Origin of the sequence: Salmonella sp. 2018103 (genome assembly GCF_026247685.1) — a bacterium.
In the GTDB taxonomy this organism is placed as follows: Bacteria; Pseudomonadota; Gammaproteobacteria; order Enterobacterales; family Enterobacteriaceae; genus Salmonella; species Salmonella enterica.
Window position 1 is genome coordinate 3911611 of sequence record NZ_CP111029.1, and the last position, 115343, is coordinate 4026953.

At 51.8% G+C, this 115343-nt stretch carries 103 protein-coding genes and 1 tRNA gene (2 of these 104 only partly in view); 53 read left to right on the forward strand and 51 right to left on the reverse strand.

What is annotated here, in order from left to right; genetic code table 11:
• Window positions 1–282, reverse strand: the 5' end (the start) of a protein-coding gene (locus OLG56_RS18915) for an NAD-dependent succinate-semialdehyde dehydrogenase (RefSeq protein ID WP_058215747.1). The gene continues 1089 nt to the left of window position 1, outside the view; only the first 282 of its 1371 coding nucleotides appear in the window; the start codon lies at window positions 280–282; the stop codon falls past the left edge of the window.
• A gap of 180 nt (window positions 283–462) precedes the next feature.
• Window positions 463–1416, reverse strand: a complete 954-nt coding sequence (locus OLG56_RS18920; protein WP_061377140.1) for an Rpn family recombination-promoting nuclease/putative transposase — start codon at window positions 1414–1416, stop codon at window positions 463–465.
• Between the two features lie 478 nt (window positions 1417–1894).
• Here OLG56_RS18920 and mdtM point away from each other — a divergent pair, with 478 nt between their 5' ends.
• The 7 genes from mdtM (at window position 1895) to hypT (ending at window position 10111) form a co-directional block, all read left to right on the forward strand.
• Window positions 1895–3136, forward strand: a complete 1242-nt coding sequence (mdtM, locus tag OLG56_RS18925) for a multidrug efflux MFS transporter MdtM (RefSeq protein WP_061377141.1) — start codon at window positions 1895–1897, stop codon at window positions 3134–3136.
• 86 nt (window positions 3137–3222) lie between these two features.
• Complete coding sequence (locus OLG56_RS18930; RefSeq protein WP_023219725.1) at window positions 3223–4494, forward strand: DUF445 domain-containing protein; 1272 nt, start codon at window positions 3223–3225, stop codon at window positions 4492–4494.
• A gap of 219 nt (window positions 4495–4713) precedes the next feature.
• Window positions 4714–5898 (forward strand): MFS transporter, encoded by a 1185-nt coding sequence (locus OLG56_RS18935; protein WP_000233266.1) that lies wholly within the window; start codon window positions 4714–4716, stop codon window positions 5896–5898.
• An 871-nt stretch (window positions 5899–6769) separates the two neighbouring features.
• A complete protein-coding gene (locus OLG56_RS18940; protein ID WP_000068752.1) occupies window positions 6770–7441 on the forward strand; it encodes a nucleoside recognition domain-containing protein in 672 nt (223 codons plus the stop codon).
• Window positions 7438–7899, forward strand: a complete 462-nt coding sequence (locus OLG56_RS18945) for a YjiG family protein (protein WP_000211979.1) — start codon at window positions 7438–7440, stop codon at window positions 7897–7899. The genes OLG56_RS18940 and OLG56_RS18945 overlap by 4 nt, the downstream gene beginning before the upstream one ends.
• Before the next feature lie 12 nt (window positions 7900–7911).
• A complete protein-coding gene (gene iadA, locus OLG56_RS18950) occupies window positions 7912–9084 on the forward strand; it encodes a beta-aspartyl-peptidase (protein ID WP_001113063.1) in 1173 nt (390 codons plus the stop codon).
• 118 nt (window positions 9085–9202) lie between these two features.
• Window positions 9203–10111 (forward strand): hypochlorite stress DNA-binding transcriptional regulator HypT, encoded by a 909-nt coding sequence (hypT, locus tag OLG56_RS18955; protein ID WP_061377143.1) that lies wholly within the window; start codon window positions 9203–9205, stop codon window positions 10109–10111.
• Between the two features lie 5 nt (window positions 10112–10116).
• Here the strand turns inward: hypT and cuyB are convergent, their stop codons facing one another.
• Window positions 10117–10851, reverse strand: coding sequence for a cysteate racemase (gene cuyB / locus OLG56_RS18960; RefSeq protein WP_000683243.1), 735 nt, complete (start codon window positions 10849–10851; stop codon window positions 10117–10119).
• 238 nt (window positions 10852–11089) lie between these two features.
• Window positions 11090–11620: an Hcp family type VI secretion system effector gene (locus OLG56_RS18965; protein WP_000907671.1), complete on the reverse strand. Its 531-nt coding sequence runs from the start codon at window positions 11618–11620 to the stop codon at window positions 11090–11092.
• A gap of 717 nt (window positions 11621–12337) precedes the next feature.
• On the opposite strand from OLG56_RS18965, the gene trpS reads away from it, so the two are divergent.
• The gene (trpS, locus tag OLG56_RS18970; RefSeq protein ID WP_001094612.1) at window positions 12338–13351 is read left to right on the forward strand and encodes a tryptophan--tRNA ligase; all 1014 of its coding nucleotides are present in this window, start codon (window positions 12338–12340) and stop codon (window positions 13349–13351) included.
• On the opposite strand, the gene uxuR is transcribed toward trpS, so the two are convergent.
• Complete coding sequence (gene uxuR / locus OLG56_RS18975; protein WP_000841654.1) at window positions 13352–14125, reverse strand: Uxu operon transcriptional regulator; 774 nt, start codon at window positions 14123–14125, stop codon at window positions 13352–13354.
• Window positions 14126–14474: 349 nt separating this feature from the next.
• Between uxuR and OLG56_RS18980 the strand changes: the two genes are divergently transcribed.
• Window positions 14475–15149 carry a dienelactone hydrolase family protein gene (locus tag OLG56_RS18980; protein ID WP_000588686.1) on the forward strand — a complete coding sequence of 225 codons (675 nt, stop codon included), beginning with the start codon at window positions 14475–14477 and terminating at the stop codon, window positions 15147–15149.
• On the opposite strand, the gene OLG56_RS18985 is transcribed toward OLG56_RS18980, so the two are convergent.
• The 3 genes from OLG56_RS18985 to OLG56_RS18995 form a co-directional block, all read right to left on the reverse strand.
• Complete coding sequence (locus OLG56_RS18985) at window positions 15146–15607, reverse strand: DUF302 domain-containing protein (protein ID WP_061377144.1); 462 nt, start codon at window positions 15605–15607, stop codon at window positions 15146–15148. The genes OLG56_RS18980 and OLG56_RS18985 overlap by 4 nt on opposite strands.
• Window positions 15608–15811: 204 nt before the next feature.
• Window positions 15812–16723, reverse strand: a complete 912-nt coding sequence (locus OLG56_RS18990) for an STM4504/CBY_0614 family protein (RefSeq protein ID WP_023214697.1) — start codon at window positions 16721–16723, stop codon at window positions 15812–15814.
• 351 nt (window positions 16724–17074) lie between these two features.
• Complete coding sequence (locus tag OLG56_RS18995) at window positions 17075–17683, reverse strand: DUF1062 domain-containing protein (protein ID WP_000864865.1); 609 nt, start codon at window positions 17681–17683, stop codon at window positions 17075–17077.
• Between the two features lie 487 nt (window positions 17684–18170).
• On the opposite strand from OLG56_RS18995, the gene OLG56_RS19000 reads away from it, so the two are divergent.
• The 3 genes from OLG56_RS19000 to OLG56_RS19010 all read left to right on the forward strand — a co-directional run bounded on the left by OLG56_RS19000 (window position 18171) and on the right by OLG56_RS19010 (window position 21339).
• Window positions 18171–18428, forward strand: a complete 258-nt coding sequence (locus OLG56_RS19000) for a YjhX family toxin (protein WP_001054380.1) — start codon at window positions 18171–18173, stop codon at window positions 18426–18428.
• 4 nt (window positions 18429–18432) lie between these two features.
• Window positions 18433–20064: a class I SAM-dependent methyltransferase gene (locus OLG56_RS19005; protein ID WP_077948865.1), complete on the forward strand. Its 1632-nt coding sequence runs from the start codon at window positions 18433–18435 to the stop codon at window positions 20062–20064.
• Window positions 20065–20622: 558 nt separating this feature from the next.
• The gene (locus OLG56_RS19010; protein WP_000532939.1) at window positions 20623–21339 is read left to right on the forward strand and encodes a YebC/PmpR family DNA-binding transcriptional regulator; all 717 of its coding nucleotides are present in this window, start codon (window positions 20623–20625) and stop codon (window positions 21337–21339) included.
• Window positions 21340–21816: 477 nt separating this feature from the next.
• Here the strand turns inward: OLG56_RS19010 and OLG56_RS19015 are convergent, their stop codons facing one another.
• Entirely contained in the window at window positions 21817–22692 is an 876-nt protein-coding gene (locus OLG56_RS19015) for a phosphorothioated DNA-binding restriction endonuclease (protein WP_000199876.1), read from the reverse strand.
• A 352-nt stretch (window positions 22693–23044) separates the two neighbouring features.
• Entirely contained in the window at window positions 23045–23467 is a 423-nt protein-coding gene (locus tag OLG56_RS19020) for a fosfomycin resistance glutathione transferase FosA7.6 (protein ID WP_061377147.1), read from the reverse strand.
• Between the two features lie 122 nt (window positions 23468–23589).
• Between OLG56_RS19020 and OLG56_RS19025 the strand changes: the two genes are divergently transcribed.
• Window positions 23590–23757, forward strand: coding sequence for a hypothetical protein (locus OLG56_RS19025; protein ID WP_154666328.1), 168 nt, complete (start codon window positions 23590–23592; stop codon window positions 23755–23757).
• Between the two features lie 141 nt (window positions 23758–23898).
• Here OLG56_RS19025 and OLG56_RS19030 read toward each other — a convergent pair whose 3' ends face one another.
• From OLG56_RS19030 to OLG56_RS19050, 5 genes are all read right to left on the reverse strand, one after another.
• Window positions 23899–26016, reverse strand: a complete 2118-nt coding sequence (locus OLG56_RS19030) for an ATP-dependent helicase (protein ID WP_061377148.1) — start codon at window positions 26014–26016, stop codon at window positions 23899–23901.
• Window positions 26013–32354 carry a DEAD/DEAH box helicase family protein gene (locus OLG56_RS19035; protein ID WP_061377149.1) on the reverse strand — a complete coding sequence of 2114 codons (6342 nt, stop codon included), beginning with the start codon at window positions 32352–32354 and terminating at the stop codon, window positions 26013–26015. The genes OLG56_RS19030 and OLG56_RS19035 overlap by 4 nt, the downstream gene beginning before the upstream one ends.
• A complete protein-coding gene (locus OLG56_RS19040) occupies window positions 32354–37276 on the reverse strand; it encodes a DNA methyltransferase family protein (protein WP_061377150.1) in 4923 nt (1640 codons plus the stop codon). The genes OLG56_RS19035 and OLG56_RS19040 overlap by 1 nt, the downstream gene beginning before the upstream one ends.
• A gap of 2 nt (window positions 37277–37278) precedes the next feature.
• Window positions 37279–40137, reverse strand: a complete 2859-nt coding sequence (locus OLG56_RS19045; RefSeq protein ID WP_061377151.1) for a DEAD/DEAH box helicase — start codon at window positions 40135–40137, stop codon at window positions 37279–37281.
• A gap of 617 nt (window positions 40138–40754) precedes the next feature.
• Window positions 40755–41534, reverse strand: a complete 780-nt coding sequence (locus OLG56_RS19050; RefSeq protein WP_001088805.1) for an HNH endonuclease — start codon at window positions 41532–41534, stop codon at window positions 40755–40757.
• Window positions 41535–41694: 160 nt separating this feature from the next.
• On the opposite strand from OLG56_RS19050, the gene OLG56_RS19055 reads away from it, so the two are divergent.
• Window positions 41695–42009 carry a hypothetical protein gene (locus OLG56_RS19055; RefSeq protein ID WP_061377152.1) on the forward strand — a complete coding sequence of 105 codons (315 nt, stop codon included), beginning with the start codon at window positions 41695–41697 and terminating at the stop codon, window positions 42007–42009.
• Here OLG56_RS19055 and OLG56_RS19060 read toward each other — a convergent pair.
• The 5 genes from OLG56_RS19060 to OLG56_RS19080 all read right to left on the reverse strand — a co-directional run bounded on the left by OLG56_RS19060 (window position 42006) and on the right by OLG56_RS19080 (window position 44172).
• Window positions 42006–42293 carry an Arm DNA-binding domain-containing protein gene (locus OLG56_RS19060; RefSeq protein WP_061377153.1) on the reverse strand — a complete coding sequence of 96 codons (288 nt, stop codon included), beginning with the start codon at window positions 42291–42293 and terminating at the stop codon, window positions 42006–42008. The two genes, OLG56_RS19055 and OLG56_RS19060, sit on opposite strands and share 4 nt — an antisense overlap.
• Window positions 42294–42726: 433 nt before the next feature.
• Complete coding sequence (locus tag OLG56_RS19065) at window positions 42727–43035, reverse strand: CcdB family protein (protein ID WP_001199743.1); 309 nt, start codon at window positions 43033–43035, stop codon at window positions 42727–42729.
• A 2-nt stretch (window positions 43036–43037) separates the two neighbouring features.
• Entirely contained in the window at window positions 43038–43277 is a 240-nt protein-coding gene (locus OLG56_RS19070; protein ID WP_000016244.1) for a type II toxin-antitoxin system CcdA family antitoxin, read from the reverse strand.
• 108 nt (window positions 43278–43385) lie between these two features.
• A complete protein-coding gene (locus OLG56_RS19075; RefSeq protein ID WP_031233173.1) occupies window positions 43386–43610 on the reverse strand; it encodes a CopG family ribbon-helix-helix protein in 225 nt (74 codons plus the stop codon).
• Between the two features lie 477 nt (window positions 43611–44087).
• Window positions 44088–44172: transfer RNA gene (locus tag OLG56_RS19080), tRNA-Leu, on the reverse strand.
• A 222-nt stretch (window positions 44173–44394) separates the two neighbouring features.
• On the opposite strand from OLG56_RS19080, the gene ahr reads away from it, so the two are divergent.
• Window positions 44395–45414 carry an NADPH-dependent aldehyde reductase Ahr gene (ahr, locus tag OLG56_RS19085; protein ID WP_000152564.1) on the forward strand — a complete coding sequence of 340 codons (1020 nt, stop codon included), beginning with the start codon at window positions 44395–44397 and terminating at the stop codon, window positions 45412–45414.
• A 27-nt stretch (window positions 45415–45441) separates the two neighbouring features.
• Here the strand turns inward: ahr and idnK are convergent, their stop codons facing one another.
• Entirely contained in the window at window positions 45442–45972 is a 531-nt protein-coding gene (gene idnK, locus OLG56_RS19090) for a gluconokinase (protein ID WP_000896756.1), read from the reverse strand.
• Between the two features lie 216 nt (window positions 45973–46188).
• On the opposite strand from idnK, the gene idnD reads away from it, so the two are divergent.
• From idnD to idnR, 4 genes are all read left to right on the forward strand, one after another.
• Entirely contained in the window at window positions 46189–47220 is a 1032-nt protein-coding gene (idnD, locus tag OLG56_RS19095) for an L-idonate 5-dehydrogenase (protein ID WP_000453351.1), read from the forward strand.
• A 24-nt stretch (window positions 47221–47244) separates the two neighbouring features.
• Window positions 47245–48009, forward strand: a complete 765-nt coding sequence (idnO, locus tag OLG56_RS19100; protein WP_000998688.1) for a gluconate 5-dehydrogenase — start codon at window positions 47245–47247, stop codon at window positions 48007–48009.
• 61 nt (window positions 48010–48070) lie between these two features.
• The gene (gene idnT / locus OLG56_RS19105; protein ID WP_001128356.1) at window positions 48071–49390 is read left to right on the forward strand and encodes a gnt-II system L-idonate transporter; all 1320 of its coding nucleotides are present in this window, start codon (window positions 48071–48073) and stop codon (window positions 49388–49390) included.
• A gap of 63 nt (window positions 49391–49453) precedes the next feature.
• Entirely contained in the window at window positions 49454–50452 is a 999-nt protein-coding gene (idnR, locus tag OLG56_RS19110) for a DNA-binding transcriptional regulator IdnR (protein ID WP_001244064.1), read from the forward strand.
• A 226-nt stretch (window positions 50453–50678) separates the two neighbouring features.
• Here the strand turns inward: idnR and lptG are convergent, their stop codons facing one another.
• The 3 genes from lptG to OLG56_RS19125 form a co-directional block, all read right to left on the reverse strand.
• Window positions 50679–51761 (reverse strand): LPS export ABC transporter permease LptG, encoded by a 1083-nt coding sequence (gene lptG, locus OLG56_RS19115; RefSeq protein ID WP_001182242.1) that lies wholly within the window; start codon window positions 51759–51761, stop codon window positions 50679–50681.
• On the reverse strand, window positions 51761–52861 hold the full coding sequence (gene lptF, locus OLG56_RS19120) for an LPS export ABC transporter permease LptF (protein ID WP_000584132.1): 1101 nt from the start codon (window positions 52859–52861) through the stop codon (window positions 51761–51763). Before lptF ends, lptG begins: the two co-directional genes overlap by 1 nt.
• 63 nt (window positions 52862–52924) lie before the next feature.
• Entirely contained in the window at window positions 52925–52975 is a 51-nt protein-coding gene (locus OLG56_RS19125) for a hypothetical protein (protein WP_212724070.1), read from the reverse strand.
• A 280-nt stretch (window positions 52976–53255) separates the two neighbouring features.
• Between OLG56_RS19125 and pepA the strand changes: the two genes are divergently transcribed.
• The 3 genes from pepA (at window position 53256) to OLG56_RS19140 (ending at window position 58202) form a co-directional block, all read left to right on the forward strand.
• Complete coding sequence (gene pepA / locus OLG56_RS19130; RefSeq protein ID WP_000397158.1) at window positions 53256–54767, forward strand: leucyl aminopeptidase; 1512 nt, start codon at window positions 53256–53258, stop codon at window positions 54765–54767.
• A gap of 136 nt (window positions 54768–54903) precedes the next feature.
• Window positions 54904–55347 carry a DNA polymerase III subunit chi gene (gene holC / locus OLG56_RS19135; protein ID WP_001523689.1) on the forward strand — a complete coding sequence of 148 codons (444 nt, stop codon included), beginning with the start codon at window positions 54904–54906 and terminating at the stop codon, window positions 55345–55347.
• A complete protein-coding gene (locus OLG56_RS19140) occupies window positions 55347–58202 on the forward strand; it encodes a valine--tRNA ligase (protein ID WP_000416343.1) in 2856 nt (951 codons plus the stop codon). The genes holC and OLG56_RS19140 overlap by 1 nt, the downstream gene beginning before the upstream one ends.
• 141 nt (window positions 58203–58343) lie before the next feature.
• Here OLG56_RS19140 and OLG56_RS19145 read toward each other — a convergent pair whose 3' ends face one another.
• Window positions 58344–59531, reverse strand: a complete 1188-nt coding sequence (locus tag OLG56_RS19145) for a YjgN family protein (RefSeq protein ID WP_001066980.1) — start codon at window positions 59529–59531, stop codon at window positions 58344–58346.
• A gap of 194 nt (window positions 59532–59725) precedes the next feature.
• Here OLG56_RS19145 and OLG56_RS19150 point away from each other — a divergent pair, with 194 nt between their 5' ends.
• On the forward strand, window positions 59726–60229 hold the full coding sequence (locus OLG56_RS19150) for a GNAT family N-acetyltransferase (RefSeq protein WP_023231124.1): 504 nt from the start codon (window positions 59726–59728) through the stop codon (window positions 60227–60229).
• A gap of 106 nt (window positions 60230–60335) precedes the next feature.
• Window positions 60336–60824 (forward strand): DUF3617 domain-containing protein, encoded by a 489-nt coding sequence (locus OLG56_RS19155; protein WP_061377154.1) that lies wholly within the window; start codon window positions 60336–60338, stop codon window positions 60822–60824.
• A gap of 233 nt (window positions 60825–61057) precedes the next feature.
• Here the strand turns inward: OLG56_RS19155 and miaE are convergent, their stop codons facing one another.
• Window positions 61058–61870, reverse strand: coding sequence for a tRNA isopentenyl-2-thiomethyl-A-37 hydroxylase MiaE (miaE, locus tag OLG56_RS19160; RefSeq protein WP_061377155.1), 813 nt, complete (start codon window positions 61868–61870; stop codon window positions 61058–61060).
• A gap of 11 nt (window positions 61871–61881) precedes the next feature.
• Window positions 61882–62298 carry a ribonuclease E inhibitor RraB gene (gene rraB, locus OLG56_RS19165; protein ID WP_000002940.1) on the reverse strand — a complete coding sequence of 139 codons (417 nt, stop codon included), beginning with the start codon at window positions 62296–62298 and terminating at the stop codon, window positions 61882–61884.
• A gap of 100 nt (window positions 62299–62398) precedes the next feature.
• Here rraB and argL point away from each other — a divergent pair, with 100 nt between their 5' ends.
• Both argL and argF (OLG56_RS19175) read left to right on the forward strand, forming a co-directional pair.
• Complete coding sequence (argL, locus tag OLG56_RS22400) at window positions 62399–62494, forward strand: putative translational regulatory protein ArgL (protein ID WP_223148976.1); 96 nt, start codon at window positions 62399–62401, stop codon at window positions 62492–62494.
• Window positions 62464–63468, forward strand: a complete 1005-nt coding sequence (gene argF, locus OLG56_RS19175) for an ornithine carbamoyltransferase (RefSeq protein ID WP_079822034.1) — start codon at window positions 62464–62466, stop codon at window positions 63466–63468. The genes argL and argF (OLG56_RS19175) overlap by 31 nt, the downstream gene beginning before the upstream one ends.
• 72 nt (window positions 63469–63540) lie before the next feature.
• Here the strand turns inward: argF (OLG56_RS19175) and OLG56_RS19180 are convergent, their stop codons facing one another.
• A complete protein-coding gene (locus tag OLG56_RS19180; protein ID WP_000583457.1) occupies window positions 63541–63993 on the reverse strand; it encodes a YhcH/YjgK/YiaL family protein in 453 nt (150 codons plus the stop codon).
• A gap of 676 nt (window positions 63994–64669) precedes the next feature.
• Here OLG56_RS19180 and arcA point away from each other — a divergent pair.
• The 5 genes from arcA (at window position 64670) to OLG56_RS19205 (ending at window position 70083) form a co-directional block, all read left to right on the forward strand.
• On the forward strand, window positions 64670–65890 hold the full coding sequence (arcA, locus tag OLG56_RS19185; RefSeq protein WP_000410838.1) for an arginine deiminase: 1221 nt from the start codon (window positions 64670–64672) through the stop codon (window positions 65888–65890).
• Between the two features lie 10 nt (window positions 65891–65900).
• Entirely contained in the window at window positions 65901–66833 is a 933-nt protein-coding gene (arcC, locus tag OLG56_RS19190) for a carbamate kinase (protein WP_079980921.1), read from the forward strand.
• A gap of 111 nt (window positions 66834–66944) precedes the next feature.
• A complete protein-coding gene (argF, locus tag OLG56_RS19195) occupies window positions 66945–67949 on the forward strand; it encodes an ornithine carbamoyltransferase (protein WP_000237031.1) in 1005 nt (334 codons plus the stop codon).
• 55 nt (window positions 67950–68004) lie between these two features.
• Window positions 68005–69408 carry a YfcC family protein gene (locus OLG56_RS19200; protein WP_000514438.1) on the forward strand — a complete coding sequence of 468 codons (1404 nt, stop codon included), beginning with the start codon at window positions 68005–68007 and terminating at the stop codon, window positions 69406–69408.
• 186 nt (window positions 69409–69594) lie between these two features.
• Complete coding sequence (locus OLG56_RS19205) at window positions 69595–70083, forward strand: arginine repressor (protein ID WP_000666051.1); 489 nt, start codon at window positions 69595–69597, stop codon at window positions 70081–70083.
• Here the strand turns inward: OLG56_RS19205 and OLG56_RS19210 are convergent.
• On the reverse strand, window positions 70053–70193 hold the full coding sequence (locus OLG56_RS19210) for a hypothetical protein (RefSeq protein WP_077905461.1): 141 nt from the start codon (window positions 70191–70193) through the stop codon (window positions 70053–70055). The genes OLG56_RS19205 and OLG56_RS19210 overlap by 31 nt on opposite strands.
• Here OLG56_RS19210 and pyrL point away from each other — a divergent pair.
• From pyrL to OLG56_RS19235, 5 genes are all read left to right on the forward strand, one after another.
• Window positions 70173–70274, forward strand: a complete 102-nt coding sequence (pyrL, locus tag OLG56_RS19215; RefSeq protein WP_000249504.1) for a pyr operon leader peptide — start codon at window positions 70173–70175, stop codon at window positions 70272–70274. The genes OLG56_RS19210 and pyrL overlap by 21 nt on opposite strands.
• Window positions 70275–70309: 35 nt before the next feature.
• The gene (gene pyrB / locus OLG56_RS19220) at window positions 70310–71245 is read left to right on the forward strand and encodes an aspartate carbamoyltransferase (protein WP_000013034.1); all 936 of its coding nucleotides are present in this window, start codon (window positions 70310–70312) and stop codon (window positions 71243–71245) included.
• 12 nt (window positions 71246–71257) lie between these two features.
• Complete coding sequence (gene pyrI, locus OLG56_RS19225) at window positions 71258–71719, forward strand: aspartate carbamoyltransferase regulatory subunit (RefSeq protein ID WP_000148567.1); 462 nt, start codon at window positions 71258–71260, stop codon at window positions 71717–71719.
• 76 nt (window positions 71720–71795) lie between these two features.
• The gene (gene ridA / locus OLG56_RS19230) at window positions 71796–72182 is read left to right on the forward strand and encodes a 2-iminobutanoate/2-iminopropanoate deaminase (RefSeq protein WP_000047544.1); all 387 of its coding nucleotides are present in this window, start codon (window positions 71796–71798) and stop codon (window positions 72180–72182) included.
• Window positions 72183–72256: 74 nt separating this feature from the next.
• Window positions 72257–72703, forward strand: a complete 447-nt coding sequence (locus tag OLG56_RS19235) for a transposase (protein WP_000252559.1) — start codon at window positions 72257–72259, stop codon at window positions 72701–72703.
• Between the two features lie 115 nt (window positions 72704–72818).
• Here the strand turns inward: OLG56_RS19235 and mgtA are convergent, their stop codons facing one another.
• On the reverse strand, window positions 72819–75527 hold the full coding sequence (gene mgtA, locus OLG56_RS19240) for a magnesium-translocating P-type ATPase (protein ID WP_000920860.1): 2709 nt from the start codon (window positions 75525–75527) through the stop codon (window positions 72819–72821).
• A gap of 140 nt (window positions 75528–75667) precedes the next feature.
• Window positions 75668–75766 (reverse strand): mgtA regulatory leader peptide MgtL, encoded by a 99-nt coding sequence (gene mgtL / locus OLG56_RS22405; protein WP_107320725.1) that lies wholly within the window; start codon window positions 75764–75766, stop codon window positions 75668–75670.
• Between the two features lie 151 nt (window positions 75767–75917).
• Here mgtL and treR point away from each other — a divergent pair, with 151 nt between their 5' ends.
• The 5 genes from treR to nrdG all read left to right on the forward strand — a co-directional run bounded on the left by treR (window position 75918) and on the right by nrdG (window position 83351).
• On the forward strand, window positions 75918–76865 hold the full coding sequence (gene treR / locus OLG56_RS19245; RefSeq protein ID WP_079980922.1) for a trehalose operon repressor TreR: 948 nt from the start codon (window positions 75918–75920) through the stop codon (window positions 76863–76865).
• A gap of 137 nt (window positions 76866–77002) precedes the next feature.
• A complete protein-coding gene (gene treB / locus OLG56_RS19250) occupies window positions 77003–78421 on the forward strand; it encodes a PTS trehalose transporter subunit IIBC (protein WP_000048817.1) in 1419 nt (472 codons plus the stop codon).
• Window positions 78422–78470: 49 nt separating this feature from the next.
• Window positions 78471–80123, forward strand: coding sequence for an alpha,alpha-phosphotrehalase (gene treC, locus OLG56_RS19255; protein WP_000155039.1), 1653 nt, complete (start codon window positions 78471–78473; stop codon window positions 80121–80123).
• 408 nt (window positions 80124–80531) lie between these two features.
• The gene (gene nrdD, locus OLG56_RS19260; RefSeq protein ID WP_000187815.1) at window positions 80532–82670 is read left to right on the forward strand and encodes an anaerobic ribonucleoside-triphosphate reductase; all 2139 of its coding nucleotides are present in this window, start codon (window positions 80532–80534) and stop codon (window positions 82668–82670) included.
• 216 nt (window positions 82671–82886) lie between these two features.
• Window positions 82887–83351, forward strand: coding sequence for an anaerobic ribonucleoside-triphosphate reductase-activating protein (gene nrdG, locus OLG56_RS19265; protein ID WP_001009178.1), 465 nt, complete (start codon window positions 82887–82889; stop codon window positions 83349–83351).
• Between the two features lie 3 nt (window positions 83352–83354).
• Here nrdG and OLG56_RS19270 read toward each other — a convergent pair whose 3' ends face one another.
• The 13 genes from OLG56_RS19270 to pmbA all read right to left on the reverse strand — a co-directional run bounded on the left by OLG56_RS19270 (window position 83355) and on the right by pmbA (window position 93493).
• On the reverse strand, window positions 83355–83639 hold the full coding sequence (locus tag OLG56_RS19270; protein WP_000220578.1) for a type II toxin-antitoxin system RelE family toxin: 285 nt from the start codon (window positions 83637–83639) through the stop codon (window positions 83355–83357).
• Window positions 83629–83871, reverse strand: coding sequence for a type II toxin-antitoxin system RelB/DinJ family antitoxin (locus tag OLG56_RS19275; RefSeq protein WP_000212722.1), 243 nt, complete (start codon window positions 83869–83871; stop codon window positions 83629–83631). Before OLG56_RS19275 ends, OLG56_RS19270 begins: the two co-directional genes overlap by 11 nt.
• A gap of 77 nt (window positions 83872–83948) precedes the next feature.
• Entirely contained in the window at window positions 83949–85862 is a 1914-nt protein-coding gene (locus OLG56_RS19280) for a BglG family transcription antiterminator (RefSeq protein ID WP_139763604.1), read from the reverse strand.
• 16 nt (window positions 85863–85878) lie between these two features.
• Window positions 85879–86619 (reverse strand): 2-dehydro-3-deoxy-phosphogluconate aldolase, encoded by a 741-nt coding sequence (gene dagF, locus OLG56_RS19285; RefSeq protein WP_023229489.1) that lies wholly within the window; start codon window positions 86617–86619, stop codon window positions 85879–85881.
• Window positions 86616–87734 (reverse strand): DgaE family pyridoxal phosphate-dependent ammonia lyase, encoded by a 1119-nt coding sequence (locus tag OLG56_RS19290; protein WP_001139182.1) that lies wholly within the window; start codon window positions 87732–87734, stop codon window positions 86616–86618. The genes dagF and OLG56_RS19290 overlap by 4 nt, the downstream gene beginning before the upstream one ends.
• Complete coding sequence (locus tag OLG56_RS19295) at window positions 87718–88851, reverse strand: amidohydrolase/deacetylase family metallohydrolase (protein ID WP_001609909.1); 1134 nt, start codon at window positions 88849–88851, stop codon at window positions 87718–87720. Before OLG56_RS19295 ends, OLG56_RS19290 begins: the two co-directional genes overlap by 17 nt.
• Before the next feature lie 58 nt (window positions 88852–88909).
• Window positions 88910–89554, reverse strand: a complete 645-nt coding sequence (locus tag OLG56_RS19300; protein ID WP_000392127.1) for a DUF4310 family protein — start codon at window positions 89552–89554, stop codon at window positions 88910–88912.
• An 11-nt stretch (window positions 89555–89565) separates the two neighbouring features.
• Entirely contained in the window at window positions 89566–90342 is a 777-nt protein-coding gene (locus tag OLG56_RS19305) for a DUF4311 domain-containing protein (RefSeq protein WP_000478578.1), read from the reverse strand.
• A 22-nt stretch (window positions 90343–90364) separates the two neighbouring features.
• Window positions 90365–90667: a DUF4312 family protein gene (locus tag OLG56_RS19310; protein ID WP_086811392.1), complete on the reverse strand. Its 303-nt coding sequence runs from the start codon at window positions 90665–90667 to the stop codon at window positions 90365–90367.
• On the reverse strand, window positions 90667–91029 hold the full coding sequence (locus OLG56_RS19315; RefSeq protein ID WP_000435389.1) for an SFCGS family glycine-rich protein: 363 nt from the start codon (window positions 91027–91029) through the stop codon (window positions 90667–90669). Before OLG56_RS19315 ends, OLG56_RS19310 begins: the two co-directional genes overlap by 1 nt.
• Window positions 91030–91039: 10 nt before the next feature.
• Complete coding sequence (locus tag OLG56_RS19320; protein ID WP_001255103.1) at window positions 91040–91378, reverse strand: glycine dehydrogenase; 339 nt, start codon at window positions 91376–91378, stop codon at window positions 91040–91042.
• A gap of 277 nt (window positions 91379–91655) precedes the next feature.
• The gene (cybC, locus tag OLG56_RS19325; RefSeq protein WP_001232231.1) at window positions 91656–92042 is read right to left on the reverse strand and encodes a cytochrome b562; all 387 of its coding nucleotides are present in this window, start codon (window positions 92040–92042) and stop codon (window positions 91656–91658) included.
• 98 nt (window positions 92043–92140) lie between these two features.
• Window positions 92141–93493: a metalloprotease PmbA gene (gene pmbA / locus OLG56_RS19330; RefSeq protein WP_000852997.1), complete on the reverse strand. Its 1353-nt coding sequence runs from the start codon at window positions 93491–93493 to the stop codon at window positions 92141–92143.
• A gap of 95 nt (window positions 93494–93588) precedes the next feature.
• Here pmbA and yjgA point away from each other — a divergent pair, with 95 nt between their 5' ends.
• Window positions 93589–94140 carry a ribosome biogenesis factor YjgA gene (gene yjgA / locus OLG56_RS19335; RefSeq protein ID WP_000166287.1) on the forward strand — a complete coding sequence of 184 codons (552 nt, stop codon included), beginning with the start codon at window positions 93589–93591 and terminating at the stop codon, window positions 94138–94140.
• Between the two features lie 106 nt (window positions 94141–94246).
• Here yjgA and mpl read toward each other — a convergent pair whose 3' ends face one another.
• Window positions 94247–95620 (reverse strand): UDP-N-acetylmuramate:L-alanyl-gamma-D-glutamyl-meso-diaminopimelate ligase, encoded by a 1374-nt coding sequence (mpl, locus tag OLG56_RS19340; RefSeq protein ID WP_001219832.1) that lies wholly within the window; start codon window positions 95618–95620, stop codon window positions 94247–94249.
• 174 nt (window positions 95621–95794) lie between these two features.
• Between mpl and fbp the strand changes: the two genes are divergently transcribed.
• The 4 genes from fbp (at window position 95795) to OLG56_RS19360 (ending at window position 100327) form a co-directional block, all read left to right on the forward strand.
• Window positions 95795–96793 carry a class 1 fructose-bisphosphatase gene (gene fbp, locus OLG56_RS19345; RefSeq protein WP_000853764.1) on the forward strand — a complete coding sequence of 333 codons (999 nt, stop codon included), beginning with the start codon at window positions 95795–95797 and terminating at the stop codon, window positions 96791–96793.
• Between the two features lie 226 nt (window positions 96794–97019).
• Entirely contained in the window at window positions 97020–97550 is a 531-nt protein-coding gene (ppa, locus tag OLG56_RS19350) for an inorganic diphosphatase (protein WP_000055079.1), read from the forward strand.
• Between the two features lie 408 nt (window positions 97551–97958).
• Entirely contained in the window at window positions 97959–99122 is a 1164-nt protein-coding gene (locus OLG56_RS19355; protein WP_023212817.1) for a metallo-dependent hydrolase, read from the forward strand.
• Window positions 99119–100327: an MFS transporter gene (locus OLG56_RS19360; protein WP_061377159.1), complete on the forward strand. Its 1209-nt coding sequence runs from the start codon at window positions 99119–99121 to the stop codon at window positions 100325–100327. The genes OLG56_RS19355 and OLG56_RS19360 overlap by 4 nt, the downstream gene beginning before the upstream one ends.
• 54 nt (window positions 100328–100381) lie before the next feature.
• On the opposite strand, the gene OLG56_RS19365 is transcribed toward OLG56_RS19360, so the two are convergent.
• From OLG56_RS19365 to tamA, 3 genes are read right to left on the reverse strand one after another with little or no spacing between them, the layout of a single operon-like run.
• On the reverse strand, window positions 100382–100726 hold the full coding sequence (locus tag OLG56_RS19365; protein ID WP_001219167.1) for a gamma-glutamylcyclotransferase family protein: 345 nt from the start codon (window positions 100724–100726) through the stop codon (window positions 100382–100384).
• Between the two features lie 2 nt (window positions 100727–100728).
• Window positions 100729–104508 (reverse strand): autotransporter assembly complex protein TamB, encoded by a 3780-nt coding sequence (gene tamB, locus OLG56_RS19370; RefSeq protein WP_023262617.1) that lies wholly within the window; start codon window positions 104506–104508, stop codon window positions 100729–100731.
• On the reverse strand, window positions 104505–106238 hold the full coding sequence (tamA, locus tag OLG56_RS19375) for an autotransporter assembly complex protein TamA (protein WP_001120237.1): 1734 nt from the start codon (window positions 106236–106238) through the stop codon (window positions 104505–104507). Before tamA ends, tamB begins: the two co-directional genes overlap by 4 nt.
• Window positions 106239–106450: 212 nt before the next feature.
• Here tamA and msrA point away from each other — a divergent pair, with 212 nt between their 5' ends.
• Window positions 106451–107089, forward strand: a complete 639-nt coding sequence (msrA, locus tag OLG56_RS19380; RefSeq protein ID WP_000051464.1) for a peptide-methionine (S)-S-oxide reductase MsrA — start codon at window positions 106451–106453, stop codon at window positions 107087–107089.
• A 182-nt stretch (window positions 107090–107271) separates the two neighbouring features.
• Window positions 107272–108615 carry a polyamine export protein PaeA gene (paeA, locus tag OLG56_RS19385; RefSeq protein ID WP_000934970.1) on the forward strand — a complete coding sequence of 448 codons (1344 nt, stop codon included), beginning with the start codon at window positions 107272–107274 and terminating at the stop codon, window positions 108613–108615.
• Between the two features lie 84 nt (window positions 108616–108699).
• On the opposite strand, the gene OLG56_RS19390 is transcribed toward paeA, so the two are convergent.
• Window positions 108700–108906: a DUF1107 domain-containing protein gene (locus tag OLG56_RS19390; RefSeq protein ID WP_000689229.1), complete on the reverse strand. Its 207-nt coding sequence runs from the start codon at window positions 108904–108906 to the stop codon at window positions 108700–108702.
• A 326-nt stretch (window positions 108907–109232) separates the two neighbouring features.
• Between OLG56_RS19390 and OLG56_RS19395 the strand changes: the two genes are divergently transcribed.
• On the forward strand, window positions 109233–109790 hold the full coding sequence (locus OLG56_RS19395) for a YtfJ family protein (protein WP_000175303.1): 558 nt from the start codon (window positions 109233–109235) through the stop codon (window positions 109788–109790).
• On the opposite strand, the gene cysQ is transcribed toward OLG56_RS19395, so the two are convergent.
• Window positions 109780–110520, reverse strand: a complete 741-nt coding sequence (gene cysQ, locus OLG56_RS19400) for a 3'(2'),5'-bisphosphate nucleotidase CysQ (protein WP_000893398.1) — start codon at window positions 110518–110520, stop codon at window positions 109780–109782. The two genes, OLG56_RS19395 and cysQ, sit on opposite strands and share 11 nt — an antisense overlap.
• Window positions 110521–110787: 267 nt before the next feature.
• Between cysQ and OLG56_RS19405 the strand changes: the two genes are divergently transcribed.
• Window positions 110788–112731 carry a bifunctional 2',3'-cyclic-nucleotide 2'-phosphodiesterase/3'-nucleotidase gene (locus OLG56_RS19405; protein WP_061377161.1) on the forward strand — a complete coding sequence of 648 codons (1944 nt, stop codon included), beginning with the start codon at window positions 110788–110790 and terminating at the stop codon, window positions 112729–112731.
• A 57-nt stretch (window positions 112732–112788) separates the two neighbouring features.
• Here OLG56_RS19405 and OLG56_RS19410 read toward each other — a convergent pair whose 3' ends face one another.
• Complete coding sequence (locus tag OLG56_RS19410) at window positions 112789–113175, reverse strand: winged helix-turn-helix transcriptional regulator (protein WP_001201295.1); 387 nt, start codon at window positions 113173–113175, stop codon at window positions 112789–112791.
• An 87-nt stretch (window positions 113176–113262) separates the two neighbouring features.
• Here OLG56_RS19410 and OLG56_RS19415 point away from each other — a divergent pair, with 87 nt between their 5' ends.
• The 3 genes from OLG56_RS19415 to ytfE all read left to right on the forward strand — a co-directional run.
• Window positions 113263–114111 (forward strand): SDR family oxidoreductase, encoded by an 849-nt coding sequence (locus tag OLG56_RS19415; RefSeq protein ID WP_061386830.1) that lies wholly within the window; start codon window positions 113263–113265, stop codon window positions 114109–114111.
• 80 nt (window positions 114112–114191) lie between these two features.
• The gene (locus OLG56_RS19420; protein WP_061377163.1) at window positions 114192–115157 is read left to right on the forward strand and encodes a DMT family transporter; all 966 of its coding nucleotides are present in this window, start codon (window positions 114192–114194) and stop codon (window positions 115155–115157) included.
• A 102-nt stretch (window positions 115158–115259) separates the two neighbouring features.
• Window positions 115260–115343 carry the 5' end (the start) of an iron-sulfur cluster repair protein YtfE gene (ytfE, locus tag OLG56_RS19425; RefSeq protein WP_000331471.1) on the forward strand. It continues 579 nt past the right edge of the window, so only the first 84 of its 663 coding nucleotides appear in the window; it begins with the start codon at window positions 115260–115262; the stop codon falls past the right edge of the window.

Genomic DNA, 115343 nt, shown 5'->3' on the forward strand with positions numbered 1-115343 from the left:
ATAGCGAGCGATCTGCGCGCATAGTTTGACTTCGCCACGGCTTTGCTCGATGAGCTTGCCCATCTCCTGGCTGGCGATTTTTGCCAGTTCTTCAACACGGCTGTCGATCAAGTCAGCCAGCTTATGCAGTACCGGCAGACGTTGGTCAATCTCTCCCTTGGACCAGTCGGAGTGATAGAGCGCGTCAGCTTTTTGCAGCGCGGCTTCAATATCCGCGTCCGTGTGCGGGGGGTACTCTTTAATGAGCTGATTATTGGCAGGATTCACTGTCTGGTAAGCCATATCACATGTCTCCTTGTTATCGTCATTAAGGCAGCCGTAAATGCCGCTCAGAACAATAAGGGTAGTAGAGATGGCTGGCGCTATCGGTAAAGTTCGGTATATTCGTGAGGTTATCAGCGATAATTATAGAGAGCGTTGCCCGGCGGGCACCGGGCCTGCAACATTCAGACTGGAACCGCGTTAGTGGCTAACATCCTGAAGCTCTTCAGCCGTAAGGCCGGTGAACCGCTGGACAGTCTCGCGGTCAAGTCCGTCCGCCAGCATCTGTCTGGCGATACGCAATGCGGCAACGCGCTGACCTTTTTCCAGCCCTTTTTCTAATCCTTCCTCCAGACCGACCTGTCTTCCTTGCCGTTCCCCTTTTCTGCGATCCGCTGCGCGGATCCTCTCTATCAGCGTCATCAGTCTCTCCTTAGTGTGCGGGACATGCCCTACCACATCACGAATAAACGTGGTGAAACGAGGCGTATGTCCGTGCTGAATCATAAGATAATTAAACAGCGCTTTAAGCTGCCTGTCATTAGCGCAACCAGTAACTAACAGCGAAGCAATTCGTTCAACCAGTCCCAGCAGGTCGCGCTGGCGGATATGTTTTTGGATGAGCTCCAGCAGCGCAATGCGGCGGTGCTGCATAATGTCATCATCCGATACCACTGTAATATCGACCAGCGGAAAGGCAGCGGCATAGAGTCTTCTTGCCACTTCCGGGTTCGCAAACTCATCCAGCCAGCACAGCGAAAAAGGATACGGGCTATCAACACCGTGATAAAACAGCATCGGCACCACCAGCGGAAGATGCTTATGCCCCGCATCCAGATGCTGTTGCATTGCCGCCATCGCATACCGCATCAGCCGAAACGCCATATGCGCATCCGGCGTGCTCTGATGTTCAATCACGACATAGATATAACCGTCGCCCTCGCGCATTTTCAGCGACCAAAGCACATCGGAATAATAGGCTCGCAGATTTTTTTCAATAAAACTGCCGGGCTCCAGCTTTAGCGTCCGCAGGTCGCAAAGCTGGCGTAACGACACCGGCAGATGAATCTCCATAAAATCGCGGGCGGTTTCCGGGTGGCGCAAAAAGGTTTTAAACACCGCATCATGCGGTGTTGAGGTCGTCGATTTTTTCATGGCGCTCCGTCACCCCAAACCAGGATGCTGCGACTCTACCTCCTGAAAATTCCTTTCTCATCCGTACCTTTTCAGCATTGCGAGGCGCGACGAAAGATAAATCCTGTTATCTGTAATGCACATGCATTTTCGGAACTGAACACGCAAAATGCCAGTCTGCGCGCCCTGCCTTTATCTTTATTAACCAGACAAACTCTTTTGATTAACATCAAAATTTAATTACACTTAATGTGTATATTTTCCGTGCAACGTAAATTTCCCGAGGTGTGATGTGCTGATTGTTATCTGTAATCGCCACACGTTCTGACGAGATTCAGAACGCGTCTCTTCCTGTCTGTGTTTTCACCGGCAGCGTTTTTGATTACATGAAATTCAGTACATCCGCAGCCGCTGTTTCCATCGCCTGCCTGACGTCACGATGACGGTATTGAGTTTCGCTGTCCCATCATGGGGTTCTCCGACATGGAGCGCATTTTTTATGCAACGGATTATTCAGTTTTTCTCCCAACGCGCCACAACGTTATTTTTCCCGATGGCGCTGATTTTGTACGATTTTGCCGCCTATCTGACGACGGATCTGATTCAGCCTGGCATCATTAACGTCGTGCGCGATTTTAATGCTGACGTCAGTCTTGCGCCGGCCTCGGTCAGTCTCTATCTGGCAGGCGGAATGGCGTTGCAATGGCTTCTGGGGCCGCTATCCGACAGGATTGGCCGCCGGCCAGTGCTGATTGCAGGGGCATTAATTTTTACTCTCGCCTGCGCGGCAACGCTGTTGACGACCTCAATGACGCAGTTTCTGGTTGCCCGTTTTGTGCAGGGCACCAGCATTTGCTTTATCGCAACGGTCGGCTACGTCACGGTACAGGAGGCTTTCGGTCAAACCAAAGCCATTAAGCTGATGGCGATTATTACCTCCATTGTGCTGGTCGCTCCGGTTATCGGCCCGCTCTCCGGCGCCGCGCTGATGCACTTCGTTCACTGGAAGGTACTGTTCGGTATTATTGCGGTGATGGGACTGTTGGCGTTGTGCGGCCTGCTGCTGGCGATGCCAGAAACGGTGCAACGCGGCGCGGTGCCGTTCAGCGCGGTGAGCGTACTGCGCGATTTTCGTAATGTGTTTCGCAACCCGATTTTTCTCACCGGGGCGGCGACGCTGTCGTTGAGCTACATCCCGATGATGAGCTGGGTGGCGGTGTCGCCGGTGATCCTGATCGATGCCGGCGGGATGAGTACTTCGCAATTCGCCTGGGCGCAGGTGCCCGTATTCGGCGCGGTGATCGTGGCCAATATGATCGTTGTGCGCCTGGTGAAAGATCCAACCCGACCGCGTTTTATCTGGCGCGCCGTACCAATCCAGTTAAGCGGGCTGGCGACATTGCTCCTCGGTAATCTTCTTCTGCCGCACGTCTGGCTTTGGTCTGTGCTGGGCACCAGCCTGTACGCGTTCGGCATTGGCATGATTTTCCCGACGCTGTTTCGCTTCACGCTTCTCTCCAACAACTTGCCAAAAGGGACGGTTTCGGCCTCGCTGAACATGGTGATTCTGACGGTGATGGCGGTGTCGGTCGAAGTTGGCCGCTGGCTGTGGTTTCACGGCGGGAGACTGCCGTTTCACCTGCTGGCAGCGGTAGCCGGGGTGATCGTGGTCTTCACCCTGGCGACATTATTACAGCGCGTACGCCAGCATGAGGCAGCAGAACTGGCCGCTGAGAAGTAAACACTCTGCCGGATAGAGGCTTATCCGGCACAGGATAATCTGATGTTTTTTGCACGTTCCTACCGTCTGGCTCTATCCTTAACCCTATGAATAAAATCGCCGAACTCAAACGCGCCAAACGCCTGGCGCTCTCACTGTTGCTGATAGCCGCCGCGACGTTTGTGACCACGCTTTTCCTGCCGCCCAGTTTTTGGGTGCTGGGCATAAAAGCTATTGCCGAAGCGGCGATGGTTGGCGCGCTGGCGGACTGGTTTGCCGTGGTGGCACTATTTCGCCGCATTCCCATTCCGTTTATTTCACGACATACGGCGATTATTCCCCGTAATAAAGACCGAATCGGCGAAAATCTTGGGCAATTTGTGCAGGAGAAGTTCCTTGATACGCAGTCGCTGATCGCGCTAATCCGCCGCCATGAACCTGCGCTGCTTATCGGAAACTGGTTCAGCCAGCCGGGCAACGCCAGCCGGGTCGGGCAGCATCTGCTGCAAATTATGAGCGGCTTTCTGGAACTAACCGATGACGCCCGTATTCAGCGGCTGCTCAAGCGAGCGGTACATAAAGCGATTGATAAAGTGGATCTTTCCGGCACCAGCGCCCTGATGCTGGAAAGCATGACCAAAAACGATCGTCACCAGGTGTTACTCGATACGCTGATCGCCCAGCTTATCGCCCTGTTACAGCGTGACAGCTCCCGAACATTTATCGCCAGACAGATCATACGCTGGCTGGAGACCGAGCATCCGTTAAAAGCGAAGATTCTGCCGACCGAATGGCTGGGAGAACACAGCGCTGAACTGGTCTCCGACGCGGTGAATTCTCTGCTGGATGATATCAGTCACGATCGCGCGCATCAGATTCGTCATGCCTTCGATCGCGCGACGTATAAGCTGATCGATAAACTTAAACATGATCCGGAAATGGCTGCCCGGGCAGAAAACATTAAAAGTTACCTGAAGGAAGATGAGGCGTTTAACCGTTATCTCGGCGAGATCTGGGCGGATCTACGCCAGTGGTTAAAAACAGATATCAACGCCGAAGACTCGAAGGTAAAGCAGCGCATCGCTCATGCCGGACAATGGTTTGGCGAGACACTGATCGCCGACGACGCATTACGCGCCTCGCTTAACGGTCATCTGGAACAGGCCGCGCACCGCGTCGCGCCGGAATTCGCCGCCTTCCTGACGCGCCACATCAGCGATACCGTAAAAGGCTGGGATGCGCGCGATATGTCGCAGCAGATTGAGCTTAATATCGGTAAAGATTTGCAGTTTATCCGCGTGAACGGCACGCTGGTCGGCGGCGCTATTGGTCTGGTGTTATATTTACTGTCGCAAATACCGGCACTGCTCAGTATCTAAGAAGGGGAAGGCGCAATTCTCGTTCAGATTAACTGCCAAACCCCGCACGTGGGAGGCATTAATTTAATGTCATTTCCCACCGATGCCCCTCTTCTCAATCCGTTATTCGCCTGCGCTTCACTTTCTTTTCTTGCAAATTTGAAACATTAATTTTACTTTTTATTATCATTTACAACAACAATCCGGCATTCCTGCCTTACTTTAGCAAAGAGAAAAACCATGGTTCATGCTCAGAGCGCTTCACCTCGCCATCCCATTTTTACGGCGCTTTTCGGTATGATGGTATTGACGCTGGGGATGGGAGTTGGCCGCTTTCTGTATACGCCCATGCTGCCGGTAATGCTGGCGGAAAAGCAGCTAACGTTTAACCAACTCTCCTGGATTGCCAGCGCCAATTATGCAGGGTACCTGGCGGGAAGCTTACTGTTTTCCTTTGGCCTTTTTCATCTCCCCTCTCGTCTACGCCCCATGCTGCTGGCTTCGGCGGTCGCCACCGGTATTCTTATTCTGTCTATGGCGATATTTACTCAGCCCGCGGTCGTCATGTTGGTGCGCTTCCTGGCAGGTGTCGCGAGCGCGGGAATGATGATTTTTGGATCAATGATTGTGTTGCATCATACCCGCCATCCGTTTGTGATCGCCGCGCTCTTTTCCGGCGTCGGGGCCGGGATTGCACTGGGTAACGAATATGTCATTGGCGGTTTACATTATGCGCTTTCGGCCCATTCGCTATGGCTGGGGGCCGGAGCGCTCGCCGGTATATTGCTATTAATCGTGGCAATGTTGATTCCCCCCCGCGCTCATGCGCTGCCGCCTGCGCCTTTAGCAAGAATCGAAAATCAGCCTATGCCCTGGTGGCAACTGGCGCTGTTGTACGGTTTCGCCGGATTCGGCTACATCATTGTCGCTACCTATTTGCCGTTGATGGCGAAAAGCGCGGGCTCTCCGCTACTCACGGCGCACCTTTGGTCGTTGGTCGGCCTGGCGATCATTCCCGGCTGCTTCGGCTGGCTGTGGGCGGCAAAACATTGGGGCGTCCTGCCATGCCTGACCGCGAATCTGTTGATCCAGAGCGCCTGCGTGCTGCTGTCTCTCGCCAGCGACTCGTTGTTGCTGTTAATACTGAGCAGTATTGGTTTTGGCGCCACGTTTATGGGCACAACCTCGCTGGTGATGCCGCTTGCCCGACAACTCAGCGCGCCGGGTAATATTAATTTGTTAGGCCTGGTGACGCTAACGTATGGTATTGGGCAAATTCTCGGTCCGCTCGCCGCCAGTCTGTCAGGCAATGGCGCGTCGGCAATTATCAACGCCACGCTTTGCGGCGCCGCGGCGCTCTTTTTTGCCGCGCTGATCAGCGCCGCGCAGCAGATAAAACAAAAACGGTTTGTGATACGTGAATAAGCGGTAGAGTAAACTCGCGCTCTCCGCACCGGGTTGTATCTTTAACGCTATTCGCGGCACAATGCGGATCTGTTTTTAATAGCACATCCTCAACACGTTATTTCAAGTTAAAAATGACACTAAAAACCACGCTTGTTTTATGGTTTTTGGTGTTATCAATCTGCCTATTATTTTATATACCCTTCATACTTTTAGTTGCTTATGTGTTGGCTACGGATTACCCGGCCCATCCATAGGCCTCGCCCTGACGGGCCGTTGCTCACCCCAGTCACATAGTTATCTATGCTCCTGGGGACTCACTCCCTTGCCGCCTTTAAGCAACTCGAATTATTTTGGCTATATATCCCATTATGATGATTATCGCGCCCTTTCAAATCATCACAATTATAAATAAATCACATCATGAAATTAATTAGATGATTCGTTTTTTATTACCTGCCCGTAGGATTCTTAGGGCGCAAACTGACCCATCAGCGGCTACTGACCTGACCGTGACAATTCCTCTTAAGGCATGAAAAATTACAGTAAAAAGTAAAATTTAGGTTAAAAAATCCTATTTTTTAACAACGATAATTAAGTGGCGTGAAATTGACTAACGTCAAATTTATTTCCTCTTTTTCCTGCTCCCGGCTCCGGCCTGCGTCAACACCTGTTTCTTTGCTTTTTTTACCTCGCGTTATACCGTCCACGGTTCCCCGCGCCTCCGGCAGTAGCGAGGATGGTGATTTTTCGCGCTGCCATGCAAGAAACGCATAGCACGATACATACTTGCATTTTGTCCTTACCCTTATGGCTGATAAGGTCTTTCTGTTTCGGGCTTTTTGGCCTGTGGCTACAACCAACACATCATCAAAAAAATTCGGGGATCGCTATGGCGCAACAAGTGGACGGGGCGGCCATGCCGCTTGATACAGAAAAGGTCGGGATAAAGGGATACCTGGCGTTTTTTCTCACCATTATTTTCTTTTCCGGCGTATTTTCCGGAAGCGAAGGCTGGTGGCGCGTTTTTGATTTTACCGTACTCAACGGGTCATTCGGTCATGTGACCGGTACGCAGACCTTTCGCGGCGCGGGCGGAACGGGCGCGAAAGATGGCTTCCTTTTTGCGCTGGAGCTGGCACCGTCGGTTATCCTTTCTCTGGGTATCATCGCGATTACGGATGGACTGGGCGGTCTGCGGGCGGCACAGCAATTGATGACGCCCATCCTGAAACCATTGCTTGGCATTCCCGGCATTTGCTCACTGGCGCTGATCGCCAACCTGCAAAATACCGACGCCGCGGCGGGTATGACCAAAGAGCTGGCGCAGGAAGGCGAAATCACCGAACGCGATAAAGTGATTTTTGCCGCCTGGCAGACCAGCGGCAGCGCTATTATCACCAACTATTTCTCCTCCGGCGTTGCGGTATTCGCCTTTCTGGGGACGTCAGTCATCATTCCGCTGGTGGTCATTCTGCTATTCAAATTTATCGGCGCAAACCTTTTGCGCGTCTGGATTAACATCGAAGAACGCCGTCACCCTGCGCAAGGAGCCCAATCATGACGACTCAGGTACGTAAGAATGTCATGGATATGTTTATCGATGGCGCACGCCGCGGTTTTACCATCGCCACGACCAACCTGTTACCCAATGTGGTCATGGCATTTGTCATTATTCAGGCGCTGAAAATTACCGGTCTGCTCGACTGGGTAGGCCATATCTGCCAGCCCGTGATGGCGTTGTGGGGGCTTCCCGGCGAAGCGGCTACGGTGCTTCTGGCTTCGCTGATGAGTATGGGCGGCGCCGTTGGCGTGGCGGCCAGTCTGGCTACCGCCGGCGCGCTAAGCGGCCACGATGTTACCGTACTACTGCCAGCCATTTACCTGATGGGAAACCCGGTACAGAATGTCGGCCGCTGTCTCGGTACTGCCGAAGTCAACGCCAAATATTACCCGCATATTATCGCAGTCTGCGCCATCAATGCGCTGCTGTCGATCTGGGTCATGCAGCTTATTGTTTAATAAGGAGTTATCATGCCTGATTTATCCGCCGCGGAGTTTACCTTATTACAGGGTGCGCACCTGTTTGCGCCAGAAGACCGGGGCATCTGCGATGTTCTACTCGCGAATGGCAAAATTATTGCCGTCGGCGCTGACATCCCCGGCGATATCGTACCGGACTGTACGGTGATTAATCTTAGCGGCCGTATGCTGTGCCCGGGCTTTATCGACCAACACGTTCATCTGATCGGCGGCGGCGGCGAAGCGGGGCCGACGACGCGGACGCCGGAAGTCTCCCTGAGCCGCCTGACGGAAGCCGGGATAACAACGGTCGTCGGCCTGCTTGGCACCGACTCCGTTAGCCGTCATCCCGCGTCGCTGTTAGCCAAAACGCGAGCGCTAAATGAGGAGGGGATCACCGCCTGGATGCTCACGGGCGCTTATCACGTTCCGTCGCCGACCATTACTGGCTCGGTAGAAAAAGACGTCGCGCTGATCGATCGCGTCATTGGCGTGAAATGCGCAGTCTCCGACCACCGTTCCGCCGCGCCCGGCGGGAATCAACTCGCCAGCATGGCCGCCGAATCACGCGTTGGCGGCCTGCTGGGCGGCAAACCCGGTGTCAGCGTTTTTCATATGGGCAGCAGCAAAAAAGGGTTACAGCCGCTGTATGACATCCTGGAACACAGCGACGTGCCGATCGGTAAACTGCTGCCTACCCACGTCAACCGTAGCGAATCTCTTTTCGAGCAGGCGCTGGCGTTTGCGCTTAAAGGCGGCGTAATCGACATTACCACCAGTATCCCGGATCCTGTCGCGCCGGCGGAGGGCATTGCCAGAGCGATAAAAGCCGGCGTCCCGCTTTCCCGGGTGACGCTCAGTTCAGACGGCAACGGCAGCCAGCCGCTATTTGACGCTGCCGGAAATCTGACGGGCATCGGCGTCGCGGGCTTCGAAAGTTTGCTGGAGACGTTGCAGACGCTGGTTAACCACTACGGATTCAGCCTGACCGATGCTCTGCGTCCGCTGACGACCAGCGTAGCCGCCTTCCTCAGTCTGGACGGCAAAGGCGAAATCCGTCCCGGTAACGATGCGGATCTGCTCGTCTTTAGCGCAGATTTACGCATTGAGCAGGTGTATGCGCGCGGCAAACGCATGGTCAATGAGGGGAAAGCCTGCGTAAAAGGTACCTTTGAACCGGCGTAATTCCCGCTAGTTTCAGGCTGCCCCATCACGGCATTCTGAAAGAGGACGGGATAAGCGGTTGTCAGCCGCCCGAATGGACGTAGAATGCCCTTTCGGGCGGCTGACAGGATAACGGTAAATGGATGTAACTGGAGCAGGTTTGCACAATATTGAGACAAAATGGCTGTATGATTTTCTGACGCTGGAAAAGTGCCGCAATTTCTCTCAGGCCGCCATTATCCGCAACGTATCGCAACCCGCTTTTAGCCGGCGGATTCGCGCCCTGGAACATGCCGTGGGCGTTGAACTATTTAACCGACAGGTCTCGCCGCTACAGCTTTCCGAACAGGGTAAAATCTTTCACTCCCAGGTTCGCCACCTGTTACAGCAACTGGAAAGTAATCTGACCGAACTGCGCGGCGGCAGCGATTATACGCTGCGTAAAATCAAGATTGCCGCCGCCCACTCGCTCTCCCTCGGCCTGTTACCGACCATCGTTAAGCAGATGCCGACGCAGTTTACCTACGCCGTTGAGGCAATAGATGTCGACCAGGCGGTGGATATGTTACGTGAGGGGCAAAGCGATTTTATCTTTTCTTATCACGATGAAAACCTGCAACAAGCGCCGTTTGATAACATCCGCCTGTTTGAGTCGAGACTGTTTCCGGTTTGCGCCAACAATGGCCGGGACGAGCCGCGCTATACGCTTGAGCAGCCGCACTTTCCCCTGCTTAATTACAGTCAGAACTCCTATATGGGCCGGCTGATAAATCGTACGTTGACTCGCCATGCTGAACTGAGTTTCAGTACATTTTTCGTCTCTTCGATGAGTGAATTGTTAAAACAGGTTGCGATGGACGGCTGCGGAATCGCCTGGTTGCCCGAATATGCTATCCGTCAGGAGATTACTGACGGGCGCCTGATCGTGCTTGATGCCGACGAACTGGTTATCCCGATCCAGGCTTATGCTTATCGCATGAATACCCGCATGAGTCAGGTAGCCGAAACATTTTGGCGCGACCTGCGTGGGCTTCAGGCCGCACTGTAAACACATCAGGCGGTAAGGCGTTGTTCCCCGGTCAAAGAGGCGCGGGTGTCCGGCCAGGACTCATACCAACGAATCGCCGCGCGCACCAGCGACGCTGTGGAATCAATCATCGGGCACGCTATCGCGCGTTCATGTCCGGCCACAATAAGCGGAATTTCGGTACACCCCATAATAATTGCCTGCGCGCCACGGGCAATAAGGCTATCGATTTGCGGCAGCAGCAGCGCTTGCGCCGCAGTTTTATCGCCACGTTTAAGCGTATAAATAGCCTGCATTACCAACGCCTGCCCCGCGTCTTCCGGCTGAATTAACGTCAGCCCCCGCGCCAGAGCTTTCTTTTGATATAACCCGGTCGCCAGCGTCGCATTGGTCGCCAGCAGACCAACGTGCCGCGCCGATGGCGGAATATCCCCCAGGGTAGCGTCCAGAATGCTGATCATTCGCGCTTTCGCGACGTTCTGTAAATCATCAAACCAATAATGCGCAGTGTTGCATGGGATAACGATACACTCCGCCCCGGCGTCTTCCAGCATATGCAGATAACGCTCCAGATAACGGAATGGCGAAGGCCCGCCGGATAACAGACATGCTGTACGATCGGGAATATCAGGAATAGAGCTGACAATGAGCGGGATGTGTTGTTGATCACAACTGGCATGTCGTAATTCAACAAATTTTTCCAACATATCCGCCGTTGCCGCAGGTCCCATCCCCCCCAGTATCCCAATGGTGTGTTTCATCGCTTTTCCCGCTTATTTACGTCAAGGTCAGAAACACACTATCAACTTGATGTGTATATAAAAAATGCCGTTTTATTAGCGGCTATGCGTAAAAATCATAACGGGTGTAAGGGCCACGCGTTATCGCCTTTTCTGGCAATCGATTGGTTACATGAGCGCTCCTCGACCTTCGCAAGCCGCTAAATGCCATTTCGCTACACCGCATTGCCCACTGCGAGTCCGCACGCTTGTTTTATCCTCATCGCCACAGCGCCTGTCGGTGAAGGGGCCGCCGTGTTTTGCTTTTCGACGCTAATGCGGGAATATCCCAGCGAATATGGCTATAAACCAAATCCACGGTCTCCGTGGCGCTGCCTTCGGCGTCGCCATGATTGCTCATGCGTGAAATCCGCACATTGGTGAGCGTATAAATAATAAATGGCAGCATTGCGCCCTTATCACGACGGCATAATGTCAGCACGCCTTCTTTCACCGTTTTCCCGTTACAATAGTGCTCATAGAGGCCAGGCGTAGCAAGATCGACAGGCTTTGTCAGCGTCAATCCTCCAATATATGTCCCTCTCGCTTCGCCGGACTCCCGTTTCGTCGGGTTGTGGTTGTAAGCAATAAGTTTTATTTGGTTTTCAAAACCTTTGATCCGGCTTTCGCCTTCAATACCGTCCAGTTTTAAATAGATGGCGTCCATCCCCCCTCCGTGATTATCATGCGGCAAAGCAGGCTGACAAGGACGGAACGCCAACAATGAAAGAACGTTCCATTTTCCAGCCATTTCGTTGGTGTCTCTGTATACCAGATTAAATACCGACAATCTGCTATAACTGGATTCTTGCTAAATACCTTCTGCCATCAACAATCCATTTTACAATAGCGCTACTGACCTGAAATCTATTACGCCTGGCATTCAAGCATCGTTTCCTGAATAACCATAGCCGCTATAAGAACCATATCAAAAAAGAAATATCAATATCATTTCTTATTTTTATCCGAGAAATTACTTAATTACACAGAATCGGAATATAGACAATTCTTATTCCTTTTCACATCAATGGGTTTTTTAGACTTTTGTCATATCGAAAACAACCATTCCAATAGAACATATTTACTATGTGAATATATTTAATGTTTTTATCGCGCGCAGTGTTATCACAGTAATAAATGATTTGCATCAAAAATGCGCCTTTCAGCGCCACGTATTTTTGAGCAGCAAATTATAAAATCGCGTTTCAAAGTCAGTAACATGTTCTCTGTTCAGGCGATATGACTTTATACCCGAACGACACGCCAGCCGCTTTACCCTTACGTTTAGTCGTGATACGTTAGATCACATGAACACGAAACGATCCAACGCTACGCAACGTCATCTCCGCTGGTGGCTGCCTTCCTGAAGGCGGCACGGATCACTATCCCTCTTTAAGTAGCCGCCGAAAGGCGGCTACTGTGTTTCGGGACGTCTTTCGGCTTTACAGTAAGCATAAAGGAGTCCTTAATGAACACCCTTCCCATCATTCTGACTGGCGATCGCCCCACCGGCTCGTTGCACCTCGGCCATTATGTCGGTTCACTGCGCCAGCGCGTCGCGCTACAGCAGGATCACCAACAGTATGTCCTGATTGCCGACCTGCAGGGACTCACCGATAACGGCAGTAATCCGCAAAAAATCCGCGATAATATTCCGCAAGTGTTAGCTGACTATCTGGCCGTCGGCATCGATCCCGCGCTGACGACGATCTGCCTGCAATCCGCGTTACCCGCCCTCGCCGAATTAACGGTGCTGTATATGAATATCGTTACCGTCGCCCGGGTGGAGCGTAATCCTACGGTAAAAAATGAGATTGCCCAAAAAGGCTTTACCCGTTCCCTGCCGGTCGGGTTCATGGCGTATCCCATTAGCCAGGCGGCAGATATCACCGCCTTTAAGGCCGAAATGGTACCGGTTGGCGACGACCAATTGCCAATGATTGAGCAAACGAATGAGATCGTTCATAAGATGAATAGTCTTTTCTCCTCGCCGGTATTGCGACCCTGTCAGGCGCTCCTGAGCGATACGGGCCGTCTGCCCGGCATTGACGGCAGCGCCAAGATGTCGAAATCGCTCGGCAATACCCTGCTTCTTTCCGCCAGCGAAGAGACCATCCACCGTGCGGTCAGCGCGATGTACACCGATCCCAATCATTTAAAAATTAGCGATCCGGGAAAAATAGAAGGTAACGTCGTCTTTACGTGGCTGGATGCGTTCCATCCGGATAAAGCCAAAGTCGCGGCGATGAAAGTACATTATCAACAAGGCGGATTAGGCGATCGTGTCTGTAAAAATGAGCTGGAGACCTGCCTGCAAGAACTGATCGCGCCAATACGCGAACGGCGGGCAACCTTTATTGCGGATAAGGGAATGCTAATGGAATTGCTGAAAAAAGGTAGCGAGCGGGCGCATGAGGTCACTCAAAAGACGCTACAGGAAGTAAAACGTGGACTGGGTCTGCCCACGCTATTCCAGGTATAATCAGGCATCAACGTTGTCCAGCGGCCATGACTCAAACAGATAGCCATCAAAGTAGATGTCATCAACATTGGAAAACTCCAGCAGACGCTGCTTCACGTTTTCCAGGTGCTGCCACATCGCCAGCTTCGCTGCGCGGGCGTCTTTCTTAATTAACGCCGCGAGGATCTGCTTATGATCAACCAGCCACTCCTTACGGTAAAGCGTATCGCCCAGATGGCTATGAAGCTGGAGCCACATCGGATTATTTTCACGCCATTGCCAGGACTGGCGGAAGAGCTCTACCAACATACTGTTATGGGTCGCTTCGGCAATGGCCAGATGAAACTGCATATCGCCGCTTTCTGAGCCGCCCGGCGCGCTGGAGGCGAGCTCTCGCTCTTCCAGTTGTAACGCCTGGCGCATTTTAATGATGTCCTCGCGGGTGGCCTGCAGAGCGGCAAATTCAGCGATATTGCTTTCCAGCAACTGACGCGCCTGTAACAGTTCAAACGGCCCGGCGTCATTACAGTGATTGACGTCAGCGCCTTCCATCTCGTTATTATCCGCGCTGTCGAGCACGTAGATCCCGGCGCCGCGGCGGACTTCAACCAGACCTTTAATTTCCAACATGATCAGCGCTTCACGCACGACGGTACGCGTCACATTGAGCCTCTCAGCGATCTCTCTTTCCGGCGGCAAGCGCTCCCCAGGGCGGTACGGCGTCTGAACAATCAGATCCCGTATCATTGCGCCCACTTCCTGGTAAGGTCTTTGCTGAGAAGTGTTTGATTTCATATTGGTCGTGCCCGTCCGATGCGATTTCCCGGTATCAGACTATAGCATTTGTAAAGAGGGATAGCACGCGTAGCACACCAAAAACGCGAAACTGGTCAACCAACAAAATAATAATGCGCCCCGTTTCGCTAGTGAGGCCAGATAAAAGGAAAGGCAATAGACAATACACGACTGATGTTCCACCTTTAGCCCTGATGCCTGAATATGAACAGCATATTGGTTTACCAATATAAAATTTATCAACCAAAAATCAGGCCATAAAATGTGTCTGTACATTGACAGGAACAACGCCTCTGACATAGCGTGATCGGCGAAAATCCAGCCGCTCTCTTTGTATCAAGAACGCGTTATGATAAAAGACACCGTGTTTTTCGCCCCAGGCGTATCCGGGGGAAGCAACGCCTCCAGTCTGTCGAGCCGCCATCGCCGGGCAGCGATTATTCTGCATGAAATTTATGGTATTAACGCTCATATCCAACGCGCAGGCCATGAATGGATGACGCGCGGATTCGACATCTATATTCCCGCGCTGTTTCCTCACCATACCCCCTTTCGCTATGAACAGCAGGAGGAGGCTTACCGTCACTTTTCAGCAAATGTCGGCTTTGATCCCGCCGTCGTTACCACGTTACTCCACGATCTCAGAACGCAGTATGAGACGTTAATCGTCGTAGGATATAGCGTCGGAGCAACGCTCGCATGGCTAAGTGCAGCCAGTGGGTTATGCGATGGCGTCATTTGCTATTACGGTTCCCGTATACGCCAGTACCTTCATCTTGCGCCTCTCTGTCCGGCACTGGTTATTATCGCGCGTTATGAGCCGGCGTTTGATCCCCTCGCCATGCGACAGGCGCTGGAAAAGCGACCCCGGGTGCAGTGTAAAATGTACGATGCGCGGCACGGGTTCTGTGATGCTGATAGCGCCACCTTCGATGCCGCCTTATCGCATCAGGTAATGGACGATGTGAGCGCATTTATTCGCGACATCACTTGTGCAAACACATCGCCCGATTTTCAGCTTTAGTGGAGACTTTTTTCAACGAGCTGTTCCAGTTTTTTCAAAGCCTGTATGGCTGTGGCATCAAGACCATAACGTTGCAGCGTTTCGGCGGGATGATAACTGACTAACGTTCGCCCATCGGCTTGCTGGCTAATGAGCACCCGAAACGGTAAATCCAGCGCCAGTTCGGGATGCGCCAGCATGAGAGGCGTTCCGCCTTTAGGATTGCCAAAGACCAGAACCGTTGTCGGCGGCATTTTCAGGTTAACATTCTGTGCCGCTCTGGCATGATCAAATTCCCCAAATAACACCAGACCGTGATCGGCGACAGCGTGCATCAACCGCGCTCGGGTCTGCAAATAGTCATAAGCGCTGTAGGTTTTAACCATGGTTATCGCTCCATCCTCTGTTGCAAAGCCAGGCCTTATTAAGATTAACATCAGGGTTACCGCCAATAAAAAAGGCTTTAAAATAGTACTCATTCTTCTCTCTCCCTGACCCAATACCCATGAGTAAATGCGACACAGATGATATGCAGTTTAAAAATCAGTCATCGTACTGTACCCCTTATTATTGCACTGAACAGCTCATCACTAAAAAAACAGACGGCAGAACAAAAAATTCCGACGTCTGAACAAATTCAAATAACGATGATGCAGTCTGACTGAGCGACAGCGCGATCATTATTATGGCGCGGCACCATCTTCTTCAGCCCGCTGGGTAAGAAAAAATATACTCCGCTCAGTAAGATAATAAATACTACAGGCCAACTCTTCAGAGATACGGAGCATCATTGCGTAGTGATGATGCGATTTTTCTGGCGCCATCGGCAGAAATATTTCTGATTCCAGCACGTCACTTAAAAAATGAAATTTATGTACATATTCAGCAGATATAACGCCTCTCGCCATCAGATTAGCCATTAGTGTATTTAAACTATCTTGTTCATGATACACGATACCTTTTCTCTCATGAATTCTGAGAAGAACGCTTCTGAAGGCTGCATGACATTCCTTTACGACACAGGCAAAATCATTAAGCATCAGGCGATTATACGCTTCCATAAGATCATATTCGACAAAGCCATACTCTCCAGGAGAGTACAAATAATAACATATGTTTTTAAGCCGTTTTATTCTGCGCAACCTTACAATTCTACCATTTTCATATCGATATTTTAAACCATGCTCATGAAATAGATTATTTAATTCACTAATCGCCTTATCCGGTTCTAACCCAAGCGTAACTTCATAGGTCCGAAGGTAGGTATCTATATAGTTAAAAGCAAGTTCAATGGTATCAATATGCTTTCTTTTATCATCTGTTTTTAATAACAGATTACTCATTTCATCCAGATATGACGTTGAATGCGCATATAAGGTGAATAAGCCATACTCTTTGCGCAACGTTTTACATATTCTTCGATAAACTTCATCAGAATGACTATTATGATAGCAGTATAATGTCATATCATAAAAAGAGGAGCAATTTCCTAGCGTATTGATAATCAATAATATTATTTGCTCGCGTATTTCTAACGGAATATCTTCATATAACAGATCGCTATGCCTTAGTGAGTATGGTCTAAAGGTGTGCATTCCTCCCCCTTTAACCGCAACAGAACAGATTACGCTATAAATAGCGTCACATTACTCTAATTCAGTGGTTCGGGTATTAATATCAGCTCAACAGTGAGTCATTTTTTCTTATTTTTTAATGGTGTTGCGTGAATATTTATTTACTCTACAGTTAATTATAACCCATCTCCCTTTGTCATTCTGCTGATCATCACTGGTGCGAAAATCTGGATTATCCATGGCATTCAGTCTTCACTGAATGCCACAGACAAGGGTTATTCAACTAAAGCTCACCTGTCCCTTAGCCCTGCTTTCATTCCGTTACGTCACTGCCATACCAGCACACTTAAACGTAAGGTGAGCTTATTGTTTTTATCGACGGGTCAGAACAATCCTTCGCCGGTCATACAGTGTTTCAACAGAGAGCTGCAAGTCATATTTCGCATTCTTCAGTTTTCGCGATTTAAGCATTTTCATCGTGACGCCACTTATTTGCCCTGTTTCAATCCGTCTCTTGATTTCGGCTGCGCTTAACAGGAGTTGCTTCTTCAAAATCGACAGCAGGCTGACCTGAAAAGAACGGGAAATCCTGACGCTAACACTGACCTGCTTGTGGGAGGCGATACTGACCAGCCACCGTTCCTGAATGTGAAAATCAGGCTGCCCCGATAATTCAGCATTGTTTCGCTTCAGGATCGCGTTGTCATAAGCAAAATATTGCACCGTGGCGGCATCATTCGCCATCAGTCGACCATAAAGATCGCGGTTAATTTTGCTGACTGGCAGGCGTGAGAACAAGGAGATATTCCAGGTGTAATCGCAGTGTGTGCATTTATAGATACTCCAGACATCGAGTACCTTCTTTTGCGAATTAACCCGAAATGCCCCAGAAGGCGTGAAATCCCGTTTTACGCTGCATGAAGGGCAACGTTTCGCTATGCGCTGATACCCCACAGGAGTGACAGTCCATATGACTTTCATAACGTACCTTTTTTAACCCATACAAAACCGGATCCGAACTCAGCGGACCATAAATGTTTATGCATGAAAAATATTTAAGTGATATTTTTCAGTGGGTTAAAAAAAGATTTCCAACGCAACAACCCTGTCAATGGCTAAAAAGATACGTCGAGACTATCAAAGCGGCCATTATCGGGTATATGAGTTTAATCAATATTCATTATGGTAGCGGCGGTATCTATTCAAATGACTTACTAAACGCATGATCCTCCCTTTGAGATCACACTTTTCACTCCCGGTTATTCACTTACAGAAAACAGGTGTTATCATTCACGACGTAAATACCTTTCAACTCAACCCGAGGCTTTGATGCTGGAGAATGTCATCATCCGATAATCAGTTCCCCGACCTTTTCAGGCCGGACTGATTATCAATGCGCCGAAATCGAATGCGGACACCGCAGTGTGTTTGCACGTTTTGCCTATGATGATTAAACAGGTTCTTCAGTATGAATTTATCCCGTCAGGAACAACGCACCTTACACGTTCTCGCCAAAGGCGGACGCATTACGCACATCCGCGATGCGTCAGGCCGCGTCACCGCCGTTGAGTGCTATAGCCGCGAAGGGCTGTTGCTCGCCGATTGCACGCTCGCTGTATTCAAAAAACTCAAAACCAAAAAGCTGATCAAATCCGTTAATGGTCAGCCCTACCGCATTAATACAACCGGGCTGAACAACGTTCGCGCCCAGCCTGACAATCGCTAAGGAGATGATGATGGATATCAGCGCCGTTATTTTTGCAACGCATCGCATTCGGCTATTACCCGATGAAGGCAAAATCCCCTGGGACGAGCCAGCCTTCAGCCAACGCATGCTGGAAAATCATCTGTCGCAGGACCACGACTGGGCCAGCCGCCGGCTAACCGTGATTGAGCAACAGGTAACATGGATTACCCGTCAGTTACCCGCTGGCGCCCGCATTCTGGATCTCGGCTGTGGACCCGGTTTTTATACCCGCCTGTTAGCGGAGCGTGGGTTTCACTGCACAGGCGTAGATTTCTCTCCGGCATCCATCACATGGGCTCGCCAGCAGGCGCAAGCCGCAAACCTGAATATTGACTACATTCAGCAAGATATTCGTACATACCACCCCACGGAACCTTTTGATTTCATTATGATGACGTTTGGGGAACTGAATGTCTTCAGCGCTGCGGATGCGCAAAGCCTCATCAGTCATTGCGCGCAGTGGTTGAAACCGGACGGCAAACTGCTTGTTGAAGTGCATACCTTCGATGAAGTTAAACGCCAGGGCATGGCGCAGCCAGGCTGGCAGCGTTGTCCGCACGGCCTGTTTCTTGCCGTACCTCATCTGCTGTTAACGGAAAATGCCTGGGATGAAGAGGCCCAAACCAGCTCAACGCAGTTCTGGGCGATAGCGGAAAACGGCTGTACGACCCGTTTCGGCAGTCAAATGAAGGCCTGGCGCGATGATGAATATATCAGCCTGCTTGGTGATGCTGGCTTCACTGTGTTGCAGCGCCCGGACAGCCACACCTGGCCGGTCGGCGAGACTTTTGCAGGTAAGCTGTTTGCGCTGCTGGCTGAAAAAGCAACCACTTCTGAGGGTATTGCCCTCAGTAAAAGGAATAACCCAATGGATATCCCACGTATTTTTACCATTAGCGAAAGCGAACACCGTATCCATAATCCGTTTACAGCGGAAAAGTACGCCACGCTGGGCCATGCGTTACGCATGAAACCAGGCACGCGGATTCTCGATCTCGGTAGCGGTTCGGGTGAGATGCTCTGCACCTGGGCTCGCGATTACGGTGTTACAGGTACTGGCATTGATATAAGCCCGCTCTTCACCACACAGGCAAAACAACGTGCAGAAGAGCTCGGCGTCAGTGAATACGTACATTTTATTCATAACGACGCGGCCGGTTATATCGACGAGGAAAAATATGACGTGGCGGCCTGCGTAGGCGCCACCTGGATTGCGGGCGGTGTCGCGGGGACAATAGATCTGCTGGCCAAAAGCCTCAAACCTGGCGGGATCATTCTCATCGGTGAACCGTACTGGCGTCAGATCCCCGCAACGGAAGAGATCGCCCACGCCTGTGGCGTCTCATCCGTCGCCGATTTTCGTCCCCTGCCCGAGCTGGTCGCCTTTTTCGAGCAACTCGGCTATGACGTAGTGGAAATGGTGCTGGCGGACCCGCAAGGCTGGGACAGATATGAAGCCGCGAAGTGGATGACCATGCGCCGCTGGCTGGAGGAAAACCCTGACGATGAGTTTGCGCAAGAGGTTCGAACAGAACTGACGGTAGCCCCCAAACGTCACGTCACCTGGACGCGAGAATACTTTGGCTGGGGCGTATTTGCGTTAATCGCGCGATAACGTGAAGCAGGAGGTATAGCCTACAAGAGGTATACCTCCATTTAAAAGTATGCAACAAATTAACGCGGCTCAAGGCGGGAATATATCGTCTTAGAGACTATCCCACCAGGCGTTATTGGCGCAGCCAGTTTGGACACGGACAGCGCGCAAAAACCGGAGCGTACACGTAGTACGTGAGGATTTTGAGCACTGCCCAGGTCCAAAATGGCAAGTAAAATAGCCCTAATGGGATAGGCTCTTAATTTCGCCATTAAGTTTCTGCCACAATATGTCGCAAGACGTGCAAGCGTTCCACCTCACCTGATGAACGAAACCACCATCAATAAGACGTTATTGCTGCGATTCAATTATTAAAAATAAAAAAGAACCAGAAGAAAATTAAAAAATGACTTACCCACCATATTGGCCATTGTTAAAATCAAAGTAATCCCCCGTAAAAGCTGGATATTTTTATTTCTCATAGACGAGAATTTATATATTATGATATAATGCGGCAGAAAAACATGCAGGTTATTAACCTGCCATTAATGTAAATAATTCTTTGAGGAGATGTTTCCAGTGGGACGTAAATGGGCAAATATTGTTGCTAAAAAAACGGCTAAAGACGGTGCAACGTCTAAAGTATATGCAAAATTTGGTGTAGAAATCTATGCTGCGGCTAAACAAGGTGAACCAGACCCGGAATCAAACTCAGCTTTAAAATTCGTTATTGAACGTGCGAAACAAGCACAGGTTCCAAAACATGTTATTGATAAAGCCATTGATAAAGCCAAAGGTGGCGGAGATGAAACGTTCGTGCAAGGGCGTTATGAAGGCTTTGGACCCAATGGTTCAATGGTTATCGCTGAAACGTTGACGTCTAATGTTAACCGTACGATTGCTAATATCCGCACAATTTTTAATAAAAAAGGCGGGAATATCGGAGCGGCAGGTGCTGTCAGCTATATGTTTGACAATACTGGAGTGATTGTATTTAAAGGAACAGACCCTGACCATATTTTTGAAATTTTGCTTGATGCTGAAGTTGATGTTCGTGATGTAACCGAAGAAGAAGGAAACATCGTTATTTATACTGAAGCTACAGACCTGCACAAAGGAATTGCAGCGCTAAAAGCAGCTGGAATTACTGAATTTTCAACAACAGAATTAGAAATGATTGCTCAATCAGAAGTTGAACTTTCACCAGAAGATTTAGAAATCTTTGAAGGACTTGTTGATGCCCTTGAAGATGATGATGATGTGCAAAAAGTATATCATAACGTTGCAAATCTCTAATTATAAATTAAACAAATCTGTCTCTATGGCAGATTTGTTTAATTTATAAAGCTGTTATAAAAAAGTCTATCTGGCCAGATATATAGATTTTTAAATTTATGTTTATTAGTTGCCACTTGATCTGACACATAGCCTTGAAAGATTGAGAGTTACCGGTTTTGATATAGTGTCGAATCCTTATATAAAACATGAGGTAATTTTCATGTTTCATCCGACGAATCCCGTCAGCAAGCTAAGCAAAAGCCAGCAATATCGGGTTGCTTACAATCTCCCCGTGCTCTTTAAGGTGCCGCCCTTATAAATTCCGATTGTGCGCATGATGGCTCATCTGGCGCTCTACGCGTCGCTTGACCACAGGTGTGACTCCACCAGCGCGCTACAGACCATAGTGCGAGAACCGTGGCCGATTACTTTGATGCCTTTGATGTGATTCTGTTTTTAGCAGATAACGTATACCTCACTCAAAATCCCCCCAGATCAATGTCCTCCTCTGAACACCTCCCTCTTGTGCCATTCCACAAACCGTTCACCCGGATAATTTTCTTTCATCTGCGGCAACGCGATCTCTTTCCCCGCAAAATCCCAGAACAGCCGCTGTACCACTCCGCCACCATTCACCGCGTCGGAAACCACCACGCGCATATTTTCATCCAGACCAATCGAACCACGATCGAACGCTTTATGATGGATTGCGCACAACGCCAGGCCATTAGGTACTTCACAAGGACCATGATGCTGCTTCCATCTGATATGGGCTGCTTCAAGGGCTATAGGGGCGTTGTCGTGGCGCATATTGAAGCCGCAGACCGCACACTGATAATTGTAAGCTCGTAGCACCGCCTGGCGGAACTTCGGATCGCGTTGACGGAGAGAGGTGCGAATATCAAAACCCATCTCGTCAGCGATGTCTTCCTGAATACTGGTCGGAAAATGCGCCTCAAGGATCTGCTGCGCCAGCGTGTCGATTAGCTTACGTTTTTTTATTACCAGCGCGAAATTGACGGCATCAAACCCACCAGCAACATTATATTCAATGAGTTCGCGCTTGGGCGGCTGGCGGCTACCGCTGGTTGAGCAGAATTCCGCGTTTTGCAATTCCCAGAAACCATCGCCCTTCAGACGCCAGAACGGCATATCCGGGCGCTGTTCACGGCGCTGTGGCCCATAGCGCTCCAGCAAATCCAGCAATTGCTCATGAATTTCAGAACCATAATCAAACAGGCGATCGTGCCCCTGCCGATAGTGCGAGAGAACATATAACAGCAATAACGGCTTATGCGGCGCTCGCTGTTCGCCTTTGCGCCAAATAGTAATATTTGATATCGCTTGCTTTAGGGTTTTGTCAGAGGTCATTACATTGAAGAATTCATGAGCACATAGTTGCGATGATGCTCGCAACTATATGTACATTCAAGACATTATTGCAGACATACTTTTTGTCTGTCGGCTCTGTACTGACAGTTAGCATTCTGATAACAACGGAAAAAACACAGCGCTCAACCGAGAAAGGTAGGTAACTTCTGGATTTCATGCATAAAAAAGACCTAAGTTGAGGTCCATTTATATGCTTTTGATGCGAAGGCCGGACTCGCCTTTTCATTTAATTTATTGAAAATTAATGGGTTGTGAGATTTTAGTTTGGGGATTTGCCCCCAGAATGGGATGTAAAATTGAATACTGCGTGGAAGATCACAAAGTTGCGTGATTATTTTCCAGGACCGAAACGCATTCCAGAGTAAGGCCTCTCCCGGCACTGCGTCAGTCGGGATGCTAAATCTCCCACATGCAGCTCCAGCTTGTGGCCATCCGGATCAAGAAAATAGAAAGATTGCCCTTCGCTTTTATTGTCTTTCCAGACCGTCACTCCCGCCTGTTTCAGCTTACACGAGAACGGCTCAAAATCCTCTGGCGCAATGCTGAATGCGTAGTGGGTGTAGTCACTTTCCTGCGGGGCCACGTAGTTACGGGATACGTCGTAAGAAAGGCAGACCCAAAGGTCGCCACAGGTAAGGTAAGCGCCAGTATCCCACTCAGCATGTAGCTGCAACCCCAGCAAATCGCGCCAGAAGGTCAGGCTAGTTTGCAAATTACTGACAGCAAGCGTTAAGTGGTTCAGAGATTGAAGCATAGGGATACCTATAAATTATCATGTCTTCACAGGGAACGTTCTATCTCAAAAAAAAGGAAAATTGAGATAGTTTTAAGTGGCGGTCTGTATAACTCAAATTCATCAAATTTTGAGATAGCAACATGTCAATCAAAAGATCACCGGTACTTATTGCATTGTCCCAACTTAACGGAGTGGATCTGAAACTCAACCAACACTACAGCCGCGTGACGGACGATAAAGGCCGCTATCTTCCGTTTGACGAATTCTGCCGCCGTACGTCCAGCGGAGAAAATGTCTCTATCGCCTAAACGCTTACGAACTGCCCTAGGGATCCAAAGGGCTAAACTACTAGTGAAAAAAGATCTCAAATGGTGTCAATCAGCTTGCGAAAAAGCATATCATCAGCTGCGGGGCCAAGAGAAAAGAACCCTGGCCCACATAATAAAAGACTAGTGTACAGTTAGTAATGTACTCGGTACGCCATATGAAGAAACAAATAACCCTTTTACCGCACGGGTTGCTGCAACATGGAGTAGCGCACGTTCATTAAATAGAGCATCACGTTGTTCAACAGGATCGTCAGATGATATGGCTTTCACTTCCGGCACGACGCCATCGTTGATACCCGCAAGGAACACATACTGGAACTCTAGCCCTTTAATGCGGTGCATAGTTGCCATACGCACACCAGGGCGTTGATCACTATCACCACTATCCTGACCTAGATTATAGGTCTCGATTCCAGCATCATTCAGAGCAGAAGCATAACGCTCGTAAGCATGCTTCGTACGAGCGGTAATGCAGATATCTTGGGAACGAACATCATTGGCTAACAACGCCTGAATTTGCTTGATAATCGTCGCAGCCTCTTCTTTAAAATCTGAAGCATAAGTGATCATGGGTTTTTCACCATGAAGCAATGATAAATAATCGTTGCTGGAATCAGTTTCACCATCCAGGTTATCAACCTTAACGCCGGTTAATAACCCGACAGCAAACTGTCGCGTCTCTTCTGTAGTCCGGTAGTTAATTTTCAGTTTTTTACTACGACGCCCACGAACATTAATCCCACACTGACCGAGCACGACTTTATTGCGGTAAATACGCTGATGTCCATCACCCACAATAAAAAGATCGTTAGGAGACTCCGGGACTAGGCTACGAATAAGGGTAAAGGCCGGTGCACCTATATCCTGAGCTTCATCAACTACGATACTGCTATAAGGCAATTGCACCTGTTTTTCTTTAAACAGAATAATAGCCTCATGCATGGCATCACCCATTTCTCGCAGTTTGGCACGCGCCATTTGTGCCCGGAACTCTTCGAACACAGGCCAGATTTTCGCACGCTGAATACGTGATAACGCCGTACCTCGACCAATACGGCTCACCTTCAGATATTCTTCACGGCTGTAAACAGCATTCGGCTGAACAATACGTTGCCACTCTTCAGAATAAAAGTTTTCTGGTAAACCCAGTTCAGCAGGGACTTGCTGCAAGGCATAGTTCCAGCATTTACGTCGCCCTTCATCGCTGTCATACACCACGCGGAAATCATATCCATGGCGTTTCAGTTGCTCGCTCATCCAGGCATCAATGTTAACAACTTCAATACGCGCCATCTCCTCACGACTACACAAACGCTGGAGGTTGGCGCGAATATCCGCCGCCAGGTTGCGGGTGAAGGTCGTGAACAGGACTTTCTTACCCGGTTTATCGGCCAGACGTTGGGATAACCAACGAGCACGATGCATCGCAACAACTGTTTTTCCCGTGCCTGCACCACCTAATACACGTACCGGACCATTTGCCGGAGACTCCACCAGTTTTCGCTGGCTCGGGTGCAGGAACACACGCCATTTTTCCAGTGGCGCATTGAGCATTTGCAGTAGCTCCTGTTCATTTTCAACAACATGGAAGCGACGTTTACTTCGCTCAATCGCCTCAATAAAATCGTTAGTATCAACAGGCTCATTACGATGTTCGTTAAACTCTTCCAGCACTTCCTGGTAATCCAGCCCTTCTGCCAGCCAGTGTAGAGGTTCCCAAGCTTCCGCTGGCATCACGCTTTCTAGCTGATTCAGCCCCACTGTATCTACAAGAGCCATTACCTGCTCAATAAACACAGGAGGAACACCGAGCGCGAGGATCTGCTCCGCAGTATAAGCAGCAAAGAGTTTGGGTTTATCAACAACAACAGGTTCGGAGGCGGGTTTAATATAGCTGATATCAATTACCTGAATCGCACCAGTAACCGGGTGAATTGCACAATCATGTCGCCGCGCCCAGTCATAAGCTTCGTCGTGCTTATCCACCCACATCAGCATATACAGATCCCCCTGTACGGGTTTCAGGACTATTCCCCGGTAGGTCTGATCAATACGCACGGAATGCACGTTATTGCTGCGCGCATCGTGGATTTTTTCGTAGTTAATTCCATTACTCGTCGGATCCTGGCGGAACTTGGAGATGAATTCCTGGACCTTTTTTTGCTGTGCTTTAGGAATCCGCGCAAAAGCCCCCAGAAAACCATCAGAAAGTGCCACCATTGGCGCTTGAACCGTCATTTGTCACCTCCGAACAGATGTTGTAATGTGCTTTCGTCAATTGGCCCGAACGCAACGTGCCAACCCTTACTTTCGAATAAAGGAGTAAAGTCCTGATTATCGATAATCAAGGCTTGCTTTTGTAACGGCCAGGCGAGATCGGCTTCTGCAATAATTTCGCCATCGTCATCCTGCAATTCATATCCAACTGTCGGTGCCGGTAGTGATAACGACTGAAGCAAAGCGATTTCTTCTGCGCTCAATAAACCAAACTCAAGTATCTCCGCCCAGCTCTCGTCAGGCTGAATATCCACTACCACCGAAGTCTGCATTTTTACCGCTTCAGGCTCCTGCGGTAAATGGACCGCTTTACGGCTGGTGAATGTCATATCTGGCAGGAACTGCAGTAAATTCACCATCCACCAGAAACCGTTAAATCCGGCTTCATAGCCATCATCCTGCGAATAACGATCGTCAAAGCAAATATGCAGCCTCAACCAATTTCGCATTTGTTCAATGCTTGTCGTTGATTTAATGGCTTGTTGCGGTACAACAGCTGCCAGCTCAATGAACTGTTGTGATGAACTACAGCTATCCAGTAAACCACCAAATACAAAAGGTTCATCAGGCAAAAGTGCATTCAACCGATAAGCGGGAGCGTTCTCCTGCATTTCATAGGCATACTTTTGTTTGGCTCCGGTATCCTGCGACTTTTTAGGATCCAGCCACACCCAAGCATAGGCAGCGGCCATTTTCTGCCATAGCAGAGTTTTATTACCGGGATCAGAGAGATAATCGAGTAGCAGTGCAAAACTGTTTCTCTCCCTGAATGAACCTTCAAGCGTCGCAAAGTTTGTATCATGGAAAGGGTTATAAAACTTAGGCTGTTTCATATTCGGGTTATGACCAAGCCCCATGACATTCTGTACATGTTTAATACCTTGTTCTTGAAGGTCTGCCCAGGTCACTGTCCATACCCAATAATTACCGCTGTCTTTAATCGCCTGCCGTTTTTGGACATCATCCGACACGCTATCTTTATGAAAAGCAAAACCATCCAGGAAAATTGCTACCGGTTTTATCTTTTCTGACTGCATCAGAGGATAGAGCACATAATCTGGTCGGCTAAGGATGCCTACTCCTTCTTTAACCCCTAAATCAACCTGTGCTTTGAGATGCCAGCTCATCGCCGGTTCTGTACGGGTATTAATAATCCAGCCTGCATTCTGATGGGCATAACTCCGGCTCACGAGAAGATTTTTGTTATCCTGCAGGCAGTGAATGAACCGTTTTTCCAGTTCACTCCCCATCATGGCATCAAGCGAAATGTTTTTGATGGAATCAATAACGCGTATAGAAGCACTGGCCTTCAGGATTTTCGCCAGTAAGAGACGCGCCTGATCTCTTGATACATACTTCATACGCCCGCGGTCACGGTAAGCGTAAACACAGCGATAGCAGCCGTCTTTATGCGTATCATGGTTGCAGCTGCATTCCACTAGCGCCTTGTAGGCCAGCTCAAGTAATTTCAGAAGGTTGTCAGGTGTACGCATCAATTCTTTGAGTGAGCCAGTCCCCCCTGGTACGGTGTCGTAAATCACCAGATACTGACGCCAGGATTCGCCCTCATTTTCCGGCTCGCGATACACCACGCCTTTCAGATGATCCACGTTACCTTTGAAGTAATGTTTAAGCCCAAGCTGAATGGCTGCACCCAGGGAGGCTTCCACCACGCGATCGTTGCTGTAGCTGGTCACTGGCAGCAGGATACGCAATGCCTCAGATTCCAGTTGGCGATAAAGGTAGAGATAATCTTCAAACTTCGCTTTTTCGGGTTCAGCGCGATATTTACAGCTCAGGTCATGGCGTGGTTCATGGTCGCGAGGGCGCTGCACCATGCCGCAGCCGAGGCAAACTTTAAACCCGGTGCGTTTCTTTGCCTCTCCTGCGATCATCAGCTCATTGGCGTCATCCGCCATTTTGCCAAAGTTGATATCTCGCAGAGTCACTTTGCTCAAAAACTCAAAGCCAAACGGGATTTCTCCTTCATCAATAGCATAAGCGGCCGATACATCCTCTTTTTCGAAGCTGACCAGTAGCTGTCGCTGGAAGAATGCCGGTTCGCGACTATCGCTCTCATCACTGATCTGGCTGTCACGCGCGCTTGAGCGGGCATAAACCTGACGAAGCTTCAGTAATGTCGTTTTTTGCCCGGCATCAGCCCAACCTGGTGTGCCACATTTTGGACAGTATTTATGCTGATCGCCGGTCTGGTCAATATTCTCGCTGTAGTTACAGTGGCTGCAAATACGCCAGTTTTCAGGCTCAGACACTTTCAGGTCAATCTGTTCGATTTCAACTTTATGCCCGCCCGCATAGAAGTTATTCAATGGAGCAAGCTCAGCCAGCGCCGTTGAAGCCGGACGTTCGTATTCGTAGGTCGTGTTCTGATATTCACGTGTTTCCCCACCGTCCTTGCGCCGCCACAGCACAGAACGCAGCGTAATACCGGCCTCCGGGAAGGCATAGTTGGGAAGTAATCCTTCATCGGTGAGGAAATTAAGCGTTTGCTTGTTGTTGATCTGGTTCACCAGCGCCATCAGCGCCTGACGTTCCGAAGTCAACTCGCGCATATCGCTGTCAAAGTTTTGATCGTGCGGATCGCTCTCCAGCTTGTCGATACTGCGCTTGAGCTTATCAATCCGGGAACGCAACGATTTGCGATCCTCCACCAGCAGTTTTAATGCTTCTTCTATACGTTGCACCAGAGAACGTTGTCCTGGTGCTCCTTGCAAATATGACAGGAGCTGTAGACGTGTGTCTTCCGTAAGGTCAGGGAAGATAGACGAGAACTGCTGAGCAATATACACATGATGCTGATCAACATAACGCAGGAAGTTATATGGGAACCCAGACTTGTGTCCAAACTCCAGCTCGTCCAGCATCTGCTTCACATTTTTGCTGATAGCAGATGCCGGGACGCCAGTTTTCACCCAGTTGTCCATGCAGAATGCGGCCAGCTGACGCTCCAGGATAGCCGTTGCGTTCAGGAACACACCAGGGGCCTGTACCTGCCCTTGCATCATCTCCAGAGGTTGTTCAAAGAAGAACTGATCGTGCGGGTTCCCCTCAGCCACCGTAATGTTAAGCGCATTGCCGTCTTTACGCCCGGCACGACCAATACGCTGTAAGTAATTAGCCTGCGCGGGTGGAACAGAACAGAGTAATACCGTAGAAAGGTCACCCACATCGATACCCATCTCCAGCGTCGGTGTTGCCGAGAGCAGGTTGATATTCCATGGCTGATTACCGCGGTAGAACGATTGTTCCGTAGCCTCACGATCTTCACGGCTCAGTAATCCGGTATGCTCTGCCCCCTGAACACGCGCGATGTCCATATTATCCCAGTGCCAGGTCACCGCATTTTCAGCTTCCTGATAGCGGCCTTCACAGCGCAGAGAAAGACATGGCGCGTTTCGCCAGTGCCACCCCTGATCGGCCGGTGCCCGAACAACCTCACGACAGCAAGAGCAGTTTAGCTGAACAACATCACGGCTCACCACCAGCGCCGAAGGTACCAGCCCCCATGCTTCTTTGCCTTTTGTATCAAAATCTTTTACCAACCCAGCCATTTTCAGTGCCGCAAACAGACGTCGTAAAACCGTCTCGGCCAGGCTGCTGATAAACAGATTATTGCCGTTGCTGAGCGTTCGGTTGATCCAATGCTGATACCAGCTGGGGTTGGATTTCGCGCCAATCAGGCGATGGAAACCATTTATTTTTTCAAATGATGCATAGGCAGGTTTACGCGTTTTCGGGCCAATAGACGGCATATAGCGTGAAGTTCGCTCCTTCTGCGTCATCATAAAGGTCTTACCCTCACGCCGATAACTTTCGAACGCCGGATGCAGAACAGCTCCCGCCTGCCGCTGATGCCAAAGAACGCCAATCACCAGGTGTGCCACCTGCTCAACGCTGACCCCAACCATTTCATCACCCAGCTCTTCGACAAGCTGTTGGTGAAGCGCCGTTATCGCTGAATTGAAACGTGCAATATCAATTCCTGCAGCTGCGTAACCCGTGGCCTCAAGCGTACGTCCAATTCGCGCGCGTAGGGTAAATTCGCTGTATACCTCCCAGTCGAGACGAAGAGAAACCAGCTCCGGTAAATCGGAACTCTCTGCCAGCTGGCCTTCGTTCTTCAGCGTCTGGTAATCGTTCATCCACTGCATGTTGGGCGCGATGAAGCTCGCGACAAAATGAGCATCATCCGGTGAACGCTCACGCGTCTGTCGGCAGACGCGTGCCGCAAAGGTATCCAACGGTAACGTTTCTTTTTCACCCAACACGCTGGCGATTTGTCCGCGTACCATCAACGGCCAGGTTCGGGCGGTAAAGAAACTGGCGCGGTGTGCGGCATCCTGTACCGAGTCAGAAAACGTAATCAGCTTTTTATGTTCGTTGAACTGGCTGCCATAAAGCTGATGGATCATCACCGCCGACAGGCTGGCTGCCTGTGACCCAAGAATCGAAATACCCTGTTTGCTGTTGCAGTACGGGCATTCGTTGGCAAATTCCAGCTCATCCTTACGCTCTTTGAGCATATCCGGGATAAGTACTTGTAGCAGACCAGTATGGCCACAATGCCCGCACTGCACGTTAGATTGCTTATTGAGCTTTAAACAGGAAGGGCACAGCTTCTGGTGAACACCGCTGACAGGTTTATCGTTGTTATCCGGGAAGGCCAGTACAATAGAACGGCCTTTTTCGAAGAACTGACGATAAATACCGTCCAGATCAGTTTCGAGTTGAACGCTCTGACCATGGCGCAGGCTCGCCCACCCGGTAGCATGGCAGTCACGACAGTGAATAACGGGAAGATAATGTTCGCGGTCTTCCACCGCGACATCATCAGCAAAAACAAGCTCAGGTGTTTTTGACACGCTGGCAACCAGGCGGCGCATCTCGCGCAACCACAGCTGAGAACGTAGTTGCACAAAAGGCAGAACGGGACGTGCTTTATTCGCCTGTAGGCGCTTTTCCCGATCTTCCTGTTTTTCTGGAACCTCCAGGCGTGCCTGGGCAATTAGTGCCAGAATGCTTTGCAGCACGCGGGTTGCATGCCCGGCGCTTTCCGCCAGCATCACCTGGAGATTTTCCAGGCACTGCTGTTCCGACAAAATCCCCCCTTGCAAATCCTCAAGGAGTACGTGCAGGATGCTGTGGCGACGTAACAATGAGCCCAACTCAATACGCTTTTCACGTCCGAGATCGCTGTCCAGATCGGCAGGTAATTGCAGTGAACTATCCGGAAACCATAGTGAAATTTGTCCGTTCAGATAATCTACCGGGCTGGCGTACGTTTGCGGATCCAGCGCAGCGCTGACATCCTGGCCCGGATACTGACTGTACTCGATGGTATAACCTTGCAGATATTCCGCCGCCGTGTAGCGATCTTCGCGAATAACCGCGTCATCGCTAAACGGCTGATCAAAGATCGTTTTCGCATAATCGAGTAGTTGTCCCAGTTCGTCACCTACGGTAGCCGACGTCCCCACACAGGCAAAACGCTTGTCATCGACACCAATATGATGCTTTAAGCGACGCACCAGACAGGCCAGATCCGACCCCTGCGCACCATCAAACGTATGCAGTTCATCTACCACCAGATAACGCAGTGACCCAGGCTGGTTATAGCGCCAGAGCTTCTGATCGCCTGGGCGCATCAGCAGGTAATCCAGCATCTTATAGTTGGTCAGCAGGATATCCGGCGGGTTCTCGCGCAGGGTATGTTTGCAGGTGATGACTTTATCCGCAGACATCTTTTTGCTGGGCTCGATTTCACTGTCGCCGACAAACAGGCCGACGGTCACTTTGCCATGCAGCTGCGGATCGCTGGCGATGGTTTTGGCGAAACGGCTGGCCTGGTCGGTTGCCAGAGCGTTCATTGGATAAATGATGATCGCTTTAACACCGGCCTCTGATACCCCAGCACAATGGTTAAGCAGCGGGAACATAAAACATTCCGTTTTACCGGAACCCGTCCCGGTCGCCACCAGCGTCGGCAGAGGCACCTCGATACCCAGGCGCTGGAACGCCTGCGCCTGATGAGCGTGCGGTGGGAACGGCAGCGTCAGGTTAGGGAAGAAGTTCAGCGGTAAGTCACTTTTGCGAAACGGCAGCTGAGCGGAAAGATACGGCCCTTTCAGCAGCGTTTCCGGCTGGGACAGAAATTGCTCCAGCATCGAGACGTTATTATTTTCTTCACCATTAAACAGCGGGCTGTTAAGCGGGAAGGCTGCCCGTAAAAAGGAGGCAACGCTGTCGGCAACCTGCCGACTGACAACAGAAGGCAGCATCAGACGCTCTCCTTATCTTGTGCAAAGAATGCCCAGGCCACTTTGTAGTCGTCTTCACGGTCAGGTTTGATAAAAGGTGCCTGCCAGATGACGGTTCGGCGCTCGCCTTCATCGCTGCGTGTATAATCATCAAAAGTGACGCTGACAGTGCCGGTTTGCAGATGCTTGACATCATCCCAGCCGATGGCTTGATCGGTGCAGTCGCCGCCGGTCCAGTCTGGGCTGTCGACGTTAAAGACAAAACCGTTTTTCAGGTCCGCTTTACGCGCGGTACGCGGCAGGCCAACGCCCACTAGCCCTTTGCTTGGGGTAAAGATAATTCGGCCGTTTTGATCGTACCAGGTATCGGCTTCGTACTGACGCATTACCGGGAACTGGACGCGATATAAAGTCAGCAGCTCTTCGAGGGTTAAACCCAGCGCCTGTGCTACCAGCACGTCGATTTCCACCAGCGCCTGACGGCGACTGTAGTCAGAGCGTAAGGCGTAATCACGCTGCCACTCAGGGGTCAGATTGGCGAAGAAATCTTGTGGAAGTTGCGGGAGATTGCGGCTCCAGCGCTGGGTGTTGAAATCTGGGTTATAGCAGGATTGCCAGAGACCAGCATAATCTTTCGTTAACACGTTCAAAGCTAATGCTCTTGAGTTTGCACTCATTAGCTCAACATAAGGGAAGCAACGCAATGTAGATTCATAAACATCCGCCCGCCCTGTTGTTTTCAAATAAAAATCAGCCACTATTGAATGACAAAATGCTGAAAAGCTTAGCAGGCTTTTTGGCTCTCTGAATGTCGTTGAGAGTACAGGGTGTATATGAGCAACGTGCTTTGGAACTATGCTAGAGATCATAGAACGTTCTGATGATGCTCCAAACATTCTCCGATTCACAAAACGATAATAATCCGTCACCTTCCTCGGCTCGTCTTCACCAGGTTCAGTCCAAGTCACTCGTGGAGTACGTTTGGCATACTCCTGCACATCACATGCTGGCATATAGTTAGTACGCGGCAAGTAATCGTCGGGCAGGGTTAGCAGGTCGAGGCAGTCATAATCGCTGTTTAACGTACAGTTTTCGCGCGGAGTCTTGTAGAACGGTGTCCCAACAAAGAAGTGCGGGCCAGATAAAATCCATTGTGAGGAATTCTCTGGAAACTGAGTTTCACGAATCATAGTTCCATCGTTTTGGGCGTTAACTTCATTCCAATGCTGGGTTGAATAATAGCTATCCCCTAAATCTCCTAACTTCGTTTTCTGGTCGGCAAATTTATCCAGCACAGCAACTAGTTGAGTTGCATGAAGAGCTGGCAAGCGGGCTTGGCACGCAGGAGTTCCTTCACTGTCATAAAGGCGAGCAAATAATTCCAGTTCATGAGTGGTGATACTTATTAGTCGAGAACGGTGACCTGATGTGTTCCATACAACCTTTAACTTACCCTCGTACTCAATCTCGTCCTTTATCCCGGGTATTTCTCCACCTCCAGAATGATCAAAACATGCATCAATGGTCTGTGGTGTATACAAATTAGATATGTGTTCAAACCCTACAAGGCTAGGACTGGCAGAATAAATATTGCTGCTAAACTTCGCATGATGATCAACTTCAACAAACAAATTTAGCTCATTCTGAAACTGAAAATGCGCTCTCAACCTCGGATACACCGACGCGCGCAATTGCCCGCCTTTCGGGTCATCATAAATCCCTTCAGGGTGTAGGAACCCTGCCACACCTTTACGCGCTCCCAAACGCCACGCCTGAGGAAGGAAACATTTATACAGATTCGCTTTTTGACCCGCCAAAACAGCGTAATTCTGCTGCGCATTAAGGAAATTCTGCATCCCCTCACAGCCTTCATATTCGCTGCGCCAGGCCTCTTCCAGTGCCGGAATCTGATTAAAGGTATCAATACGCAACGTCGCTAGTTTAGAAGCGCTCAGCTTACGCAGTACAAATTCCGGCTCGAAGTCGCCCAGCACGCCAGCTTCCTGCCATTCCACCCTTAGCCACGGCGGGTTTCCGAGCATCAGGTCAAAACCACCGCGCTCGGCGAACAGATCGCTGAATTCCAGATCCCAGTGGAAGAAACGATGTTGCTTCTTCAGCGCATCAACAATCGCCAGACGTGGCAAATGGCGGAACAGCACATCGGTTTTCAGGCGACCAGCACCGGAAAACAGCGAAGACTCTTCACGCACCATGCCCTCGTCGGCAAACAGATCGCCGGTGGCCTGCTCTGCGGCTTCAGTGACTCTTTCCGTGACGACAATACCATCGAGCAGAGTCTCCATCTCCATCAGCCACATACCGCGATCGGGCAGTTCATCCGCTTTGTCGATCGGCCAGAACCACAGCGCACACCAGTAGTCCATCACCCAGCGCAGTTTCAGATAGGTACTGTTATCTTCGAGGCGGCCGCTGAAGGTTTCATCTTTGCTGCTTAAAGAAGAGCGGGCTTGGTTCGTATTTTCCGCAGGCCAAACCGGATAATTGTCGGCGGTTTTCTGGCGCTCAGCTTTCAGCTGCTGACGAAACGTGTTCCAGAGCGCTTCCACTTTGCCGCTGATGCGCTGCACATCGGCAATCTCATGCGGTGCAAAGCTTTTGGTAAACTCTTTGCGCCAGCTGTCCAGCGCTTTGAAATCATCCGGATAGCGCTGCTTAACGGTTTTGTCGCTGTAATTGGCCATGCCGCTGTCCGGCAGCAGGAAGTGGAAAATCTGCTTCTCTTCGCGCGGCGTATTCATCGCCAGCTCGGCCGGTTCACTGTTAAGCCAGCTCGGATCTTTCGCTTTTTTGTAGGTCAGCTCGCTCTTGTTGAACACCTGACGGCGTGCGCCCACCAACGAGTTGCCACAGTGCAGCTGGTAGCCAAACCACGGTACAAATGTATCGCCGCTGATGGCGTTCAGCCACAGCGACACTTCCGCCAGCTCCACCGCCACCGGGTTTAAGTCCACGCCGAATACGTTGTTGTCGGCAATGTACATCTTCACCCGTTGCAGCTCCTGGGTGTAGCGATCCTGAGGAATACGGCGACCTTCCGCCTGCTGTTTGTGGAACAGGTAAGCTTCCGCCAGCTGGTTGATGGCTTCGTTAAGGAATGCTGCGCTGCCCATCGCCGGTTCGCACACGGTGAGGTTTAATATGGCGTCGGCTTTGGCGTGCGGATCGGTAATCGGATCAATTTGCTCTTTAAACAGCTCTTTCAGGGCATATTTGACTAACGAGCGGGTCAGCACTTCCGGGGTATAGTAAGAGGCGGATTTTTCGCGGTCACGCCCGGCCATCCGATAGATAAAGCTGCCTTTACGGTGAATACGCAGGCTGCCGTCTTTTTCGTAAACCTTCTCGTCGTCGTGGTATTTGCCGATCTCGTCTTTGCTGACGAAGTAGCCTGTCTCCAGCTCGTTAAACTCTTCTCCGGCTTTTTTCACCTCGTAGAGGTCATCACTGGCAAAAAATCCTCGGTAGGAGAGCAGCGCTTCATACACTGCACCCAACTGGTTGATACCCAGCTGGCGATAGGAGATACGCCCCCGGCGGTTAAAACGCCCTTTACCCGGGCGGCTTAACGACATCGCCTGAATAATTTGTTGTAGGGTTTCGTTGCGAAACACCACGCGGTTAAGAATGCGGGTGTTATTCGCTTCAAACAGATGGCTTTCAAGGCGCGGTACGCTGAACTGATGGCTGTGAATAGTGATCTGATCGCCGCTCTCCAGATCGCTTTGCATTTTCACGCCGCCGCTGTAACCGTCACGCACCAGCTTGAACAGCATATTCAGGCTATCGTGGAAGTAGCGCCCATTGCGATCTTCTTCGTTTGTCAGCGGGATCATCTCCAGATCGCGCAGTGTTTCCAGGCTGTAACCCTGCAGATAGGTTTTGGCGGTCATCGGCGCATAGCCCAGCTCCGGGCGAGCTTCGATATAGAACAGAAACAACAGGCGATACATATACCGCAGGCATTCGCGGCTCAACTCATCCGGGTTAATAGCTCGTTTCCCGGTGTAATAAGCCAGCTCGTTGTTGATGAGATAACGCATCGCTTCATTGCCCAACAGCTCAATGCTCTCACGCAGGGCATATTTCAGATCTTCCGACACGCCAAACGCATGTTTGTGCGAATTGTCATCCAGCGAATCGAGGTACGGCGCACCGCTGCCTGGCAACAGCGAATCTTTGTGTAGCAACACCGACGTCGCTTTCAACGTATCCGTTTCACGGCGGCTTAAAATTTCTTCAAAATCAAAACGCAGCAGACGGTTTTGCGCCCACTTAGTACGATCCAGCAATAACAGCTGGCGATTGCCAAGCAGCAGCACAAAACGCGGCGGTTCATTTTGTGTGAAGACCACCGTGGAGAACAGATCCTGCCAGCTGCGGTATTCGCCGTTCGCTTTTTTACGCAGACTGTCGCGCTTATGTTTATCGGTATCTACCGGGAACTGCGCGGTCAGCAGCGACAGCGCCAGCGGATCCAGCGTTCCTTCTTCCTGGTCATGTGCTTCAACAATCCACAGCCACGGACTACCGTCGGTGCTGTTGTAACGAGCCAGTACCGGCAAAGGCGTATCGTCATCCAGCATCTGAATATGCGGATTGAGTTCATAACCCAATGCCTTTAACAGCGGCTGCCAGCGACTGCGCTGATCGGCAAGACGCTGTGGGATCTGGCGCTGTTTCTCATGTTCAGTAAGTTTGCGGAAAAACTCTGTCGCCAGGCTGTAAAGCTGGTTCCACGGTGCGCGGTAGCCCGCCTCAACCTCTTTGCCCTTTTCACGGGCAGCACGTTCAGCTTCGCGAGCGGCATTTTCCTGCTCAATCCAGGGCTCCAGAACATCGCGAATATCGCTGGTAAAGACTTCGCCCAGATAGTGGTTGGAGTAAAATTCGTTTTCGTTATTAATACCGACCAGCGCCATGATTAGCCCTCCGCTCCGGTGATTACAGCAATAACCTGAATGTAGGGCTCTTTTTCGGTGGTCATGGTGTCCTCAATCCATTGGATATAGCTGTCAAAATTGTGTTCGATTTCGCGCTGACGCTGTTCTTTGCGGCTCTGTTTCACTGAAAGCTGCTGTTTATTATCGGCAAAATCCAGCTCCAGTTGATTCAGCTGACGCCCACGCAGAACGTCCAGCTTCTGTAGATGCTCATTGAGCTGCTGATTGATACGCTCTTCAAAAGCATTTCGATCGTGAACAAACACATCCCGCGCATGGGCGATTGCCGCTTCCAGCAGATCCTGCTGGCGTTGATGGTTACGATTTTTACCGCCACTGTTAGTCAGCTTGCTACTCAGTTGCGGATGTCGTTTCAGGAACTCAGCAAAAGGCAGGCTACCGCTTAACGTTTCGCGGTTAAAGCTCACCACCAGCCACGGGTTCACCATCGGGTGCGACTTACGGTTCGGGAACAACCCGGAAAGGATGAAATGATCCTCATCAGGTTCAAACAGGTGCGGCAGACGCATCACCGGAGCCTGGTGGCGACCAAAGGCAGACTGAATTTTGTCGTCTAACCACTGCACGACCGGGTTAATTTGCCAGAGATACTGCACATCGGGCCAGGCATGTTGCTCACCGCGCGCACGCGAAATGGCTTCCGTAATAACAGTTTTGTCCTGGCTTAGATAAAGCTGCCAGTTTTCCGGCGCAATTTCCGGCGGTAACTGGTTAAAACGACGGCGTAACTCCTCCGGTGCGACCAGCGATAAGGTGTTATCAGGCAAGGTATCGTATTGCACTGTCTGGCCGCAGGCCTTCAGATAGCCTAGCGCTTTTTCGCAGTATGCCTGCTCATTATCAAACAGACTAATGTCGCTTTCGGTCACGGTCGAAGCATCGCTGGACACTGCGCTGCAGATTTCGCCAAACAGGTCGTGTTCAGAATTTTCAGTGACATTGCTATTCAACAGGTCGTCGAACAGGCTGGCGCCATCGTCCTGCATCATGAATTCAGCAACCTGCTCTTCTTCCTCTTCCTGGGTAAATTTGCCGGTAAATTCGGAACTGTCGCCGATATTCTTCTGCGCCTGTTCGTCTTTATTGATCAGCACTTCCAGCACGCGCATATCACCGTTGATCTGCGGTTCACTGGCTTCAGTCAGCAAGTAACGGATCTGTGGCTGGTGTTTTTGCCCGTAGCGGTCAATACGTCCGTTACGCTGCTGGAATACCATCAGCGACCACGGAATATCGAAGTGAATCATTTTATGGCTGAGGTGGTGCAGGTTGATACCTTCAGACGCGACATCCGAGCAGATGAGCAGGCGCAGCGGAGACTGGGATTTGCCAAACGCTTCGACGGTTTCCATCAGAACTGTATCGCCCTGATCGCCTCGCAACGTGGCAATTTGATCGTCTTTCAGCTTGAGATCGGAACGCAGTTGCTGCTCAAGGAACTCAAGCGTTTTGATACTCTCGGTAAAGATCACCAGACGATCTTCCGTGTTATTCGCTTTCCAGCGGAGATCGTTACGGATGGTCTCCAGCAATAACTGATACTTGCTGAACTGACTGGCATCAATATTATTGAGCGCCAGCAGCAATGACTCTAATTCGTTAATCTGGCTCTGACTGTTTATTTCTTTGCGGTTCTCCAGCCGCTTCAGGCGGTTAGCCACCACGCTGGCACATGCCATTGGACTGGAGAACAACGCTTTTTCGAGCGTAATTTTGAACAGGCGACCTTTATTTGACCGCGAGTCTTCATCATCATCGTCACAGAACTGACTCTCAACCAATCGGTGGTAGGCTTCTTCTTCAGCTCCGGTTGCCGGGCGTATCAATTTGACGATATTGCGCTCCGGAAACTCGCCAGCCATCTGATCTTTTACGTCTTTTTTAAAGCGACGCACAACCAGATTTTTGTCGGCAAAATCGGCGTATTCATACTCTTTAGGATTGGCAATAGCCGTCGGGTCGAGCATGTTCATCAGGCTAGCAAAACTTTCAGCCTTACCGTCATGCGGCGTGGCCGAGAGCATAATGAGCGTATCGCTACGCCCGGAGAGCAATTTTGCCAGTTTGCTGCGTAAGGAACTGGTCCCACGTTGAGCGACGTTATGTGCTTCATCGATAACAATAATATCCCACCAGGCGTTTTCCAGGTGGTGGCGATATTCGATGTCTTGTTTCAGAGTATCGATGGAGATAATGGTCTTATCGAAATAGTGGAACGGGTTGTGGTTGGTTGGGATGCGGTTACGCACCTTTTGTAAACCAGCGGAGTCAAGCCGCGTCAACGGAATAGCAAAACGGCTCCAGAACTCTTTCTGGAATTGCGTGAGCATGGATTTAACCGCCAGCACTAGAATGCGTTTGCCACGTCCGCGGCGAATCAGCTCTGAAACCAGGATACCGGCTTCAAGCGTTTTACCCAGCCCTACCGCATCAGCAATTAATATCCGCTGGCGCGGTTGCGCCAGTGCCATGCGCGTGGGATCGAGCTGAAAGGGCATGGAGTCCATCGCAGCCTGATGCCCAAAATGGACTTTGCTGTCAGTCGGGACGCGTTGGCGTAGCTGGCCCTCTATGTACAACTGAGCCGCCTGGTAATTGGCTGACTCATCTTCCACCAGATTTGTTTTTGCTGGATCTAGAATCTCGACTTTTTGCTCCAGCTTTGTCAGAAATAGCCCTTCTTTACCGCGTACCAGCTCCGAAATTCCATCACAGGTCAGCAGGTGGCCACCATCTCCGCTGTCATCCGCCCGGCGAATGCGCCACTCTGCATCACGAATAACCACCCGCATCCCAGGTGCATAATTTTGCTTATTCATCGGTTTTTCTGTCTGTATGAGGCAGTGGCGGTAACACTATCCCGAGCGATGTAGTGCGGCACACTGCGATAAAAAAGAGGGCCTTAAAGATAACATGAAGGGCAGCGTCAGGGGGATAAAATGGAATGTAATGCGCAGAAATCACGCATAAATTTCAAACAACGATAGTTAAAAAGTGAGCTGGGTCAACTCCCCCACACTGAGTCGATGAGGGAGAAGCCATTTAGCCTACAGCGATATAGCTATTTGGCAGATGATCTGGGGCGGTAACTACCCGGCATGTAATTTATCGTTCAACCTGATGTAGAATTCACGAGGTAAACAGAAAAGAGCTTCTATAAAGCCCCAGTAGATAAGTCCCCATGTCAAGTAGCACACAATGCTGATCGCGATCTCAGAAGGTACTGTCAATTCACGTCTGCTATCAGTGCTCTGCTGTCGCCACTTAGCCATAAGATTGTCCCGGCCACTCGAACCGCAGATATCCCTCCACCAAAAAGATGGTCATAACATATTTGTAATCTTGCGCATTAAACCATGCACTATAGAAAAAATAGTATTGGTAGGAGTTGTAACCAAATTTTTAACGCAAATCGCGATCCAGTTTCACTTAATTTTCATCGAAGCAAATTCTCCCGATGCCATCCTAGATAACAATACGATTCAACAGGAAACGCCTTTATTTTCTCCGGCAACAAACACTGCTCTTTAACGTTAATATCCAGTTCATCACTAATTAATAAACGCCCATCGTTCTCAAACGAAATCCATCCCTGATCGAATAGAATATCAATATGCGCAGCTAATATAATTCCATTATAAGGATCAAGACGCTCATTCCCATTCTCGCAGGCAGCCCACGGTTTTATATGGCTGGCACGCAGTAACGGCGCAAACGTCGTCCCCGTAACAGGGCATGCCGGATACAACATGAGACAATTTTTCCGAAAGGTACCCTGCCCCAGCCGTGCAGCAATCAACTGCTCGCGCACGGTATCTTCAATACTTTTATCCTGCTGAATAATAAAACAGTCACGTTGCGCCTGTTCATCTCCATCAGTCGATATTAACGAAAGAACGCGCTGCTCAATCACACTCTCTGAAAGCACACTCAATCGCTGATGCACACGCTGCGCTGAATGAGAAAGCGCAGCAGGAGCGCCCTGCTCGTCAAGCCAGCCGACACGCACATCACTAAGCCAAGAATCAAAACGGTCACGACTATTTTTCAGACTATTGCGAAACTCATTGGCAGTTTTGCCCGCTCCAAAACGGGGATAAAACAAGGCATAAGCCTCTTTCCATTTCTGAACACCCAGTCCCACGGGTGGTTGAGATTTACCGTACTTCGACAAATACCACGCCACTTCAAGCAAATCATCTTCCGAGCTATTCAATGTTACATCCTGTTTTTCCAGCGTAAATAATCACCGGATTATGTCTGAAAAGATCGTTAACTAAACTGATCAGGTTAGTTGTTTTAGCAAAAACATCTCACACTGGTTTTCACCATCAACAAGCACGACACGCGACCAACAACACAAAAAGGAACGCCCCATGCTCCCTCACAAAATCCTCCAGGAGTGGCTGACGCTGGATGAGGCCGCAGAAGTCATCCGGCAGCACAACATCACGTTGCTGCCCGCCGACCTGATCCGCCATGCCCTTCACGGCGATCTGCTACTCTCGGTCTACTTCCCCTCGCCCGTCCTTCTGAAACCGCTCAATCCTCCTTGCCGCTTTGCCTGGCGATTCAGCAAGCCGCAACTGGATGATGAAATATTGGAGCATTCTTACAAACTGCTGAACATTTTCGAAACCAGTTCACGTTACTGGCGCCCCATTCGCGCGCTACGGACTCAAACGTATTAAAGAGGTTCGCCACCCCGCTTGTCCTCTCTGCGTTTTTCCGCCGGATTAGTGCCTTCTAAAATAAGCCTTCTTATATCCGCTTGCTTCTCCCTTGCCAGTACAAGAGAAATGAGCGGATAAGGGCCTAATGCCATACGGTTCTGTTTGTTTCCAAAGCGAAATTTCAGATACCACAGCTTGGATCCGCTGGGGTTCACCTGAATGTAAAGACCGTGGCAGTCAAAGAGCCTGTATGCCTTGCCAGGCAGCCTGGCATGCCGGATTGCGAGATCTGTAAGCGCCATTTGGGGGCACTCCTCTATCGAACCGGGTTTGCCCCTTTTTGCCCCCAGATCGCGTGGATGTTAATGGATGAAAAAGGACCAACACGGAAAGACCACAAAATAAATATCTCTATTACAGAAAAATAAATTATCTTTGAATTACAGATGGATATAGACGAATCTGAACGGAAATGGACATAAAAAAAGCCACCCTTAGGTAGCTAATTATTGCATCACTTGGTGCGAAGGCCGCACCGCGATTCTCGACGTAACCTATTGAAGTAAATAAGATTACAAAACAAGAGAACCGCTATATATACTCACATGTATACTCATGCGCGATTCTCTGAAAACGCAGTTAACTTAAAATCACGCCTCATCTTCTTCCACAGGTTCAAGCGCGTCAAGTCCCCTCCAGAACGGTGAACAACTCTCCATTTGACCTACAAGCCATTCAGAACCCGTCAAAGATAAAATCGAGAGCATTTTTGATGGTTTGCCTGTGGGAACGAACGTCCATCACCTCATCACCAATCTGCGAAAGCCTGATACTCGCCATTTCGTGAGTCATCACCAGATAGTCATTACCTTCCACATTCAGAGTGGGCGTGAGGCGCTTAACTGGGTTATTTACCAACCTGCTCACAGGAAACAATGGGATAACCATGCGAGTATGCAGTTCATCAATAATATCGCTTTGCACATCAAGTAAATAAGGATAAGCCTTGCTGTTTCCTTTATTGCGATAAACCATGTATTGCATGATTAAAACGTCCTGTAATCGTCCGATAAAAGGCCGTGCTCATCAGTAATACGATTGAGCTCCTGCAAACCCGCTCTATTTTCTGCTTTCCAGCGTTCAACGCCTGTGGCACTGATTTCCTCTTTCAGCGCGGCGGTAAGCACCGCAGACAGATTAATACCTGCATCACGGGCTTGCTGAAGCAATGCAGGTTCCAGCGTGACACTGACTGTTTTTTTATGTCGTACACTCATACCCGACATAGAGCCTCCTGAAATTACACGTGTAATAAACACATGTATCTAGTATGGGGAGTATTTAAGCAAATGGCAATGAGAGGCGACTATCTCGGATAGCAATATCTTTGCCTGTCATGTTTCCTTTAAACGGTTAGCGAAATCCACCATGTCCGAATGACTCACCACACGACCGGCATCCACATCGGCAAGACCGGCCTGGATGCTCTGGTGACGTCGCTCTCTTTCAGCCAGCATGGAGAGTAATGCTTCCTTTATGACCCAGCTCTTTGAACGATCCAGCTCTACAGCCAGATTCTCAACGGCAAGAGCCAACTCAACTGGAATCTGAGCGCTGATGGTCTGTTTAGCGGAAGATTATGGATAGCTTTCTACATCAGGCGTCGTTCGTCACGGGGAATTGGTGCTATGATCGGCATCGCTCAGTCCGGTTGGTGATTCGTGATTTTTGGCGATTGATCAGATCGCACAATCCGGGCTGAGTTCCCTCAAAGTGATCTACTATTTGGCGCAGCTATTTAGGTTTTACAAGTAAGGAACATGCCGTCACCGTCAACAAGTGAATACTCTTTATCCTCAGGTTTCGCAGAACGAACTTTAGTATCCGTTAGGTCATGATGGACCTCCTTCGATTGGTATCTCGTGAGTATACAAGCAATATAGAATCGGAAAATATACTCATTAGTATACTCACAAGCTTGTTGATGTGGGTTGAGTTAGATTGACTTCAGTTGAAGGAAAAATCGCGGAAAGCTTTGTGTGGCGCGGATTTCAGGCATAAAAAAAGACCTCAATTGAGGTCCATTTACATGCTTTTGGTGCCGAAGGCCGGACTCGAACCGGCACGTATTTCTACGGTTGATTTTGAATCAACTGCGTCTACCGATTTCGCCACTTCGGCACTGAAGAGGTATGCGGAAAACGTTGTGGATTATACCTGTCATACGCCGCCATGCAAGCACGAGCGTACACCTGTTTCGCTAAGTGCTGAAAATTTCAGCAGCATTGAGTATTAAATAGAATAATCAGGCTACTTCCCGCCTTCTCCAGCAGATTAACGCCGGGCGTCCCTTGCCTCCATGCTCTACACTTTTCAGTTCAACACCACATTAAGGGAAGCACAATGACGATAATAAAAAGCTATGCCGCCAAAGAGGCGGGCGGCGAGCTCGAACTCTATGAATATGATGCGGGAGAACTCCAACCGGAAGATGTCGAGGTACGGGTCGACTACTGCGGGATCTGCCATTCCGATCTGTCGATGATCGACAATGAATGGGGGTTCTCTCAATACCCTCTGGTTGCCGGACATGAGGTCATCGGTCGGGTGGCCGCACTCGGCAGCGCGGCACAGGATAAGGGGCTAAAAGTCGGCCAGCGCGTTGGAATCGGCTGGACGGCGCGCAGCTGCGGACACTGCGATGCCTGTATCAGCGGCAATCAAATTAACTGCCAGGAAGGCGCAGTGCCCACTATCCTCAATCGTGGCGGTTTTGCCGAGAAGCTTCGCGCGGGCTGGCAGTGGGTAATTCCTCTTCCGGAGAATATAGATATGGCGTCCGCAGGCCCGCTGTTATGTGGCGGCATTACGGTCTTTAAACCGCTACTGATGCACCATATTACTGCTACCAGCCGCGTTGGCGTCATCGGTATCGGCGGGCTGGGGCATATCGCCATAAAGCTGTTACATGCAATGGGCTGCGAAGTCACCGCGTTCAGCTCAAATCCATCGAAAGAGCAGGAAGTGCTGGCAATGGGGGCCAATAACGTGGTGAACAGCCGCGAGCCGGAAGCGTTAAAAGCACTGGCGGGCCAGTTCGATCTCATTATTAACACAGTCAACGTCGATCTCGACTGGCAGCCCTACTTCGAAGCGCTGACCTATGGCGGCAACTTCCATACCGTTGGGGCCGTATTGAAGCCGCTGCCCGTACCGGCGTTTACATTAATTGCCGGCGATCGCAGTATCTCAGGCTCGGCAACCGGAACGCCATATGAACTTCGCAAACTGATGAAATTCGCCGGACGCAGCAAAGTCGCGCCCACCACGGAAATGTTCGCAATGTCACAAATCAACGAGGCTATTCAGCACGTTCGCGACGGCAAAGCCCGCTATCGTGTAGTGCTAAAAGCTGACTTCTGACCGCCTGACTCAGCGCTTTGACCATGATCAGGAAGCGCTGAGTGCCTGACGAAAAGCCTGTACAGCCAGTCGGCACTGCTCCGTCACGTGCTCGATGTCATGATTAACATCGATACGCGCAATATCATGTTCATCAGCACAGGGTCGCTCCAGCGCGTCAAACTGACTTTGCAGCAGGTCTGGCGGCATAAAATGCCCGGCACGACGCTGCATTCGCTGCAGAATGGTGGCGTAATCGCCATCCAGCCACAGGAAATGTACGTTAGGGCTGCTCTTACGTAAAATATCGCGGTACTGTTTTTTTAATGACGAGCAGACAATAAATCCCGTCTCATTTTTTTTATAAAGACTGTATGAAGCGTCATTTAATCGTTCCAGCCAGGGTAAGCGGTCTTCATCAGTTAACGGTATTCCCTGAGACATTTTATCAATGTTTTTCGCCGGATGGAGATCATCGCCGTCAATAAACTTCGCAGAAAATAATGTTGCAATTTTGCTGCCTATTAAAGACTTACCACTACCTGAAACACCCATTAAAATATAGCTTTCCCCGGCCATTTAAATACCTCTGAGTCATATTCCACACCACAATATTACGCCTCTACGTTCGACAATTTCACGTTTTTTAATTTCCATAGAGAAGAACTCTAAGGCACATCACGTTATGCGTAACATTGTAGTGTAACAATTTTCCAGCGTGACATAAGTCACAAATAATGACAAATAAAACCGCTTAAATGCGTTCAGGGTAACTACCTGACCAGTGAGGAATTTATGGAAGTAAAAACTCAATCCTGCGTTGTTGCGGGTAAGCGTGCTGTTGCCGTTACGGAACAAAATATTGAATGGAATAATAAAGGAACACTCGTACAAATTACCCGTGGCGGCATTTGTGGGTCTGACTTACATTATTATCAGGAAGGCAAAGTCGGCAATTTTACAGTAAAAGCGCCAATGATTTTAGGTCATGAAGTGATTGGCAAAATCGTTCATAGCGACTCAGATTTATTACGTGAAGGACAACCGGTAGCGATTAATCCATCGAAGCCTTGCGGTCATTGCAAATACTGTCTGCAGCATGAAGAAAACCACTGTACTGAAATGCGTTTCTTTGGCAGCGCCATGTATTTTCCGCATGTCGATGGCGGTTTTACCCGATTTAAAGCTGTCGATACCGCTCAGTGCATTCCCTGGCCGGAACAGGCGGACGAAAAAGCCATGGCCTTTGCCGAACCGCTGGCGGTTGCCATTCATGCGGCTCATGAGGCGGGCGATCTGCAAGGCAAACGCGTCTTTATCTCCGGCGTTGGCCCTATCGGCTGCCTGATTGTTAGCGCGGTAAAAACGCTGGGCGCGGCGGAAGTGGTATGTGCCGATATCAGTACCCGTTCTCTCTCGCTGGCCCGGCAGATGGGCGCGGATACGCTGGTGAACCCACAGCATGATTCTCTCGATGACTGGAAAGCAGAAAAAGGGTATTTCGATATCAGTTTTGAAGTCTCTGGGCATCCTTCCTCTATCTCAACGTGTCTGGAAGTCACACGGGCCAAAGGCGTGATGGTGCAGGTTGGCATGGGCGGCGCAGTTCCCAACTTCCCGATGATGATGGTAATAAGCAAAGAGATCTCCCTGAAAGGCTCTTTCCGTTTTACTACCGAATTTAATACTGCGGTTTCCTGGCTTGCCAACCGCGTTATCAATCCGCTGCCGTTACTGAGCGCGGAATATCCATTTACCGACCTGGAAGCAGCGCTGATCTTTGCCGGAGACAAAACACAGGCGGCAAAAGTTCAGCTCGTTTTCTGAGAAAGTAAAATAAGGGACACTATCATGAACGATCTTTTTTCACTGGCAGGTAAAAATATCCTTATCACCGGAGCCGCTCAGGGAATTGGTTATTTGCTGGCAACCGGTCTTGGTCGCTATGGCGCGCGCATTATTGTTAACGATATTACCCCGGAGCGCGCCGAAACAGCCGTGACGAAACTTCAGCAGGAAGGGATAAAGGCTATTGCCGCTCCCTTTAATGTCACCCATAAACAGGATATTGAAGCTGCGGTTGAACATATCGAAAAAGATATCGGCGTCATTGACGTCCTGATAAATAACGCCGGTATCCAGCGCCGTCATCCGTTTACTGAGTTTCCCGAGCAGGAGTGGAATGACGTCATCGCCGTAAATCAGACCGCGGTTTTTCTCGTCTCTCAGGCCGTTACGCGCCGTATGGTGGCGCGGCAGGCAGGAAAAGTGATCAACATCTGTTCGATGCAAAGCGAGCTGGGCCGCGACACGATTACGCCATACGCCGCGTCGAAGGGTGCCGTGAAGATGCTGACTCGCGGCATGTGCGTGGAGCTGGCGCGTCATAATATCCAGGTCAACGGTATTGCGCCGGGATACTTCAAAACGGAGATGACCAAAGCGCTGGTTGAAGATGAAGCCTTCACCTCCTGGCTATGCAAACGTACGCCTGCCGCACGCTGGGGCGATCCCCAGGAGCTTATTGGCGCAGCGGTGTTTCTCTCGTCAAAAGCCTCCGACTTTGTTAACGGACATCTGCTGTTTGTCGATGGCGGTATGCTGGTTGCCGTCTGACCAGGGAAATACGATGCAGCGCGTAAGCGCTGCTATTTTGGCGCTAATAAGAGAGACGAATATGCCATTAATAATTATTGCGGCAGGCGTTGCGCTGCTGTTGGTCTTAATGATTGGCTTTAAAGTTAACGGCTTTATCGCCCTTGTTCTGGTTGCCGCCGTGGTGGGATTTGCCGAAGGGATGGGCGCACAAGACGTCCTGCACTCCATACAAAACGGAATTGGCGGTACTCTGGGCGGACTCGCCATGATCCTCGGTTTTGGCGCGATGCTGGGAAGATTAATTTCCGATACCGGCGCCGCGCAGCGCATTGCGACGACGCTCATTAATACGTTCGGCAAAAAACGCGTGCAATGGGCGCTGGTGATCACCGGGCTTATCGTCGGCCTGGCAATGTTTTTTGAAGTCGGATTCGTACTGCTGTTGCCGCTCGTTTTTACGATTGTGGCCTCATCGGGACTGCCCTTGCTGTATGTCGGGGTTCCAATGGTCGCCGCCTTATCCGTTACGCACTGCTTCCTGCCGCCGCATCCCGGCCCTACCGCTATTGCGACAATTTTTGAGGCAAATCTCGGTACGACCCTGCTGTATGGGTTAATCATTACCATACCGACAGTGATTGTTGCCGGCCCTCTGTTTTCAAAATTGCTGGCGCGATTTGAAAAAGCGCCGCCTGAAGGATTATTTAATCCTCACCTATTCAGTGAAGAAGAGATGCCGTCATTCTGGAACAGTATTTTTGCCGCCGTGATCCCGGTCATTCTGATGGCCATCGCAGCGGTATGTGAAATCACGCTGCCAAAAACGAATGCCGTGCGGGTTTTCTTCGAATTTATCGGTAATCCAGCAGTGGCGTTGTTTATTGCCATTATCATCGCCATTTTTACGCTGGGGCGACGCAATGGACGTACGGTTGAGCAGGTGATGGATATCGTCGGCGAGTCCATTGGCGCTATTGCGATGATTGTTTTTATCATCGCGGGCGGCGGCGCGTTTAAGCAAGTGCTGGTGGATAGCGGCGTGGGTCAATATATCTCGCAATTAATGACCGGCACCTCGCTATCTCCGTTATTAATGTGCTGGACGGTAGCCGCCGTGCTGCGTATTGCGTTAGGTTCCGCGACCGTGGCCGCGATAACCACAGCGGGCGTCGTATTGCCGATTATTAACGTAACCCACGCCGATCCGGCGTTAATGGTACTGGCGACAGGCGCGGGAAGCGTTATTGCATCACATGTTAACGATCCCGGTTTTTGGCTGTTTAAAGGGTATTTTAATCTTAGCGTCGGGGAAACCCTACGCACCTGGACCGTTATGGAAACATTGATTTCTGTCATGGGGTTGCTGGGCGTACTGGCGCTGAATGCGGTTCTGCATTAATTCATCATCCGCAGCCCAATTAACCATGGGGGCGACGTTCCCGCCCCCGGTACTGGAGAAAACATGAGGAATCACAGAATTTCTTTGCAGGATATCGCTACGCTTGCTGGCGTGACAAAAATGACGGTGAGCCGTTACATCCGCTCGCCGAAAAAAGTCGCCAGGGAAACCGGCGAGCGTATTGCGCAGATCATGGAAGAAATTAACTACATACCAAATCGCGCGCCAGCTATGCTGTTAAACGCGCAAAGTTACACTCTGGGCGTGCTGATCCCCTCTTTTCAGAACCAGTTGTTTGCCGACATTCTTGCCGGGATTGAATCCGTAACGTCGGGTCATAACTACCAAACTCTCATTGCGAATTACAATTACAATCGCGATTCGGAAGAAGAGTCCGTTATCAATTTATTGTCCTACAATATCGACGGCATTATTCTTTCAGAAAAATATCATACCCTCAGAACCGTCAAATTCCTGCGCTCAGCTACCCTTCCGATTGTAGAACTCATGGATATCCAGGGCGATCGCTTAGATATGGAGGTGGGGTTTGATAACCGTCAGGCCGCCTTTGATATGGTCAGCACCATGCTGGATAAACGCCAGCGGCGGAAAATTCTCTATCTGGGTTCAAAAGACGATATCCGTGATGAACAGCGTTATCATGGCTACTGCGATGCGATGACGCGCCGGGGGCTGGCGCCGTTGCGCATCAATCCCCGCGCTATCTCCTCTATCCATCTGGGGATACAGCTAATGCGTGATGCGCTTACTGCGCACCCGGACGTGGATGGCGTCTTTTGTACTAACGACGATATCGCAATGGGCGCTCTACTGTGGTGCCGCGAGCGTCAACTGGCCGTACCGGAGCAGATCTCCATCGCCGGCTTCCACGGTCTGGAGATGGGCAGGCAAATGATACCGAGCCTCGCCAGCGTAATTACCCCTCGTTTTGAGATCGGGCGCAGGGCCGCGCAGATGTTGCTCAATAAAATTAAAAATAACGATCTCAACCATAATACGATTGATTTGGGTTATCAGATTTATCACGGCAACACATTATAAATTTTTGAACTACTGCGTTTATGCTCTTTCCCGCAGCCTGTCTGTGCTTAACGCGTAGCCAAAAGCGCCACGCGTCAGGTTACGCGCTACATCATTCGAGGAATACCAGGCGGTCTGCCGGATGGCGGCGGAAAGGACTTATCAGGCCTACGGGTCCTGGTAGGCCGGATAAGCGCAGCGCCATCAGGCACTGCGCTTTACTGCATTGCCGGATGGCGGCCTGTGATTACGACTTACGCAGCATTAGCCACAGGCTAATCAGGAAGAAAGACGCGCTCGGCAGCAGCGCGCCGACAATCGGCGGAATGCCGTATACCAGCGTCAGCGGGCCAAAAATCTGGTCGAGAACGTAAAAGACGAAGCCGAAGCTAATCCCCGTCACCACGCGCACGCCCATCGGCACACTACGCAGCGGTCCAAAGATAAACGACAGCGCCATCAGCATCATCACCGCCACGGAGAGCGGCTGGAAGATTTTACTCCACATATTGAGCTGATAACGTCCGGCGTCCTGTCCGCTCGACTTCAGATATTTAACGTAGTTATGCAGACCGCTGATGGAAAGCGCATCCGGGTCCAGCGCCACCACACCTAACTTATCCGGCGTCAGATTCGTTTTCCAGGTACCGCTCACCGTCTGCGAACCGGTGATCTGTTTCGGGTTTTGCAGATCGGACTCATCCACCTGCGACAAACGCCAGACCTTATGCTCCGGGTCGAATTTTGCCGAAGCGGCGTAACGCACCGACTGCAAACGACGCTGATCGTTGAAAGCGTAAATACTAATGCCGGCCAGCTCCTCGTCGCCCTTCACCCGTTCAATATAGACAAAGTTATTCCCGTCTTTCGCCCACAGACCTTGCTGGGTGGAAAGCAGCGAACCGCCATACATCGCCTGCGCACGATAGTTACGCGCCATCTGCTCGCCCTGCGGGGCGACCCATTCGCCGATCGCCATGGTTAACAGCACCAGGGGGATAGCCGTTTTCATCACCGACAGCGCCACCTGCATACGGGTGAAACCCGATGCCTGCATCACCACCAGTTCGCTACGCTGCGCCAGCATCCCCAGTCCCAGCAACGCGCCAAGCAGCGCCGCCATAGGAAAGAAGATCTGGATATCCTTAGGTACGCTGAGCAGGGTGTACATACCCGCGCCCAGCGCGTCGTAGTTACCCTGCCCCGCTTTTTTCAGCTGATCGACAAACTTGATGATCCCGGAGAGCGACACCAGCATGAACAACGTCATCATGATGGTGGTAAAAATGGTTTTACCGATATAGCGGTCAAGTACACCAAATGGCTGCATTATACCGCTCCTTTACGCAGAAAACGGGCACGCAGGCGGCGGACCGGCACCGTATCCCACAGGTTTAAACCAATCGCCAACGCCAGATAGATCAGGTTGACCGCCCACATCCAGATAACCGGGTCCAGTTTGCCTTTACCGCCATTCGATTTAATGGAGGTCTGGATCAGGAAGAACAGCAGATAAAGCAGCATGGCGGGCAACATAGACAAGACGCGCCCCTGACGTGGATTCACCACGCTGAGCGGCACGACCATCAGCGCCATCATAAATACGGTAAAGACTAACGTGATACGCCAGTGCAGCTCGGCGCGAGCGCGATCGTTGTCGGTATTCCACAGCGTGCGCATGTCCATCTGGTCGGTATCGTTCGGGTCCAGCGCCACGGCCTGATGGCCAATAATCGCCTGATAGTTCTGGAAGTCGGTGATGCGAAAATCGCGTAGCAACGCCGTTCCTTCAAAACGTGTCCCTTTGTTTAAGGTGACAACCTGGGAACCATCGCGCAACTGAGTAAGGTGTCCGGAATCAGCCACTACCACAGAAGGACGAGCATTGCCCTTAGGGCGAATCTGCGCCAGGAAAACATCGTGGAAGTCGCTGCCATCAACGCTTTCGATAAACAGCACCGAGCTGCCGTTGGTCGCCTGCTGGAATTGCCCCTGCGCCAGCGCCGCCATACCGGGGTTCGCTTTCGCCTCCGCCAGCACTTCATCCTGGTGTTTTGACGACCAGGGACCGGCCCACATCACGTTAACCGCCGCAAGGATACCGGTAAATAACGCCAGTACCATGGCGGCCTTTACCAGCACGGCTTTGCTCAACCCACAGGCGTGCATGACCGTAATTTCACTTTCGGTATACAGTTTGCCCAGCGTCATCAGCAGCCCCAGGAACAGGCTTAAAGGCAGGATGAGCTGCGCCATTTCCGGTACGCCCAGCCCCAGAAGCGAGAGCACCAGATTTGCGGGAATATCGCCGTCAACCGCCGCGCCGAGAATCCTCACTAACTTTTGACAAAAGAAGATCAAAAGTAAGATGAAGAGTATCGCCAGCTGGCTTTTGAGCGTCTCCCGCACCAGATATCTTATGATTATCACTTTAAATACGCCCGTAAAAACCCATTTTTTTGCTGGAATTTAGCTTGTTTCATGGCTTAAACGTCATTTATTCTCTTGAGTCGTCGAAATCATCGCTAAGATCATTATACTCAGCGGATTCACCTCTCAGAACTTGTTCTGACGTGCCAATGCCGTAATAACGTTAAGATTAACACGAAGTCACCGCAACAGCGGATATGAGTTACGAAAGCTTTCAATTTCTATACTCTAATGGATTTCGAGTTGCAGGCAGGCGGCAAGACTGTGGAGCCCCGGAGCTTACATCAGGTAAGCGACAGGGGTGAGCAGGCGCAGCCAACGCATCTGCAACTTGAAAGACGACGAGTATAGCTGTAGCCACCACTGTTGTCTTTAAGATTCAGGAGCATAGTGCATGGAGTTCAGTGTAAAAAGCGGTAGCCCGGAGAAACAGCGGAGTGCCTGCATTGTCGTGGGCGTCTTTGAACCGCGTCGCCTTTCTCCGATTGCAGAACAGCTCGACAAAATTAGCGACGGATACATCAGCGCATTGCTGCGTCGCGGCGAACTGGAAGGAAAACCGGGGCAGACTCTGTTGCTGCACCATGTTCCTAACGTTCTTTCCGAGCGAATCCTCCTCATTGGTTGCGGCAAAGAGCGCGAGCTTGATGAACGTCAGTATAAGCAGGTTATTCAGAAAACGATAAATACTCTGAATGATACCGGTTCGATGGAAGCCGTCTGTTTCCTGACCGAACTGCACGTCAAAGGCCGCAACAACTACTGGAAAGTGCGTCAGGCCGTCGAAACGGCCAAAGAGACGCTTTATAGCTTTGATCAACTCAAGACCAACAAGAGCGAGCCGCGCCGCCCGCTACGTAAGATGGTCTTTAATGTGCCGACCCGCCGTGAGCTCACCAGCGGCGAACGCGCCATTCAGCACGGTCTGGCCATCGCCGCCGGGATTAAGGCAGCGAAAGATCTCGGCAACATGCCGCCCAATATCTGTAACGCCGCCTACCTGGCGTCACAGGCGCGCCAGTTGGCCGACAGCTACAGCAAAAATGTCATCACCCGCGTAATCGGCGAACAGCAAATGCGCGAACTGGGTATGAACGCTTATCTGGCGGTCGGCCACGGTTCGCAGAATGAATCGCTGATGTCGGTGATTGAGTACAAGGGCAATCCGTCCGAAGACGCGCGCCCGATCGTGCTGGTGGGTAAAGGCCTGACCTTCGACTCCGGCGGCATCTCCATCAAGCCATCTGAAGGGATGGACGAGATGAAGTACGATATGTGCGGCGCGGCGGCGGTTTACGGCGTGATGCGTATGGTCGCCGAGCTTCAGCTACCGATTAACGTTATCGGCGTACTGGCGGGCTGTGAAAACATGCCGGGCGGACGCGCGTATCGTCCGGGCGACGTGCTGACCACCATGTCTGGTCAAACCGTTGAAGTCCTGAACACCGACGCCGAAGGCCGTCTGGTTTTGTGCGACGTGCTGACCTACGTTGAACGCTTCGAACCGGAAGCCGTCATTGACGTCGCGACGCTAACCGGGGCCTGCGTGATTGCGCTGGGCCATCACATTACCGGTCTGATGTCGAACCATAACCCGCTGGCGCATGAGCTGATCGGCGCGTCCGAGCAGGCGGGCGACCGCGCGTGGCGTCTGCCGCTGGGCGATGAGTTCCAGGAACAACTGGAGTCCAACTTTGCGGATATGGCAAACATTGGTGGTCGTCCTGGCGGCGCCATCACCGCGGGCTGCTTCCTGTCGCGCTTTACCCGTAAGTATAACTGGGCGCACCTGGATATCGCCGGCACCGCCTGGCGCTCCGGCAAAGCGAAAGGCGCGACGGGGCGTCCGGTAGCGCTGTTGTCGCAGTTCCTGCTCAATCGCGCGGGCTTTAACGGCGAAGAGTAAGTTTGAGATTACCCCGTAGGCCTGATAAGGCGCATTAGCGCCGCCATCAGGCGTTTTGCCGGATGGCGCTGCGCTTATCCGGCCTACGGGAGGCATCATGGCAACGCATTTAAATCCACCACAAGAAGCCCCATATATGAAGAATGCGACGTTCTATCTTCTGGATAATGACACTACCGTCAATGGTTTAAGCGCCGTTGAACAACTGGTGTGTGAAATTGCCGCAGAACGTTGGCGCGCCGGCAAGCGCGTGCTGATCGCCTGCGAAGATGAGAAGCAGGCCATTCGGTTGGATGAAGCGCTGTGGGCAAGACCGGCGGAAAGTTTTGTCCCGCACAATCTGGCAGGCGAAGGCCCACGCGGCGGCGCGCCGGTTGAAATTGCCTGGCCGCAAAAACGCAACAGCAGCCCGCGCGATATTTTAATCAGCCTGCGTACAAGCTTTGCAGATTTTGCCACCGCTTTCACAGAAGTGGTAGACTTCGTCCCTTACGAAGAAACTTTGAAACAACTGGCGCGCGAACGCTACAAAGCCTACCGCGTGGCTGGTTTTAACCTGAATACGGCAACCTGGAAATAATGGAAAAGACATATAACCCCCAAGATATCGAACAGCCGCTTTACGAGCACTGGGAAAAGCAGGGCTATTTCAAGCCTAACGGCGACGAAAGCAAAGAGTCCTTCTGCATCATGATCCCGCCGCCGAACGTCACCGGCAGTTTGCATATGGGACATGCTTTCCAGCAAACCATCATGGATACCATGATCCGTTACCAGCGTATGCAGGGTAAAAACACTCTGTGGCAGGTCGGCACCGACCACGCCGGGATCGCGACCCAGATGGTGGTTGAGCGCAAGATTGCCGCTGAAGAAGGTAAAACCCGTCACGACTACGGCCGCGATGCGTTTATCGACAAAATCTGGCAGTGGAAAGCGGAATCCGGCGGCACCATTACCCGTCAGATGCGCCGTCTCGGCAACTCCGTTGACTGGGAACGCGAGCGCTTCACCATGGACGAAGGCCTTTCCAATGCCGTGAAAGAAGTCTTTGTTCGCCTGTACAAAGAAGACCTGATTTACCGTGGCAAACGCCTGGTGAACTGGGACCCGAAACTGCGCACCGCCATCTCTGACCTGGAAGTGGAAAACCGCGAGTCCAAAGGCTCGATGTGGCACATCCGCTATCCGCTGGCCGATGGCGCGAAAACCGCAGACGGTAAAGATTACCTGGTCGTCGCCACCACCCGTCCGGAAACCGTACTGGGCGATACCGGCGTGGCCGTGAACCCGGAAGATCCGCGTTATAAAGATCTGATTGGCAAATTCGTTATTCTGCCGCTGGTTAACCGCCGCATTCCTATCGTTGGCGACGAACATGCCGATATGGAAAAAGGCACCGGCTGCGTGAAGATCACCCCGGCGCACGACTTTAATGACTACGAAGTCGGGAAACGTCACGCCTTGCCGATGATCAACATCCTGACCTTTGACGGCGACATCCGCGAAAGCGCGGAAGTGTTCGATACCAAAGGTGAAGAGTCTGACGTTTATTCCAGCGAGATTCCGGCTGAGTTCCAGAAGCTGGAACGCTTTGCTGCCCGTAAAGCAGTCGTTGCTGCCGTTGACGCGCTGGGCCTGCTGGAAGAAATTAAACCGCACGACCTGACCGTCCCTTACGGCGACCGTGGCGGCGTGGTTATCGAACCGATGCTAACCGACCAGTGGTATGTGCGTGCAGACGTGCTGGCGAAACCGGCGGTGGAAGCGGTTGAAAACGGCGACATTCAGTTCGTGCCGAAGCAGTACGAAAACATGTACTTCTCCTGGATGCGTGATATCCAGGACTGGTGTATCTCTCGTCAACTGTGGTGGGGTCACCGTATCCCGGCATGGTATGACAACGACGGCAACGTCTACGTTGGCCGTACAGAAGACGAAGTGCGTCAGGAAAACAACCTTGGTGCCGACGTTCAGCTTCGTCAGGACGAAGACGTTCTCGATACCTGGTTCTCCTCCGCGCTGTGGACTTTCTCCACCCTCGGCTGGCCGGAAAACACCGACGCGCTGCGTCAGTTCCACCCCACCAGCGTGATGGTGTCCGGCTTCGATATCATCTTCTTCTGGATTGCCCGCATGATCATGATGACCATGCACTTCATCAAAGATGAAAACGGCAAGCCGCAGGTGCCGTTCCATACCGTCTATATGACCGGTCTGATTCGCGACGACGAAGGCCAGAAGATGTCCAAATCCAAGGGTAACGTTATCGACCCGCTGGATATGGTGGACGGCATCTCCCTGCCGGAACTGCTGGAAAAACGCACCGGCAACATGATGCAGCCGCAGATGGCGGAGAAAATTCGCAAGCGTACCGAGAAGCAGTTCCCGAATGGCATCGAGCCGCACGGCACCGACGCCCTGCGCTTTACCCTGGCGGCACTGGCTTCGACCGGCCGCGATATCAACTGGGATATGAAGCGTCTGGAAGGTTATCGTAACTTCTGTAACAAGCTGTGGAACGCCAGCCGCTTTGTGCTGATGAACACCGAAGAGCAGGATTGCGGCTTCAACGGCGGCGAAATGACGCTGTCGCTGGCGGACCGCTGGATCCTGGCGGAATTCAACCAGACCGTTAAAGCCTACCGCGACGCGCTGGACAGCTTCCGCTTCGATATCGCCGCGGGCATTCTGTATGAATTCACCTGGAACCAGTTCTGCGACTGGTATCTGGAGCTGACCAAGCCGGTAATGACCGGGGGTTCCGAGTCTGAACTGCGCGGCACCCGCCATACGCTGGTCACCGTTCTGGAAGGTCTGCTGCGCCTGGCGCATCCTATCATCCCGTTCATTACCGAAACCATCTGGCAGCGCGTGAAGGTTATCTGTGGCATTACCGCCGACACCATCATGCTGCAGCCGTTCCCGGAATATAACGCCGCACAGGTGGATGAAGCCGCGTTGGCCGATACCGAGTGGCTGAAGCAGGCGATCGTCGCAGTACGTAACATTCGTGCGGAAATGAACATCGCCCCGGGCAAACCGCTGGAACTGCTGCTGCGCGGCTGTAGTGAAGAAGCCGTTCGTCGTGTTAACGACAACCGTAGCTTCCTGCAAACCCTGGCGCGTCTGGAAAGCATCACCGTGCTGCCAGCCGATGACAAAGGCCCGGTTTCCGTGACCAAAATCATCGACGGCGCCGAACTGCTGATCCCGATGGCTGGCCTCATCAACAAAGACGATGAGCTGGCGCGTCTGGCGAAAGAAGTGGCGAAAATCGAAGGCGAGATTGCCCGTATCGAAGGCAAACTGTCCAACGAAGGTTTCGTTGCCCGCGCGCCGGAAGCGGTGATTGCCAAAGAGCGTGAGAAGCTGGACGGTTACGCAGAAGCGAAAGCGAAGCTGATTGAGCAGCAGGCGGTTATTAGCGCGCTGTAATCTGAAAGCCTGATGGCGCTTCGCTTACCAGGCCTACACGTTCGCTTATTGACATGGCGCGATCGGTAGGCCGGATAAGGCATTCACGCCGCCATCCGACAACATGAATTATGGGCCGACGTAAACGTCGGCCTTTTTACATCAGATAAACGGGAAGTAAGGCATGATGCCACGAGAAATCCACATTAGCAGACTGTTTTCCAGCGGCTTCTCATCATTGGTTAACTCAAGCGAATCCAGATCGCCCTGGACCTGTGTATTCTGCGCCAGCCAGCTCACCAGCCAAATTTTCAACCACGGATAAGCCAGCCCTAACGTCACGCCGGAAATCACAAACACCACCAGTAACCGCCACAGCATACCGTGTGCAGTGACAGAGGAATGAAAACGAATCGAATCGTTCGCCAGTGACAAATTGTTTAAAAACAGGTTGCGTAACGCCACATATAAGTAACTGGTTACCACCATAATCGCGAGAAAATAGAGGAAATAACATGCCATTATCTGGCCATAATATTGCAGAATAAGCGCCCCTCCTGCCTGCGCATTCCCCATCATACTCAAAAGAATCATGTCGGTGAACACCGGCGCGATTAGATAACCAATCACGACAGCAAAAGGGAAAAGGGTCAACATTGCCAACACGCACCCTCTGATGCACGTTTTAACATTAACCTGAATCGAGAAACGATGAATGCCAAAGTTTGCGCCATTGCCAAACAAGGTCATCCATTTGCTGTAGGTAATACCGTTAATGACCCCTATCCCAATAATAGCCAGCAAACCGAGAAAAACGATATTGAACACTAAACCGCCGACGGCGATGGTTACCAGTGAGATAATATAAAGAACAATATAAAGCGCCACCATCAGGAGTACCGGGAGAGCGAACATGTACCACCAGGCGCGCCGCATGGAACACTGGAATCCAAAATGTACGCCATTAAGCGAAGTCATCATCGCCTGATACTGTAATCCTTTCACCGCCATAAAAGGAATAATCGCAATTAATAAGCCGAATAGCGTAAAACCGAGACCGGGATGACCGTGTTCAATAAGAGAGAGGCTAACAATATAAATAATAAAAACTAACAACACACTAATAAATAATGCGCCGCCCGTGGCTTTGTAAGCAAAAGGCTGATTGTTTAGCGTCATATTAGTATAAATATAACGTCGACATTTCACCATCGCCCACGGCGCATAGATTCCCAACGTGATACACGTCAACAAGAAATTCACAAGGCAAATAACAAAATACTTTCCGCCCTTGCCTGTAAACACCAACGTGTGATTATGGTTATCTTTACTACTGATAACGTTATTCATGAATCATATCCCTGAATTACAATCTATTAGAATTAATAATAAAAACCAGTAAATTGTTACTGATTTGACTACGATACTATTTTTGTTTAATTTTTCCGCCTTTTATTTTGTCTGATTCAGGATCTCCTTGCGCGTGACTCAAGACGGTGGTATTAAAGTAATCTATAAATAAATTTTAAAAATTGAGCCATATTATGAATAATGTCGCCTCGCCAACGCTCACGGTGCGCCGAATCACTGCCGCTGACAATGCCGCTATTGCCCGTGTCATCCGTCAGGTTTCAGCGGAATACGGACTTACCGCCGATAAAGGTTATACCGTTGCCGACCCCAATCTGGATGAACTGTATCAGGTTTATAGCCAACCGGGCGCGGCCTACTGGGTGGTAGAGCAAAACGGTTGTGTGGTGGGCGGCGGCGGCGTGGCGCCGTTATCCTGTAGCGAACCAGACATTTGTGAACTGCAAAAAATGTATTTTTTACCGGTGATTCGTGGTCAGGGACTGGCGAAAAAGCTGGCGCTGATGGCGCTGGATCATGCCCGTGAACAGGGTTTTAAACGCTGCTATCTGGAAACAACGGCTTTTTTACGCGAGGCGATTGCGCTATACGAACGTTTAGGATTTGAACATATTAGCGAACCGCTCGGCTGCACCGGACATGTCGATTGCGAAGTGAGGATGTTAAAGGATCTCTGAAAACCAGGCGTTTATTTATCCTCGCCAGGTATTATTTTTGCTGATATAAGTAATCCCGGAAACATCCTGTTATCCGGGAATCACTTATTATTCAAGGAAGTTATAAATGAAAAGCCTATTATCAGCAATTGTTTTCCCCGCTATGTTTATTAGTATCTCTAATGTATATGCATTAGATATACAGCCCGGCGAATGGAAAATGGAAAATATAGAAATGCGCACCATCAATCCAGATACAAAAGAAGTATTAATGGATGAAAAAAATTCGGGCATAGCGACGCTTATGTGTTATACCCCTAAAATGTCTGGAGATTCTAAAAAAATGGTGAAGGGTTTTTCTACCAGTGCAGGCGGTTGCACGACAACATTTGTAGAAAGTACGGATACCAAACTGATCAATGAGACTGTCTGTAATAATCCTGATGTCAAATCGCACTCTATTGTAGAAACGACGAAAATAAGCGATACAGAATTTGCGATGACCATGAAATCGGATGTCGATGCAGGAGGTAATAAAACAACCTCCATCAACAAAATTAAACAAACCTTTGTTGGCAAGACCTGCTCTGAAGCGTCAAAAGGCGTGAAACAGTAAGTATTTCAACACAAGAACCCGTAGTGATGATGCAAAAATGGCATTGTTCAAGGTCACCTTTCGGGAATATAACACTGAGTGAGTTCTTTTTGCCTGCCGCAGGGCAGGCTTTACTCAGGACAGAATATCATGAAAATGACTTTTTCTGCTCGCCAGCAGTTTGATGTCGGGCGGATGACCACGCAGGTGGCGACAGCGTAAAAGATAAAAACGCTAATCTTTAATTTTACCCTTTATCCGGCGGCTGGCACGCCGCTATGAAAACGAAACTCGCGGTCTGGCGACAAGATAAGGTCAGCTTCCACCTCGCCAAAATAGCGCACGCGCGCAGAAATGTCCTCGGTGGAAATCTGCTGCGCCAGCGCCAGGTAATCCTGATAATGCCGCGCTTCGGAGCGCAGAAGCGAGAGATAAAACGTCTGTAAATCCTCATCCAGCCAGGGCGCCAGAGCGGCAAAACGTTCGCAGGAGCGGGCTTCGATATACGCCCCACAAATCAGCTTATCAATTAAGGTGAGCGGTTCGTGCGTGCGTACCGCTTTCAACATTCCTTTCGCGTAGCGGCTGGCGGTGATTTTCACATAAGGAATGTTTCTGGCCTGCATGACCTCGCGTACCTGCCAAAAATGGTGCAACTCCTCTTTAATCAATAACACCATACGGTCGATAAGCTGACGGCCCCAGGGGTCATCAGTTTGCGGCATGGCGCTTTTGCTAATCTGTCTATGCAGGGCAACAAAATCCGGCTCCGGCCCCTGACGAAACGCGAACGCCTCGTAAGGTTGCAGCCAGGCGAGCAGCGCGTCGGCGCCCGATTTATCAGCGACATATTTACGCACCAACAGCAACGCGGTTTGCGCAGCCTTCAGTTCGCAGATCAAGTGATCGGTAAGCAGAAGAGGAAGATTTTGCGGATCGCGGGCCTGGACAATCCACGCCTGCGGCGTCGGGCAATGCAGGAAATTAAGCACCGGAGAGAGTATTTGCGGGTAATTCATACGTAACCTGTTAAAAAAATACGACAGCAGACGCTGCCGTACCGTCATACTATACAGCTTTAGTGACGCACGCCGTCGTCATCTTCATCGACATAATCGTCGTCGTCACCCTCTTCGCCATTAGGGTCTTCAAAATAGGTTCCCCAGCCGTCGTATTCAACATCATATTTTTCCGCCAGGTTCATCAGTTGCTCAACCTGAGCGTCGATGAGTTCGGCGTTCAACGCGCACTCGCTGAGAATGTCGCAACAAATAACCGTATCGCCCTCTTCCACTTCCAGCTCTTCCGGCTCCGTCACTTCATAGCCGAGTTTAAAGGCTTCTACCGCGGCTTTTTCCAACGTTTCGAAATCGTCAGCGGAAAGGTGATGCTCGATAGTGTACAGCGCATCCGGATCGCTGCCGTCCTCAAGTAACTCTTCAATAATTAAGCGCGTTTCTTCACGCTGCTCTTCCAGTAATTCCGGGTTTGCCATAGCTCGTTCCTCATAGATGTCCTGCCGATACTCTTATTGTCACATACCGCCGACGTTGCCTCCACCTTATCGAGAAAAGTTTTATCAAACAGGGTTGCAAATGAATAATCATCCATATAAAGTGAATTTTAATTCAATGAGAGGCTTAAGCCATGTGAGGGAAGTATGTCTACGTTTTACCAAAAACCTTTTTTAAAGTTACTTGATTTCACCGCCAGTGAACTCACTGCTCTGTTGCAGCTTGCCGCCAAACTAAAAGCCGATAAGAAAAACGGTAAAGAAGAACAAAAGCTGGTGGGTAAAAATATTGCGCTCATCTTCGAAAAAGACTCGACCCGGACACGATGCTCTTTCGAAGTTGCCGCATACGATCAGGGGGCGTGCGTGACGTACCTGGGTTCCAGCGGGAGCCAGATCGGCCATAAAGAGTCCATCAAAGATACTGCCCGCGTCCTGGGCCGGATGTTTGACGGTATTCAGTATCGAGGATATGGCCAGGAGATCGTCGAAACGCTGGCTGAATATTCCGGTGTGCCGGTATGGAACGGTTTAACCGATGAGTATCACCCAACGCAATTACTGGCGGATCTGCTCACCATGCAGGAACATCTGCCGGGTAAAGCCTTTAACGAGATGACGCTGGTCTATGCCGGAGACGCACGCAATAACATGGGTAACTCCATGCTGGAAGCCGCCGCGTTAACAGGAGTGGATCTCCGTCTGGTCGCGCCAAAAGCCTGCTGGCCGCAAGCCGCGTTAGTGGCGGAGTGCAGCGCCATGGCGAAAAAGAACGGCGGCGCCATCACCCTGACCGAAGATATCGCCTCAGGCGTAAAAGGCGCGGATTTTATCTATACCGATGTTTGGGTCTCTATGGGCGAACCCAAAGAGAAATGGGCGGAGCGTATTGCCCTGCTGCGTGATTATCAGGTCAACAGCCAGATGATGGCGTTAACCGGCAATCCGCAGGTTAAGTTCCTGCATTGTCTGCCTGCGTTCCATGATGACGAAACCACGCTCGGCAAAAAAATGGCCGAAGAGTACGGTTTACATGGCGGGATGGAAGTGACCGACGAGGTTTTTGAGTCTGCGGCCAGCATTGTCTTTGATGAAGCGGAAAACCGAATGCATACCATCAAAGCAGTAATGGTAGCGACGCTGTCTAAATAATGTCGTTATGATGCCGGATGGCGGTTGGCCTACAAAATCGCAACGTGCAGGCGCCGCCATCCGGACAAAATATTACGCCATCAGCATTTTCACCACCGCTTTACGTACCCGCGCCGGTTCTCCCACCGCGCACAGGGGCTTATGCACTTCGCCGGGATAAAACACCACAAAGTCGCCTTCGTTCAGGACGACGGTTTTCTCGTCGACGCTCGTCGGTAAAAATGCAATGTCTTTATCCGTCAGCCAGTCCGTGTGCGGCGTTCCTGCAGGCCGGGTACTGAATGCCATCCCTTCCTGACCTTGTAGCACAATCTGAATATCAAGATAACGGGCGTGATACTCTGCGCTGCGCGATTCGCCCGGCTCCGTCATATTTTCAGAAATCATATAAAACAGCCTGTCGCCGTCAATGTCATACTTACCTGGCGCGGTCGTTGCCGTGACATGCGCATTGACGTGCTCAATCGCCTGCCGTAACGCCGTCGGCAGCCAGGCCTCCAGATGTTCAATATTGCCAATAATCATCGCATCCCCTTAGTTAAAACAGCATTTTATTTTTTCTCTTTATACGAGAAAAATGGCTGCCATACTACCCTTACTCTCATCGATTTTGCGCCAGCGCATGTTTATCGCCAGCGGTGTTTATATATTGTTAATAGTTCGCCCAACTTTATGCAGTACCTATGCATAAACCCCAGCGGCGCCAAATCGCCATCACTAACAACCCTTTGATATTAAAGGCGTTAACATAAAAACGTTTTAGCGATCACAATTCGCTCTCCCTGCATAAATGACTTCTATATCCATAGTTATTTTTAAATTATTTAAATATCCCCGATAATAAAATCCCCCTCACGCATAGTTATGCAACTCTTAAAAATAATCACTTTGTTTTCAATTAGTTAAGATTTAAATATCATTCAATACAACAAACAAATAATTAACAATAAAAAAATAACAAACCATATAGCTGCGTAGTAATTCATTTAATGCCTTATTGTTTTTTGAATTTCTCTGACCCGGCTCATATATTAAATAAGAAAAATAGCACTCCTTGATTGATGTGAATCTCATCACATTAACAACCCAAATAAAATTCAATCATTGCTCCCGAATTTAACTGAAACGCCGCGACTGCAAGCACGCTAAATATTTGCAGCCACTCCTTCTTTATTCTTGAAATTATGTAAAAGGTATAATGATGGAAAAGCATTTTGTCGGTTCTGAAATCGGTCAATTACGCAGTGTAATGTTGCATCGGCCCAATCTCAGCCTAAAAAGACTTACCCCTTCAAATTGTCAGGAATTACTTTTTGACGATGTATTATCCGTAGAGCGCGCTGGCGAAGAGCATGACATTTTTGCCAACACGCTGCGCCAGCAAGGGATAGAAGTGTTGCTGTTAACCGACCTGCTCACCCAAACGCTGGATGTGGCTGACGCTAAAGCCTGGCTACTGGACACGCAAATTTCCGATTATCGCCTTGGGCCCACCTTTGCCGCAGATATTCGCGCCTGGTTGGCGGATATGCCGCACCGTGAACTGGCTCGCCATTTAAGCGGCGGTTTAACTTACGGCGAAATCCCCGCCTCCATAAAAAATATGGTGGTCGATACTCACGATATTAATGACTTTATTATGAAGCCATTACCGAATCACCTATTTACCCGTGACACGTCCTGCTGGATATATAACGGCGTCTCAATTAACCCCATGGCGAAACCTGCACGCCAACGTGAAACGAATAATTTACGTGCTATTTATCGCTGGCATCCTCAATTCGCAGACGGTGATTTCATTAAATATTTCGGCGACGAGGACATTAATTACGACCACGCCACTTTAGAGGGCGGCGATGTGCTGGTGATTGGCCGCGGCGCGGTGTTGATCGGTATGTCTGAACGTACTACGCCGCAGGGCGTCGAGTTCCTGGCGCAGGCATTGTTTAAACATCGTCAGGCGGAACGCGTCATTGCCGTTGAACTGCCAAAACATCGCTCCTGTATGCACCTTGACACCGTCATGACCCACATTGATATCGACACCTTCTCCGTCTATCCGGAAGTCGTTCGCCCGGACGTTCAGTGCTGGACGCTGACGCCAGACGGACGCGGCGGTCTGAAACGAACCCAGGAGAGCACGCTGGTTCATGCTCTTGAAAAAGCGCTTGGCATCGATCAGGTGCGCTTAATCACCACTGGCGGCGACGCATTTGAAGCTGAGCGCGAACAGTGGAATGACGCCAATAACGTGCTCACCCTGCGTCCCGGCGTGGTGGTGGGCTATGAGCGCAACATCTGGACCAACGAAAAATACGACAAAGCCGGCATTACCGTCCTTCCCATTCCCGGCGATGAACTGGGTCGCGGGCGCGGGGGCGCACGCTGCATGAGCTGTCCACTGGAACGCGATGGTATTTAAAGGAGACGTTATGGAAAACAAACGCACACTGGTCGTCGCGCTGGGCGGCAATGCGCTGCTCAAACGCGGCGAACCGCTGGAGGCTGATATTCAGCGTAAAAATATCGAACTGGCGGCCAGAACCATCGCCCAGCTTACCCGGCAATGGCGCGTGGTGTTAGTGCATGGCAACGGCCCACAGGTAGGACTGCTGGCGCTACAAAATAGCGCCTACGCTAACGTTACGCCCTACCCGCTCGATATTCTCGGTGCGGAAAGCCAGGGCATGATTGGCTACATGCTGCAACAGGCGCTGAAGAATCATCTGCCGGAGCGTGAAATCAGCGTCCTGCTCACCCAGGTCGAAGTCGATGCCAACGACCCGGCATTCCTCAATCCAACCAAATATATCGGACCGATTTACGACGAAGCGCAGGCCCGTGCGTTACAGGCAGAAAAGGGCTGGGTATTCAAAGCCGACGGTAACGCCTTCCGCCGCGTTGTGCCCTCCCCGCAGCCGAAACACATTGTGGAAAACGATGCCATCCGCGCGCTGATTAGCCGCGATCACCTGGTTATCTGTAACGGCGGCGGCGGTGTGCCGGTCGTGGAAAAAGCCGATGGCTACCACGGTATCGAGGCGGTGATCGACAAAGATCTGTCCGCCGCCCTGCTTGCCAGCCAAATTCACGCCGACGCGCTGCTCATTCTGACCGATGCCGACGCGGTGTATCTCGACTGGGGTAAGCCCACCCAACGCCCGCTGGCGCAAGTTACGCCGGAGCTGCTTCGTGAAATGCAGTTCGACGCCGGTTCGATGGGCCCGAAAGTGACCGCCTGCGCTGAGTTTGTCAGCCATTGCCGCGGCATTGCCGGAATCGGCTCGCTGGCGGATGGGCAAGCCATTCTCGCGGGCGAGAAAGGCACTTTGATTCGGTGTGAAACCGCCGACGTTGACGCATAAGGCTTTTTACCGGATGGCGGCTTCCGCCTTATTCGGCCTACAGAGCGCGCATAACCGTGGGCCGGATAAGCGCAGCGCCATCAGGCAATTCATTTTAACAAGGATATTGTAATGGTTATTTCACTGAAAAATCGTAACTTTTTGAAGCTGCTTGACTACACCCCGGCGGAAATCCAACACCTCATCGATCTGGCTATTGAGCTGAAAGCCGCAAAAAAAGCCGGATGCGAAAAGCAAACGCTGATCGGCAAAAACATCGCGCTGATTTTTGAAAAAACCTCTACCCGCACCCGATGCGCGTTTGAAGTCGCCGCTTTCGACCAGGGCGCGCAGGTGACTTATCTCGGCCCAAGCGGCTCGCAGATCGGCCATAAAGAGTCCATGAAAGATACTGCTCGCGTCCTGGGGCGGATGTATGACGGCATCGAATATCGCGGTTTTGGTCAACACATTGTGGAAGAGCTGGGGGAATACGCGGGCGTTCCCGTCTGGAACGGCCTGACCGATGAATTTCACCCCACACAGATCCTGGCCGATCTGATGACCATGCTGGAACACGCGCCGGGTAAAACGCTGCCGGAACTGAGCTTCGCCTACCTGGGCGACGCGCGCAACAACATGGGCAACTCGCTGATGGTGGGCGCGGCGAAGATGGGCATGGATATCCGCCTGATAGCGCCAAAGTCCTTCTGGCCTGATGCCGCGCTGGTCGCGCAGTGCCGGGAAATCGCCAGCGTTACCGGCGCTCGTATCACCTTAACGGAGAGCGTTGAAGACGGTGTTCACGGTGTGGATTTCCTCTATACCGACGTCTGGGTCTCGATGGGAGAACCCAAAGAAGCCTGGGCGGAGCGCGTCAGTCTGATGACGCCATATCAGGTCAACCAGCAGGTAGTAAACGCTACCGGTAATCCTGATGTGAAGTTTATGCACTGCCTGCCCGCCTTCCATAACGAGCACACCAAAGTGGGACGCGAAATAGAAATGGCTTACGGCCTGAAAGGACTGGAGGTCACGGAAGAGGTGTTCGAGTCCGCAGGCTCGATAGTCTTCGATGAAGCGGAAAACCGGATGCACACCATCAAAGCGGTCATGGTGGCGACGCTCGGCGACTAATCCCACAGGATATGCGCCCTCGCGGCGCATATCCGTGATATCAGGAGAGAACATCATGGGTAAATTTAAATTTCCCACCGCTTATACCATCCTGTTTATTCTTATTGCCCTGGTCGCGGTGATGACCTGGATTGTGCCGGCGGGAAAATACCAAATGGCGATGAACGCCACGCTGGGAAAAGAGGTGCCGGTGGCGGGAACGTATGCCCCCGTGGACGCGCATCCGCAAGGGATTACCGCTGTTTTACTGGCGCCGATTGACGGCCTCTATAACCACGAAACCTACACCGCCGGCGCCATTGACGTCGCGCTGTTTGTCTTGATTATCGGCGGCTTTCTGGGGGTGGTGAATAAAACGGGGGCGATTGATGCCGGTATTGAACGGGTAACAGTCAAACTCAACGGCAAAGATGAGTGGATGATCCCCATTCTGATGGCGCTGTTCGCCGCAGGCGGCACTATCTATGGCATGGCGGAGGAGTCGTTGCCCTTCTACACGCTGCTGGTGCCAGTTATGATGGCGGCCCGCTTCGATCCGTTAGTGGCGGCGGCAACCGTACTGCTCGGCGCCGGGATAGGCACGCTCGGTTCGACCATTAACCCTTTCGCCACGGTCATTGCCGCCAACGCCGCCGGCATCCCTTTTACTCAGGGAATGCTGATGCGCGTACTGCTGTTAATTGTCGGCTACGTACTGTGCGTGTTTTGGGTAATGCGCTATGCGCGCAAAGTCCGCGCCCATCCTGAGCTTTCTGTCGTGGCGGATAAAATGGAGGAAAATCGCGCCCATTTCCTCGGCAATCGCGCCAATACACTGCTGGAGTTTACGGCTACCCGGAAATGGGTGCTGCTGATCTTCGCCGCCTCTTTCGCGGTGATGATTTACGGCGTGGCGGTTCTCGGCTGGTGGATGGCGGAAATCTCCGGCGTTTTTCTGGCGGCGGCGATTATCGTTGGCGTGATAACGCGGATGGGTGAGGAAGCGTTCACCAGTACCTTTATCGACGGCGCGCGGGATTTGCTCGGCGTGGCGCTAATTATTGGTATCGCGCGCGGCATTGTGGTGGTCATGGATAACGGTATGATTACCCATACCATTTTGCACAGCGCGGAAAGTCTGGTTTCCGGCCTCTCTACCACCATTTTCATAAACGTAACCTACTGGCTGGAAGTATTGCTCTCCTTCCTGGTGCCCTCCTCTTCCGGTCTTGCCGTATTGACGATGCCCATTATGGCGCCGTTAGCGGATTTTGCCCACGTACAACGGGATTTGGTCGTAACCGCCTACCAGTCGGCCTCCGGGATTGTGAATCTGGTTACTCCCACCTCCGCCGTGGTCATGGGCGGTCTGGCAATCGCGCGGGTTCCCTATGTCCGCTATCTGAAATGGGTCGCGCCGCTGTTGCTGATCCTGACATTGCTGAATATGGCGGTACTGAGCATCGGAGCGATGATGTAACGAGCCAGATGGCGACGCGCCTTATCCGACAGGACTGATAAGCACAGCGCCATCAGGCACGCCGTCACCTTTTTTGATCGGCTTCTCATTTTCCTGCAAAACCGCCCGATTGATCCGCAATCAATGTGACAAATGTGATGAATTTCGCCAGTCCGTTGATATCAATAATAAAGATAAGGTGCATTTATGAAGGAATACGATGATTACTCCGCCAAAGAACAACAGCAACTGGCGGTTTGTCAGCGCCTGATTAGTGAAAAAAGTTACCTGTCCCAGGAGGAGATTCGCCGCGATTTACAAAATGAGGGATTTGAAGGTATTAGTCAGTCTACGGTTTCGCGCCTGCTCAAGCTGCTGGGCGCAATAAAAATCAGAAATACGAAGGGACAAAAGATTTATTCCGTAAATCCCCAGCGGCGTCCTTCGCCGGATGCCGGACGTTCAATAGCCGAAATGGTCGTCAGCGTTGAACATAATAGCGAATTTATCCTTATCCATACGGCGGCAGGTTATGGTCGCGCCGTCGCGAGAATTCTGGATTACCACGCATTGCCGGAAATTCTCGGCGTCGTTGCCGGTAGCAGTATTGTCTGGGTCGCACCACGGGTCGTTCAGCGCACGGCGCTGGTACACAAACAAATTAATTATTTGCTTAAAATGAATTTAAATTCATAAGAACCGTTTGCGATGAGTAAATCATGCATTAATTGCTTGATCCCCAAACAGAGCTGAGTATAATCGCGGACAATTTGCCGGGAGGAAGCATGGTTCAGTGTGTACGACATTCTGTCTTACCGCGTCTGAAAAAGGACGCAGGCCTGCCGTTTTTCTTTCCGTTGAAAACCAATACCAAGCCCCTCAATTGAGGGGCTTTTTTTTGCCCAGGCGTCAGGAGATAAACATGGCTAACCCGCTATATCAAAAACATATCATTTCCATAAACGACCTCAGCCGCGACGATCTTAATCTGGTACTGGCGACGGCGGCGAAATTAAAAGCCAACCCGCAGCCGGAGCTATTGAAACATAAAGTGATCGCCAGCTGCTTTTTCGAAGCCTCCACGCGTACCCGCCTGTCGTTTGAAACTTCAATGCATCGCCTGGGCGCCAGCGTAGTGGGCTTCTCCGACAGCGCCAACACGTCGCTGGGGAAAAAAGGAGAAACGTTAGCCGACACGATCTCAGTGATTAGCACTTACGTGGACGCGATTGTGATGCGCCATCCGCAAGAAGGCGCGGCACGTCTGGCGACGGAGTTTTCCGGTCATGTGCCGGTGCTCAATGCGGGCGACGGTTCAAACCAGCATCCGACGCAGACCCTGTTGGATCTGTTCACCATCCAGGAAACCCAGGGCCGTCTGGATAACTTGCATATCGCGATGGTCGGCGATCTGAAATATGGCCGCACCGTGCATTCGCTAACCCAGGCGCTGGCGAAATTTAGCGGCAACCGTTTTTATTTTATCGCGCCGGACGCGCTGGCGATGCCGCAGTACATTCTGGATATGCTGGATGAAAAAGGAATGGCCTGGAGCCTGCATGGGTCTATTGAAGAGGTCATGGCCGACGTCGACATCCTCTATATGACTCGCGTACAGAAAGAGCGTCTCGACCCGTCGGAGTACGCCAATGTGAAGGCGCAGTTTGTTCTGCGCGCCAGCGACCTGAACGGCGCGCGTGAAAATATGAAAGTGCTGCACCCGCTGCCGCGCATTGATGAAATCACCACGGATGTGGATAAAACGCCACACGCCTGGTACTTCCAACAGGCGGGCAACGGTATTTTCGCTCGCCAGGCGTTACTGGCGTTGGTACTGAATAGCGAACTGAGTCTGTAAGGGAGAAAAGCGATGACACACGATAACAAACTGCAGGTTGAAGCCATTAAATGCGGCACCGTGATTGACCATATCCCTGCGCAGGTAGGCTTTAAACTGCTGAGTCTGTTTAAATTGACCGAGACCGATCAGCGAATCACTATCGGTCTGAATCTCCCGTCTGGCGAGATGGGGCGTAAAGACTTAATCAAAATAGAAAACACCTTCCTCACCGATGAGCAGGTTAACCAACTTGCTCTGTACGCGCCGCAGGCCACCGTTAACCGCATCGACAACTACGACGTAGTCGGGAAATCACGCCCCAGCCTGCCAGAGCGTATTAATAATGTGCTGGTTTGCCCGAACAGCAACTGCATCAGCCACGCGGAACCGGTATCCTCCAGCTTTGCAGTGAAAAAACGCGCCAATGATATCGCCCTCAAATGCAAATACTGTGAAAAAGAGTTTTCGCATTATGTGGTGCTGGCCAACTAATTTGGGTTGGTTATGAGATCCCGGCTCCCTATAATGAGCGGGGACATTCTATTACCGCTGTAATTCAGGAGAAATCATGAGCAAAACTATTGCGACGGAAAATGCACCAGCAGCAATCGGCCCATACGTACAGGGCGTTGACCTGGGTAGCATGGTAATCACTTCCGGTCAGATCCCGGTCGATCCGAAAACCGGCGCCGTAGCGGAAGACGTATCCGCTCAGGCACGTCAGTCGCTGGAAAACGTTAAAGCTATCGTGGAAGCCGCTGGCCTAAAAGTAGGCGACATTGTGAAAACGACCGTATTCGTGAAAGACCTGAACGATTTCGCGACCGTCAACGCCACCTACGAAGCCTTCTTCACCGAGCACAACGCCACCTTCCCGGCGCGTTCCTGCGTGGAAGTTGCCCGTCTGCCGAAAGACGTGAAAATTGAGATTGAAGCGATCGCTGTTCGTCGCTAAGCGCCGGACGTCATCCCCGCCGGGCGGCGCAAGTTTGCCCGGTTCGGGGCACCAACAGCCATGGAGAGGCGGCAATGGTAAGATCGCGTTTTACCGAGGAACAAATCGCCGATTTTCTGCAACAGTCGAAAAACGGCGTACCGAATAAGGCGTTGTGCGAAGAATATGGATTTAGCAACAGCACGCTCCGTCGCTGGCAGGAGAAGCATGCTGAAAGCGTACGCCAGGAATTAAAACAGATAGAATCTACCGCGACGATAGTCTTTTTATGCTTCATTGTCGCAGCCATATTGCTTACTCTTATGTTTCCTAAACCCACTGGCGCCTTAGCGATTCCTCCTTACTTAGTTTATTGCGTTAGCTATATTCGCCGCTTTCGTCGCATATCCGCAAAACATATCCGGCGGTGGGACATCTCCTCCTCTCGTTCCGGATTGGGGGCAGAGAACACATTTTACAAACTTAGCTGGACATTCCTCTTTTTTATGCCTGCATATAGCATTCTACAGTTGCTTGAATAAGCCCTGAAATTTAAAGATAAAGCCGATCGCGTTAAACTTGTCGAGCTTTACGGGCATCTGACCTGGTTAGCGATATCGGGGATTAAGCACGCTGGCGAATCCCCGACGAAAGTGTTTACTGCCAGCCATAACGTCGGCTGTAAAACCCTTTCACCAACTGAGTTAACGTCATATAGCCCGCCAGAATGGCAATCAGCCACGGGAAATAGCTTAACGGCAGCGCCTGCAATTGCAGGTAAGACGCCAGCGGCGAAAACGGCAACGAAACTCCCACGACCATCACCAACAATGTCATCGCCATCAGCGGCCAGGCGGCGCGACTTTGAATAAACGGCAGACGACGGGTACGGATCATATGCACAATCAGCGTTTGCGACAGTAATCCCACCACAAACCAGCCGGACTGGAACAAAGTTTGCGTTTCTGGCGTATTCGCATGAAATACCCACCACATCAGACAAAAGGTCAAAATGTCGAAAATCGAGCTGATCGGACCGAAAAAGACCATAAAGCGCCCCAAATCCGCCGGATTCCAGCGCTGCGGCTTTTGAATTTGTTCTTCATCGACATTATCAAACGGAATCGCCACCTGGGATACATCGTACAGCAGGTTTTGAATCAGCAAGTGCAGCGGCAGCATTGGCAGGAACGGCAAAAAGGCGCTCGCCACCAGTACGCTAAACACGTTACCGAAATTTGAGCTGGCCGTCATCTTGATATATTTCAACATATTAGAAAAAGTACGACGACCTTCAATGACGCCTTCTTCCAGCACCATCAGGCTCTTTTCCAGCAGAATAATATCGGCGGCTTCACGGGCGATGTCCACCGCGCCATCTACCGAGATACCAATATCCGCCGCCCGCAGCGCCGGGGCATCGTTAATCCCGTCGCCCATAAAACCGACCACATGCCCCTCGCGTTTGAGCAAAGTGACGATGCGCTCTTTATGCATCGGCGTCAGACGCGCAAACAACGTCGTACGGGCGGCCAGCGCCGCCAGCGCGTCGTCGCTTAACCCTTCAATATCACTGCCAATAATGACATCGCCCGCATCCAGCCCAACTTCATGGCAAACTTTCGCCGCTACCAGCTCGCTGTCGCCGGTGAGAATTTTCACCGTAATTCCGCTTGCCTTCAGCGCTTTCAGCGCCGGCGCGGTGGTCTCTTTCGGCGGATCGAGAAAAGCAATATACCCTTCCAGGATCAGGTCAGACTCATCGATACGCTGGTAATCGCCCTCACGCGCAGGCAGGTATTTGGTCGCGACGGCGACCACGCGTAGCCCCTGACAGTTCAGCGTGTCGGTAACGCGTTTCACCCGGCGCAGCATATTGTCGTCCAGCGGCACAATATCGCCGTTGTGGCGCACCTGAGTACACACGTTCAGGATCTCCTGTAACGCGCCTTTGCAGACCAGTTGATGCACGCTCGAATCTTCGGCCACCACCACCGACATCCGGCGACGCTCAAAATCAAACGGAATCTCATCGATTTTCTGCCAGCGTCCGGAGAGCTGACGCGCGGCGGTTTCGTCTACTCCCTCCAGGACCGCCGTATCCAGTAAGTTTTTTAGACCGGTCTGATAATGGCTGTTCAGCCAGGCGCAATGCAGTACATGCTCGCTGGGCTTACCAGAAATATCCGTATGATTCTCCAGCACAATTTTATCCTGCGTCAGAGTGCCGGTTTTATCGGTGCACAGAATATCCATCGCGCCGAAGTTCTGAATCGCATCAAGGTGCTTCACGATAACTTTCTGTTTCGAGAGCTTCACCGCTCCGCGCGCGAGGGTGGAGGTGACGATCATCGGCAACATTTCCGGGGTGAGCCCTACCGCGACCGAAAGCGCAAATAACGCCGCTTCCCACCAGTCACCTTTCGTGTAACCATTAATAATCAGTACTACCGGCGCCATGACCAGCATAAAGCGGATCAGCAACATGCTGACGCGGCTAATTCCTTTCTGGAAAGCGTTCTGCTCGTTATCTTGTTCCGACACGCGCCCCGCCAATTGACCAAACCAGGTGTCGGCGCCGGTCGCCATCACCACGGCCTGCGCCGTTCCGCTCACGACGTTCGTCCCCATAAAGCACAGCGTGTCGCACTCAAGCGGGTTATTTTGCCGGGGCTCACGCGTCGCGGCGACTTTCTCGACCGGCAGAGATTCGCCGGTCAGCGACGCCTGGGCGACAAACAGATCGCGCGCCTGGATAATCCGTAAATCCGCCGGGATCATATCCCCCGCCGCCAGCTTAATAATATCGCCGGGCACCAGTTGATCGATGGGTAATTCCAGCCAGGCGTTTTCGCCATTTTCATTAATAACCCGCAGTACGGTAGCGGTATTACTCACCATCGCTTTTAGCGCGTCCGCTGCTTTCGTCGAGCGCGCTTCCTGCACAAAATTCAGCAGCGTTGAGATACCGACCATCAGGGCGATAACGCCTGCGGCAAACAGATCCTCCGTGGCATAAGAAATGCCGCCAAGAATCGTGAGTAAGATGTTGAAAGGATTGCGATAACATACCCACAGATGCACCCACCACGGCGAGGGTTTCTGTGCCGGAAGGCGGTTTTCGCCATGCTTTTCACGCGCGCGCGTTACCTCGGCGGCGTTTAATCCCTCCGGGTGCGTATCAAAAACGCGCCAGAGAGTCTCCTGCTCCATTGCCGCGACTTTCAGACAGCGTTCGCTCAGCGAAGGCGGGATAGTCGCATTTACCGCGGTCTGCGCCCCGGGCAGCGGATCGCGGTGAACCAGACGATAAGGCAAATGACGATTAAGCCGGGCAAAAAGCTGGCGGGTAATGGTTTTTAGCATAGGTAATCCCTCCGCGCCGAAGTCAGGCGCAGAAAATTCTTCAGGCGCGGCAAAGCCTTGCCCGATGAGCAATGTTTAAATAAAAACAGGGACGTTATTGTGTCACTGTCTTACACACCGGTAAGACAGCAGAGGCAGGCTTACCGGAAAAGGAAAATTCTCCATCGCGGGAGAGGGGTGGGTTCAGGGTCCATGTCGCCTCCGGTAAGTAAACGATTTGCGCCGTGGATTATACGCATAAATCCATAAGTTTTGTGGCAATTATGGCGGTATCATACCGTTACGTAATTAAACCAACGATAAACCAGACTTTGCCCATTGCCCTTCGCTTGAGTAAAGTTACTCTTTTTATCACCAATCACCATCAGCGTCACGCCACGGGAAAACAGGATGCAAAACCGGCTCACTATCAAAGACATCGCCCGCCTGAGCGGCGTAGGGAAATCAACCGTTTCCCGCGTGCTTAACAATGAAAGCGGCGTAAGCGAACGTACCCGCGAGCGTGTCGAAGCGGTGATGAATCAACACGGTTTCTTTCCGTCCCGCTCCGCCCGTGCGATGCGGGGACAAAGCGATAAAGTGGTCGCTATTATCGTCACTCGCCTTGATTCGTTGTCTGAAAACCTCGCGGTTCAAACCATGCTGCCTGCGTTTTATGAACAGGGCTACGACCCTATTATGATGGAAAGTCAGTTCTCGCCGACGCTGGTAATGGAACATCTGGGCATGCTCAGACGACGTAACATTGATGGCGTGGTGCTGTTTGGCTTTACCGGCATCACAGAAGAGTTGATCGCCCCCTGGAAAGCCTCGCTGGTGCTGCTGGCAAGAGATGCGCAAGGTTTTGCCTCCGTCTGTTACGACGACGAGGGCGCGATTCATATCCTTATGCAGCGGCTGTATGAGCAGGGACACCGCAACATTAGCTTTCTGGGCGTTCCCCATAGCGATATTACCACCGGCAAACGTCGGCATGACGCATACCTGGCGTTTTGCAAAAAACATAAACTTCATCCCGTCGCCGCCCTGCCCGGTCTTGCCATGAAGCAGGGCTATGAGCATACGGCAAGCGTCATCATGCCGGATACCACCGCGTTAGTCTGCGCCACCGATACGCTGGCGTTGGGCGCCAGTAAGTATTTACAGGAGCAACGTATTGAGACGCTGCAACTGGCAAGCGTCGGGAACACGCCGCTGATAAAATTCCTGCACCCGGAGATCGTCACTGTCGATCTTGGCTATGCTGAAGCCGGACGACAGGCGGCTTCGCAGCTGATCGAACAGATCAATGGCCGCTGCGATCCGCGCCGGATCGTCATTCCTTCTACCCTCGCCTGAGTGACTGATTAAACGAAATACCACGAGTAATTTGTGATCGTCGCTGCGTTTCGGGAACGTTCCCATTTTTAAACCAACGTTGAAGAGATACTCTTGCGCCAACCCATAACATACCTCCTCTGCCATGAGGCTTTACGATGAGCAAAGTAAAACAAGCCGATATCGACCGGCTGATTGACCTGGTCGGCGGGCGCGACAACATCGCCACGGTGAGCCACTGCATTACTCGCCTGCGCTTTGTGCTCCACCAGCCCGCGAACGCCAGGCCAAAAGAGATCGAACAATTACCGATGGTTAAAGGCTGTTTCACCAACGCCGGGCAGTTTCAGGTGGTGATTGGCACCGACGTTGGCGATTACTATAACGCGCTGCTGGAGACCACCGGCAAAGCGTATGCTGATAAAGAGCAGGCCAAAAAAGCCGCTCGCCAGAACATGAAATGGCATGAGCAGTTAATTTCCCACTTTGCGGAGATCTTCTTTCCGCTACTACCGGCGTTGATCAGCGGCGGTTTGATCTTAGGCTTTCGTAACGTGATCGGCGATGTGCCGATGAGCAACGGCCAAACGCTGGCGCAGATGCATCCAGCGCTAAAAACGCTTTATGATTTTTTATGGTTGATCGGCGAAGCGATCTTTTTCTATCTGCCGGTGGGGATCTGCTGGTCGGCGGTGAAAAAAATGGGCGGCACGCCGATTCTTGGTATCGTGCTCGGCGTGACGCTGGTGTCGCCGCAGTTGATGAATGCGTATCTGCTGGGCCAGCAAACGCCGGACGTCTGGAACTTCGGCTTATTTAGCATTGAGAAAGTGGGCTACCAGGCGCAGGTTATCCCGGCGCTACTGGCAGGGCTGGCGCTTGGGTTTATTGAAACGCGGTTGAAACGCATCGTGCCGGATTATCTCTACCTGGTCGTCGTCCCGGTGTGTTCGTTGATACTGGCCGTCTTTCTCGCCCACACCTTTATCGGCCCCTTTGGTCGTATGATCGGCGACGGTGTGGCCTTTGCGGTACGTTATCTGATGACCGGCAGTTTCGCCCCGATAGGCGCGGCGCTGTTCGGCTTCCTGTATGCCCCGCTGGTCATTACCGGCGTCCACCAGACAACGCTCGCTATCGATATGCAGATGATCCAGAGCATGGGCGGTACGCCAGTCTGGCCGCTGATTGCGCTGTCGAATATCGCGCAGGCCTCCGCCGTGGTGGGCATCATCATCTCCAGCCGTAAACACAATGAACGCGAGATCTCCGTTCCTGCCGCCATTTCCGCTTACCTTGGGGTAACCGAACCGGCGATGTACGGTATCAATCTAAAGTATCGTTTTCCGATGCTGTGCGCGATGATCGGATCTGGTCTGGCGGGACTGCTCTGCGGTCTGAACGGCGTCATCGCCAACGGTATCGGCGTGGGCGGCCTGCCGGGCATCCTGTCTATACCGCCGCGCTACTGGCAGGTGTACGGCATGGCGATGGTTATCGCGATCGTTATCCCGGTGATTCTGACCACCTTTATCTATCAGCGTAAGCATCGTCAGGGCACATTACAAATTGTCTAATACTTCTTCGGGGCGCAGTTGCGTCCCAACGCACTTGCAGGAAACAACAATGACTATTCCCCTCTGGTGGCAAAACGGCGTTATTTATCAGATCTACCCAAAAAGTTTTCAGGACACGACCGGCAGCGGCACCGGCGATTTACGCGGCGTCACGCAGCACCTTGACTATCTACAGCGACTCGGCGTGGATGCCATCTGGCTCACGCCGTTTTATATCTCGCCGCAGGTGGATAACGGTTATGACGTCGCAAATTATACGGCCATCGACCCGACCTACGGCACGCTGGATGATTTTGACGAGCTGGTCGCGCAGGCGAAAGCACGCGGTATTCGCATCATCCTGGATATGGTGTTTAACCATACTTCTACCCAGCACGCCTGGTTTCGCGAAGCGCTGAACAAAGAGAGTCCATACCGTCAGTTTTATATCTGGCGCGATGGCACGCCGGATGTCTGCCCGAATAACTGGCAATCCAAATTTGGCGGCAGCGCCTGGCGCTGGCATAGCCAGAGCGAACAATATTATTTACACCTTTTCGCGCCTGAACAGGCCGACCTGAACTGGGAAAACCCCGCCGTGCGCGCCGAGCTGAAAAAGGTCTGCGAATTCTGGGCCGATCGCGGCGTGGATGGCCTGCGTCTGGACGTGGTGAACCTGATCGCCAAAGATCAGGATTTTCCTGACGATCCGACGGGCGACGGACGCCGCTTTTATACCGACGGACCGCGCGCGCATACGTTTTTACGCGAAATGAACCGTGACGTTTTTACGCCGCGTAATCTGATGACGGTAGGCGAAATGTCCTCTACCACGCTGGAAAACTGCCAGCAATATGCCGCGCTTAGCGGCGACGAACTCTCGATGACCTTCAATTTTCATCATCTGAAGGTGGATTACCCGAATGGCGAAAAGTGGACGCTGGCAAAACCTGATTATGTGGCGCTGAAAGCGTTGTTCCGCCACTGGCAACAGGGGATGCATAACGTCGCCTGGAACGCGTTATTCTGGTGTAATCACGATCAGCCGCGCATCGTTTCCCGCTTTGGCGACGAGGGTGAATACCGGGTTCCAGCCGCGAAAATGTTGGCGATGGCGCTGCACGGTATGCAAGGGACGCCTTATATCTATCAGGGCGAAGAAATCGGCATGACCAACCCACACTTTACCCGCATCACCGATTATCGCGACGTGGAAAGCCATAACATGTTTGCCGCGCTACGCGCCGCCGGACGCGACCCCGACGAACTACTGGCTATCCTGGCCAGTAAATCCCGCGACAACAGCCGCACGCCGATGCAGTGGAACCACGGTAAAAACGCCGGTTTCACCCAGGGCGAGCCGTGGATAAGCCTGTGCGATAACTATACGGAGGTTAATGTCGCGGCGGCATTACGCGATGAAAACTCGGTGTTTTACACCTATCAAAAGCTGATTGCGCTACGTAAAACCCAGCCTGTACTGATCTGGGGCGATTATCAGGATCTCCTCCCGGATAGCCCATCAGTATGGTGTTATCGTCGCCAGTGGCAGGGGCAAACCCTGCTGGTTGTCGCCAATCTGAGCGACCAGTGTCAGGAGTGGCATCCACCGCATATCAAAGGACAGTGGCAGGCGCTACTGCACAATTATGGCGAGGTCGCCAGCCAGCCAGCCGCGATGACGCTCCGCCCATTTGAAGCCATCTGGTGGTTACAACGCTAACGCGACGTCCTTATACGGATAAACGCCACAGGCCTATTGACACGGGCTGTGGCGTTGCTCCTGGTTACTGTCTGTTTTTGTTGAATAATTAATCAGATTTTTCTTGCTATCTTTTACAAACGCTACAGCGCCCGCCATCTGTACGCTCTGATTTTTACCTTGTTCTACATCAATAAAATTGCAAACATCCTTGATGCAAATCACTACATATAGACTTTAAAATGCACGCCGACCCAATATGTTGTATTAATTGACTACAATTGCTACAACATCCGTTCACTCGACACAAGGTGAATTGTGGATAACCTGGGTCAGGATTGCGGGAAGTCGTTGGAAAAGAGATGAATAAACCTGTTATGGCTTCCCCGGCCTCTGTGGATAACCTGTTCTTACAAATATGGAGTGATCATGACACCGCATGTGATGAAACGAGATGGCTGTAAAGTGCCATTCAAATCAGAGCGCATTAAGGAAGCCATTCTACGTGCAGCTAAAGCAGCGGGAGTCGATGACGCAGATTACTGTGCCACCGTCGCAGAAGTCGTTAGCAGCCAAATGAACGCGCGCAGTCAGGTGGATATTAACGAGATCCAGACTGCGGTTGAAAACCAACTGATGTCCGGCCCGTACAAACAGCTTGCCCGCGCCTACATCGAATACCGTCACGATCGCGACATTCAGCGTGAAAAGCGTGGTCGTCTGAACCAGGAAATTCGCGGCCTGGTAGAGCAAACTAACTCCGCGTTGCTCAATGAAAACGCCAACAAAGACAGTAAAGTCATTCCCACCCAGCGCGATTTGCTGGCCGGGATTGTCGCCAAACACTATGCCCGCCAGCACCTGTTGCCGCGTGACGTAGTACAAGCGCATGAGCGCGGCGATATCCACTATCACGATCTCGACTATTCGCCGTTCTTCCCGATGTTCAACTGTATGCTGATCGACCTGAAAGGCATGTTGACCCAGGGCTTTAAGATGGGTAACGCTGAGATCGAACCGCCGAAATCTATCTCTACCGCCACTGCCGTTACCGCGCAGATTATCGCGCAGGTCGCCAGCCATATTTATGGCGGCACCACCATTAACCGTATCGACGAAGTGCTGGCGCCGTTTGTCACCGAAAGCTACAACAAGCACCGCAAAACCGCCGATGAGTGGCAGATCCCGGATGCCGAAGGGTATGCGCGTTCTCGCACCGAAAAAGAGTGCTACGACGCCTTCCAGTCGCTGGAATACGAAGTTAACACGCTGCACACCGCTAACGGCCAGACGCCTTTCGTGACCTTTGGTTTTGGCCTCGGCACCAGTTGGGAGTCGCGTCTGATCCAGGCGTCTATTTTGCGTAACCGTATCGCCGGTCTGGGTAAAAATCGCAAAACCGCCGTGTTCCCGAAACTGGTCTTCGCTATCCGCGACGGTTTGAACCACAAGTTTGGCGATCCGAACTACGACATTAAACAACTGGCGCTGGAGTGCGCGAGCAAGCGCATGTATCCGGACATCCTCAACTACGATCAGGTGGTCAAAGTCACCGGTTCGTTCAAAACGCCAATGGGCTGCCGCAGCTTCCTCGGCGTGTGGGAGAACGAAAACGGCGAGCAGATCCACGACGGGCGTAACAACCTGGGCGTGATTAGCCTTAACCTGCCGCGCATCGCGCTGGAAGCAAAAGGCGACGAAACCGCATTCTGGAAACTGCTGGATGAACGTCTGGCGCTGGCGCGGAAGGCGCTGATGACCCGTATCGCCCGCCTTGAAGGCGTGAAAGCCCGTGTCGCGCCTATCCTGTATATGGAAGGCGCCTGCGGCGTGCGGCTGAAAGCGGACGACGACGTGTCTGAAATCTTTAAAAATGGTCGTGCGTCCATCTCTCTGGGCTACATCGGCATTCATGAGACCATCAACGCGCTGTTTGGCGACAAACATGTCTATGACAGCGAGCAGCTGCGCGCCAAAGGTATCGCCATTGTGGAACGTCTGCGCCAGGCCGTGGATCAGTGGAAAGAAGAGACTGGCTACGGCTTTAGTCTGTACAGCACGCCAAGTGAAAACCTCTGTGACCGCTTCTGCCGTCTGGATACCGCCGAGTTCGGCGTGGTGCCGGGCGTAACCGATAAAGGTTACTACACCAACAGCTTCCACCTCGACGTGGAGAAGAAGGTCAACCCGTACGACAAAATCGATTTCGAAGCACCGTATCCGCCGCTGGCGAACGGGGGTTTCATTTGCTACGGCGAATACCCGAACATTCAGCACAACCTGAAGGCGCTGGAAGATGTCTGGGATTACAGCTATCAGCATGTACCGTATTACGGCACCAACACGCCGATCGATGAATGCTACGAGTGCGGCTTTACCGGCGAGTTCGAATGTACCAGTAAAGGTTTCACCTGCCCGAAATGCGGCAACCACGACGCCGCCCGCGTCTCGGTCACCCGCCGCGTGTGCGGTTATTTAGGCAGCCCGGACGCGCGTCCGTTTAACGCCGGCAAGCAGGAAGAAGTGAAGCGCCGCGTGAAGCATTTAGGCAATGGGCAGATAGGTTAATTCTCCGTTTGCAATGCGTAAATGCCGGATGGCGGTGTAAACACCTTATCCGGCCTACAACCGCTGGCTATAGTTCCAATTTCATGAGTTTCCTCTAAGCAGTTGGTGTTGTAGCAAGGCGGCAAACGAACGAATCCCAGGGAGCTTACATAAGTAAGTGACCTGGGTAAGTGAGAGCGGCCAACGCCGCTACAGCGCCAAATGCAACGAGGAAACATGAACTTTCACCAATACTACCCCGTAGACATCGTTAACGGCCCCGGCACCCGCTGCACCCTGTTTGTGTCAGGGTGCGTGCATGAATGCCCTGGCTGCTATAACAAAAGCACCTGGCGGCTGAACTCCGGCCAGCCGTTTACCAAAGAGATGGAAGATAAGATCATTGCCGATCTGAACGACACGCGCATTCACCGTCAGGGGATCTCGCTGTCGGGCGGCGATCCGCTGCATCCGCAAAACGTACCGGATATCCTGACACTGGTACAACGTATCCACGCGGAGTGCCCGGGGAAAGATATCTGGGTGTGGACCGGCTACAAGCTCGATGAACTTAACGCCGCACAGATGCAGGTGGTCGATCTCATCAACGTGCTGGTCGATGGCAAATTTGTGCAGGATCTGAAAGACCCGGCGCTTATCTGGCGCGGTAGCAGCAACCAGGTAGTGCATCATTTGCGTTGATCGCTAAAGCCGTTTGTTTGCATCGTGATAGACGGCTGAATGTTCTCGCTTGCCGACCGCGACAACAAACACAATCACAACGTCATCCCGAACCTGGTACACCAGACGATAACCGGACGATTTAAGCTTAATTTTATAGCAGTCAGGAAGACCGTTTAAACGGGCAGAGTCGATTCTGGGGTTCAATAGCACATCAGCCAACTTTTTCTTAAGCTGAGCCTTCACCGTATCGCCCAGCTTATGCCACTCTTTTAAGGCCCTCGGGTCGAATTCCAGTTCATAAGTCATCCAGACTAACCTTGATTCCCTTTTGCGGACTAGACAGCCTCTCCCGAACTGTCTGAATCAGTGCATCTTCATTGTCGCTAAGAGTGACAGTTTTCACTGGCATGCGCCCCGTTTCCGCGACGTACTGGAACAGTAATCGCACGGCTTCCGTTGGAGTAATGTTCAGTTTTTCCAGCACGGCATAAGCCTCATTTTTGAGTTTGTCATCCAGACGGACGTTCAGCGTGGCCATTATGCCTCCAGTAAAATCGAATGTGTAATGCAGTTTAGCATTACATTCGCATTACATCGAATTCTGGATAACGCCTCTCAAAAACGACTCACGCACTCCATCGCGACCGTTTTAAATTGCGTAAAATTCAGACATGCGCAGAGGCGCGTCATGGCGCGTTCACGCAGGAAAGTGACGAAAATATCGTAGATGGCCATCGCCTCTTCATATTCACTTTTGCTGATGGCGAGTAAAAAAATAACGTGCGCCGTTTCGTCACCCCAGACAATCCCCTGTGGCGCGAGCACCGTATAAACCACCGTTTTCTTCGCCAGCAGCCCCAGCGCGTGTGGCAAGGCAATCCCGTCGCCTAATAACGTACTGACGATAGCTTCACGTTCAATAACCGAATCGAGAAACGCCGCATCAACAAAGCCTTCCTCATGCAACTGATCGCACAGCGTTTTAAACAGCGTCTGTTGATCTATTTCCCCTTCCACAATGCGAAAATGCGAGGCATCGAAATATTTATCCAGCATCCACGGACGGGTTCTGTCCACCAGCACCAGCTTACCGATCTGCTCCAATTGATAGTCGGTAGGAAAGGGCGCGATCATGATGACCGGTTTATCTTTTTCACCGATCCGCGCCGTGGAAATCACAAAATCCTCCACAATACTGTCCCGCGCCTCATAGTCGCGTAGCGTCAAAGTGCGGGCTATCTCAATCTGCGGGTATTTCCGCGCCAGTACCGCTTCAATCATCCGCACCATCGCATTACCAGCATCACACACCAGCAGTACCTGCGGCTGCCGCTGGTAGCCAATGTTGTAACTACGTTCCAGCCCAACGCCAATATGCAGCACCAGAAAACCGATTTCGTTTTCGCTAATGGTATACGGCGTGTATTTTCCCCAACTCGATATCGCCGCCAATGTCATATCCCACGCCATCGGATAGTGCTGCTTAATATTTTCCAGTAGTGGGTTGGGGATCATGATCTGGTAGCGCACGCGGGTGATCATCGTTTTGATGTGGGTCAGCAAGTCCGCGTGAAGCTGTTTATCATTCAATAGGTTATAGTTGTACTGGGTATTAATAAAATTGAGGATATAGCGCACCAGCGCCTCTTCATCATCGGCATTAATGGCGCTGGGGGCAATCTCCTGTACCTGGCGGGCGGCAATATGCACCTTCAGCCAGCTTACTTCCGGCTCCGACAGCGGCTTGTCGGCCAGCTGTTGTAGTTGCTCCGCAATTTCATGCGCCGCATGGCGCACCTTTTCATCGACCTCCTCCGCCACGCATTCCGATAACGGATACCCCTCGCGAATACGCCGTACCGCCACCGCGCAGTATAAACGCAGAAACAGCTCGCCCTCATCGGTCAGGCGGATTTGACAATGAGAGAAAATATCCGGCAAAAGAGACTGCAGCCGTTGAGACACCTCGGTGTTCAGCGTGGTACTAACAATTAACGGATGGGAGGGCTCCTGCTGCGCCAGCGTCCATAAAAGGTCGGTCAGACAGGCGCGAATCGCCATCTCTCCACCAAACAGTTTCATGCCATGACGCGGACGCGTTTCCAGCGTCAGATGATAACGCAGCAAATGCTCGCGCACGTCCGCCATATCGTTCTGCAACGTCGCACGGCTGACAAACCATTCATCTGCTAAATCCTCCAGCTTCAGCGAGAAAGCGGAGGTTAAAAAACGCGCCAGCAAATAGTGTATCCGCTCCTGGCTGGTGCGCGGACCGCGCGCCAGCGTGGGAGATTGCTGCGTTTGCAGGGATTGATAACGTGCCGGATCATCAATTTTGAGCTGATACCCATTGCCGCGGCTGAGAGTAAATTGCGCGCCATGCGGCGTCAGCAACATGTTCAGCGCGGCGATATCCGCCCGAACAGTACGCGTGGAGACCGACAACCGCTGCGCCAGCTCGTCCTGCGGCAGCGTCTCGTTTTGCAGCATCGCAAATAGCTGCGCTAAACGTTGGTTGGGGAATCGCACGTCTCTCTCCTCATGATTAGCCGACACGCGACCGGACGATAGCGAGTAACTGACGCACATCGTCCGCACGGGTGTTGCCGCTCACCTTATCAATAATCGAACTATAAATGTGAGGAATGATTTTGCTTACACCTGCATCAAGGGCGATGTGCAGAATCTCGGCGAAGTTTTCCAGATCGATACCGCCCGTCGGTTCCAGCCAGAAATCATGGCGGGCGCAGGCCTCAGCCACCGCTTTATACTCGTCGCGACAGGTGAGTCCTCCCATCGGAAAGTATTTAACGGAGCTGCCGCCCATATCTTTGAGTAGCGCAATCGCCGTTTCTATGGGTACGATGCCGTCCGGCGCGCGGCTGCTTAGCGGGCCGGTGGAAATTTTCACCAGTCCCGGCGTGCCGGTCGGCGAGACAAGACCGTTCACCACCGTCTCGTTTTGCCCCAGCAGCGCCCGGCTGGCCCCTACGCCGGTAAACACCTGGTTGACATGCTGCGGCTGTACCTGACGCGAGATTTCGCTCACCATCGCCGACTGGTTAGGATCGCCTGCCCCCAGTCCGACGGAGAGCGCATTATCGATAAGCGCCGCATATTCACGCATATCCGCGACTGCGCTTGCCACATCCGGATAGTTTTTGGAGAGCACGCCAACCAGCACATGACCTTCCGCCGCCGCGTAGATTTCCCGGGCGTTATCTTTCGAACCGGCCAGTACGTTCAGGCAAACGCGATCGCGGTAAAAGTTAGGGGTCAGTTTCATGCTTGTTTCTCCTGATTAATCACCTCGCCAATACGACGCGCCACAATCGCTAACTGCGCGCGATCGACGCTGCGGACATCCGCTTCAATAATTCCTTCGTTGGCTTTGTATCCGCGAAAGTAAATCGCGTATTCCCCTTGCTTCAGCGCGTCGACCAGTTCGCCTGTGGCGATGCCGGTAACGGCTTCATCAAACTTAATTTCCGTGCGCGCGATATCGCGTCCGGCGCTGTCCCACACCACGCGGGCGCTGACGCCGTTAAACGTGTTCAACGTGTCGATAAAGGGCGCCATTTTTTCTACCATCTCCGCGCCGCTCTCTTTTTGCGCCCGCAGGTACAATTCAATGGCGCAGGTCAGGCCAACAATTCCCTCTTTGCCGACCTTCATCGCCCGGCCTATGCCCGCTGACTGACGTTTTACCCACTCAACATACTGCGTTTTGCCAATCACCAGCCCGCTGGTCGGCCCTTCAATCGCTTTCGCGCCGCTATAGATAACGAGATCCGCGCCCACGCGGTAGTAGCACTGCAAATCTTCTTCCGCCGCCGCGTCCACAATCAGCGGGAGATTATGCGTGCGTGCCACTACCGCAGCCTGCTCCACACTAAGCATACTTTTCTGTACGCAGTGGTGAGATTTGATATAGAGAATAGCCGCCGTGCGCGGCGTAATGGCCGCCGCCAACTGCGCGGCGGAACATTCGTTGGCGTAACCGGCTTCCACCAGTTTGCCGCCGCCCAGCGCCACCATCGTTCCCACCGGCGCGCCAAAGTTGACGTTGTGGCCCTTTGGCAGGACGATTTCGTTATTTTCAATCGGTGTAACGTGCAGGTTTTCCAGCAGCCAGTCGCTGTCCTGAACCAGTACCGCGGCAACCGACTGGGCAAGGCCCGCACTGGCGCAGGAGACTACCGTCGCCCCTTCCACCTCCAGCAATTTCGCAATGTACTCGCCGGTTTTATTCACCAGATCTTTCATCTCAAAATACTGATTCATTCCGGCCATCGCCGCGTCTATCACTTCCGGGCGCGGCGTAGAGACGCCGAGCGCCGTCATACGTCCGGAGGCGTTAATCACCTGTTTTAATTGATACTTCTCAAAAATCGAAGGCATGTTCCGCGCTCCCTTGTTCGGTCATATAGCCCTTGCCTGTGCGTATCGCGGCAAGCGGCGTCAGCAATTCTTCAGCCTGTAAGCTGTCGTTTTCCGCGTCTACCAACACGGTGGGCTGGCGTTTAAGCGTAAAGAGGGTCAGGTCGGCATCCAGACCTGGCTGAAGACGCCCTTTGGTTTTCAGATTCAGGCTATCGGCGGCATTGGCCGTCACGCACGCAATGACCTGCGGCAGCGACATGCCGATGGCGAGGAATTTCGACATCACATTAGCCAGCGAATGCACCGGGCCATTGATGCGGTTACGGCAGTAGATATCGGAACTGATGGTATGCGGTAAAATCCCCAGGCTAATGGCGCGTTTCGCCACCGCAAAGCTCAGGCTGGCGGTACCATGCCCGACGTCCAGACGCACGCCGCGCGCCAGCGCTCGTGTCACCGAGGCGCGCAGCTCGCCTTCCGGCGTCAGAATACGGTTCGGCTTACCGTTGTAACAGTGGGTAATGATATCGCCCGCCGTCAGACGCTCCGCTATTTCGTCCAGATCCGGCGGGTTATTGCCAATATGCACCATCAGCGGCAGGTTGCCGTTTTCTTGCTGCATGGCTTTAGCGCGTTCCAGCGGTGTGATGCCGTTAACGCCTACCACGCTGCTGCTCATCCGCGCCTTGAGGCCGACGATAAAATCCGGGTGGCGTTTTACCGCCTGCCGGACCGCATCGGCGTCAATATTGGCCATGTTAGCCAGCTCGTTTTGGGCAATAAGCCCAACGCGGGAAATATTCAATAGCGCATAAACGTCGGTGGTCGCCTGACGGGTCAAAGCATAGAAATCATCAATATCATCTGCGCCAGTGCTGCCGGCATCCACCACTGTGGTAACGCCAGTGGCAATACCCACGCTGTCCGGTTCGTCGTGGTAAATCGGCGATGTCGGGTAGCAGTGAACGTGCGAATCAATCCAACCCGCACTAACGTAACACTCGCCGCGCAGGTCAATGGTTTTCACCGCCGGGCCATCAACGTCACCCAACGCCGCGATTTTGCCATCTTGCAGGGCAATATTAGTCAGCGTGTCATCGACCAGACGCGCATGGCGCAGGAGTAAATCAAACATCGTTCTCTCCTTTGCCGGATGGCGGCGCAACCACCTTATCCGGCCTACAAATCAACAGTTAGCTAATCGCAATCGGGAAGATGGAACCGAGGATCATCGCGCCTAAAATCGCGCCGCCGGTAATCGGCTTCTGCCAGATATAAAACAGCAGCGCGCCCACCAGAGAGCCCAGACCAATGGGAATCGATGCCGTCATGGCGCTGAGGATAATCAACGGCCCCAGAAAACGGCCTGAAGTGTTACCGGCCCCCATCATGACGTCCGCCCCGTACGTGGAGTCGCTCTGATTGATGGTGAACTTACGCGCCAGAATAATGATGTAGCCAATCGCCAGGCCAATCACCAGACCGGTTATCAGCGAAGCGATAAAGTTCGCCACCGGGAAGACAAAGCCAGCCCCCAGCAGTAACGCCGGAACCCCTAAGCCCACGCCAGTCTGAATTGCCCCGCCGATATCCAGAATTCCGACCAGCGAACCTTCGATAATGCGGGCAAATAAAAAGCTGGCGCCGAAAGCGGCGACCGCGCCGTAGACGCCGGTATCCATCCCCGCTTTCAACATCGCCACAAAAGCGACTTCGTTAAATGCGCCGATACCGTACAGATAGTACATATGCGTCCCGGCGAAAACGCCGGAGGAGAGCAGGCCAACAAAGATCGGGAACGACCAGTCGGCATACCAAAAACCTTTATTCTCTTCCATTGTGGCCTCCGTTATTTGCCGCTGAGCGAGTTGTGGATCAGTTCAAGCCAGTTCGGTACCGTCATATTGAAAGACTCGATCATTTTCATGTCGAAGCCGCGGAAGAAGCCGCTCAACACAAACAGCAAAACGATGGCGACCATCATCACTTTGGTGACATGGTTCCAGCCGCTCTCTTCTACGCCTTTACCGATCAAAATACCCAGCACCAGCCCCGGTACGGCGTTCCCCATGATGAGCTGCGCCGCGCCGCCGAAAACGGTGGCCCAGAAGCCCGATTTTTTACCAGCGTCGATCGCCGCTAACCAGAAGATCACAGGCATGACGATGTTGACCAGCAGGTTTGCCGCCGGTACCAGCACCTTAACCGCCGTCACCTGTAGCGCCTCTGGCACGGATGAGGCGGTCAGGTTAAGGAACGTTACGACAATCATGCCGATGACGGCGCAGGCGATCGCCATTTTTTTCGGGTCGTGCAGCGTCTCGCCGACGTTACGGTTTTTGATCATTAGCGCCGCCGCGCCCCAGTTAGGGATGATGCGGTGATCGACATCCTGGGTGAACGATCCGGCCGCCACAGACGACGCCCAGGCGTTAAAGAAGAAACCCAGCCCAAAGGAGAAGTGAGATGCCGGGTCGCCTTCACAAGAGTTGAGTTCGCCCAACGTACGGAACGCGCCCATCCCCTGCGTGGTTGGCGCGTGAAACATGCGTGCAGCCCCAGCGCCCACCCCTACGCCGACCAGCGCACCGATAATGAGCGATTTAATTAGTATTATCAGGAACATAACTATGCCTTTTTAATAAAAATCAGCGTTTCTCGACGAAATCCACCCTGTCGAGATTGATGGCGGTCACGTTGACGGTCACATCCAGCTCCACGCTGTAAGTGCGTCGTTCCCGGCGCAAAAAGAAAAACAGAAAGGCCTCTTTACGCACCGACTCATGCGCCTGAACAATCCGCACATCCTGTGGCTCAATACGCAGTAAGATATACGGCGACTCTCTCATCACCGCCGACTGAACATGGTTCAGCGCATCGGCAAAGGCGCGTGCTTTGGCGTCGCCCTTGCCTTTTACTCTCACCGTGGTGGTGAATTGCTCTTTCATCATCAGGCGCCGTATTTCTTTTGCCACGCCTGCACCAGGCGCTCGCCGAGCTCTTCTTTATCCATAAAGCCGAAACCCAACACGTTGCAGCCTTCATTGATAGCGGTGACGCCTTCATCCACTGACCGCATGCCATATTTGGCTTTGTAGCCATGCTTGTTTTGCGCGGTGATAGCGCCCGCGCCGCCGCTGCCGCAAAATGAAATGCCGAAGGTGGCGTTTTCCGCTTTCATCACATCGCCCAGCTTCATGTCTGCCGCGACGCCCGGTACGACAACCGCGCGACCGCCCGCTTTTTCCACGCCTGCCGCCACTTTCTGGCCTTTACCCAGGCGATCGCCAATCACGACGGTAATCTGTTCCATTTTTTGCTCCTTAGAGGTTGTCTTTCGCGACTTCAAAATGTACCGATAATAGCCAGGCTTCTTCGTCAGGAAGGTTGCCAAACGCCGCCACGATTTCGCGGGCGAGCGCCATTGATTCGGCTGAGATTTCATCAAACAAGCTGGCATCGACTTCCGGTAAAGGCTCGCCGGTAATTGACCGGTGCGCCATCGCGCGAACGTGCGAGGTCAGCATTTGCGTCTGTACCGCATTGGGGACAATGTGATGCCTCCCCAGCAGGCCATCCACCTGCGTTAACACCTGTTCAGCCAGTTCGTTAATTCGCTCACCGGCATCGTGTTTTACTGCTCCGTTATCCACGCGTCTCACCCCGTTAATGGCAATGAGATAAAACTAGCGGCAAGGGTTAAAAGTTTGTAGCGAGTTATTTTCCACCTCGAAGTGGAAACGCGAGTGGGATAGGTGATCTGCGCCACAGAAAAGGCAGCATTAATGAATTATCGCCGGGAAAGTGTGAGATCTATCGCGGCATAAAGAGGAAATGGCGAAACAATGACGTTGTCGTATAAAGTGAGAAAGTGTGATGGGTATTACATTTTTCCGGATGGCGACCTGCGGATAAAGCGAAGCCGCCATCCCACAAAAATTAACGATACTTCTTATGATACGTATTGCGGGTGGTTTTTAGCGCTTCCGCCGCCGCTTTCGCTTCTTTAACGTTACCTTCGTTCGCCAGCTTCAGCGCGCCATCAATTTGGCCGACCAGAATGTCAAAACCGTGACGAAAATCCTTCATTTCCGGGCTATCCGGCGCTTTATCTTCCAGCTTTGGCGGCGTAGCTTTTTGAGCATCCAGCGCGGCCGCGCGCATTTTGGTTAATGCCGCTTTCAGTTCAGGGGCACTATCCGTTTTCTCAACAACTTTCAGGTTATCATTGAGAATATCCATATTATCTTCAAGATCGGCAGCAAAAACAGCCGAACCGAATACCAGCGATGACACAGCAAGAATAGCTAACAGGCTTTTACGCATTGCTCACTTCCTTTTTTATTATTAACGATAAGTGTAATACCCTGAATAATTCAAGTTGCAGGCAGCCAACGCGCCTGCAGCCTGAAGTATGACGGGTATTATTGTCCGGCGATTTTCATCTCCGGTAACAATACCGAACCACACTGTATATTACTGCGCGTTTCAATATCATCACCCACAGTGACAATATTACGCCACATCTCTTTTAAATTACCGGCAATGGTAATTTCACTTACCGGGTACTGGATTTCACCATTTTCAACCCAGAATCCCGCAGCGCCGCGGGAGTAGTCGCCGGTAATACCGCTGACGCCCTGGCCCATCAGTTCCGTCACCACCAGGCCGGTGCCCATCTCTTTTAGCAACTGCTCAAAGTTCAGCCCCTGCCCGGCGATACGCCAGTTATGAATGCCGCCGGCATGACCGGTACTTTTCAGCCCCAGTTTGCGGGCGGAATAGTTGGTCAGCAACCATTGCGTCAGTACGCCATCCTTCACAATGTCCCGGCGCTCTGTACGCACGCCTTCGCTGTCGAACGGTGAAGACGCCAGCCCTTTTAGCAGATGCGGGTGTTCTTCGATGGTTAACCATTCCGGCAGAATTTGTTTGCCCAGCGAGTCGAGCAGAAAAGTGGATTTACGGTATACCGCGCCGCCGGCAATCGCCCCGACCAGATGACCAAATAGCCCTGTCGCCACTTCATTGGCGAAAATGACCGGCGCTTTCATGGTGGAGAGCTTGCGCGGCGACAGGCGGGATAAGGTGCGGCGCGCGCACTCGGTCCCGACCCATTCCGGCGCTTGCAGATCCGCCATTGCCCGACCGATGGTGTAAGCGTAATCACGCTCCATATCGCCGTTCTCTTCGGCGATGACGCAGCTTGAGAGCGAATGGCGCGTGGAGCAATAGCCCTGCAACATGCCGTGGCTGTTGCCGAACACTTTAATGCCGTAATGGCTGTTAAAGCTACCGCCTTCGGTATTGGTGATGCGTTTATCCGCCTTTAGAGAAGCCTGCTCCGCACGCGCGGCCAGTTCAATGGCTTCGTCTGGCGTAACCTCTGCCGGGTGGAACAAGTCCAGATCCGGCGCGTCAAACGCCAGCAGTTCTTTGTCCGCCACGCCTGCGCACGGGTCCGGCGACGTGTAACGCGCGATATCCAGCGCGGCCTGCACGGTACGGGCAATCGCCTGCGGGCTTAAATCCGTCGAAGAGGCGCTGCCTTTGCGGTTCTGGTGATACACCGTAATGCCCAGCGCGCCGTCGCTATTAAATTCGACATTCTCTACTTCACCATAACGGGTGCTGACGCTAATGCCGGTGGTCTTGCTGACGGCGACTTCCGCCCCATCCGATTTGCCTGAGGCTAACTCCAGCGCTGTCGAAACTGCTTCTTCCAGAATCTTACGCTGCGCTTCAACTTGTGAGATTACTTTCATTGCAAATGCCATAATGTAGAGAGAGTTTCTCTGAAGTCTAACAGAGAACCGTTTTTCAGTGCGCATCTTAACTGGTAACATTAGCCTCTTTTTTTAAGGAGCCTGACATGACAAAGCAGCCCGAAGACTGGCTCGACGACGTTCCCGGTGATGACATCGAAGACGAAGACGATGAAATTATCTGGGTCAGTAAAAGTGAAATTAAACGCGATGCCGAGGAATTAAAACGCCTGGGCGCGGAGCTGGTGGATCTGGGGAAAAACGCGCTGGATAAGATCCCGCTGGACGCCGATCTGCGCGACGCCATTGAACTGGCCCAGCGAATCAAAATGGAAGGACGCCGCCGCCAGTTGCAGCTTATCGGAAAAATGCTGCGCCAACGCGACGTTGAACCTATTCGCCAGGCGCTGGACAAGCTGAAGAACCGCCATAATCAGCAGGTGGTGCTGTTTCACAAGCTTGAGCATCTGCGCGATCGTCTGATCGTCGAAGGCGATGACGCGGTAGCCGAAGTACTGACCCTGTGGCCGCACGCCGATCGTCAACAGCTTCGTTCATTGATCCGCAATGCGAAGAAAGAGAAAGAAGGCAACAAACCGCCGAAATCAGCGCGTCAGATTTTCCAGTATCTGCGCGAGCTGGCGGAAAACGAAGGATAATTTTACACGTTGGTAGCATCTGCCGGATGGCGGCGCTGGCGCCTTATCCGGCCTACAGGAATGTACCTATTGTAGGCCCGGTAAGCGCAGCGCCACCGGGCATTTTTTACTCCACAACCAGTGCTTTTTTCGCCAGCCCATCCAGCAATTTCTGATGGATGCCGCCGAAACCGCCGTTGCTCATCACCAGGATGTGATCGCCAGGCTGTGCGGTTTTCACCACCATTTCCGCCAGCGTATCGACATCGCCACTCCAGTGAGCAGGCTGTACGCAGGCTTCGGCGACTTCCGCCACTTGCCACGGAATATGCGGCGGCTGCAGCAGGAACACTTCATCCGCACGCCCTAACGACGGCGCCAGGTCATCCTTGCATAACCCCATCTTCATCGTGTTAGAGCGCGGCTCCAGCACTGCGATAATGCGCGCGGTGCCGCCCACTTTACCGCGCAGCGCCGCCAGCGTGGCCAGAATTGCCGTCGGATGGTGAGCAAAATCGTCATACACCGTCACGCCGTTCGCTTCACCGCGCAGTTCCAGACGGCGGCGGGCGTTAATAAATGACCCCAGCGCACTGGCCGCTTCTGCGGGCGCGACGCCCACGTGGCGCGCGGCGGCAATCGCCATCAGACCGTTGTGCATGTTATGTTCGCCGACCAGGCCCCATTTCACATCGCCGACTTTTTCGCCGTCCAGCCACACTTCCCACTCGGAAGCATCCGTAGTCAGCTTCTTCGCCTGCCAGTGTCCCTGCTCGCCCACCAGCTCCTGCTCGCTCCAGCAGCCCAGCGCCATGGTCTGTTTCAGGTTGATGTCGTTTTCCGGCCAGATGATGCGCCCCTGCCCCGGCACGATGCGCACCAGATGGTGGAACTGCTTCTGGATCGCTTTCAGATCGTCGAAGATGTCGGCATGATCAAACTCAAGGTTGTTGAGGATCAGCGTCCGCGGGCAGTAATGCACAAATTTAGAACGTTTATCAAAGAACGCGCAGTCGTACTCATCCGCTTCGATAACAAAGAACGGGCTCTCGCCCAGGCGCGCGGAAACCTCAAAGTTGCCCGGTACGCCGCCGATCACGAAGCCCGGTTTGTACCCGCACGCTTCCAGTATCCAGGTCGCCATGCCTGCGGTCGTGGTTTTGCCGTGGGTACCGGCGACCGCCAGTACCCAGCGGTCGCGCAACACAAAGTCATGCAGCCACTGTGGACCAGACATAAAGGGAATGTTTTTTTCCAGCACCGCTTCCACGCACGGATTCCCGCGCGTCATCGCATTGCCGATAATCACCAGATCCGGCTGCGGATCGAGCTGGCTGGCGTCATAACCCTGGATCAGATCAATGCCTTGCTTCTCAAGTAAGGTACTCATCGGCGGATACACATTGGCGTCCGAACCCGTTACTTCATGACCAAGCGAGCGAGCCAGCATCGCCAGCCCCCCCATGAAAGTGCCACAAATTCCCAAAATATGAATGCGCATACGTCACTATCCTTTTTTTATCTGCGAGCCATTTTACGCACATGTCTGGCAAGTGAGAAACGCATTTCAGGTAAATCTGTACTTTGCTGGCGCGATTCACCTGAGCGCATCATCTGAAATGTTTGTTAAGATTGTTACGGTCGCTTTACTCCAATCAATTGCAGGGAAAGTGTTATGAAAACGTTAGGTGAATTTATTGTCGAAAAGCAGCACGAGTTCTCTCAGGCTACCGGTGAGCTCACTGCTTTGCTGTCGGCAATAAAATTGGGCGCCAAGATCATCCACCGCGATATCAACAAGGCCGGTCTGGTCGATATCCTGGGTGCCAGCGGTGCTGAGAACGTACAGGGCGAGGTTCAGCAGAAACTCGATCTGTTCGCGAACGAGAAACTGAAAGCTGCACTAAAAGCGCGCGATATTGTAGCGGGCATCGCATCGGAAGAAGAGGACGAAATCGTCGTCTTTGAAGGCTGCGAACACGCGAAATATGTGGTGCTGATGGACCCTCTGGATGGCTCTTCTAACATCGACGTTAACGTCTCTGTCGGTACGATTTTCTCGATTTATCGCCGCGTGACGCCCGTCGGCACGCCGGTCACCGAAGAAGATTTCCTGCAACCCGGCAACAAACAGGTCGCAGCGGGATATGTCGTGTATGGCTCGTCCACCATGCTGGTTTACACCACCGGCTGCGGCGTACATGCTTTCACCTACGATCCGTCGTTGGGCGTGTTCTGTCTGTGCCAGGAACGTATGCGTTTCCCGGAAAAGGGTAAAACCTACTCCATTAACGAAGGCAACTACATTAAATTCCCGAATGGCGTGAAGAAGTACATCAAATTCTGCCAGGAAGAGGATAGTTCAACAAGTCGCCCTTATACCTCACGTTACATTGGCTCTCTGGTGGCCGATTTCCACCGCAACCTGCTGAAAGGCGGCATCTATCTCTACCCCAGCACCGCCAGCCATCCGCAGGGAAAACTGCGTCTGCTGTATGAATGCAACCCGATGGCGTTCCTCGCGGAACAGGCCGGCGGCAAAGCAAGCGATGGTAAAGAACGTATTCTGGATATCATTCCGGAAAGCCTGCACCAGCGCCGCTCGTTCTTCGTCGGCAACCGCCATATGGTTGACGATGTGGAACGCTTTATCCGCGAATACCCGGACGCGTAATCTTTACCACCATGCGGAATAACGCATGAAGCCGCCATTGGGCAATAACATGTCCGATGGCGGCGTTGCCTTATCAGGCCCGTGATTTTTCCGGTTCTTAACCTTTGTCGTTCATGCTCCGCAACGACACGCCAGATGAGGCGGAAACGAAAACAAGCGAAGACTTTCGGCGTGAGTTGGCTATAATACTCGCCACTTGTTTGTCATAAATTCAAAGGAAACAGACATGAGCTTACTCAACGTCCCGGCGGGTAAAGAACTGCCGGAAGATATCTACGTCGTTATCGAGATCCCGGCTAACGCAGATCCGATCAAATACGAAGTTGACAAAGAGAGCGGCGCGCTGTTCGTTGACCGCTTCATGTCCACCGCGATGTTCTATCCGTGCAACTACGGTTACATCAACCATACCCTGTCTCTGGACGGCGACCCGGTAGACGTTCTGGTCCCGACGCCGTACCCGCTGCAGCCAGGCGCCGTCATCCGTTGCCGTCCGGTTGGCGTACTGAAAATGACCGACGAATCCGGTGAAGATGCGAAACTGGTTGCCGTACCGCACACCAAACTGAGCAAAGAGTACGATCACATTAAAGATGTGAACGATCTGCCGGAACTGCTGAAAGCGCAGATCACTCATTTCTTCGAGCATTATAAAGATCTCGAAAAAGGCAAATGGGTGAAAGTTGACGGTTGGGACAACGCCGAAGCGGCTAAAGCGGAAATCGTTGCCTCCTTCGAGCGCGCAGCGAAGAAATAAGTTCGCTTTACATAATCGTCAAGATAAAGGCTCTCATAGTAATGAGGGCCTTTTTATTGGCTAATGAATAGAACACAATTTTTATCATTATTAGTTTAACATTCACGGAATGAATAAGACTTTACCTTATTTTTTATTAAAAAGGGTTGAATACGCTCACGGTTTCTCTAAAAAGCTTAAGATAATAATTGTTTTGTGAATGCCCCCAGACTCCCCTGGACTTACGCCCTAAATATTAGCAAGCGCTAAATTCTTATTTAGTGCATAAGCCCGATTACCTTTTTAATAAGGTATCCTAAGCTCTCCCTACCAATAATTGTATTTTTAATCCAACATAACATCCGCTCAAAACACACTTTTTAATATATTTTTAAGGGCTGCCATAATTATTTACTATTTTAAGAGATTATGATGAAAAATGATATATTAATTACCGGTGGACATATCATCGATCCCGCTCGTAATATTAATGAGATTAACAATTTACGCATCATTAACGATATTATCGTTGATGCCGATAAATATCCTGTAACTTCGGAGACCCGGATTATTCATGCCGACGGCATGATCGTCACTCCCGGTCTTATCGATTATCACGCGCATGTTTTTTATGACGCGACGGAAGGCGGCGTCAGGCCTGATATGTACATGCCGCCGAATGGCGTCACCACCGTCGTGGATGCAGGTTCTGCCGGTACGGCAAACTTTGATGCCTTCTACCGAACGGTGATTTGCGCCAGTAAAGTTCGAATCAAAGCGTTTCTGACTGTGTCGCCGCCGGGCCAAACCTGGTCACAAGAAAATTATGATCCTGACAATATTGATGAAAATAAGATCCACGCGCTGTTTCGCCAGTATCGCAATGTTCTTCAGGGATTAAAACTCAAGGTTCAGACTGAGGACATTGCTGAATATGGCTTAAAACCGCTGACTGAATCCCTTCGTATTGCCAACGATTTAAGGTGCCCCGTGGCAATACACTCGACTCATCCCGTCGTTCCCATGAAAGAACTTGTCTCCTTGCTACGCCACGGCGATATTATCGCTCATGCGTTTCACGGCAAAGGTAGCACCATTCTTACTGATGAAGGCGCTGTCTTAGCCGAAGTCCGTCAGGCAAGGGAAAGAGGCGTTATATTTGATGCCGCCAATGGTCGCAGCCATTTTTCAATGAACACGGCACGCCGGGCCATCGCCAATGGCTTTCTTCCGGATATCATCAGTAGCGATCTCTCAACCATCACTAAACTCGCCTGGCCTGTTTACGCCTTACCATGGATTTTATCGAAATATTTAGCACTCGGCGTCGCGCTTACCGATGTCATTAACGCCTGTACCCATACCCCAGCAGTTTTAATGGGTATGGCAGCAGAAATTGGTACGCTGGCCCCTGGGGCATTTGCCGATATCGCCATCTTTAAATTAAAAAACAGGCATGTTGAATTTGCCGATATTCATGGTGAAACGCTCACGGGGACGCATGTGCTGGTACCACAAATGACCATAAAATCCGGTGAGATATTATTTCGTCAAATTGATTTTGGCGCGCGGCCAAACGGAGTTGAAAAATGACCTCAATGCAAAAATGGCTACGGATCGGCGCGACATTAATGTTCGGCCTTTTTGTTGCTTATCTTGACCGTTCTAATCTTTCCGTTACGTTACCTACGATTACACACGACCTGAATATTGATGGCGCAACGGCCAGCATTGTATTAACCATATTTCTTATTGGCTATGCCTTTTCAAATATTTTTGGCGGCGTATTTACCCAGCGATACGATCCGAAAAAAATAGTCATTCTGATGGTGCTAATCTGGTCGATTGCGACCGTTTTTGTCGGATTTACCTCGTCAGTGTACGTTATTTTGATTTGTCGGCTGGTGCTTGGCATTACCGAAGGCATTTATTGGCCGCAGCAGTCCCGCTTCGCCAGCGACTGGTTTTCAGACAAAGAACGGACGCAGGCGAACAGTATTATCCAGTATTATGGACAGTTCCTGGCATTAGGCCTGGGATTTATGATTTTGTCCCCGCTGGATGCTGCCTTCGGTTGGCGAAATGTTTTTATTATCACTGGTGTGATCGGCATTGTTGTCGTGGTTCCACTTTATATAACAATGCTGAAAAAACAGGAAGAAGCGCCTTATTATCGTGCGCCGGCGCCAACAGAGCAAACTAAACTTACCCTGGAATCGCTGGGCGGAACCCCCTTCCTACTCCTTATTTTTACCTACATCACTCAAGGGATGTTGTTCTGGGGAATTACGTTATGGATACCCATGGTTGTCAATTCTCTCGGCTATACCGGATTCAGTAAAGCATTGGTCAGTTCTCTGCCTTATCTGACTGCGGTTATACTGGCAATCCCTATCTCATGGATCAGTGATAAGACACAAAAGCGTGTACTTATTGCTTCACTGGGCCTACTAATCCCCGGCGTGATGTTATTTCTCCTGCCATTTGTCGATGCGCCGGGCTTTAAAATCACGCTCATTACCCTGGCGATGGGTTATTATGCCGCCAGCTTTACCCCCAATATCTGGTCGATTATCCAGTCGAACGTTAAACCCCATGCGATTGGCCCAGCCTCCGGTATTATTAATGGCATCGGCGCTGGCGGCGGCGGTACGTTGGCAGGCCTAATGGTCGGCTATTTTTACCGGACAACTGGCAGCTATATGCAGGGATTTATGGTTCTTGGATGCATTGTTATCCTGGGCGGCGCGTCATTATTGATCTACGGCAGAATAAGAGCTCACCATGCCCGGCGCTAGCGCCATCAGCCAGAATGTAAAAAAACAACGCCACCCGAGGGTGGCGTGTTCAGTTCAGGGCTGGTTTCTGTCTAACCAGTCACCGCTTTCAATCAGAGTTAACCCATCAACAGGACGTTGATATACATACATCCATGCGCTGCCGTAAGGCGTCTGGATTAACTGGCGTGCGTATTCACCGCCCCTGGTGCGCAAAGCATCAAGTTCGGCCAGCGTGGCGTTATCAATTCGATAAACTTCACCGTATACCGCTCCGTTTCCCGGAACTGCGCCTGGATAGTGGCCCAGACTATACAACTGGTAGTTATCGATACGGTAATCGCCAAGCAATTGGGCATTGGTCATCCAGTGACTGTTGCCTTGTTTCTGTCGTAAACTGCCATAGACAAATATTCGCATTGCTAAAACTCAAACTGATAGAGCAAATCAAGTGCCTGATCTACGCCAGACACTGCTTCCAGATATAGCTTAGGCATCAGGCGATAACGTAACGTGAGCGTCGCCAGAGAGTCAAATATCCCTACACCATACTTCACCTGTAGACCCGGCAGTACATAGCCGCTGACCACAACCTGAGACGAATCGCCCACCCCTTGCGTGTCCAGCGCCAGATTACTTACGCCGAATGTCTCTCCGATTTTACCCACAACCTGACCACTTTGCGCAACCCCCAAGCCAATAAGCATGGAGGTCATTGCTGCGCTATCACTCTGATTGCTGTCCAACCCCTGCCCACGCAGCAGATAAGAAAGCGCTTCAGCCTGCGGCATCGCCGGATCGGAGAAGATTTCCGCTTTGGGTTCATCAGCAGTGCCTGTGACACGCACGCCCGCAATGACATCGTCTTCGGTGGCGTCAGGGTTACGGATCGCTTCGATATTGAGCAGCGGCTGATCCGGCGGGCCGGAGAACAGCAGCTCGCCTTTACGGACAAGCAGGTCCTGGCCGTAGGCGCGGAATCGGCCGTCAGGAATATTGATTTGACCATTCAGCCCCAGTCCCTGCTTATCCTGCGCGACTTTCAAATCGCCGGTCAAACGCGCTTTAAGCCCGAAGGCGTCGATGCGCACGTTGTTGCCGACGTGGACCGTCAGATTACTGTTGATGGGAATAGACGCTGTCTGCGGCGTTTCTGGTTGCAGGTCATTATTGAGCATAACCACATCGCTGGAGACGCCAACCGCGCTCTCCGGCAGGTCGTGCACCACAATTCGCGCCCACGGAACGTCCACACGCCCATCCAACGTGAACAGCGAAGGCGTCGCGTCAAAGACCACATCCGGCGAGACATCCAGGCGCACCATCGGCGGAACGGTAATCCGCACCCGGCTGCCTTTCGCCGTCACCCGCGCGCGCCAGTTGTCAATCTGGCTCCAGTCGGCGTTACCGTTCAGGTTAATTTGCCCTTGTTGTGTTCGCACGATACCGGCGAGCGTCGAACGCGTACCGCTAAAGTTCATGGTGAGCTGGCTCGGCTGCATCTCAAACGGCATAAAATTACCGTCAATATCCAGCGCGCTAAGCTGCAACTGACCAAACAACTGCGGGCTTTGCACATCGCCGCCCAGACGTAGCCTGGCGTTTAACATTCCCGCCGCTTTTTCGCCGCGCGAAAAGACAGGGTTGACCATCGCCAGATTGAGATTGCGCATGTTGACGTTACCGCCGAGATTGCGCCGCCCCTGAGGATCGGTTACCTGCACCTGGCCATCGAATTGACCATTGTTCGTCAGGCGAATCAGCCATCCCAGCTCGGCGCGATTATTATGCAGTTCGGCGCTGAGGTTCAGCGTCTCAAACGCGACCGGTAACGGCGCGTCATTGACGGTCTGCGTGACCTTCACGTTACGACCGGAAAGCGTGACCTTCCCCTGCGGCAATCCCTCCTGGGTGGTATCCCACGACACGTCCGCTTTCCCGCTAAAGACCCCGCTGGCCTGAGTGGTATCAGGCATAAATGGCTTCAGCATCGCCAGATCAAAGCGGTTGAGATTGACCACCGCCCGTCCTGCGGCGCCCGCATCAATGGTTTGCGGTACGCACAGCTCGGCGTTCGGGTTCAGCCAACAATGCGGCCCGATACTGATTTTCTGTTCTTTATTACGGTAGTCCAGCGCAATCGCGCGGGTCAACGACCATGGCCCCACTGGCGTCTGGAAACGGGTGTCGCTTAACGTCCCTTTCCAGCGCGCCGCCTCGCGATCAAAACTGCCTGTCAGGGAGAGTTGACCGGATACCGGTTCTCCCTGAACACGGAGCTGTAGCTGATGCTGCTTCTCGCTGCCTTTGGCGTCAAGCGTCACCAGATTGATGTTAACGTCGGGCTGCGAAATCCGCTCTACGCGAACGTTGAGATGGCCCGCTATCTGATCGGTGGATTTAATATCGCCCTCAATGCGCGCCTGGGCGACAGACAGCTCCTGCCAGCGCAAGCCGCGGGCGGTGATATCCGCCAACAGCTGCGGCGCTTCTACCGTACCGCGGACTTTAACGATTCCTTTTGCCATGCCGCCCAGCCCTGGCAGCGCATTATCCAGCCCTGGCGCATCGATGGCGGCGTCAAGATTCAGCTCCTTAACGCCAAGCTCGCCTTTTATATCGGCGCTGTTTGGGCCCAGCGCAAGGTGCAGCCCCGGGATCGTCCACTGCATGTAGCTGTTGCCCTTTAGCGTCCCGTTGACGTTAACGCTGTTCTGCTTCACATTGCCGGTCAGCTTGAGCTCCGGGACATCCATCTGCCAGGTGCCGCCGTAGAGGCTGCCTTTGGTTTTCATGACGCCGTTAAGCTTCGCGGGCCAGTCCGGGATCTCTTTAGCGGTATTGATGCCATTCAGCGTCAGTTCGCCACGCCAGCTAATCGCCTGCTGCCAGTCCACCAGCGCTTTCAGTTCGGTTTTTCCCTCCAGAGCGGCGACGGTGAGTTTATCGAGATTAATCTGCCGCTCATTCCCTTTGGCATCCAGCGTGATGGTCGCCGGCGGAATATCTTGTCCTTTCACGGCGGTTCGCATCGACAACGTATAGTCGGTCATCTTACCGCTCAGTTTGAGCTTCAGATCGTCAGCCTGAAACTGGGTATCACCCGTCAATGGCCAGGCAATGCGTTGGCTGACGACTTCAAGATTGAGCGGTAAACCGGCCTCCGCCAGCCGCGTCTGGGCGCGAAGCGCGACATCCATCGGCCCGGAAAGGTTCACCCCGACCTCCAGTTGTTCGCGTAACGCGCCGCCGACCTTGAGTTTTATCTTTTCACCCTTTAGCGGATCGATATTCAGCGTACTGTTGAGCGTAATATCAACCGGCCAGTTATTGGCGAGCTGCGCCGTACCGGAGGCCTTCACCGTGCCCTGGTTGGCGTCGATATCCAGAGTATCCAGCTTCATATTACCGTCGATACTGCTGACTTTAAGCAGCATCGTGCGCACCGTCAGATCGGTATCGCCGGTGATGCGTAGCTGCTCGCCGCGAAATGACTCGATATTCAGATTGAGCGGCAGGTGAACATCGGTCATCTCCGGCATTACCGGTTTTGCAAACAGATCTTTTAGCGTTTCGCCAAGCGGCTTTTCATCCGGTTGAGGTTTCTCGATTTTGGGTTCAACCACCTCTTCCTGCGCCACCTCAGCGACCTTCGGCAGAGCGATCAGCAGTCCCTGAAGCCGCGTCGGTTTCAGGGTCAGGTTTTTCTCCTGCCATGCCAGCCCGGAGGTAAAATCCAGCACCGAAACGGTAGTGTCATCAATCTTGATATTGATGTTATTCAACGCCACGCGCGACAGCGTGATGGGCCAGGGGGTGGAGAGGTTCAGCGGTCCGCTTTCTTCCTCTTCTTGCGCCGGTTCGGAAGGCGGCATTTTTTTGCTGTCGATAGCGACATTAATGTCTTTTAGCGCCAGATCATTGACGCACAGGCTACTGCGCCACAGGCAATCAAGCCCGACGGCCAGATGAATTTCGCCCGCATTCACCGCAACGCCCGGCTGCTCATAGCGGATATTTTTTAACGATAAGTCCCGCCAGCCGCCGGTGACCTGCCCAATCTCCAGCCCCGGCACCCAGCGGTTCGCCGCACTGAATACCAGATGCAGCCCCGTCGTCGTCCCGACCAGAAACGCAACGCTCGCCAGTAACACCACAATGAAAATCAACACGCCGAGGCTTATTTTCTTCCATAAACTCATAATTCAGGCCCCAGACCGATATAAAACTGTAAACCGTGTTCGTCTTTGTCGCCGACCGGTACGGCAAAATCGAGTTTGACAGGCCCAACCGGCGACGCCCAGCGCACGCCGACCCCGGTCCCGGTTTTGAAATCGCTACGGCGAATATCACTCACCGCCTCGCCGCTATCGACAAACACTGCCCCCCACCATTTGCCGGTGACGTTATACTGGTACTCCAGCGATCCGGTTGCCAGTTTTGAGGCGCCTTTAAGATTGCCGTCGCTATCTTTAGGCGAAATAGATTTGTATTTATAGCCGCGAATACTGCGGTCGCCCCCGGCGAAGAAACGTAAATCCGGCGGAACTTTGTCGAAATCACCGGTTTCTATCCAGCCCAAATTGGCGCGCATCACAAAACGGTGGCGATCGTACAAAGTCCGAATCCAGACGTTTTGCGCCTGCAGCACGGAGAAATCCACGTCGGAGCCCCAGGCCGTATTCGAATAGTCTACTGAATAGCGCTGCGAATCGCCCCAGGTTGGCATCAGTCCCCCTCGCGAGCGGGTTCGGCTGATCATCACGCCCGGGTAGAACAGCATGGTGGTATTGGTGACGTTCCCCTGGGTAAAGTGGTCGAAACTCCAGCGCAGGTTAATCGCCCGCTGCCAACCGCTGGAAAGGTCCCAGTAACGCGACACGGCAAGCGTGGTCGAGTCCTGCTCCGTATCATTCAAATCGGTACGTTTAAAACCGCCCTGTACCAGATAGTATTGCTCCAGCGGGTTTTTCAGCAGCGGCATTTTATAACTAAAATCCAGCACCTGTTCCGGCGCAGAAATACTGGTGCTGGTGGTCAGGCTATGACCGTAGGAGTTCATCCACGGTTTTTTCCACGACGCTTTCACGCGCGGCCCGACGTCGGTGGAGTACCCCACCCCGGTTTCAATCGTGTTTTCGGTTCGCGGCGATACCACGCCTTTTAACGGCAGAATTTTTGTTTTACGCGATTTCTCAAATTCCGGCGCCACCACGACAGAATTAAACCATCCGGTAGCGGAAAGTCGGCGGTTTAGTTCCGCCAAATCTTTCGATTCGTACTCATCACCCTCTTTAAACGGCAACAGATTTTGTAAATATTCATCACGAATCTGCGAACCTTCGAAGGTGACAGGTCCGAAGCGATAGCGCTCACCGCTATCATAATCAATATCCCAAAACGCCTGATGACGGCCCAGAGCAATTCCCAACTGACTTTTAACGAATTCGCTGTCGAAATAGCCTTTACGTAGCGACACGCTGGTTAACGACTTTTTAAAATTGTCATAGTCTCCCTGGTTCAGCACCGTGCCGATTGCCGGACGCGTTTTCAGTAAGGCCAGATAATCTTTGTCCGTGCGCGCGCCGCCGCGTAAAATGACTTCTGTACCGCCAATCAACACCGGCTGGCCGGGCGTAACCCTGGCGATTAATACCTGCCGTCCTTTCGCAGGCGGTGGAAGCAGGTCGAATTTGATAGTGGGTTCGTAATAGCCTAACGCTTTAAGCCCTTCGCGAATCGCATCATCAACTCGGGCGCGAAAGCGCCGATCCGGCGTCACCTCATCGCTCTGAATCGTAGAGAGCTGTGCGCGAACGTTTTTTTCCAGCTCTCCGGATAGCCCTTCGACTTTCAGACGAACATTTGCGGCTACCGCAGAACTGCTCAGGCACAGTAAGCTAACCCAACATAACTGACGGATATGTGGCACATTTTCTCCTGAATATCCCCTATTCCCACCCCTGGAAAAAATCACACTACCGCTCCGCGGCTTAACATAAAATCAACAATTGCGATTGAAAAGCAGACGACTGCCCAAATATTTCTTATGGTTAAATCCAGATACATTAATGTTGTTATTGTGTGCAAAGATGCGTCTCGTTACAACCTTAACGCCAATTAACGCTTTCGGGAGAATAGCTCATGAGTTTATTTGATAAAAAACATCTGGTTACTCAAGCAGATGCGTTACCAGGACGCAACACCCCGATGCCGATCGCCACTCTGCATGCGGTAAATGAACACTCTATGACCAATGTCCCTGCCGGGATGGAGATCGCCTACTTCGCTATGGGCTGTTTCTGGGGCGTAGAACGTTTATTCTGGCAATTACCCGGCGTATATAGCACCGCGGCAGGGTATGCGGGCGGTTACACGCCTAATCCAACCTACCGGGAAGTCTGTTCCGGGCAGACCGGTCATGCCGAAGCGGTACGGATAGTGTACGATCCTGCCGTTATCCGTTATGAGCAGCTTTTACAGATTTTCTGGGAAAATCACGATCCAACGCAGGGGATGCAACAGGGTAACGATCACGGTACGCAATACCGTTCTGCGATTTATCCCTTAACGCCGGAACAGAGTGCCGCTGCTCACGCCAGTCGCGAGCGCTTTCAGTCGGCAATGGCCGCCGCCGGAAACCATCGCCCTATTACCACGGAAATCGCCCATGCGACGCCGTTTTACTACGCCGAAGATGAACACCAACAGTATCTGCACAAAAATCCATACGGTTACTGTGGGATTGGCGGGATCGGCGTTTGCCTGCCGCCTGACGCGTGACGACGCTGGCGTAGGGAGAACTTGTCGGAGTTGGAAATGAACCCTCTGGCGACTTTACAGTAGCTTACGCTATACTAGCCCTGAACTTATCGGCTCACTGCTACGAGCCGGTTTTCATTAAACGTTACCACACGGATTTATAAACTTCCCTTCCGAGGATCTGGCGTTTCGCCGGATAAGATATGTTAAACAGTATATTCATTATATTCTGCCTGATCGCTGTAAGTGCGTTCTTCTCCATCTCCGAGATCTCGCTTGCCGCATCACGTAAGATTAAACTTAAGTTATTAGCTGATGAAGGCAGTATCAACGCACAACGCGTATTGAAAATGCAGGAAAATCCCGGCATGTTTTTCACCGTTGTGCAAATTGGCCTGAACGCCGTCGCTATTCTTGGCGGTATCGTCGGCGATGCGGCATTTTCGCCCGCCTTTTCCGCCCTTTTCTCGCACTATATGTCGCCAGAACTCTCCGAGCAGCTGAGCTTTATTCTCTCTTTCTCGCTGGTGACGGGGCTGTTTATCCTGTTCGCGGATTTAACCCCGAAACGCATCGGTATGATTGCGCCAGAAGCTGTGGCTTTGCGTATCATCAACCCGATGCGCTTCTGCCTGTTCGTTTTTCGCCCGCTGGTGTGGCTGTTTAACGGCATGGCAAACAACATCTTCCGCCTGTTCAAAATTCCAATGGTGCGGAAAGACGACATTACTTCTGATGATATTTACGCAGTGGTGGAAGCCGGCGCGCTGGCGGGCGTCTTGCGCAAGCAAGAGCACGAACTGATTGAAAATGTGTTTGAACTTGAATCCCGCACCGTACCGTCTTCCATGACGCCGCGCGAAAGTATCATCTGGTTTGATCTGCACGAAGACGAGCAAAGCCTGAAGAAAAAGGTCGCCGAACATCCGCACTCAAAATTTTTGGTGTGTAATGAAGATATCGACCACATCATCGGCTATGTAGACTCCAAAGATCTGCTGAACCGCGTGCTGGCGAACCAAAGTATGGCGCTGAATGGCGGCGTGCAAATTCGCAATACCTTGATTGTGCCGGATACGCTGACCCTTTCTGAGGCGCTGGAAAGTTTCAAAACGGCGGGCGAAGATTTCGCGGTCATTATGAATGAATACGCGCTGGTCGTCGGTATCATTACGCTGAACGATGTGATGACCACGCTAATGGGTGACCTGGTCGGCCAGGGACTGGAAGAGCAAATTGTGGCGCGCGATGAAAATTCCTGGCTGGTTGACGGCGGCACGCCGATTGACGACGTCATGCGCGTGCTGGATATCGATGAGTTTCCGCAATCCGGCAACTATGAAACCATTGGCGGCTTTATGATGTTTATGCTGCGCAAGATCCCAAAACGTACTGATTCGGTGAAGTTTTCCGGCTACAAATTTGAAGTGGTGGATATCGACAACTACCGTATCGATCAGTTGCTGGTGACGCGTCTCGACAATAAAAGCAACGTACCGGCACCGAAACTGCCCGATGCGCAAGGTAAAGAAGACAGCGCGGCCTGAAATCCGTTTGCCAGAAACATCAACGGCTCCTGATTCAGGAGCCGTTTTTTTTTACTTTTTTAACCTACTGCATAGCACTTTTGGTTACGCCATCTCAGTTTGCAGACGCATAACCTGACGGTTAACTTCAGACATCACAGACAAGTGCTGCTTGTCTCTCACTTTTGGGATAAGAATCTTACCCTTATCGAACTCAAAAGCGCCAACATCCTTGATATATAACCGTCCACGGAACAGGATCTTCACGTACTTCGCCACCTGTAGCGGGTTGTAGCGTTGGAAAATTTTCATTGTTGTCTCCTGCAGAGTATTACGCCCTTGCGGTGCCACAATCGGCCCAACAGTTTTAAGGCGCAAATTTTAATGCCATATGACTATAGACCATATCTACGTCGTTTCCAGTGTGCATAAGTATATTTACCTTTTGATTACAGTTATTCAGAATTATCTAAACATCAGCTCATTTTTCTCAGTATATGCCTTCATTTTTCACAGGAAGTGTGCGCCCGCCCGCAAACTGGCATCCCCTTTGCGGGAAAAAGCATCAATCGCACATATGATTAACTATCGGCCCAAAGTGGTCGGATCACCTGCAAAAAAATAAAGAAGGAATGACCATGACCCTACGTAAAATTCTGGCGATGTCGTGTCTGCTACTCCCCATAATGGCTTGTGCGCATAACCTTGAAGTTAACCAACGGGTGCCGCCGGTAGGCATTGCCGATCGTGGCGAACTGACGTTGAATAAAGATGAGTTTAGTTATAAAAACTGGAATAGCGCGCAGCTGGCGGGAAAAGTGCGCGTCCTGCTGCACATTGCGGGTCGAACGTCAGCGAAGGAAAAAAACGCCACGCTGATTGAAGCGATTAAATCCGCCGGGCTTCCGCATGACAGATACCAGACGACCACAATTGTGAACACCGATGATGCGATCCCAGGCTCCGGTATGTTCGTGCGTAGCAGTATAGAAAGTAATAAAAAGCTCTATCCGTGGTCGCAATTTATTGTCGACAGCAATGGCGTGGCGCGTAACGCCTGGCAATTAAAAGAAGAGGGGTCCGCCGTCATTGTGCTTGACAAAGACGGTCGGGTTCAATGGGTGAAAGATGGCGCGTTAACCCAGCAAGAGGTACAGCAGGTGGTCGGCCTGCTGCATAAGCTCCTCAGTAAATAGTCACCCGGAAGCCGGGGTTAAGGAACGATTCACGAGGGGTATAGTCCAGCGTTTTTCCCTGCCAGTCGTGAACATGCGCCCCGGCTGCAACGGCAATGGCATGACCTGCGGCAGTGTCCCAGACGCTGGTCGGCCCAAATCTGGGGTAAAGCTGCGCCTGGCCTTCCGCCACAAGACAGAATTTCAGCGAGGAACCAATAGAAGTTGTCTGATGTTCGCCAAGCTGTTGGAGATATTCGGTGAGTTCATCATCCGTATGCGAACGGCTAATCACCACCAGCGGCGGGCGGGCATCCCGGACCTGAATCTGCTTACGCACTCCGCACTCCTCTTTCCAGGCCTTACCTTCCGCCGCGTAGTACATCACTTTCAGCACCGGCGCATAGACCACGCCCAACACCGGTTTGCCCTGCTCAATCAGCGCGATATTGACCGTGAATTCGCCATTGCGCTTGATGAACTCTTTGGTGCCGTCGAGCGGATCGACCAGCCAGTAGCGCTGCCAGTGCTGGCGCACTTCCCAGGCAGGCGGATCTTCTTCTGAAAGCACCGGAATATCCGGCGTGAGCGTGCGTAACCCTTCGAGAATCACGGTATGTGCGGCGATATCCGCCGCAGTGACTGGAGAATCGTCCTGCTTGCGGGCGTACTCCATCGGTTTGGCTCCATCATAAACCTGCATAATGGCATCGCCCGCGTTCCGTGCAAGCTGGCATACTTGTTCTAACATTCTCCACCTCTTTATGACGGGGGCGTTAACTCGTTGTTTTACTTATACCCGATCGTTAAGGGTTCCGCCAACTGTGATACCGTCTGCGGTTTTGATAATACCTTTCATGGCATGATTCACCCTTCTGTGAACACTCGCAAAAAATCGGCCGGATGGGGCGGTTTCGCCTTCTTCTGGCGACGGTCGGAACGATATCGGGTTTCACTGTTTATCATCGCTATTTTTCACTATCCGGCTTTTCTATTGCGTTCTTAAAAGGTGCCTCTGATGATTAAGTTTAGTGCAACGCTTCTGGCTACGCTGATCGCCGCCAGCGTGAATGCGGCCACCGTCGATCTCCGTATCATGGAAACTACTGATTTACATAGCAACATGATGGATTTCGATTATTACAAGGATACCGCAACCGAAAAATTCGGATTGGTACGTACCGCAAGTTTGATTCATGCCGCCCGAAATGAAGTCAAAAACAGCGTGCTGGTGGATAACGGCGACCTGATTCAGGGGAGCCCTCTGGGCGATTATATGGCGGCAAAAGGGCTCAAAGACGGTGATATTCACCCGGTCTATAAAGCGCTCAACACTCTGGATTACGCGGTTGGAAACCTCGGCAACCATGAGTTTAATTATGGTCTGGACTATCTGCATAACGCGCTGGCCGGCGCGAAATTCCCTTATGTTAACGCCAATATTATCGACGTTAAAACCCAAAAGCCGCTCTTTACGCCTTATCTGATTAAAGAGACGAACGTTATTGATAAAGACGGCAACCCGCAAACTCTGAAAATCGGCTATATCGGCTTTGTTCCGCCGCAAATCATGATTTGGGATAAAGCGAATCTGAGCGGCAAAGTTACCGTCAATGACATTACGGAAACCGCCCGGAAATATGTGCCCGAAATGCGCGAGAAAGGCGCAGATATCGTGGTAGTCATTGCTCATTCAGGCCTTTCTGCCGATCCGTACCACAGCATGGCGGAAAACTCGGTTTATTACCTCAGCGAAGTTCCCGGCGTCGACGCGATTATGTTTGGCCACGCCCACGCCGTCTTCCCCGGTAAAGATTTTGCCGACATCAAAGGCGCGGATATCGCCAAAGGTACGCTTAACGGCATTCCTGCGGTAATGCCTGGCATGTGGGGCGACCATCTGGGAGTGGTCGATCTGGTGCTCAATAACGACAGCGGCAAATGGCAGGTTACGCAGGCGAAAGCACAAGCGCGGCCTATCTATGACGCCGCCGCTAAAAAGTCGCTGGCGGCGGAAGACAGTAAGCTGGTCGATATTCTGAAAGCCGATCACGATGCCACCCGCGAGTTTGTCAGCAAGCCCATCGGTAAATCTGCCGATAACATGTACAGTTATCTTGCTCTGGTGCAGGACGATCCTACCGTACAGGTGGTGAATAACGCGCAAAAAGCGTATGTGGAACACTTTATTCAGGGCGATCCGGATCTGGCGAAACTGCCGGTGCTGTCCGCCGCCGCGCCGTTTAAAGTTGGCGGGCGTAAGAACGATCCTGCCAGTTTTGTCGAAGTGGAAAAAGGCCAGTTGACCTTCCGTAACGCCGCCGATCTTTATCTCTATCCGAATACGCTGGTGGTGGTGAAAGCCAGCGGCAAGGAGGTAAAAGAGTGGCTGGAATGTTCTGCCGGACAATTTAATCAGATTGATATTCACAGCAACAAACCGCAATCGTTGATCAATTGGGATGGCTTTCGCACCTATAATTTCGATGTCATTGATGGCGTGAATTATCAAATCGATGTGTCACAGCCCGCCCGCTATGATGGCGAATGCCAGATGGTGAATCCGCAGGCGGAACGTATTAAAAACCTGACCTTTAACGGTAAGCCTGTCGACCCGAACGCTACGTTCCTGGTCGCCACGAATAACTATCGCGCTTACGGCGGCAAGTTTGCCGGCACGGGCGACAGCCATATCGCCTTTGCGTCTCCGGATGAAAATCGCGCCGTGCTGGCGGCATGGATTGGCGCAGAGTCAAAACGCGCGGGCGAAATCCATCCGGCGGCGGATAATAACTGGCGTCTGGCGCCAATCCACAGCGATACGGCGCTGGATATCCGCTTTGAAACATCGCCAGGTGATAAAGCCGCTGCCTTCATTAAAGCGAAAGGGCAGTATCCGATGAAGAAGGTTGCCGTCGATGATATTGGTTTTGCCATTTATCAGGTGGATTTGAGCAAGTAACGTGAGTCCCGTATGGCGCTGCGTTTATTCGGCCTGACTGGCAGGCCGAATAAAGCGCTAGCCGCCATCTGATAAACGGTCCCGCTGCGCCAATACCTGCGGCAAATTCAGTTCTATCCAGTCCGCCAGCGCGGCGACTTTATCGCTCACCTGCTCGCCAAGCGGCGTCAGGCTGTACTCCACATGCGGCGGAACAACTGGATATGACACCCGGTTGAGAAATCCGTCCTGTTCAAGCGCCTGTAGCGACTGCGCCAGCATCTTTTCACTCACGCCTCCCATCTTGCGACGCAGGTCGCTAAAACGGTGTGTACCGTCGCGTAACGCGACCAGAATCAGTACGCCCCAGCGACTGGTGACATGTTTTAACACCTCACGGGACGGGCACTGTTCAGCAAAGAGATTGCCTTCACGCAACTGCCGGGAAAGAGTATGAGCGCGCATTGATACTTACCTTTTTGTACGTACTTACTAAAAGTAAGTTTAGGTGGTAGCGTAATAAAACACAAGACCAACACTGAGGAGTTCACCATGATTGCTATCACTGGCGCAACAGGCCAACTGGGCCAACACGTTATTGAAAACCTGCTAAAAACGACGCCCGCCAGTCACCTCGTCGCGATCGTCCGTAACCCGAAAAAAGCCGCCCCGCTCAGTCAGCGCGGGATTGCCGTTCGCCAGGCGGATTACGCTAACGAAGCCGCGCTGACCACCGCCTTACAGGGTGTTGATAAACTGCTGCTTATATCATCCAGCGAAGTGGGACAACGCACCGCGCAGCACCGCAACGTCATTCAGGCCGCCATTGCCGCGAAGGTGAAATTCATCGCCTATACCAGTCTGCTACATGCGGATAAATCGCCGCTGGCGCTCGCCGATGAACATATTGAAACGGAAAAAATGCTGGCTGAGTCAGGTATTCCTCACACGCTATTACGTAACGGCTGGTATACGGAAAACTACCTGGCGAGCGTCCCTGCCGCGCTGAAGCATGGCGTCTTTATTGGCGCAGCGGGAGAAGGGAAAATCGCCTCCGCAATGCGCGCTGACTATGCCGCCGCCGCCGCGCGCGTCATCCGTGAAGAGGGTCACGCCGGGAATGTCTACGAACTGGCGGGTGATGACGCCTGGACATTAAGCCAGTTGGCGGATGAACTTACTCATCAGAGCGGAAAAAAAATCGTCTACCAGAACCTGAGCGAAGTCGATTTTGCCGCCGCGCTGAAAGGCGCAGGCCTGCCTGACGGACTGGCGGATATGTTGGCCAATTCTGACGCTGGCGCGGCGAAAGGCGGCCTGTTTGATGACAGCCATACGCTGCGTAAACTCATCGGTCGCCCGACGACGACGCTCACAGAAAGCCTTCGCTCCGCACTGTAAGTGTTAAAATTTAGTTAATTTATGTGGCATCCTCATAGACCTTCTCTGATAATGACGGAACGGTTTATGAGGAGAATCTGATGATTAGCGGCGTGCTATATGCCCTGCTGGCAGGGCTAATGTGGGGATTGATTTTCGTCGGCCCGTTAATCGTACCGGATTACCCGGCCCTCTTACAGTCAATGGGACGCTATCTGGCGCTGGGGCTGATTGCCCTGCCGATTGCCTGGTTAGGCCGCACGCGGTTACGCCAGTTGACGCGCAAAGACTGGTCCACCGCCCTGTCGCTGACCCTGATGGGCAATGTAATCTATTACGCCTGCCTCGCCAGCGCCATTCAGCGAACCGGCGCGCCGGTGTCGACGATGATCATCGGGACATTGCCGGTCGTCATTCCGCTTTTCGCTAACGTTCTCTATAGCCAACGAGACGGCAGATTATCCTGGCTGCGTTTAGCGCCCGCGCTGGCGCTTATCGGTTTTGGCCTGCTGTGCGTCAATATTGCTGAACTTAGCCAGGGATTGTCCGATGTTAGCGGCTGGCGCTATGGTTCAGGCGTTGTGCTGGCGCTGATTTCCGTAGCGTGCTGGGCATGGTATGCGCTGCGCAACGCCCGCTGGCTGCGGGAAAATCCCGACAAACATCCCATGATGTGGGCAACGGCGCAGGCGCTGGTTACGCTGCCGGTCTCGTTAATCGGCTATGCGGCGGTCTGTCTGTGGCTGAGTATCCAGAAACCGTTGTTTACCCTGCCCTTTGGCCCGCATCCCGCGCTGTTTATCGGTCTGATGATCGCCATCGCGGTGCTGTGTTCCTGGGTGGGCGCGCTGTGCTGGAATATCGCCAGCCAAAAATTGCCAACCGTGATTTTAGGGCCGCTGATTGTTTTTGAAACGTTGGCGGGACTGCTCTATACCTTCATTCTGCGCCAGGAAATCCCGCCATTCCTGACGTTAAGCGGCATTGCGCTCCTGGTGGCGGGCGTGGTCATTGCCGTGAGAGCGAAACCGGAAAAAGCGACCGTCGTTCCGGTCACGGAACGCTAATCTCATCCTGGCTTAAATTATACGCCCCCCGAAAGAGTTATAGCCTCGCCTTAAAGATGCATTTAAAGTACAACTTATATTATTGCAAATGAGGTAACGGCTATGGCTTATCGCGATCAACCTTTAGGCGAACTGGCGCTCTCTATTCCCCGCGCATCGGCGCTGTTTCGCCAGTACGATATGGAT

Bases quoted from the DNA above. Each gene is read 5' to 3' on its own strand.
- idnT (WP_001128356.1), top strand. From the start codon at position 48,071: ATGCCATTAATAATTATTGCGGCAGGCGTTGCGCTGCTGTTGGTCTTA.
- msrA (WP_000051464.1), top strand. From the start codon at position 106,451: ATGAGTTTATTTGATAAAAAACATCTGGTTACTCAAGCAGATGCGTTA.
- OLG56_RS19420 (WP_061377163.1), top strand. From the start codon at position 114,192: ATGATTAGCGGCGTGCTATATGCCCTGCTGGCAGGGCTAATGTGGGGA.
- rraB (WP_000002940.1), bottom strand. From the start codon at position 62,298: ATGGCAAACCCGGAATTACTGGAAGAGCAGCGTGAAGAAACGCGCTTA.
- pmbA (WP_000852997.1), bottom strand. From the start codon at position 93,493: ATGGCATTTGCAATGAAAGTAATCTCACAAGTTGAAGCGCAGCGTAAG.
- OLG56_RS19390 (WP_000689229.1), bottom strand. From the start codon at position 108,906: ATGAAAATTTTCCAACGCTACAACCCGCTACAGGTGGCGAAGTACGTG.
- mgtA (WP_000920860.1), bottom strand. From the start codon at position 75,527: ATGCTAAAAACCATTACCCGCCAGCTTTTTGCCCGGCTTAATCGTCAT.
- ahr (WP_000152564.1), top strand. From the start codon at position 44,395: ATGACGATAATAAAAAGCTATGCCGCCAAAGAGGCGGGCGGCGAGCTC.
- tamB (WP_023262617.1), bottom strand. From the start codon at position 104,508: ATGAGTTTATGGAAGAAAATAAGCCTCGGCGTGTTGATTTTCATTGTG.
- OLG56_RS19150 (WP_023231124.1), top strand. From the start codon at position 59,726: ATGAATAATGTCGCCTCGCCAACGCTCACGGTGCGCCGAATCACTGCC.
- mdtM (WP_061377141.1), top strand. From the start codon at position 1,895: ATGCAACGGATTATTCAGTTTTTCTCCCAACGCGCCACAACGTTATTT.
- argF (WP_079822034.1), top strand. From the start codon at position 62,464: ATGTCTACGTTTTACCAAAAACCTTTTTTAAAGTTACTTGATTTCACC.
- yjgA (WP_000166287.1), top strand. From the start codon at position 93,589: ATGACAAAGCAGCCCGAAGACTGGCTCGACGACGTTCCCGGTGATGAC.
- OLG56_RS19410 (WP_001201295.1), bottom strand. From the start codon at position 113,175: ATGCGCGCTCATACTCTTTCCCGGCAGTTGCGTGAAGGCAATCTCTTT.
- OLG56_RS19355 (WP_023212817.1), top strand. From the start codon at position 97,959: ATGATGAAAAATGATATATTAATTACCGGTGGACATATCATCGATCCC.
- OLG56_RS19295 (WP_001609909.1), bottom strand. From the start codon at position 88,851: ATGTTTGATTTACTCCTGCGCCATGCGCGTCTGGTCGATGACACGCTG.
- OLG56_RS18935 (WP_000233266.1), top strand. From the start codon at position 4,714: ATGGTTCATGCTCAGAGCGCTTCACCTCGCCATCCCATTTTTACGGCG.
- nrdG (WP_001009178.1), top strand. From the start codon at position 82,887: ATGAACTTTCACCAATACTACCCCGTAGACATCGTTAACGGCCCCGGC.
- OLG56_RS19070 (WP_000016244.1), bottom strand. From the start codon at position 43,277: ATGTCGGGTATGAGTGTACGACATAAAAAAACAGTCAGTGTCACGCTG.
- cysQ (WP_000893398.1), bottom strand. From the start codon at position 110,520: ATGTTAGAACAAGTATGCCAGCTTGCACGGAACGCGGGCGATGCCATT.
- OLG56_RS18990 (WP_023214697.1), bottom strand. From the start codon at position 16,723: ATGCACACCTTTAGACCATACTCACTAAGGCATAGCGATCTGTTATAT.
- OLG56_RS19275 (WP_000212722.1), bottom strand. From the start codon at position 83,871: ATGGCCACGCTGAACGTCCGTCTGGATGACAAACTCAAAAATGAGGCT.
- OLG56_RS19045 (WP_061377151.1), bottom strand. From the start codon at position 40,137: ATGAATAAGCAAAATTATGCACCTGGGATGCGGGTGGTTATTCGTGAT.
- OLG56_RS19315 (WP_000435389.1), bottom strand. From the start codon at position 91,029: ATGGAACAGATTACCGTCGTGATTGGCGATCGCCTGGGTAAAGGCCAG.
- idnD (WP_000453351.1), top strand. From the start codon at position 46,189: ATGGAAGTAAAAACTCAATCCTGCGTTGTTGCGGGTAAGCGTGCTGTT.
- treR (WP_079980922.1), top strand. From the start codon at position 75,918: ATGCAAAACCGGCTCACTATCAAAGACATCGCCCGCCTGAGCGGCGTA.
- dagF (WP_023229489.1), bottom strand. From the start codon at position 86,619: ATGAAACTGACCCCTAACTTTTACCGCGATCGCGTTTGCCTGAACGTA.
- OLG56_RS19065 (WP_001199743.1), bottom strand. From the start codon at position 43,035: ATGCAATACATGGTTTATCGCAATAAAGGAAACAGCAAGGCTTATCCT.
- OLG56_RS19155 (WP_061377154.1), top strand. From the start codon at position 60,336: ATGAAAAGCCTATTATCAGCAATTGTTTTCCCCGCTATGTTTATTAGT.
- OLG56_RS18995 (WP_000864865.1), bottom strand. From the start codon at position 17,683: ATGAAAGTCATATGGACTGTCACTCCTGTGGGGTATCAGCGCATAGCG.
- arcA (WP_000410838.1), top strand. From the start codon at position 64,670: ATGGAAAAGCATTTTGTCGGTTCTGAAATCGGTCAATTACGCAGTGTA.
- OLG56_RS19015 (WP_000199876.1), bottom strand. From the start codon at position 22,692: ATGACCTCTGACAAAACCCTAAAGCAAGCGATATCAAATATTACTATT.
- idnR (WP_001244064.1), top strand. From the start codon at position 49,454: ATGAGGAATCACAGAATTTCTTTGCAGGATATCGCTACGCTTGCTGGC.
- OLG56_RS19060 (WP_061377153.1), bottom strand. From the start codon at position 42,293: ATGGCGCTTACAGATCTCGCAATCCGGCATGCCAGGCTGCCTGGCAAG.
- OLG56_RS19365 (WP_001219167.1), bottom strand. From the start codon at position 100,726: ATGCGAATATTTGTCTATGGCAGTTTACGACAGAAACAAGGCAACAGT.
- pyrL (WP_000249504.1), top strand. From the start codon at position 70,173: ATGGTTCAGTGTGTACGACATTCTGTCTTACCGCGTCTGAAAAAGGAC.
- OLG56_RS18980 (WP_000588686.1), top strand. From the start codon at position 14,475: ATGATAAAAGACACCGTGTTTTTCGCCCCAGGCGTATCCGGGGGAAGC.
- OLG56_RS19310 (WP_086811392.1), bottom strand. From the start codon at position 90,667: ATGATGAAAGAGCAATTCACCACCACGGTGAGAGTAAAAGGCAAGGGC.
- OLG56_RS18920 (WP_061377140.1), bottom strand. From the start codon at position 1,416: ATGAAAAAATCGACGACCTCAACACCGCATGATGCGGTGTTTAAAACC.
- OLG56_RS19055 (WP_061377152.1), top strand. From the start codon at position 41,695: ATGCTCCCTCACAAAATCCTCCAGGAGTGGCTGACGCTGGATGAGGCC.
- uxuR (WP_000841654.1), bottom strand. From the start codon at position 14,125: ATGAAATCAAACACTTCTCAGCAAAGACCTTACCAGGAAGTGGGCGCA.
- OLG56_RS19305 (WP_000478578.1), bottom strand. From the start codon at position 90,342: ATGTTCCTGATAATACTAATTAAATCGCTCATTATCGGTGCGCTGGTC.
- cuyB (WP_000683243.1), bottom strand. From the start codon at position 10,851: ATGAAACACACCATTGGGATACTGGGGGGGATGGGACCTGCGGCAACG.
- idnO (WP_000998688.1), top strand. From the start codon at position 47,245: ATGAACGATCTTTTTTCACTGGCAGGTAAAAATATCCTTATCACCGGA.
- OLG56_RS19200 (WP_000514438.1), top strand. From the start codon at position 68,005: ATGGGTAAATTTAAATTTCCCACCGCTTATACCATCCTGTTTATTCTT.
- fbp (WP_000853764.1), top strand. From the start codon at position 95,795: ATGAAAACGTTAGGTGAATTTATTGTCGAAAAGCAGCACGAGTTCTCT.
- OLG56_RS19180 (WP_000583457.1), bottom strand. From the start codon at position 63,993: ATGATTATTGGCAATATTGAACATCTGGAGGCCTGGCTGCCGACGGCG.
- OLG56_RS19405 (WP_061377161.1), top strand. From the start codon at position 110,788: ATGATTAAGTTTAGTGCAACGCTTCTGGCTACGCTGATCGCCGCCAGC.
- OLG56_RS19000 (WP_001054380.1), top strand. From the start codon at position 18,171: ATGAATTTATCCCGTCAGGAACAACGCACCTTACACGTTCTCGCCAAA.
- OLG56_RS18945 (WP_000211979.1), top strand. From the start codon at position 7,438: ATGACGACTCAGGTACGTAAGAATGTCATGGATATGTTTATCGATGGC.
- ppa (WP_000055079.1), top strand. From the start codon at position 97,020: ATGAGCTTACTCAACGTCCCGGCGGGTAAAGAACTGCCGGAAGATATC.
- holC (WP_001523689.1), top strand. From the start codon at position 54,904: ATGAAGAATGCGACGTTCTATCTTCTGGATAATGACACTACCGTCAAT.
- arcC (WP_079980921.1), top strand. From the start codon at position 65,901: ATGGAAAACAAACGCACACTGGTCGTCGCGCTGGGCGGCAATGCGCTG.
- OLG56_RS18940 (WP_000068752.1), top strand. From the start codon at position 6,770: ATGGCGCAACAAGTGGACGGGGCGGCCATGCCGCTTGATACAGAAAAG.
- pepA (WP_000397158.1), top strand. From the start codon at position 53,256: ATGGAGTTCAGTGTAAAAAGCGGTAGCCCGGAGAAACAGCGGAGTGCC.
- idnK (WP_000896756.1), bottom strand. From the start codon at position 45,972: ATGGCCGGGGAAAGCTATATTTTAATGGGTGTTTCAGGTAGTGGTAAG.
- OLG56_RS19140 (WP_000416343.1), top strand. From the start codon at position 55,347: ATGGAAAAGACATATAACCCCCAAGATATCGAACAGCCGCTTTACGAG.
- mpl (WP_001219832.1), bottom strand. From the start codon at position 95,620: ATGCGCATTCATATTTTGGGAATTTGTGGCACTTTCATGGGGGGGCTG.
- pyrI (WP_000148567.1), top strand. From the start codon at position 71,258: ATGACACACGATAACAAACTGCAGGTTGAAGCCATTAAATGCGGCACC.
- hypT (WP_061377143.1), top strand. From the start codon at position 9,203: ATGGATGTAACTGGAGCAGGTTTGCACAATATTGAGACAAAATGGCTG.
- OLG56_RS19395 (WP_000175303.1), top strand. From the start codon at position 109,233: ATGACCCTACGTAAAATTCTGGCGATGTCGTGTCTGCTACTCCCCATA.
- OLG56_RS18985 (WP_061377144.1), bottom strand. From the start codon at position 15,607: ATGAGTACTATTTTAAAGCCTTTTTTATTGGCGGTAACCCTGATGTTA.
- OLG56_RS19210 (WP_077905461.1), bottom strand. From the start codon at position 70,193: ATGTCGTACACACTGAACCATGCTTCCTCCCGGCAAATTGTCCGCGAT.
- treB (WP_000048817.1), top strand. From the start codon at position 77,003: ATGAGCAAAGTAAAACAAGCCGATATCGACCGGCTGATTGACCTGGTC.
- OLG56_RS19205 (WP_000666051.1), top strand. From the start codon at position 69,595: ATGAAGGAATACGATGATTACTCCGCCAAAGAACAACAGCAACTGGCG.
- cybC (WP_001232231.1), bottom strand. From the start codon at position 92,042: ATGCGTAAAAGCCTGTTAGCTATTCTTGCTGTGTCATCGCTGGTATTC.
- OLG56_RS18965 (WP_000907671.1), bottom strand. From the start codon at position 11,620: ATGGCTGGAAAATGGAACGTTCTTTCATTGTTGGCGTTCCGTCCTTGT.
- ridA (WP_000047544.1), top strand. From the start codon at position 71,796: ATGAGCAAAACTATTGCGACGGAAAATGCACCAGCAGCAATCGGCCCA.
- paeA (WP_000934970.1), top strand. From the start codon at position 107,272: ATGTTAAACAGTATATTCATTATATTCTGCCTGATCGCTGTAAGTGCG.
- iadA (WP_001113063.1), top strand. From the start codon at position 7,912: ATGCCTGATTTATCCGCCGCGGAGTTTACCTTATTACAGGGTGCGCAC.
- OLG56_RS19145 (WP_001066980.1), bottom strand. From the start codon at position 59,531: ATGAATAACGTTATCAGTAGTAAAGATAACCATAATCACACGTTGGTG.
- OLG56_RS19235 (WP_000252559.1), top strand. From the start codon at position 72,257: ATGGTAAGATCGCGTTTTACCGAGGAACAAATCGCCGATTTTCTGCAA.
- OLG56_RS19415 (WP_061386830.1), top strand. From the start codon at position 113,263: ATGATTGCTATCACTGGCGCAACAGGCCAACTGGGCCAACACGTTATT.
- lptG (WP_001182242.1), bottom strand. From the start codon at position 51,761: ATGCAGCCATTTGGTGTACTTGACCGCTATATCGGTAAAACCATTTTT.
- nrdD (WP_000187815.1), top strand. From the start codon at position 80,532: ATGACACCGCATGTGATGAAACGAGATGGCTGTAAAGTGCCATTCAAA.
- OLG56_RS19290 (WP_001139182.1), bottom strand. From the start codon at position 87,734: ATGCCTTCGATTTTTGAGAAGTATCAATTAAAACAGGTGATTAACGCC.
- OLG56_RS19040 (WP_061377150.1), bottom strand. From the start codon at position 37,276: ATGGCGCTGGTCGGTATTAATAACGAAAACGAATTTTACTCCAACCAC.
- OLG56_RS19035 (WP_061377149.1), bottom strand. From the start codon at position 32,354: ATGCTGCCTTCTGTTGTCAGTCGGCAGGTTGCCGACAGCGTTGCCTCC.
- OLG56_RS19020 (WP_061377147.1), bottom strand. From the start codon at position 23,467: ATGCTTCAATCTCTGAACCACTTAACGCTTGCTGTCAGTAATTTGCAA.
- argL (WP_223148976.1), top strand. From the start codon at position 62,399: ATGAATAATCATCCATATAAAGTGAATTTTAATTCAATGAGAGGCTTA.
- OLG56_RS19300 (WP_000392127.1), bottom strand. From the start codon at position 89,554: ATGGAAGAGAATAAAGGTTTTTGGTATGCCGACTGGTCGTTCCCGATC.
- mgtL (WP_107320725.1), bottom strand. From the start codon at position 75,766: ATGCGTATAATCCACGGCGCAAATCGTTTACTTACCGGAGGCGACATG.
- OLG56_RS19360 (WP_061377159.1), top strand. From the start codon at position 99,119: ATGACCTCAATGCAAAAATGGCTACGGATCGGCGCGACATTAATGTTC.
- miaE (WP_061377155.1), bottom strand. From the start codon at position 61,870: ATGACGGTACGGCAGCGTCTGCTGTCGTATTTTTTTAACAGGTTACGT.
- OLG56_RS19005 (WP_077948865.1), top strand. From the start codon at position 18,433: ATGATGATGGATATCAGCGCCGTTATTTTTGCAACGCATCGCATTCGG.
- OLG56_RS18930 (WP_023219725.1), top strand. From the start codon at position 3,223: ATGAATAAAATCGCCGAACTCAAACGCGCCAAACGCCTGGCGCTCTCA.
- OLG56_RS19030 (WP_061377148.1), bottom strand. From the start codon at position 26,016: ATGACGGTTCAAGCGCCAATGGTGGCACTTTCTGATGGTTTTCTGGGG.
- pyrB (WP_000013034.1), top strand. From the start codon at position 70,310: ATGGCTAACCCGCTATATCAAAAACATATCATTTCCATAAACGACCTC.
- trpS (WP_001094612.1), top strand. From the start codon at position 12,338: ATGAACACCCTTCCCATCATTCTGACTGGCGATCGCCCCACCGGCTCG.
- OLG56_RS19270 (WP_000220578.1), bottom strand. From the start codon at position 83,639: ATGACTTATGAACTGGAATTCGACCCGAGGGCCTTAAAAGAGTGGCAT.
- OLG56_RS19025 (WP_154666328.1), top strand. From the start codon at position 23,590: ATGTCAATCAAAAGATCACCGGTACTTATTGCATTGTCCCAACTTAAC.
- treC (WP_000155039.1), top strand. From the start codon at position 78,471: ATGACTATTCCCCTCTGGTGGCAAAACGGCGTTATTTATCAGATCTAC.
- argF (WP_000237031.1), top strand. From the start codon at position 66,945: ATGGTTATTTCACTGAAAAATCGTAACTTTTTGAAGCTGCTTGACTAC.